Raw genomic sequence first — 115,343 nt, forward strand, 5'->3', positions numbered from 1 at the left:
TTACGCCTTGGATTTTGATGCACTTTTTTAGTTAACCTAAGAAAAGTCTGGTTCATAGCAAAGGAGTAAAAATGTTAATTTTTCATGATTATCCTGTCCAAGGGGCACTTTTTGATATGGATGGAACAATGTTTGATACTGAGCGTTTACGCTTTCAAACATTGAAACAGGCCTCCAATGAGTTCATTGGACAGGAGTTCTCAGATGAATATTTAATGCAGTGTCTAGGATTAAGTGCAAAAGCATCTGAACAACTGGCACAAAAGTTTTATGGTACAGATGTTCCTTATACTGCTATTCGCAAACGAGCAGATGAAATTGAACTGGCGTTTGTTCGTCAAAATGGTGTTCCCATTAAAAAGGGCTTAATCCAAGTTTTAGAGCGTTTGCGTAAGTCTGGTTTAAGAATGGCAGTTGCAACATCGAGTCGTCGTGCGATTGCAGAAGAATATCTAATTAATGCCAATGTCTATAAATTTTTTGACTTATTGGTCTGTGGTGATGAAGTCGAACAAGGGAAGCCACACCCTGAAATTTTTATCACAGCGGCACAAAGACTAAATTTACAACCGCAACAGTGCCTTATGTTTGAAGATTCAGAGAATGGGATTAATTCTGCATCTGAAGCAGGTGGAATCACAATTTTACTTAAAGATATCAAAGAGCCGAATGATAAGATGTTGGCTCAAACAAAATTCTATTATCAGGACATGAATGAATGTCTGAATGCTTTAGATCAATATATTCCTGAAATGGGCATGCCACAGTTGAAAGAATCTTTTCCACAAAGTTTGAATCAATTAACCGTTGGGATTCATGGTTTTGGTGCGATGGGTGGTGGATACCTTGCACAAGTATTATCACATTGGGATGGTTTTACTCGACCTCAGCGGATATTGGCATCAACCAGAAATCATTTATATCTTGAATCTGTAAATAGTTTTGCAAGCTATAGTATTCGCTATAGCCAGTGTTCTTATGACGAACGTATCGAAAATCTAACAGTGATTGATGCGGATGATCAGCAGCAAATGTTAGACATGTATATGCAATCGAGTTTGATTGCGCTGTGTTTACCAGAACAGGCGATTCCATCTGAAGCAAAAATAATTGCAAAAGGCTTGCTCGCACGTTTTATGTCACAAGAGATACAAAATGATGAGCCAATTACTTTCTTAATTGTGTTGAATAAAGTCTGTGCAAAATATTTGGTACTGAAGCACCTCCGTGAAGCTTTGCTTGAAATAACAGATGAAGATATTGCTGAGCATATTTTAACTGAACATTATTTCTGTGATACGGTCGTAAACAGGATGGCTTCTAAACTTACAGATCAGGCGTTGTATCGCCAACTGAATATCAAACACCAATTATTTAAACAATATCAGTCTGATTTAAATGAAGATAGTATTGAACTCTCAGATGAAACGGCTTTAACTGAACAACAAGAACAGCACCTGAGTTCATGCTTAGACGATATGAAAGGGCAATTCCAAGCTGGTCAGTTTCTACAGAATATGGACTTAATTTTGTTTCATAGCGAAACGGATATGCCAATTTATGTAGAGAATCGCAGTCCATTACTTCATAAAATGCGTCAAATGATTCTGGTTGATCAGATTGCGGATATTCAAATCATTAAAAATCGTTTGTGGAATGGTTGTCATGCGATGCTTGCTTGGTATGCCAGTTTAAATGGGCATGAGACGATTGGTATTGCAATGGCTGATTTAGCAGTTCGACAATATGCTGAAAGACTGGTTGATGAAGTTAAATTAGGTTTAGCTAATTTAATCCCAAATCAAAAAAAGCAATTGGATCGAATGGCTGAAAGTTTTTTAAACTCATGTCGATCTGCTTATAAAGATCCGTGTGAACGTGTTGCAAGAGAGCCGTTAAAAAAGCTTAATTTTAATGAGCGTGTTTTAGGAAGTTTAGAGAACCATATTCAACAACAGTTGCCTGATCAAAATCTCTTAAATGGGGCAATTTATGGATATGCCTATGCTTTGAAGATACTTGAATTAGACGAAATATTGATTGTTCAACACATTCAAAAAAATGTCGCCTACATGGATGTGACCGAAACTCAAAAGAAACAGTTGTTAGATCATCTTTATCAAGGCATTCAACATGAATTAGCCGATGTCGATTTAGCGTTTAACGCGACGTTTGGGGAAACCAAGTCGGAGTATGTTTGAAATGAAATATTGAAAAGAACTTTAATGTTTTAATTGATTTGTGTTTGAATAGTACAACTTTAAACATGTTGTCGACGTTGTGTTATTACAAGCATCTACTCAACTGATTGCAACTGAACTGCGAGATTATCCTGAATGGCATCATGGTCGTTCAGACTACGGACTGTGGTATATCGAAATTGATCAACCTGAATTGATTCGGTATCTAGATCAGGTCAGAACACCATTTTCAAATCTTCTCATCCCATCAAATCAGCGCCAGTATCATATTACTTTGTTTGTTTGCGGTTTTTTGACAGCAGATGTTAAGAAATATGATGATGATTTCCAAATTGCACAATTAAATCGACAGATCGACTTGGTTAAACAATTGCAGTTAAAGCCCTTTGAACTAGAAATCACCCAGATTGATAGTTTTAGCAGTGCTTTATTCTTGCATATCAAAGATAAAGATCATGTACTGGCTCAAATTCGTCAACAATTTGCTCAACTATCTGGAGAAATTGCGGCACTCGAATATTGTCCGCATATTACTTTAGGCTTGTATCGTGAAGCTTGGCTGAGTGATATTGTACTTGAACGGATACAACAGCATTCGATAAAAACTATAAATATTGAGGTCAAAAAACTGACTTTTGGCTATTATAAGGCACAGATTTTACAAGGATTCCTGTATCCTTATCAGCAAATTGAACTAGGTTAGATATGTTGCAACTGATTTTAGGTGGGGCGCGCTCAGGTAAAAGTCGTTTGGCAGAACAAACAGCCAAAGAGACAGGTTTATCTGTCATTTATATTGCAACGGCGCAGTCCTTAGATAAAGAAATGCAGCAGCGTATTGCGCATCATCAACAACAACGTCCTGATGATTGGCAATTGTGTGAAGAACCTATTTTTCTTGCGGATCAACTGTTGCAATTAGATCAAGAGAATCAAGTGATCTTGGTGGATTGTTTGACCTTATGGCTCACCAATTTATTGTTATCCGATCATGCTGAATTACAACAGCAGCAAACAGAGAAATTTTTAAACCTATTACCCCAACTCAAATCACATATTATTTTAGTGAGTAACGAAACTGGACTGGGTGTCGTTCCTATGGGGGAAATTAGCCGTCGATTTGTGGATGAAGCAGGACGTTTACATCAAGCTTTAGGGCAGTTGGCAAATAAAGTGGTGTTCTGTGTGGCAGGTTTTCCAATGATTTTAAAAGATGAGAAATAATATGACTGAACAAGCGCAATGGTTTTTAGCCGCAGTACAACAACCTGATCTAGATGCGAAACAGCAAGCAGAACAACGTCAACTCCAATTAACCAAGCCAACAGGTGCATTGGGTGATTTAGAAACAACGGCAATTCAACTCGCAAGTTTGCAGGGTACAGTTCACCCTAAAATTCAACAGCCTTGGATCACGATTTTTGCTGGTGATCATGGTGTTGTGGCAGAAAATATTTCAGCCTATCCTCAAGCAGTAACTCGTCAAATGTTGCAAAATTTTGCATCGGGTGGTGCAGCAATTAGTGTGATTGCCAAACATCATCATGCCCATTTACAAGTGACTGATTGTGGGACAGTAGGCGATAGTTACAATTATGTGGGAGTTGAATGCCATACTATTCGTGCTGGCACTGCAAATTTTGCACAACAAACAGCCATGACCGAGCAAGAATGCCTTGCCGCCCTTGAACTGGGTAAAAATAGTGCAGATCTCGCAAAAGCGCAGGGAAGCGATATTTTTGTTGCAGGTGAAATGGGCATTGGGAATACCTGTTCAGCTTCAGCACTTGCCTGTTTGTTACTGAATGAATCAGCGCAGCAGCTTACAGGCTTAGGCACTGGAATCAATATTGAACAATTACAACATAAAATTAAAGTCATTGATCAAGCGGTCAAGCTCCATAGACCTCATGTTGCGAATGATGCTTTGAAAATTCTAGCCGCTGTTGGTGGCTTAGAAATAGCAGCGATGACAGGGGCTTATTTACGTTGTGCGCAAATTGGTTTGCCGATTGTGGTGGATGGTTTTATCAGTTCAGTTGCAGCTTTATGTGCGGTGCGTATTCAACCACAGAGTCGTGAATGGATGTTATTTGGACATCAATCAGCAGAATATGGTCATCAACGTATCTTAAAAGAACTTGCAGCACAGCCAATCCTCAAAATGAATTTACGTTTAGGGGAAGGCAGTGGTGCTGGTGCGGCATTATCTATGATCCAACTTGCTTGTGTATTGCATAATCAAATGGCAACTTTTGCGGAAGCGGCAGTAACAGGTGACAAAGTTGCAGATTGATTTACTGCGACATGGTGAAACGACTTTAAGCCATACGCTACGTGGGCACTTGGATGATGATTTGACTGAACAGGGTTGGTTGCAAATGCAATCAACCATTCAGCAGTACATGACTACTCCAGTGGATTGGGATGTGATTATCAGTTCACCTTTGCGGCGTTGTCGTCGCTTTGCAGAGCATTTGGCAGATCAACTCGGATTGCCAATGTGGGTCAATGAGCATATCAAAGAAATGTATTTTGGTGATTGGGAGGGTATTTCAACCCAAGCCATTTATGAAGCCGAACCTGAGCGATTAGCAAATTTTTGGCAATTTCCTACGCAATATCATGCGCCAAATGGTGAGTCTTTGATTCAATTCAAGCAGCGAGTCATGTGTGGGTTTGATGAAATTTACGAGCAAATGCAACGACAGGATTGGAACAAGGCTTTAGTAGTCACACATGGTGGGGTGATCAAATTACTTACCTGTTTAGCGCAAAAACAAAACCTAGATGATTTATTAAAAATGCCTGCCGAACTGGGCAAGCTCTATCAACTTGAATGCTCTAAAAGATTAGATAAGATGTATTTTGAAGAAAAACATTGATAAATAAGTAATAAGAGATTTTTCGATCATCACACACTGCCATAAAACTGTAATCGGACTGTCATTGTCACTGCCTATGATACAGGGCATTTCTTAAACGATAAGTAATGTCTATTCATGAATATTTTATTTAAAAGCAGTCTGTTATGTGCAAGTATATTGTTGGCAGCATGTCATAATAATGATCAACAATCACAGTCTAGCCCTGAACAAAATACCTCATCAAAATATTATCAAACCAAAACACCATATCAACCTCAACAAGACCTTAAAAAATACGAAGCAATTCCACAAGGTTTTAAACCTGTTTTCACTGAGTTAGTGGCACGTCATGGCTCAAGAGGATTATCGAGTATTAAATATGACTTGGCACTTTATAATTTATGGAAACAAGCCAAGGCTGAGAATGCTTTAACGCCTTTAGGTGAGAAACTAGGTGCCGATTTAGAAAGTATGATGAAAGCCAATATCCTGCTTGGTTATGGGGTGGACGGAATCCGTCAGTATGGATATGGCAATGAAACGATGCTCGGTATTCAAGAACATCGTGGCATCGCAGACCGTCTTTTACAGCGTTTACCTGAGCTATTTAAAACAGCAGCGACACAACCTGAATCTATTTTAGTTCAAAGCTCAGGCGTAGATCGTGCGGTGGATAGTGCCAAGTTCTTTACTGCTGAATTGATTCAACAGCAACCCCAATTGAAAAATCAAGTTACACCTGTTTCATATACCAGTTTAACCAGTACGAGTATCCCATCTATTGAGGATGGCGGCGTAGATCGTTTTAAACTTTATTTCCATAGCTTGAATAAAGATCAAGATTTGCTTAAACCATTATCAACACAACAACAAGCAATCTATGATGCAAGTCAAGCCTATCAAAAATTTGAAGCTGAAGATGTATATCTAAAAAATAAGTTAAATGATTTGGCAAAAGATACACGCGCACAGCAAATTGCACTGAGCGTGCTTAACCCAATTTTTAAGCCTGACTTTATCAAAAAATTAGGTACGACTGGTTATACTTTCAGTAATAGCGGCACTTATACCGTGACATCGCCAAAAGGTGAGACCATTACAGAAAAAGGGAAAGGAAAAAATACCATTGCAAGTGCTGTGGATGCAGCAGCTTATCTTTATGAGTTGTATTCAATTTCTGGTGGTATGCAGCTTGAATTAAAGGGTATGAATTTTGATCAATATATGCCTGTAGATGCAGCAAAATTCTATGCTGAATTTAACGATGCAAATGATTTTTATGAAAAAGGGCCAAGCTTTCAAGAATCAAATGCTGTCACCAGTAACATTGCTCAAGGTCTAAAACAAGATTTGTTTAAGCAAGTAGATGCAATTGTCGATAAACAACAGTCCCACCGTGCTGTGTTAAGCTTCGCACATGCAGAAATCATTATTCCACTGGCGACCAGTTTGGAGTTACATGACAACATGATGCAGCCTTTACCTTTACGTCAAACCTATAACTACAGCAATAGTACGTGGAGAGGTGAAGTGGTATCACCAATGGCTGCGAATTTACAGTGGGATATTTACCAAAATGCTCAAGGCACAACTTTGGTAAAAATGCTCTACAATGAAAAAGAGACCTTGTTTAAACCATCATGTAAATATGCACAATATAGTACCAACAGTTTCTATTATGATTATTTGAAACTAAAACAATGTTATCAAATTCAATAATCTAGTTGATTCATCATTTTAATTTGGGAATAGGGTTCTATTCCCATTTTTGTTTCTTCATAATCTGTAAATCATCAATATTGTTTGACTGAGATTTCTTGCATGACGGCTTTTTGGATTGCTTTGCAATTTTTAACGGTTTTGCCCATTGAATTAAAAACAATGCCAAGTGCAAAGCAAAATGGTCAAGCGATTTTGTTTTATCCATTTGTGGGTTTGTTGATCGGACTTATTCTATTTGGTGTCTCTGTGATTTTAGTCAAACTGCCAATTTTATTGATTGCCAGTATCATTTTAGTGTTATGGATATGGCTTACAGGTGGGCTTCACCTTGATGGTTTAGCCGATACAGCAGATGCTTGGGTGGGTGGTTTTGGTGATCCTGAACGTACACTCAAAATTATGAAAGATCCAAGCTGCGGTCCAATCGGTGTGCTGAGTCTGGTTGCTGTTTGTTTACTTAAATTTGCTACGCTGTATGTGCTGCTTGAGCAGCATCTCAATACTTTTTTGATTCTAGTTCCAATGCTTGGGCGTAGTGTTCCATTATTTTTATTTTTAACCTCAGCTTATGTTCGTGATAAAGGGCTAGGACGTTCAATTACTGATTTTATTCCAAAGAAACTTACATGGGCTGTTTTTGTCATTACAATTTCATTACTTTGTATGTTTAAATGGTTGGGGTTGGTGACTTTTATCTGCTTTATTACTGTATTATTTTATTTAAGAGCTTTATTTATCAAAAGAATTGGTGGGATTACTGGTGATACTGTTGGTGCTGCAATTGAGCTGATTGAGACAGGATTAATGCTAAGTTTTGTGATGGCTTCATTTTATATTTGATGGGTTTAATTCTAAAAAATTGATCCTCCTTAAATTAAGAAGGATCAACACAGAACTTAGGATGCTTTTCGGGCTGCTAATCTACAACCTAAGATCACCAATAAAGCGATGAGTCCAGCAATACTACCTAAGAACCTATCCAGAATATTTTCTATGCAAAAGTAGCCTTAAAAAGGCTAAATTAATGAACTGAAGGCTCGTATTTAGGTGCTTTTCACAGTTTTTCCAAAGCCTTCTACATTTTTCTAACCAAGCAAATGATCTTTCCACAACCCAGCGTTGTGGTATGACTGCAAATTTATGTAATTCACTTCGTTTAGCAACTTCAACTCGCGCTCTGATTAAATCATTAACAGCCAAAGAAAAGGGTTCGCCTGTATAACCACCATCAACAAGTACAACCTCTACATTTTGTAAGGTGTCTCTATGTAAAGTTATGGCATCTAATGCACCTTGACGATCTGTTTTATCTGCTGTCGTAATAAATATTCCATGAGGCAGACCTTGAGTATCAACAATGATATGTCTTTTAATCCCTGAAACTCTTTTACCAGCGTCATAGCCTTTATTACGTGCGGTATCTGTGTTTTTTACACTTTGTGAATCAATGATGATAAAGCTCGTTTGTTCTTTCCGTCCATTGTTGATACGGGCCTCGCCAACCACATTTTTTTAAAGCCTGCTCAAGTATGCTAGGTTCAGTTTCTGATGGTTTTCTATTCCAAATCGAGAAGTAATAATGCACAGTGCTTTTAGGTGGAAAGTCTCGAGGAAGCATACTCCATTGACATCCACTTTTTAGAATATAGAGCAAGGCGCAAAACACTTCATAGACATCAACGACTCTTGGACGCGTTTGTTTTCTTCCGCTCAATAGTAACGGTTCAATTTCTTTAAAGGCTTCTCGACTAATGTCGCTGGGATATGGTTTTCTCATGGGGGAGAATTTAACAAATTATTTTTCCAATTGCCAAAAAAGAATGAAATTAATATTGGATAGGTTCTAACAAGATATCCCTGAGTGTTTTATCTAGTGGTAGCCATGTCCATTTATGTAGATAAGCAAAACTAAAACCTTCTAAAGCATCTTGTTGAGTGACTTGCGCTGCAATCACACCGCTACTTGGTTCAATATATAGCCTGAGTTGATCACTTAAATTGCTTTCAACTTTTACTACGGGTAAACGCTTATTGATAAAACCATATTCACCACCAAAACTGGTGACCCAAGAGCTTTGAGTAAAGTGACCCACTGGTAAATGTAAATAGTCGGCAGCCAACTGCTTACTTTGCTCAAGCGTATTTAATTTTGTCGCGGTATTCGCATCAATCAATTCAATTGCAGGGGCAGCACTTTTAGCATGATGATTATGATCATGTTCTTTGGCTGCGGTCATGCTGCCTTGTAGCTGTGGTTTGCCTGTCAATTGAACTATCCAACCTGCTTGAGCGTGATCTTGACCAAAGGAGATCGGTACAAGGTTAAGGCGTTGTATTGGCTGTAGAACAGCCGTTTTCCATGCGACAGCACTTAAATCCTGTGTATAAAACATCGGTTGAATGTTCACAATCTCAGATTTTTTATGCCAAACATGATAGAAACCACTGAATACCCATAGCAAGATAAATATACTTAGACTGATGCCCAAATAGCGATGTAAAAAGCGAATTGGCTTGTTAGCTAAACGATGGTTTTGACGATTACGAATCCTAAAAAATAATCCAATACCCATACAAGTCAGCACTAAAATGCCAATTAAGGCAATTTGCATCAGTATACTTTGTCCTGTCCACGGTTGATCGCTCCAGGTCCATGTATGACCTAAACGAAATATTTTCGCCATCCACATTTTTTGGTCATTGGAGAGCGTGGCTAATCGAGATTGTGATGGATCGACATAAGCCCTTAAACCATTGTCAAAACTTACACGCCAAACAGGCAATAAACGATTCACACTTGGATAGTCATCACTAAACTCAGTGATCAGTTCAGTCGAAACGATCTGTTGTTTGGCTAAACCTGTATACCAAATCGCAAGACGTTTTGCATCTTGTTGCTCGGCATCCTCAATGAGTTGACCCGATTGACTATCAAAATACTCCGCAATGTTTTGATTTGGTTTTAAAACTCGATAAGCCACAAGTTCAGGTTGTAATTGAATGGTTTGTAGTGCTGTAAATTTTTCAATTTTATACTGCTGTAAAACCAAAGGTGCAGGCAAAGCATTTGTTAAATTCAGTTGCTGAGGTGGAGGCATTCTTTTGACGGGTTGAGGTTGTGTTGCACTCATGATTGGATGCAACACACCTGTTAAAGACCACATCAAAACGAGAATGCCAAGAACCATTCCAAAGCTACGATGAAATTTCAGTAACTTCTTAAGTTGATTGGCATTCATTATTTATTTTCCAAAATGATAACGTAAACCTAATAAATAGGTTCGTGGTGCTGCAGGCGTATAACTAGCTTGATTACTGCTATATGAAGTACTTTCCGCATAATGGACATCAGCTACATTAAGAATTTGTCCATAAACCTCATAAGCTTTTTTACGATAATTGGCACGTAAATTTAGAATGGTATGCCCATCATATTTTTCAGTATTAGCATCATCAATCCAATATGAACCGACATAAACACCTTCAGCCGAAAGTAATAATGCTGGAATAGGTTTGATTTGATACTCAATCGTGCCAAAACTTTTTGGAGAGTTTGCCATCGTATTATCACTATAATTAAGTGTTAAAGATGGCTGCCATTCTTTATACTTATGCTCTGCAAAACTTCCAGATAGCTTCAAACGCTGGTCATACAGTTCACTGATTTTCCAAGTCCCACCAATTTCGATGCCTTGATGTAAGGTTTTGCCTGCATTGCGAGGTTCACGTATTTCACGTGTATTTTCAATTTTTGTATAACTAATTATTTCATCCTTACCTTGTAAACGATATAAGGTAATTTCTCCATCCAGTCGGTCATCTAAAACTTTGAAACGTAAACCCGCATCAATATTATTAAATGTAGCTTCTTTTAAGTTTGGTGTGACCAGATTTGCGCCATATAAACCACTAACCTCTGGTGGCACAAAACCTTGTGACCAATTGCTATACAGATCTAATTCAGGTGAGATATTCCATACAAAACCAAGTTGAGGGCTTGCCTTGTGAAAACTACGTTTTTCATCTGGCGCACCTGTAACTTTAGAGGGGATAAGCTTGTTATCAAAGTCATAACTGATCCAATCATAGCGAGCGCCACCGACTAGATTTAGGTTGGGCAAAGCTTGCCAATTTGCTTGTGTGTAAAGTGCTTGGTTATTTACATCAACTTTGAAATCACGTAACAACTGACGTTGTTTGTAACCTGTATAAACTAGCGTATTTGGATCACGAAAAACTTCAATATCATTGGTTTGAGCTTGGTTCGGCGAATGATCTGCCATCGCCCCAACGATTAATTTTACCTGATCCAAATTAATCGAATGTTGTAAATTTAAGCCATAAGATTGAAAAGCGTTATAGGTGGTTTGCCCACTATACGTTCCAGTAGGCTTTTTATCTTTTACATCAGTGCGAATATTGTAGCTCGGATTTTGATCTGTCGTATTATCGCGATAATACACGGTCAATTGACTTTGTTGCTGATCATTCCATTGATGGTTAAGCTGTGATGAAAGGCGGGTCGAATCTACTTCTCGATATGTAAATGTTTGATAACTATAACCTGGACGTTTGTTAAAATCTTCAGCATTAAGGCTACCCGTCATATCGGTTTTTAAATGGTTGTAGCTGAAAATATTTTTGATTTGAGTGGCATCTGATATGCGCCAATCATGTCTTAAGGTCACACTTTGCTTATTACTTTCAGCATGATCTTGCCAGCTATCACCACGATCACTGGCATAGGCAGACAGTCTTAAACCATGTTCACCATACTCTGTATCAAACGTATTGGATGCACCTAAGTCTAAACGGCGATAACCTTCAGAGCTTGCACTCACACCTAAATCAGCAGTTGGGGTTAAACTCGGTGCTTTGGTGAGGAAATTAATCGTGCCACCAATTGCGTTACTTCCATACAAGCTACTTGCTGGGCCACGCAAAATTTCAATGCTATCAATTCCAGCTAGATTTACTTCATATAAAGCATTGTGGTTAAACACACCGACTGGGCGGATCGAAATGCCATCTTCCAAATATTGATAAACAGCAGAAGTGGTGATGGGTTGACGAATCGACATCATGTGTTGTTCGTTGCCCAAGTTATTCATTAACACACCTGGCGTTTGATTAACTAACTGACCAATGAATGTGGCATGTTTATCATCTATATCTTGGCTACTAATTTTGCTAATCGCAGCAGGAGTATTATTTATAGATTCTCCTTCACGACTTGCTGTGACTACGATTGTAGCTAGGGTTTTTGTTTCATTTTCAGAAGCTGTTTCAGCAAGAGTGATTGAGCTGTAGGTAATCGATAGACATGCAGCCGTTAATACTGACAAACGAAATTGAGTATTCATATTTAACTCTATAAAAGCAATAAACGAGGCTGTACCGCAGTGATTCACTGGATACGAAATGTTAAAAAAGCATTTTATAGAGCAAGAGGAGGAGCTTGTTTAATCGGGAAAATATAGAAGATACGTGGAATATGCAGATCTTCTGACCACGTATAACATAGACATCGCACACGACTAAACCAAGCCAGTACAAAGATTAAAATAAATGCAATTAAAGGAATAATTGCAACAGCATCTAAACCATGTGTACATAAAGGACAATGCTTCATGATTTGACTAGCAAGGGCAAAAACCTCTTTTGCATAGTCACTCAGTTGATCATACGCAGTCGATTGTAAATGCTGTTGATGATGCATTTCATGCATAGCGTGATGGTGACTTGAATGAGATTCAGACAACATCAAACTATTTTTAATCTCTGTAACTTGGCAATGTGTAGGCATTGCATAGAGTGCAGGTACGACGCCAGTATGTACCATCGTTGGTAAGAAGATATGCCAGAGTAAACAAAGCAAAGTAATCGCACCGAATGAGGCACGCCACTTTAGCAAGTGTTGACGAAAACTGGACTTCATATCAGCGATACGACGTAGGGGAAATATGGCAGCAGTATAATTAAAAAAATGTTACAGTTCAAAACAAATCCGATATTTAAGAACACAAATATATGGCAGATTACCGTATAAATTTTCCAGATTTTTTCGATGACGAAGAATCGGTGTTTGAATCTAAAGGATGGATTATTTTAGTATTAACGTATAGAAATAAGAATTATGAATTAGTTTTCTATGACCCTGTTCGTTTGATGCAAACCATAAATGATGATTTGCATTCCAGTCAATATTTTATAGAACAAAATTTAATTGTAATCCCAAACGTAAATAGGGCGAATATTGAAAAAGTAATTTTAGATCTAGTGAGTCATGAAACTTTAATGGCAAATTTAAAAATAAAAACAGGCTCATGAGAGCCTGCTTTACATCTACTTAAAGATTAACGATTTGGTAAAACATCTTTAAGTGCTTCGTGCATCTCTAATAGCGCTTTTTCAGTTGTATCCCAATCGATACAACCGTCAGTCACAGATTGACCATATACCAGATCACAAAGGTTTTCAGGAATATCCTGACGACCGCCTTTAAGATGACTTTCAACCATGATACCTACGATTGATTTATTACCATCAAGAATTTGCTCTGTGATGTTTTTGAGAACCAATGGTTGTAAGTATGGGTCTTTATTTGAGTTCGCATGACTGGTATCAATCATGATTTTGTTACTTACTTTTGCTTTAGCTAAAGCAGCCTCTGCCTCAGCAACCGATGAAGCATCATAGTTTGGTTTACCATTACCACCACGTAAAACAACGTGCGCATAAGGATTACCATTGGTATTGATAATTGCAACCTGACCATTTTCATTTAAGCCGAGGAAGCTATGACCGTGTTTAACCGATTGCATAGCATTGGTCGCAACCGTTAAACCACCATCTGTACCGTTTTTAAAACCAACAGGAGATGATAAGCCTGAAGACATTTCACGGTGTGTTTGGCTTTCTGTAGTACGTGCGCCAATCGCAGACCAAGAAATCAAATCTTGATAATATTGTGGTGAGTTTGGATCAAGTGCTTCAGTCGCACATGGCAAACCTTTTTCATTTAATTCAAGTAAAAGTCCACGACCAATATGTAAACCTTTTTCAATATTGAAAGAGTCATTCATATCTGGATCGTTGATTAGACCTTTCCAACCGACTGTCGTACGTGGTTTTTCAAAATATACACGCATCACAAGGTATAAAGTATCTTTTACTTTTTCACTTAATTCTTTTAAGCGATCAGCATATTCATTTGCAGCTTTAACATCATGGATTGAACAAGGTCCAATCACCACAAACAAACGTTTGTCATTGCCGTCTAAAATATTACGTACAGTTGCACGTCCTTGTAACACAGTTTGAGATGCAGTCTCAGATAAAGGTAAATCAGCTTTCAGTTCCGCAGGGGTAATTAGAGTTTGAATGCTTTTAATATTAACGTCATCGATATCTGGCTGAGAAACTGGATTTGACTGTAGAGTATTCATTGCTGTCACAAATTCAATCGAAAGAAGAGGTTATTTTGTCTACGAATATAGCATGAAAAAAGGAATATTTCTTTTAAGAAGAGTATTCCTTTTCAAAAAGTATTCTGAATTAGATAAATTATGTTACTCGATCTAAAATATGGATCTGTATAGATTGTAACTACTTACAATTATAACAAGAAAACCTACAAAAATTAGCAGAGCTTTAGTTGGAATTCGTTTGGTCAAGAAAGCAGCAAATGGAGCGGCAAATAGACCACCAAAAATTAGACCTGCAATAACTTGCCAATAACCAAATCCAAGTAATATTGCAAAGGATACACCTGCGGCAATTGAGATAAAAAATTCTGCCGAGTTTACACTGCCAATTATTTTACGAGGTGCACCACCTCTTCCTATTAAGGTACTTGTAACCACAGGTCCCCATCCACCACCACCTACACTATCAACGAATCCTCCAAACAGCGCAAGAGGTACAATATTTTTAGCATCCATCTCATGTTTTACTTTTGCACGCTTATATGCTTTTAATAAGATATAGAATCCAATAAACACCAAATACAATGAAATATATGGTTTTAATGCATCACCTTTAATCGAAACAATATATGCACCAATAATTGCACCAATTGCACCAGGAATAAGTAACTTTTTGAATATTGAGAAATCAACATTTCCCATTTTGTAATGTGATAGCCCAGAAAATGCTGTGGTAAATACTTCTGACATATGGACTGAACCAGTAGCGGCAGCAGGAGGAACACCTAAAGCCATTAACAAAGTTGTTGATGTCACACCATAAGCCATACCAAGTGCGCCATCAATAATCTGAGCAACCAGTCCAGCAAAAACTGCGACCCAAAATAAATGAGTTAATTGGAAAGAACTACTTCCAGTGAAGTGAGGGAAAACAAAGAATACAACGATACTAGATACAACAAGCCCAAGTATGGTTAATATCAAGACTGATTTAAGATCTTTACGTAACGCAAGGTTCTCAATATTCTGATCATGGGGCATAGGTTCTTCTTCAGAATCTTGTTTAGGCTTGGTTAAATTCCAGTTACGAGGTTTCATAACCGCTTACACTCCAAAATTTGATGTTTTACACATTGAATAACGAGCAAATCATAATTATTCAATAAATTTGCGCATCTTATACGTTTTTTAGATAAACCGTTGTGATGAATAGTGATTTACTTATGCAAAAAAAAGCTAAAGAATATCAATTAAAGTATAAAAATTGACTGAATTACACAGCCATGTTTCATTAATTTGCCCCATGTAATCATCGAGTAAATCTTAACTTGATCAAAGTGACGTAAATAATTAATTGAAAAGTAGAGTGATTTAAACATTCTCTACTTTGCTAAAATTTTATTTTTGTTAGGTTTTAATTCATTAACCCATAACACAAGTAGAAATGTAATCGGTGTCGCAAATAACCACCAACTTACAAATCCTATAGCGCTTCCATATTCAAGACAGAGTAGGCTTCCCGAAATTAAAAAGCAGAGGTAAGCAAAAATTTTGAAGAAAGTTTTATAGCGAATGAGATATATTTGCTTCGTTTTGCTGATTTGCTTAGAACTACATTTATATAAAAAGGTCATTCCAATCAGTATCAAAATTAGACTCAAAAAAATCATGCCTTCACCTTATTTTGCGCTAATTTTGTTTTAATTTTTTGTATGGACTTTTCCTGAATAGGTTGAATATTTCTAAAAATAAAAATAGCGAATACGGCGCAAATGAGCAGGAATAAATCAACACGCAGAAATAACCAATAACTTGAAAGGTCCGAAATTAATCGATGATTATTGAGATACACTAAGTTATATATTGGTAAAACAACTGCAATCAAACCGAAAAAGAAAACTTGTGATTTCCATAAATATTGTTTAGGAGTGAGTAGGGCTATAATTAAGCTCAGCATCCACACACTAAAAAAAGTATAAATTTCATAATTTGGAGTGGTTTCAGTAATATGTATCAATCTGTTTGCAAAAAGATAACCTAACATGGCGATTGGTAAGCCAATAAACGTCGCAACATTCAAACGATCCACTAAATAAAAACCAAGGTGAAACTTCTCAGATTTATTTTGGATTTGGCGCTTGAGACTCCATAGTAATAGTCCTGACGCAATCATCAAACAACCTAGTATTCCTGAACAAAAGAAAGCAAATCGTAGTAGTGGTTGCGCAAATGTAGCCATATGTAGACCATAAACGCCTGCATTTAAGGTTGCTACTGGACTATTATTTCTTGTGTTGCCTAAAATTTTTCCAGCACCATTTAAGGTAATTTGTGTTTGATTTAAGGTAATGGAATGATCTTCTAATTGTTTGAAAGTGATTTTTGCTTGATTGGTATTTGGATTTTTAACCTCAATCGTTGCAAATTCTTTGTTTTCCCATTGCTGTGGTAATTTCTCTAATAACACAGTGATTGGCTGCATATCTGCTGGGCTTGGGGGAGAGTCGATATCGGTTGTTTGAGAGATCGTTCTGATCTCCGTGAAATATTGAAATGGCTTTTCAGGATATAATTGTTTCATACCCCACGGTAAATATAAGTAAAAGAAAATAGCTAAACCAGTAAAAGTAATCGTCAAGAAAAAGGGAAGAGCAAGTACAGAGCAAACATTATGAAAATCGAGCCAAGAGCGTTGTGATTTAAAAGTTCTTAATGTAAAGAAATCTGTAAAGATTTTTTTATGGGTAATAATGCCCGAAACCAATGCAACCAACATAATAAAAGCTGCGATACAAACGATTAGGCGTCCAATAAGGACAGGTAATCCGTACAGCTGAAAGTGGAAATTATAAAAAAAGTCACCACCTTGTGTTGCAGAAAGTTTAAGTTCTTGACCAGTATTTGCATCCAAGTCTCGGCTTTCATAACCACCTATACTTTTTTCCCAATAAATCTTATTTACAGGTTCTTCTTTGTTCGCAACTTTGATATACCAAGATTTAGCATCAGCTGCATTTTTTTCTAAATATTCTGTTGCTGTTTGAATAGCCGTTACTTGATTAATTTGATAATGCGATAGTTGTGGCTGCATCCATAAATTAATCTGATGACGATAATAGGCACTCGTTCCCATCAGAAAAATGGCAAATAAAAGCCATCCAAAAATTAAACCCGTCCATGCATGTAGCCATGCCATAGATTGGCGTACACTTTTGTTTTGCATTATTAACTTAAACCTACAGATAAGCCGAATAAAGTACCTGCCAAAATCAAGCTAATCCAAGTGAGTTTTAACAAAGAATTCGTGCAGAAACTAACAATGATAAATAGTAAATAAAAAATTATTGAAATAAAGGCAGCCAAATAAATGGCTTCAGCTTTAGCGAATGAATGAAGAAATAATGCCGTCAGACATAAGCTCAAATACATCATGCAGACGTAACCAACAACAAAGCTCAAGGTAAAGCGGTAAAAAATACTTAGGCGATAGATGAGCGTAAGTGATGTTGATTTTGCCATAAATGATTTTTAACTAGCCAATAGGAGAATAAATTTCAAATGAAAATGATTATTGTTAATATTAATAAATTAGCAGTAAACTCGCAATCATTTAGCTATCGTTAATCAAGATGATTCTTGAAATAATGAATGGAATTTTAGATCAAAAATCATATTCACCAATCTTGAACAAATTGGATAGCTTATTATGATTCGATGTAAAATCATTTTGTTAGAATCATTCAAATATTTCAGTGGGGCATTGGTCTTGTTAAAGCAAAAACTAAAAATTGGTATCGTGGTGGGAGAAGTTTCTGGAGATACTCTAGGAGTGAAACTCATGCGCAGTTTTCGCGAACAAGGAATTGATGCTGAATTTGAAGGTATTGGTGGTCCACAAATGATTGCTGAGGGTTTCCATAGTTATTACCCAATGGAAATCTTATCAGTTATGGGAATTGTCGAGGTTTTGAAAGATATAAAGAAGTTATTTGCTGTACGTGATGGTCTAGTTGAACGTTGGACTGAACATCCAGTGGATATTTTTATTGGAATTGATGCACCTGATTTCAATTTACGTCTTTCTAAAACAATAAAAGAAAAGAATTTAACGATTAAAACAGTTCAATATGTCAGTCCATCTGTTTGGGCATGGCGTCAAGGGCGGGTACATGGCATTAAACGTAGTATAGATTTAGTCTTGTGTTTATTCCCATTTGAAAAAACATTTTACGAAAATTACGATGTTCCAGCAGCTTTTGTTGGGCATCCTTTAGCCAAACAATTACCTTTAAAAAATCCGATTGTAGAAGCAAAGCATCAGCTTGGCTTATCTGCACATGAAATGCATGTTGCTTTATTACCAGGAAGTCGAAGAGGTGAAATTGACAGGCTATTGCCTTTGTTAATTGGGGCTGCGGAAATACTACATAAGAAATATCCTGAACTAGAGTTTCTGATTCCAGCAATTAATGATGCTCGAAGACAACAAATTGAACATGGTATTCAAAATTTAGATGTAACTTTAAAATCAAAAATTTATATTTTAGAAAATACGGATGCTGAATCTAAAATAGGTCGTATGGTCATGAATGCGAGTGATATTGTAGCACTAGCATCAGGAACTGCGACGCTTGAAGCAATGTTATTGCATCGCCCAATGGTGACTTTTTATAAGTTGCATTGGTTAACTTATATGATTGCTAAGTTTCTCGTTAAGATTCCATACTACTCTTTACCTAATATTATTGCAGGTAAAAAAGTCATCCAAGAACTCATTCAAGCTGATGCAACACCAGAACACCTGGCTTCTGAAATTGAAAAATTAATGGATAATGAAACAGCACATATTCAGATGATGCAACATCTAAGTATGCACAAACAATTAATCTCAGGAGATACTGAAAATCCTGTTGATGCAATTCTGAATTGTTTAAAAACAAATTAAGTTAAAAAAGGTGGCATTTCAAATGCCACCTTATCATTTACGCTCTTAGAATCATTTCATAGCCTGTGTATTTACGAATATTGATGACACCAATATCGAGTAATAAATATTGCCCCTTAATGCCATGTAAAACACCACGAATTTTGGGTGTTTTATCCAAATTTAAGGACTTAATTTTTTCTGGATATTGCTCAACAGGATAAATAAACTCTTTGGGTAACTCATGTTCTAAGAATTCCAGCTCTTCATTAAATTCTAGGTTTTGGCTAAATTCATCTCGGATCGTTTGAATTTTTGGTGCAAATTCTTCCAAAATCTGGTCACGTTGCTCAATTAAATTCAATGGTTCAGCTTCACCTTTAAGGAGCTTACGCCAATCCGTCTTATCGGCAATTTGTGTACCAAATAAAGTTTCTAAATGACCAGATAAACGACGGGAACCCACTTTCAAAATAGGTAGAGCTTGTGTAGCACCTTGATCAAGCCAACGCGTCGGCATATTAACGATACGGGTAATTCCGATTTTCAAAGCACTGGAATTGGCTAAATACACAATATGTGGTTGGAAACAAACCTTGTGTGCAAATTCATCTTCACGACAAGTTCCAAGATGATAATGGCAAGTCTCAGGTTTCATAATACAAAGATCGCATTCAGCTTTGGTCTTGAAGCACTTGAAACAGTGACCTTGGGAATATGATTTTGGAGTCTTTGCACCACACGAAGTACAAAAAATATTTCCAGTCCATTCAATTTCTAATTCTTGACCTAATACGAAGGGTAGATCAGTTTCTGAACGATCTAATATAAATTTATATTCAACATTTGCCTTGCTGCTTGGTTGATCAGTTACACTATGCGTTTTGAGCGCTGCGTGCATTTTGTGACAAATGCCTTGTAGTTCCATCAATAAACTCTCATCTTTCTCAATCAAGGGTTGCAGTTATGGCTGAACAAAATGTCATCACTTCTATGCTAGACGATTTATCTAAAGAACAGCCCATTCATACTGCACTTTGTATAGGTCAGCAAATTGATCAAAATGCTGAAATTCAATGGCACTATTTTAACGTAACTGACATTTTAAATCTGCCATTTACACAACGCTATGATTTAGGTTTTGTATTATTTGATACAGATGAAATGCAAAGTATCAGTGAAGTACAAAAATCGCAGTTATTGGTGAAATTACGTGACTTAATGGCAAAAAGGATTGTTGTTGTTAGTAAACGAAACGATGAAAAGTTATTACGTTCACTAGGTTTTACTCAACTTATTGATAAAACGACGCATGATAGTGATTTTGCTCTATGGCAATTTAATATTTTAACTTACAAACATGTTCCTGATTGGTTTAATTCTAAATTTTGGGCAAATCCAGAAAATTGGAATAAATTTCGTTGGTAACGCTGAAATCATTTTTATCTTTTAGAAAAGTTTAGAAAAAAATAAAAGGGCAATTTGCCCTTTTATTATTTGTCTTATAATTTACTTCAAATTAGAAGCTATATTCCATACCTAAACCAATTGTGGTCTTCTTGTCATCTTTAGTTAACCAGTCACGTTTTTGTTGACCAACAACACCGTAGAAACGAGCTTGTTTGTTGATTTGGTAGTCAGCACCGAAACCATAAAGGTCTTGTTTACGATCTTTACGACCATCAGATTCAGTTGTTGAAGAAATGTATTGTGCTTTTAACTTCACAGGTGTAGATGGAATAACATATGCTGCTGTTAAGCCATAAGCATCTTCTTGTAAGCCTTTATAAGAGGTTACAACAGCAGGCGTGCCGCTTGAAGTTGATACTGTATCATCAGATGGTTGAGCAGTTTGCCATAAAGCACCGAATACTAAACCATCAACGCCAGCTTGAGTTAAATCAATAGAGCCAGTTACACGAACTGCATCAGTATAAATACCAGATAAATCATAAGCATTATATTTTGATGCAACACCGAAGTTACCCGCCACAGCAGCATTCAAACCGATGTCTTTATTTTCATAAGTGATTGATGTTGATACACCATCACCAAAACCATCACGGCTGCCTTTTTTACCCTTAGCAGTACTATCAGCGGTAGAAGCTTCTTCACCTTGTTGGAACATAATGTTAAATGCTAAACCAGCCAATAATTTTTTATCAGTTTCAAAACCGATAACATTGTTTAGACGATCTTCACCTGCTAATACAGCTGTCATATCAAGATCATTGTGGTCATTGAAAATATCTTGGTTATTACCAGCAGCTGTTTTAAAGTAAGAATCAAATTTACCAATTTTTAATGTTGCAACACCATCAGATTTAAGACCAATAAAACGATTACGTTGTGTTAATTCCTTACCATCTTTATCTTCACTATCAGCATTTAATTGCCATTCTGCTAAGTAAACAGCTGAAAGGGTATTCGTTAACTTTTCTTCGCCTTTCACACCAAGACGAGAAGCATTTGAGTTAATTTTTGTTACGCTTTCATCTTTAAAGCCATTTTTGTCGATTTGATCCAAAGTCACATTGAGCTTACCATACAATGTAGGTGCTGCTTGCGCTGCATTCATGGCTAAAGTTGCTACAGTAGCAGCAAGAAGCAATTTTTTCATTGAGATTTCTCCAAACACTTTTTGTAAATGGCTGATGCCTTAGTTACTGTTATAAGCTTGCATGTGTACATAAAGTTACACAGCTCACTGACTTGTATGCAGTATCGGCAAACTTTGTGACAGATAAGTGAAAGAAAAATGACAGTTTGATGACGATTAATATTTGGTAATAATTATTTTAGCTATTGATTTTTATATAATTAGAAAATAAAAAACGGGGAATATCCCCGTTTTAACTATTTATTTAACTTAAAGTACTGCTTTAATCTTTTCAGCCAAAGCCGTAATTTTTTCCTGATCACCCATTTGAGCTGCATGGCGACCAAGCTCATGAATAGAGCTAGGGATCAAATGGAAGTGCACATGTGGAACTGTTTGCCCAGCTGCAGCTCCTGAAAGTTGCATTAGTACGATACCTTTAGCATCTAAAGCGGTTTCAATTGCTTTAGCTATCTTTTGAACAATTTGAATCGTATAGGCTGCTGCATCAGTAGGTAAATCCATCAAAGTAACAGCAGGTGTTTTAGGAATAACTAAAGCATGACCATCTGCTTGAGGCATAATATCCATAAAAGCGAGGACCTGATCATCTTCATAGATTTTGATTGCAGGTAGTTCGCCTCGTAAGATTCTTGCGAAAATATTTTGGTCATCGTACGCCATGATTAGTCCTTTAATATAATGAGATGAGAAGTTTTACTTTTCAAACAAAAATAGAAAATAAACTGCTAAGACTTAAAAATAAGGCTTTTATTTGCAATTTAATTCTTTTTGACGCTCTTTAATTTCATCTAAGCGTTGTTGCTCTCTGTCAGAAAATTTAGGCTTTGTTGTATGGCAGTTTTCATTACCATATTTAGCTTTAGCATCAGCGTCTTTAAAGCAGAAGCCTTTAGATGCATAGATGAGGTTATAGTCATCTTGCAACTTTTTACATTCTTGTTCTGGTGTAGCTGCTTGAAGGTTAAAACCTGTAAGGCTTACCAATCCAGCAAAAACTGCAACCGCAAACTTATTCATGAGGTATTCCTCTAGTTAAAAGGCATGAACTCAAATAAATTAAGAAAATATGTCTATTTTCACGATTTGACTTAAGTTCAACTACTAATATACGGTTTATGAATGAAATTTCAATGAAACTGTATTATTGGAGTGTAATTTTTATCCATAATTCATTCACACAATAAATAAATACCTTATATATCAATAGCTTTTCTTAAAAGTAATTAAAAACAACTAATTATAGAGATTTTAATCTTACTTTTTCATAAGTCAGAGAAAATACCTATAGTACAAAGAATCAGTGTTTTAACATAGAATCTAATAATGGCAAAAAATCATCTAAAGAATTTATAAAATGTCATATAAATTTAAATATACTATTGTATGCTTATTGCAATTGTCGAGAATGATTCTTCTTTTTTGGGGTGGTGGCTGTGAGATTGAATGAAAAAGTTGGTGCAATTGCTTTTTATGCAATTCTTGTCGCATCCATCATTATATTCGGTTTTGGGATTGCATTTAAAGACAATATGATTATTGTAATTGGTATATCATTGTTTATGTGTGCATTTCTAGTAAAATCAGAATTTAAATTAGAAGTGTTATTTTGGAAAAATCGCTGACTAATGTTAGGTTAAGATAGGAGAATAGGGCTACTACAATATAACAGCCTGTTCTCCCATTCTAATTTACCTATACCTTGAGCTTTTTACTTTAGTATGATTTTTGTCCATTCTTCATACATTTTGACAGCAGAAGAAAAGTCACTATTCGGTTCTGCTGTAAGGTTTGCTGCTTGGATCAAACTTTGAGTGAGGGCAAGGATCGGGGCTGGAAGTTTCGCCTCATGCACTAAATCCAATGCAATACCTGTGTCTTTTGCGAGCAAAGGCAATGCAAAAGTTACAGGAAATTCACGACTAAGTACCCGTTGCGGAAAAATGGTTTCTGTAACCATGCTTTTACCGCTAGATGAATTAATACAATTTAAAGCTGCATCTAGGTTTACACCATGCGCTTTGAGTGTACTAAACCCCTCTGCAACCGACCATAAATTGACTGCCAGTAACATGTTATTAATTGCTTTAACGGCAAATCCTGCACCCGAATCACCTACGTGTTGAATGAGCTTTCCGACTGCTGCCATCGCAGGATAAGCACGTTCAAAAGCATTAACGTCGCCACCCGCCATAACCGTAAGTGTTGCATTTTCTGCACCAATGGTTTGTCCGCTGACAGGCGCATCGAGAAAATCAATATTTTGTGTTTTCAATCGTTCTGCTAGACGGCGCGCTGCCTCAGGAACACCACTGGTGCAATCAATCCAAATTGCACCTGATTTAATGTTCACACCTTCAATTAATGTTTCAACATCATCACTGGTCGGCAAGCAAGAAAAGATCACATCTGCCTGAACGGCTTCAGCAAGTTCAACCGCTAAAGTGCCATATTCTGTTGCATGTTGTTCGGCTTTATCGAAGCTACGATTCCATACATAAACTTTCTCAAAATACTTGGGTAAATGCGCAGCCATGCGATAGCCCATAGCACCTAAACCGATGAATGCAACAGATTGAGTCATAGTTTACCTTTTTATTGGAGTTGAGCGTTCTGTTAACCAAGTTGTCAGTGTTGGCCAGAACTCAATTGAACTATTTTGACTAGACATTAAACCTAAGTGTCCGCCAGGTATCAAAGTAAACGTGACATCTTGACTATTTGTCAACTGTGTCAGAGGAAAAGCTGCCTCAGAAGTAACAAGTTGATCACTTTTACCAGCACCCACAAGTAATGAACATTCAATGTTTTTAAGCTCAATGGTTTTATTCTTTAGTGTGATTGCACCATTTTTTAATGGGTTCTGCATCCAGACATTAAACAGCATGTCTTGGTTGATCCCCCCCGGGTAATCAATCATATTGTTTAAGAAATGGCTGAGTGTTGCGTCTTCTTGTACCAGTTTGAGGTTATCAAGATTTTTGAGTAATTGAATATTGCCGTCAATCCAGCCCTTAGGATCTAACAATTTAAAACCTAATGAGTTTAAAAAACCAGGTGAATGAATCATCAACTTAGGTAAACGGTTATAGACATAATCTTTGATGGTTGGGTTACGCGTCGTAATATATGCCAGTGTTTTATATAATTTTCCGATATAACCCGATGCATAACTATCAATTGGGCTACCTAAAACAATTAAATTTTTAACCGCATTTGGCTTGTGTCGAGCGGTGTAAAGAGTGACAAAAATTCCAGCCATACTCCAACCATGCAAAGATATTTTTTCAGATTTAGAATGCTTTTGAATCGCCTCAATACAACGTGGAATAAATTTATCGATAAAAGATAAGAAATTCACTTGGTAGTTCTTGTAAGTCAACTTACCCCAATCAATTAGATAAACATCAAAACCACTTTCTTGAAAATGCTTAATCAAAGAGCGGTATGGATATAGATCATAAATATCCATATTGATGGCAAGAGGAGCTGTAAATACCAATGGCTCTTTGTAACGTTTGTTTTCAGAAGCATAAAACCGAACACGAGTTTGTTTAAATTCAGCAATCACTTGATAAGGTGTCGATTGTGACAATACAAGCCTATCTGCATCGAAGACACGCATAGCGAGATGTTTAAAATTTATTTTTTGCTGTTCTACAAGTGATTTCATCTTTGAAAGTCTCATCATGAGTCAAGATTGCACGAAGTCTAAGCGATAATTTCATCTTACGCCTTGACCTTAAATACATTAGGCGCTCAAAATGTTGGCATATTTAAACACCTGATCATAAGGCATACAAAACGATGAATCCAAGCGATGATTTAGAATACCAACTTGAAACACTGGCTATTCGCACAGGGCATGATCGTACCTTTGAAGGGGAACATAGTGAACCTATCTTTTTAACATCTTCTTTTGTTTGCGAAAGTGCAGCAGATGCTGCCGCAAAATTTTCTGGGCAAATCGCAGGAAATACATACTCACGTTATACCAATCCAACAGTACAAGCCTTTGAAAAACGCTTAGCGATATTAGATGGCGCTGAGCGTGCAGTTGCGACAAGTTCTGGTATGGCGGCTGTACATGCTATGTGTATGGCATATTTAAAAGCTGGCGATCATGTGATTTGTTCTCGTGCAGTATTCGGTTCAATCATTGCTTTATTTGAAAAATATGTTGCTAAATTTGCTGTAGAAGTGACGTTTGTCGATTTGGATGATCTTGAAGGCTGGAAACAAGCGATTCGTCCGAATACACGTATTCTCTTTATTGAAACTCCCTCGAATCCTTTGGCACAGGTTGGTGATATGCAAGCAATTGCAGATATTGCTCATGCCAATGGCGCATTATTTGCTGTAGATAACTGTTTTTGTACGCCAGTCTTGCAACAACCTATCAAGTTCGGTGCTGATTTAGTGCTTTATTCAGCAACAAAATATATTGATGGTCAGGGGCGTGCATTAGGTGGTGCAGTTGTTGGCAAAAACGATTTACTTGAAGAAGTTAATGGTGTAATCCGTACTTTAGGTAATTCAATGAGCCCATTTAATGCATGGATTTTCTTGAAAGGTTTAGAAACTCTGAGTATTCGTATGAAAGCGCATTGTGAAAATGCACAAATACTTGCGGAGTGGTTACACCAACATGAAAAGGTTGAAAAAGTGTATTACGCTGGTTTAACAGATCATCCCGGACATGAATTAGCCAAAAAACAGCAAAAAGGTTTTGGCGGTGTTGTATCTTTTGTCGTAAGAGGCGAACGTGAAGGTGCGTGGACGGTTATTGATAACACGCGTTTCTTATCAATTACCAGTAATCTAGGGGATGTTAAATCAACAATTACACATCCAGCAACGACCTCGCATGGTAGAATGTCTGCCGAAGCCAAACAGGCAGCAGGAATTGAAGAAGGCTTAATTCGTGTCTCTGTTGGTTTAGAAGATATTAATGATATTATTCGTGACTTATCACGCGGTTTAGATTTAATTTAACGAGAGAAACTTATGAACATTAATATGCTCATGCAGCAAGCTCAGCGCATGCAAAAAGATATGGAATCAAATCTTAAAAAAGCCAAAGAAGAGCTTGCTAAAACTGAAGTGCATGCTGAAGCGGGCGGTGGTTTGGTCAAAGTGACGATGACTTGTCGTAATGTCGTTAAGCGTATCGAAATTAGCCCAGACTTATTACAAGATGAAGCGGATATGATTGAAGATTTGATTGCTGCGGCAATGAATGATGCAGCACGTCAAGCCGAAGTTATTTCTGAAGAAAAACTTCAAGGTGCAAATTCAGGTATGGGCTTACCACCTGGTTTATCTGGTTTATTTTAAATCCCTCCCAGCCTCCCTTTTTTTAAAGGGAGGAGTACCCCTCTTTATTAAAGAGGGGTTAGGTGAGATTATGAGAGTTGATCTGTGTTTAGTGAACGATTTGAACAACTAGTTCAAGCATTGCGTATTTTACCAAGCGTTGGTCCAAAATCTGCACAACGGATGGCATTGCATTTGTTGATGAAAAATCGTGAAGGTGCTTTTGCATTATCTTATGCATTACATGAGGCTTCGAGCCATATTCACGAATGCCATATTTGTCATTCATTAACTGAAAATGAAATTTGTGATATTTGTGCGTCTGTAGAAAGAGATGAGCAATTGCTTTGTGTGGTTGAATCTCCAGCTGATGTCATGGCAATCGAACAAAGTGGAAGCTTTAGAGGTAAATATCATGTACTTGGTGGTCATTTGTCTCCATTAGACGGTATAGGTCCCGAAGAAATTGGTATTCCATATTTGATTCAGCGTTTAAGCCAAGGACAGATTGAAGAAGTAATTTTAGCAACTAATGCTACCGTGGAAGGTCAAGCGACTGCACATTATTTGGTTGAAGCAACGAAACATTTGCCAATTCACATGACAAGGATCGCACAAGGTGTACCACAAGGTGGTGAATTAGAGTATGTTGATAGTCATACATTAAGCCAAGCAGTACACAATCGTATGAAGATGAAATAGTTTTATATTTATTGTAAATTCATGCTATTAATTTAAACAAATAATTCACTTTTACATTTTGTCTTACATTATTTTAGGTATATTTGTTTTAATTTATGGCACTATGAGCAAACGAAAAGGATTTTCGTTTTTGATGAATGGAATAGGAGTAATTTCATGTTTTTCATGTGGAATAGTGATTAAATTATTCTTTGTAGATTTAATTTAGTTTCGTTTCAGCAAAAACTGTAATTTTACAGTTGTCTTGCTAGTGTTTTTTATTATTTTACTTGAGCAAATATGTTTCAGTTCATTCAACAGCAAAAAGATCTTGCTGTTCTCCTCACTCAAATGGAACAATGTTCTACCTACGCACTTGATACTGAGTTCATTAAGGTTGATACCTTATATCCGAAACTTGGGGTGTGCCAGATTAATTGTAATGGTCAAATTGCTTTACTAGATGGAGCAGCACTTGATTTAGAGCAGTTTTGGCAGAAAGTTTTTGCTGCTCAGCAAAATATCTTTCATGCTTGTGGTGAAGATATTGATTTAATTTATCATTATGCAGATCAAAAACCATTAAAAAATGTATTTGATACACAGATCGCAATGGCATTTCTTGGTCATGGGCTTCAGGTCAGCTATCAAAATGCATTAAAAACCTGCCTAAATATTGAGATTGATAAAGATCAAACTCGCTCAGATTGGTTGGCACGCCCTTTAAGTCAAGAGCAAATTAATTATGCCGCAAATGATGTCTTATATTTAACAAAGCTCGCTGATACATTAAAACATGATTTACAGCGTAAAGGGCTTTATCAATATGTTTTGGAAGATTGTCAGAATTTAACGAAAGAAATTGCGATAGAAACTCCATTGACAGAACTATATACCGATATTGGTAATTACCGTCATTCACGTCGTGAGTTAATGCAATTACAGCAGCTCAGTATTTGGCGTGAGCAAATTACCAAAGCCATGAATCAACCGCGTAGTTTTGTCCTCAAAAATACAACAATGCTAGATTTAGTGGAAAAAAATCCACGTAATAATTTCCAACTTGCACAAGTTAAAGATATTCGTCCAAATATTGTGCGTGAACATGGCAAAACGATATTGGATTTATTAAAATTTTTACCGCCTGAAGATGAATGGCCATTAAGAATGGCTCGACCTGTTAAAAGTAATTCAAAAGAAGTTGCACCTCAGGTCGATGCTTTGATTGACCGTGTCGTATTTGAGACAGGAATACCAAAAGAAGTCTTGCTACGTAAGAAATGGCTGAATGCAATTTATGAATATGTTGTATTCCATTTAGAAGAGCAAGAGTTGCCGAGTTATTTGTTAGGTTGGCGCTACGATATCTTGACCAAGCCATTGGTTGCATTACTGCGACAAGATATTGAGTATTTGGCGGCCCAAATGAAGTTAGCTAGGTAAAATAGTTCAGCTGTGAAATACGACTGTTGCGTTAACATTCGTTAATGTACCTAGTTTTTTTTTCATGTATGCTGTTTAAAGTCTATTGGAATCTAAATGGCCAATAGTCTCTAAGATTGATAAGAGTTGTGAGTAAACATGCACTGCGATATTTATAGATCAAGCAAAAAAGACGAAATGTATATGTATATTGCTCGTCCAAATTATTCTGCTGATACGGAACAAGAAAATCCTTTTGAATCTGTTCCTGAGACTGTTTTGCAAGCATTTGGCAAAGCAACTTTTGTAATGCATTTGGAACTTCATGGTGAGCGGAAACTTGCACGTGTAAACGTATTGCATGTCTTAGACTCATTACAGACCAAAGGCTTTTTTATTCAAATGCCGCCAGAAGGACTTATTAATCCAAATGCGGTAGCGCCAGAGGGGTTGCGTGGTGCTTGAAACGATAACTGCAATGTGGTCTCACATTCTTTCGCTACTGGAACAATTTCCTGAAGAGAATGTTGCGATTATTGTGTATGTTACAGGTGCAATGATTGCATTATGGTGTTGGTATCGTTTGATGTCACGTATGCCTAATCCAATAGGAGGAATTCTTTGGATTATCGTTTTTGCAATCCTTGCCACACCAACAATTTCTGAAGGTCCCAATTCAGAATTAGCACCTGCTATTTTTGGTTTGATTTTTGGCGTACTCACAAAAGAGCATGTTTTAATCTGGTCAAATTTATCTTTGATTCTCTTTGTCATTGGTACAGGATTATTGATCGGCTTCTGCTGGTCAAAATACAGTGCAAATAAACTTGCACGTTCGGTTTAGATATTCACATAAAGTTAAAGAAAAATAAGGTTTTCAAATGTCTGCTGATACACAACACTTCACTGGTACAGATCAATATATTGCAACTGACAGCCTGAAACTTGCGGTAAAAGCCGCGCGTGCTTTACAAAAACCATTATTGGTGAAAGGTGAGCCAGGTACAGGTAAAACATTACTTGCGGAACAAGTTGCAGAAAGTTTAGGTCTAAAACTAATTACTTGGCATATCAAATCAACCACCAAAGCTCAGCAAGGTTTGTATGAATATGACGCAGTTTCTCGCTTGCGTGATAGCCAGTTAGGTGATGACCGTGTTTATGACATTAAAAACTATATTAAACCGGGTAAATTGTGGGAAGCATTTACCAGTGAAGAACGTTGTGTATTGTTGATTGATGAAATTGACAAAGCAGATATTGAGTTCCCAAATGACTTATTGCATGAACTCGACAAAATGTCGTTCTATGTTTATGAGACTGGTGAAACCATTACCGCAACACAACGCCCGATTGTGATTATTACTTCGAATAATGAAAAAGAATTACCAGATGCATTCTTACGTCGCTGCTTCTTTCATTATATTGAGTTTCCTGATGAATCAACGATGCGTGAAATTATCGCAGTTCATTTCCCAAATATTTCAAACACTTTGGTCAGTGAAGCATTGCAAGTGTTCTTTAAATTACGTGAAGTCACCAATTTAAAGAAACCACCATCAACCTCAGAGTTAATTGATTGGTTAAGCTTGCTCATGGCAGATGATATGCCAGAAGATGTATTGCGTAATCATGATAAATCAAAAGCAATCCCGCCACTGTATGGTGCGCTGATTAAAAATGAACAAGATGTACAATTACTTGAACGTTTAGCTTTTATGTCACGCCGCTAAGAGTGTAATCACATGTTTGTGCGATTGTTTTACACCTTACGTAAATATGGTGTACCTGTTACAACTCGTGAGTTGATTGATCTCAACCAAGCGGTTGCATCGGGTTTGGTATTTGCAGATCAGGAAGAATTCTATCAGTTGGCTAAAACAGTTTTAGTCAAAGATGAACGTTTCTTTGATAAGTTCGATCGTGCCATGAAAGATTATTTTGATGGCATTGAAACTTTTGATTTGGACGAGTTACTTAAACAAGTTCACAAATTACCTAAAGATTGGTTTGACCTTGAATTATTAGAAAAACATCTAACACCAGAGCAACGTGCTGAGCTACAAAAAGCAGGTTCTTTGGAAGAACTGATGAAAATGTTGGAAGAACGTTTACGTGAACAACATAAAAAGCATCAGGGTGGCAATCGAATGGTTGGCACTGGCGGAACTTCACCTTTTGGTGCTTTTGGCGATCATCCTGAAGGTGTTCGTATCGGTGGGCCAGGGCGTAAACGTTCGGCTGTAAAGGTGTGGGAGCAGCGTAAATACCAAAATCTTGATGATGATCAAGTTTTAGGAACACGTCAGATGCAAATTGCTTTACGCCGTTTACGTAAGTTTGCTCGTCAAGGCGCGGCTGAAGAGCTTGATGTTGATGGGACTATTCGAGAAACAGCAAAACAGGGCATTTTGGATGTGCAATTGGTTCCTGAACGGCGTAACCGCATTAAAGTACTGATGTTGTTTGACGTTGGTGGTTCAATGGATGCCTATATTGCTGAATGTGAAAAATTATTTAGTGCGGCGAAGTCTGAGTTCAAAACCTTAGAATATTTCTATTTCCACAATTGTCTTTATGATTATGTATGGAAGGATAACCACCGTCGTAGTTCAACTCGTATGAATACATGGGATTTATTCCATACTTACGGTCGTGACTATCGTGTCATCATTGTTGGTGATGCCAGTATGGCACCCTACGAACTCAAGTCGGCAGGTGGTTCAGTTGAATACATGAATGATGAGGCTGGAGAAGTATGGTTAAGACGTTTACGTCAGCATTTTGACAAAACCGCTTGGTTGAATCCTGAAATGGAAGGTTACTGGCATTACACCCAGACCATTAACTGGATCAAAGAAATTTTTGAAAATCATATGTACCCAATGACATTAAAAGGCATTGAGGATATGACCCGTTATTTGTCTCGTTAGCGTTTATATGCATACTTTATAAAAATAGGAGGAATCATGGAACATCAAATTAATGGGCTTGCTTTACCAAATGAAGCAGGTTTCTTTGGTAATTTTGGTGGTCAATTTATTCCTCATCATTTAAAAGAAGCAATGGATGCTGATTATGTGGCTGATAAATTTGGACTCTGACTCGTAGATATTGAAATATCAAAATAATGACCGCTTCTGTATAGAGGCGGTTTTTTTTCTGTTAAATAGACGCTAATCCCGTTAGAATAAAGCGTTTTTGCAATTAGCACTTTTGGAGACGCCTAAGTGGAGCGACCTACAATCAGCCCTGAACATTTACAAGAAGCGGCTGAAAACTTAGTAACAATTCGAGATTTTATTCGTTTTGGTGTAACCGCACTTCGTCAATATGATGCACACTTAGGTCAAGGTACTGAAGATTATTTTGCAGAAAGCTCTGCACTTGTTTTGCAAACACTTTCCCTAGAATGGAAAGCTGATGCAGAAATATTAGATGCAAAATTACTACCAACTGAGAAAGCAGAATTTTTAAGTCTATTAGAACGTCGAATTAATGATCGTATTCCAACCTCATATTTATTAAATTTGGCTTATTTCTGTAATAAACCATACTATGTAGATGAACGTGTACTGATTCCGCGTTCGCCAATTGCCGAATTGATCGAACAACGCTTTGCACCATATTGTTTAAATGAAAATGGTCAAATGCTTGAAGCATTAAATAATTTACCAGAAAACACGAATCCGAAAACGCCACAACGTATTTTAGACATGTGTACGGGTTCTGGTTGTATTGCAATCGCTTTAGCTTATGCATTCCCAGACTCTGAAGTCGATGCAACTGATATTTCCAAAGAAGCTTTAGAAGTTGCATCAATTAATGCCGAACACCATGATAAGCAATATCAAGTTGCTTTGCTTGAGTCTGATTTATTCTCAAAAATTCCTGCTGAAAATCAATATGATTTAATCGTAAGCAATCCACCTTATGTGGATGCAGAAGATATGGCAGATTTACCAGAAGAATTCTTACACGAGCCTGAGCTTGCACTTGCTGCTGGTCAAGATGGTTTAGATTTGGTTCGTAAAATGTTAGCGCAAGCTGCTGACTATTTGACAAAAGATGGTTTAATCGTTATCGAAGTCGGTAATTCAGAATGGGCAATGCGCCAAAATTTCAATACAGTTGATTTCCATTGGCTTACATTCCAAAAAGGCGGTTCTGGTATTTTTGCTTTAACAGCTGAACAATGCCGCCGTTATAAAGACATCTTTCAACAATCTGTTGAGCAGATCTAGAGTCGTACAAGATGCCAATTGCAGCAATTCTATTAGTGGCTAAACCTGACTTAGATCAAACTAAAATTCAGCAATTTAAAGATGGTTTGATTGCATTAAAAAACAAATGGAATCAAAGTGGAATTGATGCAATTAATTCGGAAGTTTTTAAGCAAGAAATTTGTCAGCAATTTGATCAACTCCTTGTAAATCTTGGATATGGAGAGTTTGATCCTGATGCCGCGGAGTCATTGATTCATAGTCTTTATTTACTTTCAGATCATAAAAGTCTGATTGAATATATTGTCCTGAGTTATCGTCAGCAATGTGATGATGATGTTTTAGGGAATATCTATGAATTAATGCTTGAAGAGATGCACCACAGTTTCGATGAATAAAAGATAGGTTAGAAAATGGCAGGAAATAGTATTGGTCAGTTATTCCGTGTGACGACATGTGGTGAATCACATGGTGCTGGCTTGATGGCAATTGTAGATGGCGTACCACCGGGACTAAAACTTTGCGAGGCAGACTTGCAAAAAGATTTGGATCGCCGTAAGCCGGGTACTTCTAAGTTTGCAACGCAACGTAAAGAGCCTGATCAAGTTGAAATTATTTCTGGTGTTTTTGAAGGCAAAACTACGGGTACATCAATTGGTTTATTGATTCGTAATACAGATCAAAAATCAAAAGACTACGGTAATATTGCCCAAACATTCCGTCCTGGTCATGCTGATTATACCTATACTCAAAAATATGGTTTCCGTGATTATCGTGGTGGTGGTCGCTCAAGTGCACGTGAGACAGCGATGCGTGTTGCAGCGGGCGCGATTGCTAAAAAGTATTTGGCAGAGAAATTTGGTATTGATATCCGCGGGCATGTAACACAGATTGGGAATGAAATTGCAGAAAAGTTAGATTGGGCTGAAGTGCCAAATAATCCATTTTTCTGTGGTGATGTTGATGCAGTTCCTCGCTTCGAGCAATTAGTCACAGCATTACGTGAGCAAGGGACAAGTTGCGGTGCAAAACTTGAAATCGTTGCTGAAAAAGTACCAGTAGGATGGGGTGAACCTGTATTTGATCGCTTAGATGCAGATATTGCTCATGCCATGATGAGTATCAATGCGGTTAAAGGTGTTGAGATTGGGGATGGTTTTGCAGTTGCTGGGCAGTTTGGTCACGAAACTCGTGATGAACTAACCACAGATGGTTTCCTTGCAAATCATGCTGGTGGAATTTTAGGTGGTATTTCAAGTGGTCAAACGATTCGTGTCGCGATTGCTTTAAAACCAACTGCCAGTATTACCACTCCAGGTAAAACCATTACAATTGATCGAGAAAACACGGATGTGTTAACCAAGGGTCGTCATGATCCTTGTGTGGGCGTTCGAGCGACTCCAATTGCTGAAGCAATGTTAGCAATTGTTCTAATGGATCATTTTTTAAGACATCGTGCTCAAAATGCTGATGTTGTAGTTCCATTCCAACCAATTGAGCCATAATTTTGATTTTTCACATACTTGCGACACTTTGGGCGCAAGTATGTTTTTTAATAATAAAAAATTAATCTTATAAAGTCTCAGAAATTACATTTTCACTCGTTGCAACATGATATTGATTTCGACCATTACTTTTTGCTACATACAAAGCATGATCTGCTTTAGAGATAAACTCTGATAGACTGTCATTAAGATGAGGGGTTGTTGTTGCAACACCCACACTGATCGTTACATATTTAGAGACATTACTTCGAGGATGTGCAATCTCTATATTTCGTACCAATTCCATTAAACGTTGAACTTGTATAAGTGCTTGATCTTTATTCGTCATGGAAAATAAAAGTAAGAACTCTTCACCGCCATAACGTGCAGCAAGATCTCCACTTCGCGATGAGATTGAACCGAGCAAAATGGCAATTCGTCTAAGACATTGATCTCCCTGAATATGGCCTAATGTATCATTGTATAGTTTAAAAAAATCGATATCGATCATCATGATTGTGATAGGAACTTCATGACGGATTGAGCGTTTCCACTCATTTTCAAGCACTTCATCGAGGTATCTACGGTTCGCTAAACCAGTTAAAGCATCTTGTTGAGATAAAATTGAAAGTTGTTGCGCCTGACGCATAAGCTCTAATCGATTTAGTTCGATCATACAGTCTTGTAGATAATTCTCTCTATGTTGCCGATCTATTGCATAAGCTAAAGCCATTCCTAGAAAGCTACTAAAAGTATAAGTCCGATTTAAGTAAGTCCAATCAATTGATCCATTAAACCAAACACTAATGGCAATACCAATTAAACCACCACACCAACCAGCAAACATCGCTGTATAAAATCGCATACCAACAAAGCCATATATAATGACCACGGCATACATCATAGCGGCATGAAAAAGAACGTTATTCTGACCATGTTCCAATACATTAATTAACGTGAAAGTAAGAGCGACGGCACCTGTAGAGCCTAAGCAAACATAGTAATCAAACCATCTATTCATCGATGGAATGAAAGCAAGTAACCATGCAAAAACAATTATCATGCCCACCCAACCGTAGTACGCGACCCATGCAGTGCGTAGTTCTGTAGGTAGAACCTGATAAGTACCAAAACTTAAATATAAATAGAGGCATAGAATGATTGGTGCACGGTAACGGAATTCATGTGCAGCTTCATTTTTATACTGATCTTTATAAATGACTTCTAATTCTTTAGGAAACCAAACTAAATTTAGTCCGCGAGAAATTAACAAGTCAATTTGTTCTTGCCCCAGTAAGTTGGATGCTTTTAACTTCATCTTATCTCTCATCGCCCCCAATGTTCTTATAAATGTAAATAGGGATTGTTAACTACGTTACACTGAATTAAATAAAATGTGTATTGGATTATATAAAATTAATAATTTTTTATGATAATCAGATTTTATTACCAGTATTCTATATTTTTCGGGTGTAATATGAATGTATTAGCAACTAATATAATGATTAAACTTAATAAAATGCTGAACAGATAAAAAAATGTTACAAATTAAATAACAATCATTGTATATTGATTGTATTACGATCAAATCTAGCTATAAAAATAAGCAGCAATCGTGGAAAATGATTGAAATAAGTCATACGAAATAGGATGGATCGAAATGACTGTTACGAAGCAATATGGAACAAAACTAGAAATAACACCTCACTCAGAATGGGCACAACAATTTTGGGATGAACTTGTTCCTGCAAAAGAACGAGTAAGCAAACACCCTTTGTTTTTAAATATGGCAAGCGGTAGCCTAAATTTAAAATGCTTTCGGTCAGCATTATTAAATTTTTATCCTTTGGTTGCTCATTTTCCATCATATATGGCAGGTGCTTTAGCTAAAGCGACGGCTTTTTCTTTAGATGGTGTAACTGAGACTAGAGATTGGTTAATTCAAAATATCAAAGTTGAAGAAAGACATTTACATTGGTATCAAGATTGGGCGAAGGGTTTTGGCATAACGACTGAAATGTTGAATGAAGTTAGACCACCAGTAGCAATGAATGCGGTCAATCATTTTTTATGGGATGTAAATTTTAGGGGAAGTTTGGCCGAGAGTATTGCTGCAACAAATTTAGCAATAGAGTGGGCTACAGGGGATTGGACCATTCATGTATATAAAGGAATACAAGCTTATACAGAAACTCCAGAAGTAAGTATTAATAAAAGATCATTGGCATGGTTAAGAGCTCATGCACACTACGATGATCTACATCCTTATGAAGCGATGGAGCTAATTAAGAGATTATGTGACAAAGATCCGGTTTCTCAGAGAAAAGCTTTTTTAGCAGCGAAAGAAGGCTTGGCTTATTATGAGCTAGCTTTAGATGAGTGCTACAAGTTACAAAATAATAATTAAAAATACCGAATAAGCTGCTACCTAGTTGGGGTGCTAAGTAGCAGTTTTTATTTAATTTTAAAATGGATTCATTTTATCGTCGAAATTCTCTAATTTAGGGAGCTCCAGTGGCGTTAAGTTGTCTAGATTAACTATGTATTCTTCAAAACAAGTAAGAATTTTTTCTCGTTCTTCATTGGTGATATATGGAACGTTGCTGTGACTGTACACGTTTAACAGTAGAAGACGTTACTGGTGAACCATTGGGATTTGAAAAAGATGATGATAAAGAATAATAGTTATTAAATATCAAAAACTTATATTTTAATATGTTATTCACCAATTAAAATGTCTATGCGATAAACCATTTAAAATGTCCTGTTTTTAACCACAAGAGTCAAGAACAGGATTTAAATTTCTTTGTTCAATCACAGCTTTCTGAGCTTTACGGCTTGGCATACTTTTCTTGGCACGAGTACGTTTATTTTGTTTTTCCAACTCTTCATGTTGTTGCTGAATATGGGCCAGAACTGAGCCTAATCTTTTATTCTCAACCACTTCATTCTGCTGTAGTCCAGCCAGTTTATTGAAGACGCTATAGTTAATCTTCCGTCCTTCATGCATGATGGCCACAGTGCCATCCGGGTACTCCAGAAATGAAATGTAGTGCCCAACAAGCTTATGATTGATTGGTGTTGGCTCAAGCAGATAAATACACTTGTCATAGGTGATGGTCAGGTTCTTCGTGACTTTACGTGGTTCCTGCCAGGTGAAAATATCATCTAGCTCAGCATCAGATTCCGTTAAAGGGCGATGCAAGTTTTTTGGGTTTCTCGCACACTTGGCGAACTTCTGATTGAACTGCTCAATGAAGCAGGGTAGCCAAGCATTGGCTTCGGCAATCGAACTAATACCTTCCAGACGCATATCCTTGATCAGGCGATCCTGAAGTGTTCTGTTGGCACGCTCTACACGACCTTTGGCCTGAGGTGAGTTGGCAAAGATAATATCTATGTTTAACTCGTTCAGAATCCGCCCAAATTGCGTGATCTGGCTATCTTGGCTCGATTTCTGATTCACTCGGAATACCGAGTGTTTGTCGCTATAAAAAGCCAGAGGCTTGCCATATTGTTCAATGTAGGCTCGGGTGGAAAGCATATAGTCGAAAGTGGTTTCCGCCTCACAAAAGCGCAGATGCAATAGTTTTCCAGTGGCATCATCGATATAAACCAACAAGCAGCATTTGGCTGCTCGTCCTTCAAACCAGTCATGATAAGAGCCATCAATCTGGATCAGTTCACCGAAGCAATCTCGGTTATAACGAGGCTGATATGGACGTTTCAGGCGCTTGGATCGCGGAATCCAGAGATCATTTACCGTCATCCAGCGCCGAAGCGTTTCTACCGGGATATTCAGGTCAAATATGCTGCTGAGCTTCTCATGGGCCAAGGTGGGTCCAAATCCCAGCAGATGCTCAGAAATAATGGAAAGACATTTTGATTTTAATAAATCATCATGGCGATGATGACCTGGTTGACCACGACTGGCATGCGCCATACCTGAAACACCATCTTGATTGAGCTTTTGTAATAACCGGGTAATTTGACGAGTTGAAAGATTGAGGATTTCAGCAGCACGAACTTGGGTAATACGTTGATCTCGAACGTCTTGCAGGACTGCAAGACGTTGTATTTCTTTGTCAGACATAGTGATCAGCATCTATATTTCATATCCAGTCCATGATGGTTAAACCATCATAAACTAGACATTTTTATTGGTGAGAATATAGACATTTTAAATGGGTTCTAACATAATAATTGCGTATAATGTATATTATGTTAAATAAGATCTCCGAGACTGTAGCCTACACAACACTGTTTGTTGCCATAGCTTAGTAACGTAATAATCTAAGATTATACATCACATTACTGAGTATCCTAATGATAGTAATATAAGTTATGCAGAAATCAGACCGCTACGCGAAAGGTTTATGCATCAAAGCCATGATTGCATAAGCCTTGTAATGCTGACCTATTTCAACTCGCTCAGGTTATAATAACGGTCTCAAAAATATGGTTGATCTATTATGAACGCCTCCAATGACCCTCTACATGGCAAAAAACTTGCTGACATTTTGGATGAATTATTGGATTACTACGGTGGCTTTGAAGGCTTAAGTCATAAAATTGAAATTAGATGTTTTTGCATAGATCCAAGTGTTAAATCATCATTGCGATTCTTGCGTACCACACCATGGGCACGTGAAAAAGTAGAAAGCTTATATTTGTATGTCTTACGCCAAAAAGCTAAACAGAAATCTTAGCTATCAAAACCCTAGCCCCAGCATTTTAATTTAGGCTACACAGTCTTGGTACACAGAGTTAAACTTTGCCATTGATCTCATTCTGATGGTTTAAGAATCTTTCTCACAATGTGCTCATGAGTTGGTACAAGTCCTGCTTTCAATCCAAGTGGTTTAAAGACCTTGTCTAAAACTGATTGAGTAAGTTTTCCTTTGTCTTGCTCGATATCAGTTAATGTCCTGCGACTTACACCGACTAAATTTGCATATTGTTCTTGAGACATACTCAGAATGTTTTTGCGTAAATACGCCAATAATTGTCCCAGTGTTATTTCATTCAATAAGTATTGCATATATAGATCTATCAGGATTTGTTGGCGATCTTGAGTCTGATTTTTTATATTCATAATAGTTCCCATCTTTCTAATTTAGCTTCAACGTAGTCAAATGAAAGCGCTGGTATCTCTATAATCTGCTTTGGTACACCTCTATCAAGTAATCTTTGTTTTAAGCCAACAAGATGACTTGCCAAAGATTTTAATGTCGTTAGAGATAAATTTGGATCGCATAAATGTTCTAGTTTTTGGGTAATTTTATCCCATTGATATTCTCCTCCTTCCTCATAAGGACTTCCCCAAGTTGTTGACCTTGTAACAACTTCTGGATCAGCTTTCATTGGAGCGAAATCATAAATTGGAGCAAGCAAAATTTTTCCATATTTTTTTAGAAATGAAGTATTTCGTCCATGATTATCAGAATTACCAAAAATAATATTCAATAAGTCCCTTTGTAACCATTCACAAATGAATTGTGTTGAATCAAATTCGGAATCAATAGATATAAGTAACTTACATAGATTTTCAATCACTTCAAAGTGATTGAGATGACTACCTGAAGCTTTATTTAATATTGAATAGATGGATTCAAGCCCATGACGATTCCATTGTTGATTGTGCCATTCGACATCAAACCTCGGCAGCCATAAAGATGGATATTTTTCACCTTCAATCAGCTTCATTTCTGTTGTTTCAATGGTCTTGAAACCTAATTCTTTTAGTTCTTGATAATAATAGTATTCTGCTCTGAGAATATTACAGTCTAGCTCAGTACGATTATTCCGAGGAAATTTAACTAGATAGTGTTGATCAGGTTGATCAAAGTTTTGTTGATAAGTATCAATCCAAATATTTTGATCTTTCGTAGCACGAATTAGTAATTTTGGAGCTTCACCACCTGCTCCCGTTGCACCACCACTAATTGCCCCCATTTGCTGTGCATATTCAAGAAAATCTACATTTCGATCAGCAACATCAATTTGACTAAAATAACGTAGATGTAGAGTTGATTCAGGATTGATTGCTGGCAGAGCTTCTTTAATTCTCAAATTGCCTACGGGTGCGATGCCACCTTTTTCTAATAAAATACTATCTTGCTCTGCATGCGTTAGTCTTTGTAGACCTAGAAAATTCACCCAATAACGGCGTGCAGCACCTGATGGAACAATATCATCTAAAAAACCAAACCATGAACTAGATTCATGTTTTATGAGTATTTGTACAGGTAGTGATAGACTACAGGCATGCTCATCTCGTTTATCCAAATTATGGATTGCGTATTCTAACTCGTAAGCTAATTCACTAGCACTTGCTGAGCCTAGTTTTGGTTCTAATAGCGTAAGTTCAGCAATATCAAACCAACTTTGATCAAGTAACGCCTGTATTGTTAATTTTTTCATTGATATGAATGAGCAATTATTTTCTCAAAAATACTCTATTTTTTTATATTTGTGAATATATTTGCGCATAATTATTTTTTATATAATTTTTTGAGTATAATTTTGCTCATTTCATCTTTAAGCTAATTTGCTCAACGTGATAGTTCATAACCCAACCAAACTGTGTATCATTAAACATAATTTCTTTTTGATAAACTTCTTTTTATGAAGAATGCATTTTCTGACCACAAGCAAATTAATGTGGTTTCTAGTTTCTCTGAACTTGTCGGTTCTAATTTTCAAGGAGATAGAAATGCGATTTGTTGGTATAGAAACCTGAATGGAGATTTTCAAGAAATCGTAAAAAAGCTTCAGCTAAAGGAAAATATCACTGAGGTTTCGGTTGATGATCTATTGGCTTTACAACTTTCCGAACAAGGTCATTTAGCAAGAGAAATCATCTTAAAAGATATGCAGCTATTAAGTGATTTCGGCGCTTCACCTACCCTTAACTTAATTCAAAATTACGAACGTGATGATGAGTTAAATTTTATTTCAACTGATGTGTATTCATTTCATGTTGATCGTTCCCCCATCCCAACTGATACTTTTTTATGTACTTATCACGGCGCAGCAAGTGAGATTTTGCCAAGCGATCAAGTTAAGCAAAAAGTTTTGATTCCCGAAATTAGAGATAAGCTTAAAGAATTACATCATGGCTCAGAAGCTGAATTTGAAAATTTTCTACAAGATTATTTCTTCGATTTACATTACCAGCCGCTCCCTGATGCAAGACCTTTAAATTTGGGTTTAGGACATCTTTGGCGTCTAGCAGTTGATCACCCGACGCAGCACGTTTTACCTTGTGTTCATAGAGCACCTATTGAAAATGAAGGCGAATATCGTCTACTCTTGATTTGCTAACTATTTATATCTCAAATAGTTAAAAAATAGATCCATTAAGCTCTAATGTATAAAAGCCCATATCTAATGAGCTTTTGAATAATCAACCTATTATATTTCAACGTATTCCTTTAAAAAGGAAAAAACATCCGACAATAAGTAACAATACAGCAAAGCATTTTTTTAACATTTGCGGTGATAAAGCATGTGCCACTTTAGCACCTAGCTTTGCGGTGAAAAAGCTCATCGCACTGATACCAAAAAAAGCATAAATATGAACAAAACCAATGCTGTTCTGAACATTTATTTGTTCTTTCATACCAAATAACATAAACCCTAGCGCACCTGCGATTGCGATAGGTAAGCCACATGCAGCAGATGTTCCCACCGCTCTTTGCATGACCACACCATAATGATTGAGATAAGGTACAGTTAAGCTCCCTCCTCCAATCCCAAAAATTGCAGATGCAACGCCGATTCCAGTACCAGCAAATACTTGTTTAGCTGCTGAAGGAAGTGCTTTATTCTGATCAATGACTTTTTTTGCACCAGTAAACATCTGATATGCAACCCAAATCACAAAAACACCAATAATCAGTTGTAAATGTTCCCTTGATAGTAATCCCGCAATACCTGCACCAAAAAATGACCCAATGACTAAACCAGGAGTCAGATTTTTGAATACAGGCCAAATTACTGCACCATTTTTATTATGCGCCATTAATGAGCTGATAGACGTCACAATAATCGTGGCTAATGAAGTACCCAAAGCAAGATGCATCACAACTTCAGAATCATACCCCATTTGCGTAAAGACCACATATAAAAGTGGTACGATGATGAGTCCACCGCCAACACCAAAAAGCCCAGCAGCAAATCCCGCTAATGCACCTATAGCTAAAAAAATGATTAATTCCACGACATACTTACTTGATTGAAGGTTAATATTAGATAAATAGCGAATGTTAATTTAAGCAACTTCAGTCTCACCCACTTGGTGATAAGCGCGATTAAAATACACCAGACTATGTTCATGCTGACTTTTTTGAATAGCAACTGTACGGCAAATAAAAATAGTATGTGTTCCTACTTCCTGAATTTGTTCAATCTGACAATCAAAACTGACAAGAGCATCCTCTAAAACAGGTGCACCTGTTTTTAATTTAGTCCAAGTTCCATATTTAAAACGCTCTTCAGACGTCAACTTAGAAGAAAATACATTGGAAATATGCTGATGTTGCGCGCCTAAAACATTCACAGTTAAAGTTTCATTTTCAATAAAATGTGCATGTGACCTAGAGGCTGTATTCATACACACCAATAATGTCGGAGGTGTATCCGTAACGCTACATACAGCAGATGCGGTAAATCCATGACGACCAGACGCTCCCGCTGTAGTCACTACATTCACTGCACTTGTCAGTAAAGACATCGCATTTCTAAAGTCAGTTGCTTCAATCATCATCTTATTCCTAAATTGAACTGTAGCTTTTCTTTAGATTAAGCCCTAACACACACTTGCGTCACATTTGCACATCTAAATTATTTCAAACTGAATGGGCTACTAACTAAATTAATAAGTAGCCCATTCGATATTTCCAAATTTCTAAATATTAAAAAGAGAGCTCTTTTCGGATAATTTCTGCGCCTGCACTCAAGGCATTCAGCTTACCGCGTGCTACTTGACGAGATAAAGGCGCCATTCCACAGTTGGTAGATGGATAAAGTTTATCAGCATCGACAAACTGAAGCGCTTTACGTAGCGTATCTGCAACCTCATCCGCTGTTTCAATATTATTGGTTGCCACATCAATCGCACCAACCATGACTTTTTTACCGCGAATCAGTTCAATTAGATCCATTGGCACACGAGAGTTTTGGCATTCGAGTGAGATGATATCGAGCTTAGATTTTTGTAGCTTAGGAAAAGCTTCTTCGTATTGACGCCACTCTGAACCCAAAGTCTTTTTCCAATCGGTATTGGCTTTGATGCCATAGCCATAGCAGATATGTACGGCTGTTTCACATTTAAGACCTTCAAGCGCTCTTTCTAAAGTGGCAACACCCCAATCATTTACCTCATCAAAGAACACATTAAATGCAGGTTCATCAAATTGAATAATGTCGACACCCGCAGCTTCCAATTCAAGCGCTTCTTGATTAAGAATCTTGGCAAATTCCCAAGCCAGTTTTTCACGGCTTTTATAGTGACCATCATATAACGTGTCAATCATGGTCATTGGACCTGGAAGTGCCCATTTGATTGGTTGTGTGGTTTGGCTACGTAAAAACTTAGCATCTTCTACAAATACTGGCTTTTGACGAGAGACTGCACCGACTACAGATGGAACACTTGCATCATAACGATTACGGATACGCACCGTTTCACGCTTCTCAAAATCCACACCATCAAGGTGTTCAATAAATGTTGTGACAAAATGTTGGCGTGTTTGCTCACCATCGCTGACAATATCAATCCCTGCATGGATCTGTTCTTGCAGAGATAAACGCAAGGCATCTTGCTTTGCTTCGATTAATGCCTCACCCTCTAATTTCCAAGGTGACCAAAGTTTTTCAGGCTCAGCAAGCCATGAAGGTTTTGGTAAACTGCCAGCCGTTGATGTTGGTAATAAAATTGCCATTGTAAATCTTCTATCTCTATTTCAGGTAAATTAAGCAGCGTTACTGTCTACGGTGTAATTCGCAGCCCATTGCTCAAGGATATTTTGATAAGGCTTGATAAAGTTTTCTTCCGTCCATTTACCTTGTTTTACAGCAAGCTGACCACGCTCTACACGGTCGTAAACAATTCGTGTTAAGGAGTAATCTGGGTACTCTAGACTTGCTTGATAGACCTGTGCTGCTGAAGAATTTGCATTGTAAATTTCAGGACGGTAGATCTTTTGGAAAGTTTCCATGGTACTAATTGCACTGATCAGCTCGAAGTCAGTGTAATCACGTAATAAATCACCCGAAAAATAGAATGCTAAAGGTGCAACGCTACCTTTCGGCATGAAGAAGCGAACCTGTAAGCCCATTTTGTGGAAATATTCATCAGTACGTGAGTATGCATCTTGTTTATACTCAACACCTAAAACTGGATGCTCATTAACAGTACGCTGATAAGTCCTTGCCGTTGAAACACTTAAACAAATGACAGGTTGTTGATTAAATTCAGCCTTAAAAGTATCTGAATTTACTAAATATTGATAAAGCTTACCGTGTAAATCACCGAAACCTTCTGGTGCATACGAAGTTGAGTTCTCTTTATTGTGTTCTTTCAGCACCACACTAAAATCATAATCACGTACATAAGATGAGAAACTATTGCCAATCATGCCTTCAATACGTTGATTGGTATGATGATCGGTAATGGTGCTTTTCAGCATTTCAATGATTGGAAAAGTTTTACCATTACCTTCAATATCTAAATCCGCAGAAATAATATCAATTTCAAGTGAATAACGGTCACCATTCGGATTATCAGTTTGTGCTAAAGCATTGAAACGATTATTAATCATTCGAAGTGTATTACGAAGATTCTGCTCTCGACTTTCACCGCGTGCTAAGTTGGCAAAATTAGTCGTTAGACGTGTGCTATCCGCTGGTTGATAGTTTTCATCAAAACGAATGCGTTTAATTGAACATGCAAACTCTGTACTCATGATGATTGGTATCCTAATTTTTGCAATAAAATCTAAATTTCTCTATGGAGTGATTTATACCGCAATCATTAGATGAATAAAAATGATTTAATCTAACCACAAGATGAGTAAAATTCATGTTAAGGTTTTTGTTGTATCCATTGCGAATGAAAGGCAGCAAGCTGAGTCATCAGATTTTATAAATTAAGTCAGTAAAACCAACATAAATTTCTTGAAAATAAAAGTTTAGATTAGATCTGATTGTATCTTTAAAAAGGGATAAAAAATGGAATAAAGAGCTAAAAGACAACGCTAGAAAATTGTAATTTCAAAGCACAACTATATTCTAAGTATTCGAATTTAATTAATTATTTTTATTTTAAAATCATATCACTTAATTTTATGTGACATGAAGTATCAAGCACAGCCCCTACCATCATATGATTATTAGTGCTGTACTTGATGCCTGAATTTATTTACCACATTCAACTGATGCAATTAAAAATTCACACTCCAAGACAATTGTGCTGTACGTGGTGTACCAAGAAATAAATAATCATCACCGAAGAAGCTACCTACATCTCGCCAATATTTTTTATTAAATAGATTATCTACATTGAATCTTAACGTGTTTTCATAGCCATAAGCACGGAAGTTATAGGCTGAACCCACGTTAAATAAGGTATAGCTCGGCACTTTTACTGTAGCTGATTTATTCGCATATTTACTGCTACTGTATTGTATACCAGCAAGTAAACGTAATCCTTCTACTTGAGGGAATTGATATGAAATATTACTCGCCAAACGTACAGTCGGTACATTTTGAGTTTGATGACCCTGATATTCAGATGATTGTATGTCTTTTAAGCGTGAACGTGTGAGCGCCATAGTCGATGTCACATCTAAATTTTGAACAAGACGTCCTTGCAGACCAAGTTCCAAACCAAGGTTATGTTGTTCACCATCTTTTACGAAATCATTTGAAGTATTGGTATATTGGTTATCTTGTTTTAAATCAAATAATGCCGCAGTAAAAAGTAAATCTTGCCACTGCTGCTTAAAGCCCCACTCATATTGAGTTGAATGTTTAGGTGCTAATATAGTAAGTGGATTATTAGCATATGATGGTGCTTGCCCTCCATCACTTAAACCTTTGGCATAAGATACATAGATATGAGCCGTTTCCCAAAGTTGATACATCACAGCAAATTGCGGTAAGAAACGATTAAAATTGGTCTTGCGGATATTGCTTCCCTCAGCATTATAAGCATCTTCATTTAAATGAAGTAATTTTCCGCCAACTAGAGCTGACCAAGTATTATTAAATTTAACTTGATCAAGTAAATTGAATGCAGTTTGCTGACTCGCTAATGATTTGTAATGTTTTCCTAAAATTTTTTCACTCGGTATATAAGTCACAGGATCATTATAAATATTTCCTGTAGATTGAGGACTTTCCGATGCTAGCTGAAAGATAGAATTATATTGCGCATGTCGTTTATAAGTTTGTGATAGTTCTAAACTCAGTTTATGCTGCAATGTGCCAGTACTGAATTGACCATTTAAGCCTGCTTTAAATTGATTGGTCAGATAACTATCATCAGGACTGCGGAAGTCATAAATATCATAATTGCCATTTTCGTCAAAAGAGCTTCCTTTGGTTTGGCATATATCACTATAACAGCCCCATGGGAATGCTGAATAGTCATCAACGACTACACGGCTTTGAGAAACTATTAGATTTGCTGACCAATCTTTATTGATTTGGTAATTATATTTTAAGCCCGTATTTAGACTTTGATTGATGACAGGTTGGCTCCAACTTTGATAGCCAAGTAAACGATCCCACTCCACGTCAGTGGGTACTGTTTTACCATCAAGTAATTGATAACCTGGTACTGAACGCTGACGTTGACGCTGTGATTCAATATCAAATTCTAGTTTTGAACGATCTGATATATTCCAGTCTAATGCTAAAGAACCAAATAAGCGTTTACCATTGGCATGTTCTACATGCGGATGGATTTCCTCATGCGCTAAATTCATTCGATAACCAAATTGTTGCTCAGTTCCTAAAAATCCACCCAAGTCCGCTGCGATACGATTACCGCCATGACTATCTGCATCAACGGTCATTGAACGGATGTCTTTAGGACGTTTGCTTACATAATTAACCACACCCGCAGGTGTCGACATGCCACTTTGAATGGCACTCATACCCTTTAAAATCTCGACTTGTTCTTTGTTTTCCAGCCCGACATTTTGTTCACCACGGAGTAAGTTACCATTGAGCAAGTAGCTTGAACCAAGGTTCAGCGCGAAACCACGCATCATAAAGTTTGAGTAATAGCCAATTGGGGCGTAACCATCACCTACCGCAGCATCATTTTTCACAACATCCGTTAATGTTTTCGCATGTTGATCAGCAATTCGCTCAGCCGTTACAGTATGAATAGATGCAGGAATCTCAGCAATATTTTGTTGCGTAAAACCAGATAAATTCACCTTTGGTTGAAAATATACGCTTTCTGCTGCTTGGGCGTTTACTGTGATTGTTTCTAATCGGGATACCTTATTTCCATCTTCAGCATGTACCAATACTGAGCTTAGCCCGAGGCATGAAAATGAACCAACCGCCAGTAACGCTTTGTGTAAACGAGAAAATGTAAATGGATATGTTTTCACAGTAATTGCCTAACCCCAAAAGATAATCTTATAGTCTAAATTTTCGGGCATGAGTATTCACAATTTTCTATGATTGAACAAGTACGTTTTCCACCATCTATCTAATATTTTTAAATGCTCTGTATACCGTAGGTAGAGACAGAGTATATGATCAAAATGTTTTTAAATTGTTCTCTTTGAAAAATTAATGATTTGATAAACGCTCAATAATTGCTTGAGCCGTTGGGCGAGCAGAAAATGGATTTTGACCTGTAATCAAATTGCCATCTCGAACCACATAGGGTGCAAAAGGAATGAATTTTTTAGAATAAACTGCCCCATGTTGTTTCGCTAACTGTTCAGCATTATAAGGAACTTTTTTGCCACACCTGCTAAAATCTCTTCAGTCCATGCAAAACCAGTTATTTTTTTATCTTTTATTAGATATTCACCATCCGAAAGGCGAACATTCAATAGCCCACAGTAACCATGACAGACACTAGAAACTATGCCACCTTTTTCATAAATTTTTCTGGTCATTTCTTGAAGTTCGGCATTATTTAAAAAATCCCACATCACGCCGTGCCCACCCGTGTAATAAATTACATCATAGTCTTCCCAATTGATTTCAGATGGTTTTTTAGTATTTTCGAGTAGTTGCATAAATGTTTGATCATTTTTTCTTTTCAAAACGGATTGATCAGCAACGAAAAGTCCTAATGATTTTGGCTCAATTGGAGACTTACCTCCCAGAGGGCTAACAATATCTTGAATATAATTTTGTTTTTCAAACTCATCATATGCATGGGTCAGCTCACCTAACCATAGACCTGTAGGCTGATCAATTGCTTCATATTGAGCAACATTAGTGACAACGTGCAATATACGTTTTGACATATCTTACCTCTGCTTTAGCATTATTTTTAATCTTGCTTTTGCATCACTATAAGTCTAAAGTTAACTTCAATGTCAAGAGGGAATCAGTAAAATGAATATTAGCGAATTATCAAAACACAGCGGTTTAACTACACCGACGATTCGTTATTATGAACAAATCAAACTGTTACCTAAGGCAAAACGTAAAGCGAATGGTTATCGAGAGTATAGCGAAGATGACCTCAAACAACTTTTTTTAATTCAGCAAGCTCAACAAGTCGGCTTTTCACTCGCAGAAATTAAAGCCTTTTTACCATCAAATGTAACGAATTGGGATCATGACACGCTTATTGGAATTTTAGAAAGCAAAATCAAAGACATTGAAGAACTAGAACAAAAATTAGCAAGCAGTAAGCAAAACCTAAAAATGATGATTTATGCAATCAACAATAAACCAGATGAAATTACTTGTGCAGAAAATGCCAAGCGATTACTCAATCTATATTATGAAAATGATAAGAATTAATATGTTATCAAGTTTGGTTATGAAGCACTGAGTAACCTCATCTAGCCCAAAGGCACGGAATTCAAGACCAAGTTCCTGAGCTAATTCAGCCACTTTCGTTTGATTACGTCCTGCCAAGATAGGTTTTAGCCCTTGTCGCACAGCTTCTCGGGCAATTAGCTCACCCGTATAACCATTCGCGCCGTATATCATCCAATTTAAATTATTCGTATTTGTCATATGAAATCTCTGTTATTGATACGCAACATAATTACGCATATTGTTTTTATATTGGCGAGTACGACGTGCCATCGCAGCTTGCTGTAAAATCAATGCCCATAGAGGTGAAACTTTGGAATTGGTTTTTTTACCTAAACTTAGTTTACGCAACTGGAATTTTACTGTCGCCATATTGGCTAGAGAAGCCAATGTTTTATTTTCCCAAGTAATAGGTCTTAGCTCTGGTGCAATATTTTGACCTTGTTTCCATTGGTTTGGTAAATTAGGATCGATTGCCAAAGCGGTAGCTATTCCAACCATATCGACACCACTTTCAATCACTTGTTCTGCAATCTGTTTACGACGAATTCCACCTGTTACCATCACTGGCATTTTCGCGACTTTACGAATCTCTTGGGCAAACTCTAAAAAATAGGCTTCTCGTGCTAAGGTTCGTCCATCTCTAGCTTGACCTTGCATTGCAGGTGCTTCATAACTTCCACCTGAAAGCTCAACCAAATCTACAGGTAGTTCGTTTAACATTTTCACCACTTCTTGAGCATCTTCTGCACTGAAGCCACCACGCTGGAAATCAGCAGAATTCAATTTTACGGCTACCGTAAATTTTTCTGACACGACTGCACGTACTGCTTTTACGATTTCAATCAAAATGCGAGCACGATTTTCTAGTGAGCCACCCCATTGGTCTTGGCGTTTGTTGCTTAGTGGTGATAAAAACTGACTAAGTAAATAACCATGTGCAGCGTGGATTTCCACGCCATTAAATCCCGCTTTTTCACCTAAACGAGCGGTATTAGCAAAACGTTGAATCACCTCCTCAATCATCTCTTGCGTCATTTCAATCGGAAGATTGAAGCGATTAGACATTTTGCCTAGATCTAATGCAACAGCTGATGGTGCCCAAGTTTGTTGTCCCAAATTCGATTGCATTTGTCGACCAGGATGATTGATTTGCAGCCAAACTTGAGCACCTTTAGAGCGCCCAATTTGTGCCCAACGTTTAAAGGTGTCTAAATATTTTTCATCTTCTAGTACCACACCACCTGGTCCAGTCATGGCACGACGATCTACCATCACATTTCCAGTAATGATTAAACCAACACCGCCATCTGCCCATGCTTGATATAAACGCATTAATGCTTCTGATGGCGCATGGTTTAGATCAGCCATATTTTCTTCCATTGCTGCTTTTGCAATGCGGTTTGGAATACGAGAACCATTTGGGAAAACCAGTCTTTCAAACACATTCATTTCTTGTGCCCTCATTTTGTATGGTTTTACTTTAAGATTAAAGTGAACTTTAATGTCAACCCATTTTAGGCATTTTATTGACATATTTTTATGGATTAGGAAAAAAGACGATCTAACTGATGAAGCGATGTTTTTTAAAACAATTAACACATATCTGAAGATAACTTTTATTTTCTCTTAAAATATTTCTTATTGAATTACAAATTCTTAATATTTTTACAATAAAAAAGTGCATGATCAACATGCACTTTTTAAGGGTTCAACGTTTAGCTTGTATTTACACAGCTACTCCGACAGCCTTTGCACGCGCTTGATGCAATTTCTTATAGCTATCAATCAAACGTAAATGGCGATCAAGCCCTTCAAGTTTCATACTTGTTGGTGTGAGACCATAGAAACGAACATTTCCTTCTACAGATCCAATAACAGCATTCATACGCTCATCACCAAACATACGTCGGAAGTTCTTTTCGTAATCTTCCAACTCCATCTCGTCATCAAGAATGACTTCCAGCACGACATTCATGCACTGATAGAACAGACCACGTTCAACGGTATTGGTGTTGTATTGTAAGAAGGTTTCAACTAGCTCCTTGGCTTCTTCAAATTGTTCTAATGCAATATAGATCAATAATTTAAGCTCAAGAATAGTCAACTGTCCCCACACGGTATTGTCATCAAACTCAATGCCAATCAAGGTCGCTATTTCAGTATAGTCATCTAATTCACATTCTTCTAAGCGCTCGGCTAAAGCTTCAAGTTGAATTTGATCCAAACGATGCAGATTTAAAATGTCTTCACGGAATGCCAAAGCTTTATTGGTATTATCCCAAATTAGGTCTTCGACCAAATAAATTTCAGAATAATCTGGAACTAAGATACGACATGCCGTTGCACCTAAATGCTCATAGACAGCCATATACACTTCTTTGCCCATTTCTTCCAAAATGCTAAACAATTCAGCCGCTTCTTCTTCATTTGAGTTTTCACCCTCATTGGTGAAATCCCACTCGACAAAGTCATAGTCTGATTTTGCACTAAAGAAACGCCATGAAACTAAGCCACTTGAGTCAATAAAGTGTTCAACAAAATTATTTGGTTCTGTGACTGCTTCACTTTGGAAAGTTGGTTGAGGAAGATCATTTAAACCTTCAAAACTACGTCCTTGTAAGAGTTCGGTTAGACTACGTTCCAACGCAATTTCAAAGCTTGGATGTGCGCCAAATGAGGCAAAAACACCTCCCGTACGTGGGTTCATTAGTGTCACACACATCACTGGGAAATCACCGCCCAAAGAAGCATCTTTCACTAAAACAGGAAAACCTTGTTCTTCTAAACCTTGGATGCCCGCCAAAATACTTGGGTATTTTGCTAATACTTCTTGAGGAACATCAGGTAAAGCAATTTCACCCTCTAAAATTTCACGTTTAACAGCACGCTCAAAAATCTCAGATAAACATTGAACTTGTGCTTCAGCTAAAGTATTACCTGCACTCATTCCATTACTTAGGTACAAGTTTTCAATCAGATTCGATGGGAAATACACAACTTCCTGATCTGACTGACGCACAAATGGCAATGAACAAATACCACGCTCTGTATTGCCTGAGTTGGTATCATATAAATGCGTACCCAATAGTTCATTATCTGGGTTGTAAATTTCAAGGCAATATTCATCCAAAATTTCTTTTGGTAATTTACCTTTCGGGCCCGGTTTGAACCACTTTTCGTCTGGATAATGGACAAATTCTGCATTGGCAATTTCTTCACCCCAAAACTGATCATTATAGAAAAAGTTACAGTTCAAGCGTTCAATAAACTCACCCAAAGCTGATGCCAAAGCACTTTCTTTGGTAGAACCTTTACCATTGGTGAAGCACATTGGTGATTGCGCATCACGGATATGTAAAGACCAGACATTCGGCACAATATTACGCCAAGATGCAATTTCGATCTTCATACCTAGATTCGCCAAAATACCAGACATGTTGGCAATGGTTTCTTCTAGTGGTAAATCTTTCCCTGCGATATAAGTGCTGCTTTCTGAAGTCAGACTTGGCATCAACAGTGCTTGTGCATCCGCATCAATACTTTCAACTTCTTCAATGATAAATTCAGGACCCGTTTGAATTACTTTTTTAACGGTACAACGATCAATTGAACGTAAGATGCCTTGACGGTCTTTTTCAGAAATATCAGCGGGTAATTCAACTTGAATTTTGAAAATTTGTTTATAACGGTTTTCTGGATCAACAATATTGTTTTGTGACAAACGAATATTATCAGTCGGAATATCACGAGCTGCACAATATACTTTAACGAAGTAAGCTGCACATAATGCTGATGATGCTAAAAAGTAGTCAAATGGACCCGGTGCAGAACCATCACCTTTATAACGAATGGGTTGGTCAGCGATAACTGTAAAATCATCGAACTTGGCTTCTTGTCGAAGATTGTCGAGATAATTAACCTTGATTTCCATGCTGGCACCTAAATATTCTTATGTGTCAGCACAGACACATAAAATTTCAAATATTGATCAATAACCCGAATCGCGGATAAGAAATTGATTTAAAAAGAGTAGCTAGAGTCATTCACTCATCTGAACAAAAAACTGACTCTAGTCATAATGGGCGCTATTATAGAAGTATTTTATGTAATTGATAACTTTTGTCTGTTTTTCTAGCCTATTTATGAACAATTAAATCCGCCCTACTTCCAAGTATGGAATCAAATTATTGTCAAAATTTACACGAGGGTCTCCAGCAAAACTAATAAAACCATGCATTCCTGTTAGACGTTCACCTTTATAAAATGAGTTCAGTTGATAGCGTGGATCTTTATGAGATAAGGTAAAACTTACAACACCTATACCTATTTTTCTTGATAGTTAGTAGGCATCTTCGAGCATACGATGGTGTAAGACAAGCGATTGTGGGTGACATAATAACGTGTGTAATACATGATATTTCACTGAGTCACCCAACTTCGGTAGAGGCATACTTTTCGTAACAGATTTACAAAAATTATAAATAGGTCTCAGTGCATGAATTACTGCACTGTAATGTTGTTTTTGTACCCAGTTCAAATTCTTTACGCGTATAAACAAATGCGATTGAAGCTGCATCAATTGCATTTTGCAGTGCATCTTTATTTTGACGAATGGTTTGAAGTTGTGCGTAAGTCGTCCTGATACGCTGATTCAAATCTAATTCTAGACTTTTGATTTTCTGATTAGCAAGCTCAATATCGACTTGAGCTTTATTAATATTTGCTCTATTGAGTCCATCATCATATAGCGGTACATTTAACTGAACACCGACCATATAATTATTACTTTCAGAACCGATATTGGTTGCTTCATGTTGAGTCCCTAATTTGCTGGTGAGCACCATTGTCGGTCAAAGTTCTCTTTTGGTTATACTTGGTATTAATTCATATCAACCACGTGCATGTGCATTTGAGATCGGGATTCATAACAGTACCTTAGCCATGACGATTGCTCTCACTATTATGGCAAGTACCACCATCGCGATGCCTGCTGCTGTATATTCGATCTTCATGTGTATTTTTGCGACTATATTCGGCATATTGATTACGAAATTTGCCCCTCAAGATGCTGCAAAAACAGTCTAATCTAAAATTTTTATCAAAAAAGCGTATAGCATCTCTATGCGCTTTTTTATGCAGATTCAAATCACAATTTGTGCTAACTGCGCTTTAAGTTTCGATCCAGACCAAACTTTCGGCTGTGATTCTGCCTGTTTTACCAACTCAATTAATTTTTGGTTAATTGGTGCTGTTAGATTCAATTGTCTAGCTAAATAAACAACCTCACCATTGATCCAATCAATTTCAGTTTTTCTTCCAGCCATTAAATCATCAGCCATGGAAGAACGTGCAAGCGGATCAATGGCAAGCATTTTCTTACTGATAATCTTAAATATAGGATTGGGGAGTTTTAAAATTTTAGGAATAAATTGTGCTGGAAGTGGAGTCAGTTTTGCTGGTTTAATTCTGGCTATTTTTAATAGATTCAATGTTTCTAATTGAGCAAGTGCCAAACACTGACGATATTCTAGAATAGATAATTCTTGTTTCAGTGGAAGTTGGGATAGCGCATTGATTGAATTATTTAAGTTCAATAATAATTTTGCCCATTGCACAGCTTGCATATCCTGCTCTAGCTGAATTTCTAACTTTGCTTTTTTAAATGCACGCACAAATTCATCTAATTGAGCATGGCTTTTGACATACAAAACCCCATCCGTTCCTTGATGAAATATACCATTTCCTAAAGCTGCCACATTAAAAGGTACCATACCTTCAAGGATAGTGTGCTCAGTGAGAATTTGTTTTAAAATCCCCACATTGCTTAAGCCATTTTGAAAACTGATAATAATGGTCTTTTTCTTTAAAATATCTTTTAATTCAAAAGCAACTTGTTCAGTAGATGCTGATTTTACACAAACCAAGATAATATCTGCATGAGTAACTGCATTTGGATCAATCGTCATTTGAAGTTGGTTTGCAGCAATGTTTTGCTTGAGTCCTGTGTAATCTGAAACAGTTAAACCATAGGTTTGAAGTTCTTGCTGAATTTTAGGACGAACAATAAAATCTATGTCATAACCTGCAGCAACCAGTCTACCGCCAAGATAGCATCCAATACTGCCTGCACCATAAATACATATTTTCATTGATCAACTCTAACTACTGTTTGTTTATTGCTACTTTCCTAACATAATCAATATTGCGGAGTAGATTTGTCAGCTAACTTACAAATTTTAAATTTTGCTCAAGAAAAAGCCCAATATTGAATTGGGCTTTGAGCTTATAAAATAGCTTATGCGTTAAGGCTTGGATCAGCTAATAAAGTTTCAGCAGCAAGTTTACCCAAATTATTAGAAGCCAATGGACTATCACCCGTTAATAGTTTTCGATCTTGGTGTACTTGCCCAGTAATGCCTTTATTTAAGATTTCTACACCAAGTTTTTCTAAATTTTCACCGACGAGCCACGGCAATTGTCCTGGCATATATCCAATATCAATATTGGCACCTTTATCTAATGAATCTGGGAAAACACAAACTTGATAACCTTTAAAAATGTAGTCATTTGGATTTTCATCTACAGCAGCCGCCAATAAAGAAGCTGGACCATGACATAAAGTAATCACATATTTGTCATTATCCACTGCCCATTTTAATAAAGCCTTAACTTCCTTACTCTCAGGGATTTTAGCTAAAACACCATGTCCACCTGGAATGAAAATACCAGCATAAGGTGATTCAGCACTTAAAGCTTGATCTAAAATATCAGCTAATTTAAGTGGAGATTTCAGTTGTTTTTCGTACTTATGATACGTATCTAAAACCACTTGTTCTTCATTTGGCATCGCCCACATTTCAAGTTTGACTGGGTTGCCTGAAAGTGTTGCAACATCAAAGGCAAAACCAGCATTGTCTAAATGAAACATCGGTAACAACATTTCTACGGGATGATTTCCTGTAGAAAAGAATTTCTCATTTTGCATCAGGATATAGCGTTCATCCGTAGCAATCATAAGAATCTTTTTATCACCTTCATAGGGATTCGGATACGTTGTTCCATCATAATCCGTTTTAGGAGCTGTATACTGACTTAAAGAATAAGGTGATGGAAAAAAAGCATTATCTTCTGCTAAATCTGGGGTTGGGTTGCGATCATCTATATTTGTTGTCATGTTCTAATTCCTCGTAGGATATGTTTGATTTACATATTGCTTTTCCAAGTGATCATTCTCAAGCTTGATGTATAAATAGGCATGGAATGAATACAATCAGGCAAAATTATGATTTAATCTCGAGTACTACTTTTCCAATATGTTCACTGCTTTCGAGACATTGGTGCGCTGCTGCAACCTCTTCAAAAGCAAAAGTCTTATAAATAATCGGTTTACATTGACCTGTTTCGATTAGTGGCCAAACAAACTGCTCCAATTCTTGAGTAATTTTTGCTTTTTCATCATTGGTTCGAGCACGCATCGTTGAGCCAGTCACCACAGCGCGTTTGAGCATGAGTTCTTGAATATCAAAACCATCTACTTTTCGACCGCCCATAAATCCGATAATTACCAGTCGCCCATCTCTTTTTAGCAATCTCAGATTCTGATTAAAGTAAGCAGCACCGATAATATCCAAGATCACATCAACACCTTGCTGATCTGTGCGTGACAAAATTTCTTGTTCAAAATCTTGCTTCTTATAATTAATAACTGTCGAAATAGAGCTTAATTTTTCAGCTTTCTCGTCACTGCCCACCGTGGAAAAAGTTTGAATCCCCATGGCATGACATAAACTCAACGCTGTAGAGCCAATTCCACTCGCTCCTCCGTGAATCAGAACACTTTCGTTCTTTTTCAACTGCCCGATCTGAAATAGATTTGCCCATACTGTGAAATAAGTTTCTGGAATAGCTGCTGCTTCAATAAAGCTCAGATTTTTTGGAATCGCTAAAGTTTGATTTGCTGGGACAGTACAGTATTCTGCATATCCTCCACCATTGGTCAGCGCGCAGACTTTATCACCGACTTTAAATTTTTCTACTTTTGAACCAATTTGTGCAATGATCCCAGCAACCTCCAATCCTGGAATCTGCGTTACGCCTTTCGGCATTGGATAAAGCCCCTGTCGTTGCAAAATATCAGGGCGATTGATCCCAGTGGCATAGACTTCAATCAATACTTCATCTTCTTTAATCTCAGGTTTGTCACCGTGCACAACTTTTAGAACTTCAGGACCACCAGCTTCAGTAATTTCAATATATTTCATTTGTTCTCTACTATTTTGATTCATGACTTACTCATTCCTTCTCTATATTTACTTCAGTCTGATTAGGAGAAAAACCAAACTGCTTTTTAAACTCTCGACTAAATTGAGATGAGCTTTGATAACCAACAGCATAAGCTACTTGAGCAACGCTTTGGTTTTCGTTTTGCAACATTTGTTTTGCCTTATGCAACCGTGTAACTTTGAGATACTGTAACGGTGAATGTAATGTGACTTGTTTGAATGCTTTATGAAACGCAGAAATACTCATATTGGCTTGCTCAGCAAGCATTTCCACTGTTATTTTTTCTGTAAAATGATGTTGAATATATTCACAAATCTTATAGATCGGTCGTAAATTGCCTTGAACTACTAATCCTGTTAAAGCATCTGCACCCGAATGTTGAATCACTCGGTATAACAACTCACGTTTGATTTGTTCACCTAAAATCAAGCTATCTTGTTCAGATGCCAGCGCATTTAACAATCGGATTAACACATTTGAAATGGTTTGATCAAATTGGATTACACTCATGCCTGTGGTGAGTGGTTTAAATTTATCATTTTCAAAATATGTTTTTGCTAATAACTCATTTACCGTATCCGCCTCTAGTTTCATGCTCATCGCAATCATAGGCAATTCAGGACTCGCTACCGTATCACAATCAAATGGCATAGACACAGAGACGATAAGGCATTCACCTTGCTGAAATGCATAGGTTTCAGTTCCGATATAACCACGTTTACTACCTTGTAAAACAAAAACTAAAGTCGGTTCTTGCAATACGGCTAATGGTGGTGTGTTGTGATCTACACGCATCAAAGTGATGCCGTCTATCGCGGTCGCAAAGAAGCCTTCTTTAGCAATAAGTTTTAGAAAAAGTGAGATGAGTATTTGGTCATTCATCATGTTTCATCTGATGATTTGAAATGTGATCTTTATTATTAAATAGAAAATTCAGGAAAGATGTTAGTTTTATGCAGGATTAGGCATAGAAAAAAGAGTTTTTTATTATGTCCAGCTTGGATAGATTACTCATAGATGTATAAGAGCAAATTCTAAAAAAACCTTTTTTTAATCGTTATCCCTTCCTATACTCATTAAGAGGAATAAAAGTTACTGAGTTGCTTTAATCATAATAAAATACATTAGAATTATAAACTTGGATTATGCCAATACACTTGTATTGTTGAAAAATTCAAATCCATCCACTATTTTTTTAAATAAAAAATTAATGTCAACCACATTCCAATTAAATGCGAACTTGAAAAATAATTCCATAGATTATTATCAATAGGAAACCTCCATGAAATACTCCAAAATATAGCTATAAAAAATATCCATATAAATGTTGAAAAAAATAAAGCTATTATTTTTATAGTATATTCCCCATTATCTTCATTGTTAAATTTATTTAAAAAACGGAAAACTTTTTTTGAGAAAAAAAGTGCAATAAGGGTTATTGCTACTGCATAAAAACCACCAAATCCTATTAAAAAAAACTTATTACTTAACAATACATTACTACCTATAATTTAGTTTTTATGATCTGTACAACAACTTAACTCAATAAGTTTAAAAACCCTATGCCTAATAAAGAGACTTCCCTCTTGAATGCTGTAGGCAATGAAGCGATGCTCATTCCAAGTACAATAACAATTGAAGCATTGAACTAATTTTTCACTCAGTAGAATTGACTCGAATCTAACATCTGTAAAGTAATTTTTTTTACTTCATCACGACTTTGCATGATATGTGCTTCAATCGCCTGAATAGCCTCATCTACTTTACGATTAAAAATATAACCCAGTATTTTTTGATGCTCCTGATAAGTCGCCTCAACGCGATAATCTTTTGAGAAGTCTAAACGACGAATAATACGGATTCGCTCACTCAAATCACGATGAATTCTCGCCATTTCATTATTTCCAGAGGCACGAACCAATGCGCAATGGAAATCTTCATCTTGTTGTGACAGTTGTTTAATGTCTTTTAGGTATTGATGAGGTTCAATCAACCATAAATCTTTTAAAACAGATAATTCAACCGAGTTTTGATGATCCATCTGACAAAGTTTACGAATCGAATCTTTTTCTAATACGATCCTCACATCATAAAGTTCTTCATAATAACGAAAATTAAGCGGTCGGATTTGCCAACCGCTACGAAAACTCACATCAACATAACCCTCTTGTTGCAAACGATACAGCGCTTGTCGGATTGGGGTGCGACTTACATCATAAGCTTTTGCAACTTCAGATTCAGTGAAACGTTCACCTGGCATCAGTTTGAAATCAAAGATATCATTCTTGATGCGTTGGTAAACCAGCTCAGACAAATTGTCTGAGCTTTTTGTTGTTTTTATTTTGATTTCTTTCATGCAACCTTGCCTTATTCCATATAAACCAGTGGTTCACCACTATGTACAGTTTGCCCTGCTCGACAAATAATGGCTTTTACAATGCCATCTTCTTCTGCATAAACAGGAAGTTCCATTTTCATTGCTTCAATAATAGCAACAGTTTCACCTTTTTTAACCTCTTGACCATGTTCAACAAAAATTTTCCAGATATTACCTGTCATTGATGCATTTAACGATGCTAAATGACTGTAATCAGAGTAGTTATTTTCTTGAATCTGTTCTTCAGGTTGAGCCGCGAACTCCTCTTTCCAAAGATCAACTTCAGTCGTAAATGCTTGTTGTTGCTTAGCTTTAAACTCGGCAATACTCTCAGCTTCATCATCTAAAAATTTTATATAATCCGCATAATCGAATTCTGTTTCTTCAATCTTGATCTCAGCACGACCATTTTCAAAGTCAGCACGCCATTGATTCAGTTCTTCTTCTGTCACTTCAAAATATTTGATCTGATCAAAGAATTGTAAGAACCATTGTTTATCGCCAAATTGTTTGTTTTTCTTAAACTTGTTCCAAATTGGTAAAGTACGTCCTATCAATTGATAGCCGCCCGGTGAATCCATGCCGTAGATACACATGTACATACCACCAATACCAACTGTTCCCTCTGCGGTAAAGGTACGTGCTGGATTATATTTAGAACTGAGTAAACGATGGCGTGGATCGATTGGCACAGCACAAGGTGCCGTTAAATACACATCACCCAAGCCAAGAATTAAATAGTTCGCATCAAAAATAATATCTTTAACTTCATTTCGATCTGCTAAACCATTAATACGTTGGATAAAATCAACGTTGTTTGGCAACCACGGTGCTTTAGAGCAAACACTTTCTTGATAGCGTTCTACAGCTCCTAAAGTTGCACTATCTTCAAATGCCATCGGCAAATGTACGATCCGAGATGGGATTTTTAATTGGCTGAGATCACCCATCTCTTCTTCAAGATGAAGTAATCGAGTAATCAATTGTGATTGTGGAATCACTAAGCCATCGTATTTAATCTGTAGTGAACGAACACCCGGCGACAGTTCCAATACGCCTGCAATTTTTGCATCACGAATCATTTGAATCAATTGATGCACACGTAAACGTAAAGCTAAATCTAAAACATTTTCGCCATACTCTAAGAGAATATAACTATCACCTGCTTGGCGATACACTGTTTTTGGTGACAATTCGGTTGGTTCACGTTGTGCCAAAATCGTACTGACAACCTCTTGAACTGGCTCAATCGTTTCTACAACTTTGCTTGCTTCTGCAAAGTTTTGGATATTTTCAATTTGCTGACGTTCAAGTTCATTGGCTTGTTCAACCGTAATTGGATAAAAGCGAATTTTATCATCAGCTTTTAGCTGTCCTACTTTCCAAAGTTCTGCTTTGGCAATCGTCACAGGACAAACGAAACCGCCTAAGCTTGGACCATCTTTTGCCAAAATTACAGGGAAATCGCCTGTGAAGTTAATTGCACCGATCGCATATTCACAGTCATGGACATTGGATGGGTGTAAACCTGCTTCACCGCCATTTTCTCTAGCCCAGCTTGGCGTTGGTCCTGATAAACGTACACCTAAACGATTTGAGTTAAAGTGCACCGTCCACTCTGATACAAAAAACTCATCTACATATTCAGGTTTAAAGAAATCTGGTGCGCCATGCGGACCATATAACACCGCAATTTCCCATTCATTGGTGTATTCCGGAATCAAGTCAGTCGACAATGCTTGAGGCATATCATGAGCAAGTGGCAGTTCTGCACTCGCAAATGCTGGATCAACCATTTTAATCATGTCGCCGACACGTAAGGTGCGACCTGCATGACCACCAAAATTACCAAGCGCAAAGGTAGAGCGACTGCCCAAATATACTGGAACATCCAAACCATTTCGTACTGCTAAATATGTACGACAACCTGATTCAACTTGACCGATTTTTAGAATTTGTCCTGCCTTAACTTCAACAGGTTTCCAAAAATCAATTTCCTGCTCATCTAACAACGCAGTACAGCTTGCACCCGCCAAAGCAATAATCGTATCTGTATGAAACTTTAATGTTGGTCCAACCAAGGTAAACTCGAAACCTGCTGCTTTAGCATCATTTCCAACAATACGATTGGCGAGCTGAAATGCATAATCATCCATTGGACCTGATGGCGGTACACCAATATCCCAGTAACCTGTACGACCCGGATAATCTTGAATTGAACTCAACGTCCCTGCTTGAACCACTTCAATCACGTTTGGAGTGTAATTGAAATCATCTAACATTCTTGTCCAAATTTGCATAGACTCAAAGCGCTGATCTGAAACAATCGCACGTGCGTAATCCAAGTTTGTGCTGATGCCATTTAAGCGAGTTTCAGCCAACACATTCTTTAATTTTTCGATAGCACTAGCACGATCATCAGCATGTACAATAATCTTGGCAATCATTGGGTCGAAGTATTGAGAAATCTCTGTGCCTGTTTTAACCCAAGTATCAACACGTGTTCCCTCTGGAAAGGTGACTTCAGTCAACACACCGGGACTTGGTTGGAAATTTTTCACAGGGTCTTCGGCATAAACTCGGACTTCAATCGCTGCACCTTTAGGCTGAATATTGCTGAGATATGCCCAATCAAGTTCATCACCAGCAGCCACTTTGAGCATACATTCAATTAAGTCTAAACCTGTAACCATCTCAGTGACTGGATGCTCAACTTGTAAGCGTGTATTCACTTCTAGAAAATAAAACTCATCTCGATTGGCATCGTAAATAAACTCAACCGTTCCCGCACTACGATAATTAACGGATTTCCCCAGTTCTACCGCTGCCTGATGCAGTTTTTTACGTGTCGCTTCAGGTAAATTTGCGGCAGGCGTTTCCTCTACTACTTTTTGGTTACGACGTTGCAAAGAACAATCACGCTCACCAAAGGCAACGACTTGCCCTTTTCCATCACCAAAAATTTGTACCTCAACATGACGTGCTTTATCAATAAAGCATTCAATAAATACGCCTGCATCCTTAAAGAATTGTTCGCCCAAACGTTTTACACTTTCATATGCATCGGTTAAGGCTTGTGGCGTATCACAACGGGTCAAACCAATACCACCACCACCAGCGGTGCTTTTCAGCATAATTGGATAGCCAATACGATCTGCGGCAGTCAGTGCATCTTCTAAACTATCCAACAATCCTGTTCCCGGAGTCATCGGCACATTAGCATCAGCAGCCAATTCACGAGCACGATGTTTTAAACCAAACTCTAAAATTTGCTCGGCCGTTGGCCCCATAAAGGCAATGTTATTTTCCTCACAGGCACGGGAAAAATCAGCACTTTCAGAAAGAAAGCCATAACCAGGAAAGATTGCCTCAGCACCAGTTTGTTTAGCTGCCTGAATTAATTTTTCGATACTCAAATATGTATCGGCTGGTTTTAAACCATCTAATGCAATTGCAATATCAGCATCTTCAACATGTTGCGCATAACGATCACTATCCGAATACACAGCAACACTGGTTACACCTAATTTTTTAAGTGTGCGAATCGCTCGAACAGCAATTTCACCACGGTTTGCAATAAGTACAGTTTTAAACATGATGATTTCCCCTAATTAATTCGCTGTGTTTGCTGCTTGACTGTTACGATGCTGGATATAGGCTCTCCATCCACCAAAATGACTAATATTCTCTGCATCATCTATGCCATAAGGCTCACAGATAAAACCTTTCACCCAGCGCCCATCTTCTAACTCGACATTACCCATGCCTAAAGGTGTCGGAATTTCAGCCACAAATTCACCAAATCGAGCAGTTGGGACATCCCAAAGTTCAACAATAATGTTTTGTCCGTCTTGCTGACGTGCTAATCCCGGTTTTGGTGGAACAGTACCGTTCAATGCATACAGTGCGTAGTTTTTAGAGGTCGTTGTGGTTTCGATATGCACGGCATCACGTGTGGTGAGCTGAAAATTCAGCGGCATACCTGTCAAATGAGCACCGACGACTGCAACGCGAATATGATGTTGCGAAATAGGTGTAGCAGAATTTAAAGGTAGCGTTTTATCCAATGCCCCTAATTTCAGTGCAAGATAGTTTTGCCAAGCCTTACCAAAATGAACTAATGCTGCATCGTGCCAAGCTGGCGCAATTAAAGTGATACCAAATGGTAAATGATCTGCTCTAAATCCTGCTGGCAATGCCAAAGCACTCAGATCGGCTAAATTAGTAAAATTGGTATATGTTCCCAAACGAGCATTATATTCAATCGGATTTTGTTCAAGCTGCTCAGTGGTATAAATTGTGGGTGCGGTTGGAACAATTAAGGCATCAAAATCAGCCAATCTTTGTTGGATTTTTCGAGCTAAATCTTGTTTTAAATATTCTGCATTGTAAGCATCCACCGCTGAATATTTTTCGCCGTTTTTAATAATTTCTAATACCGTTGGATCAAAGTCATCAGTATTGCTGTTGAGTAAATCTTCAATGGCTGCGGTACGTTCTGCCACCCATGAACCTTGATAAAGTTGCGCTGCCAGTTGCTCGAAATCTGCGAAATCAATTTTAGTAATTTCAGCGTTTAATGACTCAAGTAATTGAACTGTTTGCTGAAATGCTTTTTCAGCCTGTTGATCACCAAAGAAATTTAGTTTTTCTGGAATGGCAAATTTTAATTTGCTAGAGAAATGTGCTGGCACATTCTTTGGGTGCTTACGTGAATAACTATCCAACGGATCATATGCTTCTAAAATATTTGCAACCAAGTCTGCATCTGCAACGGTTAAAGCAAAGATCGAAATACAATCTAGAGTTTTACATGCAGGCAATAAACCACGATTTGAAAACCGCCCTTTGGTTGGTTTTAGCCCCACAATATTGTTAAACGCTGCGGGCACACGTCCTGAACCTGCGGTGTCTGTACCTAATGCAAATGGGACAAATCCACGCGCAACCACGCTTGTTGAACCGGAACTTGATCCACCGCTGATATATTCAGAATTAAAAGTATTTGCAACAGCACCATATGGAGAGCGAGTTCCCACTAAACCTGTTGCAAACTGATCAAGGTTGGTTTTACCAATTACGATAGCACCCGCTTGTTTTAACAAACACACTGTTTCAGCATCTTGTGCTGCAACAGTAGTTAAAGCTTTACAAGCTGCGGTAGTTACAAACCCTGCAACATCAATATTATCTTTTACTGCAAATGGAACACCGTAGAGTGGAAATTTTTTTTCTAAACTTTCAGCTTCTTTACTTAACTCATCGAGAACTTGAATTTGCTGTTCAATCTGTTCTACCGTCGCAATTGAAATCCATGCATTGTCTTGAGGATTAATTGATGCAACTAAATCTTTTAAAGTATCAAGTTGAATCTCATTTTTTGAATAAGCCGTTTGCCACTCTGAAATTGTCCAACCTAAAGTTTTTACTTCATGCATTTTATGAATCCCATCTTGTATACAAGTTTGAATTTTTAAAATGCAGAATCCATGCCAATTTATTTTATATATTTAAATCAGGTGTTTATATTATTTTATAGATATATTGTTTTTACTAACTTTAATCTTGGTGCTTAAAAGGCTTTGTTTTAATGCAAATGCTCCAAAACTTAGCAAAGAGCATTTTTGTTTATCAAAAGTTGCTCAAATTCAGATTTAATCAATTATTCTTATAGTTTATTGTTTTATTTTTAGATAGTTGGATAACTCCTCAAACTCTGAGGCTAAAGTTTGAGTAGCTTGTTGCTCCATTGCTCTATATTTTTTTAATACCACTTGCCCTAGCTCTGTTACTAATGCACCGCCACCGTGCGTACCACCAGTTTGTGTTTCAACAAGATGTGAATGAAAACATTGATTCATGGTATCTACAAGTTGCCAAGCTCGACGATAACTCATATTCATAGATTTTGCGGCTTGAGAAATTGAGCCTGTACGTTGAATTGCTTCGAGTAATTCAGCTTTACCTGGACCAAAAGCAATTTGCTCCTCAGCTAAGATTCGGACATGTAATTTTAAACGTGGTTTGGACATCAACTTATACTCAAAGATTTGATGATGCGCTACACATCATCAAATCGAAACATTCACAATTAAAAATGAATCACTGTACGAATCGACTTACCTTCGTGCATTAGATCAAAAGCATCATTAATTTCTTCAAGCGACATGGTATGAGTCACAAATGGCGCAAGTTGAATTTCACCTTTCATTGCATCTTCAACCATTTTAGGTAATTGAGTACGCCCTTTTACCCCACCAAAAGCTGTTCCCATCCATTTACGACCTGTTACTAATTGGAATGGGCGAGTTGAAATTTCTTGCCCTGCACCTGCTACACCAATAATCACTGATTGTCCCCAACCACGATGTGCGCATTCCAATGCTGAGCGCATGACATTGGTATTTCCAATACATTCAAAGGAATGATCAACGCCCCAACCTGTCATTTCGACAATCACTTGCTGAATTGGCTGCTCATAATCTTTTGGATTTAAAAAGTCAGTTGCACCAAATTGTTTGGCCAATTCAAATTTTTCAGGATTGGTATCAACGACAATAATACGTCCAGCTTTGGCTTGACGTGCGCCTTGTACCACAGCAAGACCAATACCACCCAAACCAAATACCGCAACACTATCACCCGCTTGAACTTTCGCCGTGTTATGTACTGCACCAATACCAGTCGTTACACCACAACCTAGCAAACAGACTTGTTCAGGATTTGCTTCAGGATTGATTTTTGCTAAAGATACTTCAGCAACAACGGTATATTCACTAAAGGTTGAACAGCCCATATAGTGATAAACTGGTTGACCATTATAAGAGAAACGCGTTGTACCATCAGGCATCACACCTTTACCTTGAGTTGCACGAACTGCAACACACAAATTGGTTTTACCTGATTTACAAAATAAACATTCTTTACACTCTGCGGTATAGAGTGGAATGACATGATCACCCACGGCAACACTCGTCACGCCCTCACCAACTTGAACAACAATACCAGCCCCTTCATGACCTAAAACTGCGGGGAAAACACCTTCAGGATCATCACCAGATAAAGTAAATGCATCGGTATGGCACACACCTGTATGGGTAATTTTAATCAGTACCTCACCTGCTTTAGGTGCTTCAACATCAAGCTCTACAATCTGTAATGGTTCACCTGCGGCAAAAGCAACGGCTGCACGAGATTTCATACCTTCATCCTTATAGTCATGTTTTATGTTTGTGTAACAGTTAACTGATTTTATGCTGATATTCAACATCTTCAAGTAGATGTAATGCTATCTTTACATAAGTAGACAACATTTCACGATAAAAATGATAAAGAATCTATATCACCTTAAAACTATATCGATTGTTATGGTATTGAGTTTAAGTGCCTGTGCTTTGCCGCCTAATCAAAACCATGATCGGAGTGAGCCTTTGCCAATAAAAACAAAGTGGATGAATGATCCCCAAGCTGATCTTAATATTAAACAAGGTTTGACTGCTTTTTTAGCATTAGATGATGCATTCCTCAGTATTGCATCTCGTATTCACTTGATTCGAAATGCAAAATATCAGGTTGATTTACAATATTATATTTGGAAAGATGATGCGATTGGCAATCTTATGCTGCATGAACTATTAGATGCAGCTGATAGAGGTGTAAAAATTCGGCTATTAATTGATGATCAGAATGGCATAAAACTTGATAAAACTTTGATGGCACTCTCACAGCATCCAAACTTTGAAATTAGGATTTTCAATCCCTATAAATTTAGACATCTTAGAGTCATAGATTATCTATTCCGATTAAACAAAATTAATCATCGTATGCACAATAAACTGCTGATCGCCGATGATGCAATTGCCATTACAGGTGGACGCAATATTAGTAGTGAGTATTTTGAAGCCAGTAACTATTTTCAATTTAGTGATATGGATATTTTATTCTATGGCAGCGCAGTTTATCATGCAGAACAAAGCTTTAAAGCGTTTTGGGATAATGATTTAAGTTATTCAACGACACAATTGATCGGTACTGGGCAACCTCAACAGCTTGAGCAACTTAGACAAAAATTTGAACAACTTGATCAGACCAATACTTGGACAGAAAATAAACTTGAATCTGCACAAGACTTTTTAAAAGAACGTCTTCAGCATTATCCTATTCAATGGGCAAAGGCACATTTCGTTGCCGATCATCCCAATAAAATCTTAGGTCAGGCAAAAGATCAAGAACTGATTTCGTATCAAATGCTCAAAATCTTAGGTAAACCTGAACAACATATGGAACTGGTTTCTGCTTATTTTGTTCCAACACAACGTGGAACAGAATATTTAAGCCAACTTTCGAACAATGGGATTAAAGTTCGTGTACTAACCAATAGTTTAGTTGCAAATGATGTTGCTGTCGTTCATTCGTTTTATAGTAAATATCGTAAGCCACTCTTGCAAAATGGAGTTCAACTTTACGAATTTAAACCCAATATTGAACGAACAAAGCGAACATGGTACGAAATTGCAACTGGTAGTGTGATTTCTGTAAAATGTAAAAATCGTTCGAGTTTGCATGCTAAATTTTTTGATGTAGATGGTAAGGTTTTTATTGGTTCATTTAATTTTGACCCAAGATCAGCTTATTTAAACACCGAAGTCGGTTTAGTGGTTGAATCCGATCAGCTACAAAATCAAATTACGGCATTACTTGATCAACACTTACTTCAAGTTGCTTATCAACTTAAACTTGACTCAAATGGCAATATCGTTTGGTATGAACATAAACAAAATGGCGAAATCGTAAAACATTACCATGATCCTGAAAGTACAAATTTTCAAAGATTTAGTACCAAGTTTGTTTCCTATTTTCCAATTGAGTGGATGATGTAAGATACTGATCGATCTATTCTGATTGACTAAATTGACAATTTATTCTCAACTAAAGACTATTTTCTTTAAGTCTATATATGCTAATTATTATATGAATAAACAATAACAAGGATAAAGCGATGATTTCAGAAAAAAACTGGAAAAACATCTAACAAGTCTTCAAAGCAGCACAAAAGGCTTCCCTACATTCCTCGATTGCAACAGTCGATCAATTTGGTCAACCTTCAATTACACCTATCGGCACAGTTTTTTTAAATAAAGATCAAACAGGTTATTTTTTTGATACTTTCACAGAAAAATTAAGTACTAATTTAGGTCAAAACTCAAAAGCATGTATTCAAGCAATCAATAGCAGTAAGTGGTTTTGGTTAAGCTCACTCATTCAAGGCAGTTTCACAGATTATCCTGGTGTACGCTTATATGTAGAGATCGGAGACTTACGCCCAGCAAATAGAGAAGAACGATTCGCTATAGCTCGCCGTATTCAACCATTACAATGGACAAAAGGAAGTCAACTTATCTGGTCTGAATTTACACATGTTCGTGACATCAAAATCAATGAATTCCGCTGGATTAGATATCCAAAAATGATGGAGCATTTAATTTAACTCAAACTCATTTCGAATAAACATAACCCTTCTATTTCCAATGGCATCTTGATCTCTTGAAAAGATGCTTGGCTAAGCGCATCCAAGTGCTCTTGTTTATTCATATAGAGTTGATCATTTTGCATTACATGGGGCGCGCACAAATGATCACAAACTAAATAGATGCCATCAGGATTCAACAAAGTTCTGACGATCTTATGAAAATTAGCTGCATATTGTTTGTGTCGAAGTTCATGCAGTGCTTGATGGATGATAATAAAATCATATTTTCGATCTAAAGCATTTTGCCAATTAGATTCTTTAAAATTTCCAACAAAGTATTTTGTTCGAGATAGTTCTGATACATTCAACTTGTTTTGTGCAAGCTGATGCATGACTTCAGAAAAATCAAACGCCGTATATTCGATATGATCTAACTGCGACAACAAATGTTGAGCTAGAAAACCTGGACCAGAACCTAATTCCAATATGTGACATGGATCAGAATGATAAGTTCTTATTAACTCTACATAATAATCAAAAAAATCTTTTCGCCATGGGCGTTTTACATTTGCCGTCTCTTGCCATTCCAAAGCATCTTCGTAGTTTCTTAAATCAATTGAACTAGATACATCATTCATATAATTCCCCTATTTTTTATATATTTAAACCAACCCAATCGCTTGAAAAAATTGTTGATAAGCATCCGCTTTTTTGTCTAATGCCAACGGATAGGCCCGTGAAGATGACGGCAAGCGATACAAATTCAGTTCACGATTGGCATAATTCACTTGTACTGATTGCCCAATCATGGGTTTGTTTATTTGTTCAGGAAAATGCTGCATCAAAGTATCAGTTGCTTTATCTCCTGTGGTCATAATCGTATGACACATTGGAATTTTCCCAAGCAATTGTGATAAATCAGTTACCGTAACAATTTCTAAAAATTTATCAGAAGCATTGCCTTGCAGTCGTTTCACTTGATAAGCCGTATCAAATATTGCTATTCCAATCTTTGTGAGAAAATCACGAATTTGTTGTTCTTTAAAACGCTTATTTGGTAAATCTAAGAAGTGATCTTTATCTTCGAAAAAAATGAGCCCAAATATACGCCACATATCATTTTGGTAGTTTGGATAGTAAAAATCCATTTTCCATCGGCTCTGAGGTGGTGGAAAACTCCCTAACATCAGTAGTTTGGCATTATGTGGTAAAAATGGTTGTAATGGGTGAGTTTCTATTTCTATATCAGTCATTTATATACAGAACCAATTTTAAAATTGAGTACAAATTTTTCATTATTTTATAGAATTTTCAAGTTTGTTGCTTAGCTCTTTTTATGCTCAAAAAAATAATCTTCACAAAATTTCCGCAAAATATTCTCAATATTTTTTTCTTTGATTTCGTTCTGATTTTACTGAATTAACATTAATAGATTGAGCAATGCAGCAATAAAAAACCACTCTTTAAAGCGGTTTTCTACATTGATTTATCACTCTAAATATTGAAAACATCTGATTTTTCACATTTGCTATACCATTTGGATTGTTATTCATAAGTAGATAAACAGCAATATGATTTGACTTAAGTGTATATTGTAAACCGTAAAATTTAGGGAAATTTCCCATAAAGTTTTTAAGACAGGAATCATCATGATCACATTACATCACTTAGACCAATCACGTTCTTTCCGCATTTTGTGGTTACTAGAAGAAATCAAACAACCGTATCAATTGCAACGCTATTACCGTGACAAAAAAACGCATTTGGCACCTGAGTCATTAAAAAATATTCACCCTCTAGGGAAATCTCCCGTGATTGAATGGCAAGGTAAAGTCATTGCAGAATCAGGGGCTATCGTAGAGTTACTAATTCAAAGACTTGCACCACATCTAGCACCAGATACAGATGCAGCTAGTTATGCAGATTACCTACAATGGATTCACTTCGCAGAAAGCTCAGCAATGGTGCCATTTTTATTAAAAACGTTTAATCAAATAGAAACTAAACACGGCACAAAATTAGCATTTCTAGAAAACTATACTCAAATCGAGTTTGATAAAGTTTTTGGATATTTAAATGATTATTTAAAAGATAAATTATTTTTAGTAGACGATCGTTTAACTGGCGCAGACTTTATGATGGGGTTTGCACTTCACGGGTTAATTCATCATATGAAACAAGGTGAAAGATATCCCCATATCAAAAGCTATGTCGAACATTTGAGTTCTCTACCAAGTTGGAAAGCCGCCGTAAAAATTGAACAAAATGGTGTAGTTATCTAAAAACGATAAAATGTATTAGCTCAAACCTGATCTGACAGTTATCGATATTTGCTTAAGACTGTCAGGTTAAATTTGAGCTAAATTCTTTCAGCCCAACTACGCTTTCCATCAAGTAATGTTGCAAATGGTGTTCTGCCATTGCACACCTTGCCCTGATGGATTAGTTCAGTATTATAGAATTTCAGCCAACTGCCTAGATCAAGCTGTAACTCTTCTAATGAACTATAAAGTTTCTTTCGAAAAGTAATCTGATAAAACTCCTGAAAGATCGTCTTATGGAAGCACTCGCATATTCCATTTGTTTGTGGTGAGGCTGCTTTCGTTTTAGTGTGATCAATATCATTCAGCGCTAAATAAAGCTCATAATCATGATGTTCAACCTTACCGCAATATTCTGTACCTCTGTCAGTCAGAATACGAAGCACTGGCAATTCTTGGGACTCATAGAATGGCAACACTCGGTCATTCAATAAATCTGCGGCTGTAATAGGCGTATTGGTTGTATACAGCTTACAATGACCACTTTGCTATAGGTATATAAAAGTTTGCTGATAAATACGACCAACGCCTTTTAGATTTCCGACATACAAAGTATCTTGCGCTCCAAGGTATCCTAGATGATGCGTTACAATTTCACCACAAGCAAAATCATCTTCATGTTTACGTTATAATGCAGAAATCTGCTGATCATTCAACTGAATACCTTCTTGAGCAACTTTCATTTCAAGTGCCTTTAATCGCCTTTTGAAATTCTCAAGATTGTGTCTAAGCCAGATAGAGCGTACACCGCTGCCAGATACAAAGATGCCAATCTGACGTAGCTCATTACTGGTCCTATGCTGACCATAAGCTGGATATTAGATTGCAAAATCAACAACAGTTTGTTCAGTTTGCTCATCCACTCGGTTTTTTAAATTTGGAGTTCTGCGACTTTGATTGATGAGTGCATCCATATTGCCAGTACTGGCTAGTTCTTGATAGCGATAGAAGGTATCCCCATGACTTTACAAGCTTTGGATACGTTCTGGAGTTCTTATGCTAAATTCAGCAGACCGACTTTGTGTTTAATAATTTGATTGTTTCAATAGTCACCAAAATTCTAGACACACATTACATTTTTGAAGGCATTAAAAACGCTCACATTGCTGTGAGCGTTATGCTTCATCTCGTCTTTCCGAGTGTCAGTCGTTAGCCTCGTTAGGTGATGGAAAAACCTACCTAACTTCATAAAAAAACTACTTAACTTGTACTCAAAAATCAATATTTTTATTTCGTATTTTTTTGATAAATATCACTTTTATTTCACAAGATATCTGTATTGAGTAGTAAATACTAATATTCTATATTTACTAAAGTATTATCAGGTTTTTCCTAAAAACCTCAGTATCTTCATAACCTTTGGTTGTTTCTAAAGATTCACTTTCATCAATTGCTGGAACTGCCTCAGACATCAACAAACCTCTTGATCTGTTTGGAGAATTAAAGGCATAGTACAACTCTTGGCATTTTTGGATTATCTCTTCATAGCTAATATCTTCATTCTCAGCCCTAATTGTTTCTTGATATACAGAAATGAAATCATTTATCGATACTTTGCTCATATCAACTATAGATCTATAGAGAACAAACGTACCAATCTTCTCGCATTTAGTTTTTATTAAAGATTGGCTCACTACACGAGACCAGCCAACGAAATCTAATCGAATAATCGAAACACCTTCCAAAATTACAAAATTTCTTTGAATTTTATGTTCTGCTTGACCAGATGAGCCGAACAAGGTTTTTACGTATCCCGATAGGATGGTAGTTACAACTTCTGTTTTATTTTCATGAACAAATCGCTTAATTGAGTCTTTGACGACATTACGAATAGATTTTTCATCTTCAGCCTTATAAGCCTTGGAGTGATAAATAAATGATTGTATGCAATGTACAGGAAACGATTTATCACCTCCAATACCGGCCGACATTAAATCAATTTTTATCTTTTCTGCATAATATTCAGCCTTTGCATCTGCGAGAGCAATCAAAGTATCTAAATGTGCATTACACTCCTCCTTTAAATCCCCTGCGATATCTTGTCGGATTAATGCTTTAGTTAAATATGCCAATTTAATAGTCCTCAGTATTTTTTATTAAGACTTATATAAAATTAAAAAATAATCAATATATTTCAAATATTTATTTAGAATTATCAAAATCTACTTAGGCTATTTACATTTCACTAAAATATTTTATGTCGCTTTATGAATATTGATTGTCTTTTTCTGCTATGCAAACAACAAAATAATAAATCACGATGAACTTTTAAAACCATTCAATGGAAATTTTCAGCTTCTTCATCTATCTCACTTTTAGTACGACTCCATTTTTCAAAAAAGTCTTTAAAAATGGTCATTGTTCAAACTCACAGATAGATTTTAAATCGCTGAAATATAGGAGTTTTCCCAAATGATTAAAGACGATTATGACTTTGACTATCTCATTATTGGTTCAGGATTTGGAGGAAGTGTCTCAGCACATCGACTTTCAGAAAAAGGATATTCCGTCGCAGTGATGGAAATGGGAAAACGTTGGGAAGCGAAAGATTTTCCCAAAACCAATTGGAATACCCCAAAATGGATCTGGCGCCCTGCTGTAAATTTCTTTGGATTTTTTAATTTACGTATTTTTAGGCATGTTGCAATTATCTGTGGCAATGCTGTTGGCGGTGGTTCTATCACCTATGCCAATACATTATTAGTTCCTCCGAGTAGCGTATGGAGTGAAGGGAGTTGGGGCAAAATTCCGCACTTAAAAGAAAATATGCCTCAATATTTTGCTGAGGCAGAAAGAATGTTGGGGGTAACGGACAATAAAATATTTGGGCCTGCTGATCATATGCTCAAGAAAATGGGAGATGCTGTCGGTGTTGGGCATACCTTTAAGCCAACACGAGTTGCAACCTTCTTCCCTCCTCAAGGTGAACAAGGCGGTAAAACCTATCCCGATCCTTATTTCGATGGAAAAGGTCCAGACCGCTCAACCTGCACCGCTTGTGGCGGCTGTATGACGGGCTGTAAACATAATGCTAAAAATACCCTAGATAAAAACTATTTGTACTTTGCTGAAAAACAAGGCGCGAAAGTTTTTGCTGAAACGAAGGTCATTGATATTCGCCCTCTAAACAATAAAGTTGATGGAAGTGATGGTTATGCTGTAACCACAATTCATTCAACTCAATGGGGACATCGAAATAAGCGTATTTGGCAGGTTAAAAACGTCATTTTTTCAGCTTCATCGCTTGGAACACAAGAATTGTTGCTACGTCTAAAAGATAATAAAACTTTACCCAACATTTCCAACCAATTAGGTACACAAGTACGTACTAATGCGGAATCTATTTTAGGCGTTCGTTTCTTCGAGAAAGAGATTGATATGAGTCAAGGTGTAGCGATTGGTTCAAGCATTTATCTTGATCATAATACTCATATCGAAGCAACTCGCTATCAACGAGGTTCGGATGGGATGGGTTTGCTTACAACTCACCTCGTCGGTGGAAAACCAGGTTTGTCACGCATTTTGTTATGGTTATGGGCATTGATCTGCCATCCGCTAATCTTCTTGAAAATGAATAATCCTTTTGGTTTTGCAAAACAGACGCTTATCTTTTTAGTCATGCAAACGGTTGATGCATCAATTCAAATGAAATTAAAAAGAAACTGGTGGTGGCCTTTTAGCAAAACATTGTCGTCACAAGGTCAGCCCTTACCTGTTTATATCCCACAGGCAAATGCCTTTAATGAAAAAGTTGCCAAAATGTTTAATGGGCATCCTATGATGACCAAAACTGAAATACTCTTTAATATTCCCTTTACTGCACATTGCATGGGTGGCTGTGCAATGGCAACTTCGGCTGAAGAAGGTGTGATCGATGCACAAAATCGCGTATTTACTTATAAAAATATGTACATCATTGATGGTGCAATGCTAGGAGCAAATTTAGGTGTTAACCCAAGTTTAACCATTACCGCCTTAGCAGAACGAGCAATGTCTTTTATACCGCCTAAAAGTTAAGACTATTCTTCTCTCTGACATTTTCAATATATAAACGGTGCAATATAAGTTGCACCATTTAAAAATAAGCTTATAGAAAAATTAAAGTAGACATCTCAGTTATAAATTTTGATATTTTTTTGATAAATCGTTGGCGCAATACCAACAAAAAACTTAAATGAGCGAGAAAAATTAGAAGCAGATGCGTAACCTAACTCCTCTGCTATTTCAATCATACTTTTATTAGAAGAAGTCAACATCTGTTTAGCTTTATCAATAATGACCGTGTTTTTTAATTCCTGATATGAGGTCTCCTTCTCTTTTAAATTCCGTTGCAGTGTTTTACTTGAAATATTCAATAATTTTGCACAGTCTTCTAGGCTCGGAATTTCAGAAGAGTTTAAAAAGAGTTGTTTGAGCCAAACGACCAGATCAATATTATTCTTAATCTCATATATTTGTTCCTGACACTTTAGTTCGATCGCTTTACGCGTACCTTCATCAGCTAGACGTAATTTTTGTTTAATCAGTTTTTCACTCAATTGCACTCTAAGGCTCGGTTTTTTCAAAGTATTAAAGTGAAATTTAACTTTGCTTAGATGCGCATAGCGATAGCCATGTAACGGCTCATTGATGGACATGAAAATATGATATGGCACAACCTATTCTCAACCAACTCATGAATCGTACAGCAAAGCGACTGCAATTGCTTCCAGATGAAAGTTTAGAGATAAAGTATCTATTTGAATCACAGGCTCACAAATCAACTCCATTGATTGATCGGTATGATAAAAATATGAAAGTTTAAAACTAGGAATAATCAAAGAAAAATACTTCGAAATATAAATTAAGGCTTGCTCTAAGTTTTCACTGGTTAGAATCGCATAGCCAACCAAACTATGCGAACTCACTGGGGACTTTATGTCGTTTGGGCAATTCTCAGTATTACTGGTCTTTATTTTGCCTATATACAAGATTGGCAAATGCAGGAGCCCACTGAGTGGACTGTAAATATACTCAAATTGCATGGTATCTCTGCTGCATTTATGCTGTTATTTGTCGGATCTCTATTATCTTTGCATGTCCGACTTTCATTAAACAGAAAAAGAAATATGATAAGTGGATTAATGATCCTCTCTTGTATGTTTATCTTAATCTTCTCAGGAATAGGATTATATTACAGCCCAGAAGATTGGCATGAGAATATGATTTGGGTACATATTTGGCTTGGTATTATCTGTTTTCTACTACTCCCAGCTCATATCTTTATTGGTTATTTTCTAAGAAAGAAAATGCCTAAGAAAAAAATAAGCACCATCATTTATAATATTTTTCGTGAAATAAACTTTTACACTACTTCGAATATAGTCAGTTATGTGAATAATATTTTATTTGCATAATTGATTTTAGATTTGGGCAAAATTAACATATACGCAACCCATAAATGATAATAAAATTAATTCTCATTTATACTTATAGACACATCATGCTCATTCTCGTTGATATCGTCGACATCCTTGAAATTCAACCAAAAACACTGATAAAAGTATTTCATTTAATAGGCTTAGCTTTCGGGCTTGGTGGTGCTATTTTATTAGATTTGCTTGCAATACGATTCTTGGTAAAACAAAAGATTAGCCAAGAATTTTATGAAATATTTAAACATAGTAGTCAAGTCATATTTTGGGGGCTATGTTTATTGTGGTTATCAGGAATCGCTTATCTTCTCTATTATTATATTGCTGACTACCATAGCCTTTCAAATCAAAAAGTTTGGGCAAAACTATTTATTGTTGTTGTTCTTAGTATTAATGGATGGTGGATACACCACCGCATTCTCCCTCTAATAAAAAATAATATCAATCAATACTTATTCAAATCCCTGAGCTTAAATCAACTTAGACTTCTATTGTCTAGTTCAGTTATTTCGATTTTATCATGGAGAATTCCATTATTATAAGGGGCATGCAAAGAACTCAATTTCTGTATAAGCGCTCTTACGATTCTATTCATATATTTTAGCTTACTCATTTTTGGACTTGTTATTGCTTGCTCTATACCACGATATCTTCATAGTTTCAAATAATATCCTATTATATAAAAACAAGGCACATCATAACCTTATGTGCCTTATATTATTTACACAAATACAATAACAATCAAAAAAACGATTAGTTTTTAGCCCACAAACGATGTACAAACATACCTAATAGCATCGCACCAATAAAATACCAAGCTTGTGAATAACCCAATCCAATCAATGTAATTGCTGGTGCTGGACAGATTCCTGCAATCCCCCAACCGACTCCAAAAAGGCTCGAACCAACAATTAACTTTTTATCAATGTGGGTATTCATGGGTAATGATATTTCTTCTCCAAAGATCGTTTTCGGATTTCGAATCGCTTTTTGGAATGGAATAATTGCCACAATGATTGCACCCATCATCACGAACATTAAACTTATATCCCATTGTCCAAAAATGTCTAAGAAACCCAAAACTTTCTCAGGATTAGACATCCCTGAAACCAGCAAGCCTAATGCAAATAAGCTACCAAAAATGAAAGCAAGTATATTTTTCATGGCGTAACTCCAATGATATGGCGAATAACATATACAGTTACCATTCCAGCTAACATGAATGTAACTGTCGCAATCATAGAACGTATGGATAAACGACTAATTCCACAGATTCCATGTCCACTGGTACAGCCAGAACCTAAACGAGTACCAAAGCCAACCAAAAGACCTGCGATAACCAACCCAATCGGAGAGGATTCAATAACAATTTCTGGTTTTACAAAGATCTGATAAATGAACGGTGTCACGAATAGTCCAAGTAAGAACCACAAAGCCGAACTACGAACTAAAAGCTTTGGTTGTAACACTTGTGCAAGCAGACCACTGATGCCTGTAATACGACCATTGACATATAAATAGCCAACAACGGCAAGTCCTAAAATTCCACCACCGATCAAAGCTGAGATGATGCTCGACATGATTTATCCAAAGGATATATTATATATTTTTATATTATATTATTTAATATAATAATTAAAGCCTTTTTTCGCCTATTTTTCACTCAAATTCGGTTAATACTTTTTCTACAAACCAAATTGGAAAATCTGTGACGACAGGATTCAGTTTTAGCAATTCTGCTTGCTCAATCTCAGCGAGAAAAGCCGCTTTTTCGCCATTAGAAGAATTATCAAAGATAAAAGTGCGATCCGTCATTTCTACAGCCTGCATGAGTAAATCCATACTGCGATAGTAACGATCACGAATTTTTTGCTCAGGTACAGGATGCCCTCCCGTAGTCACTCGATATTGAACTCTTGCAATATTAATTTCAGGGTCAACGGTAGAAACATAATACAAGTATGTTTTAAAACCTTGTTTCTGAGCAGCTTTTAAAAATTCAACTTTACTTATATGTGACATAACAGTCTCAAAAGTAAAACTTATTTTTAATTTCAAAAATTCTAGTCGAATAAAATCAATAATGCGTGCTGCAAGGTACGAATCCACATCTGCTTTTACAAAAAGAATTTTATTTTCTGCTAGCAACTCAGGTTCTTGGCTTAATAAAGGGTGAATCTGTTGATCTATTTGCTTATTTTTAGTTTTTAAAAATTCAACCAGTTTTATACGATCCAAGGACTCATGATAAGTATTTAAATCCAAAATTTGGGTTTGATTTAGAATTTTTTCGAGTTCATCTGCATTTAAATATGCCCCAATATGTCGGGGCAATAAATAATCTTTAATCGTACTTTTCCCAGAACCATTTGGGCCCGCAAACATACGAATTCTAGGCTTAAGTTGTCGCATTAACTTATACAATAGCCTGCTTTTTTTTACGTTTTAGTACATGATGTTGCGCTGAAATAGACGTATAAGCTGTTGATATATCTTTAATCACACTAATCTCACCTGTTGGTAATTGCTTTAATAGCTGATGATTTTTGGCATATACCACAGTTGAAGACTGGCTCGCATGTTTAAAAGCATTGCGGAATGCTTGTACAGCAAGATCAGGAAGATGATCCTCTTCTTGGATACTCATATTCATGATTGTAAAAGCTGTCATTGATGACTCCTCCGCATGATTGCGCTTGTACTTATACTAACATAAATGCCAAATTTGTCTATTTTAGCAACAGCAAGTTTAATGTACTAAATCATCAATACCGATCAATTTCGGTAGTTTATCAATCAGTTTATTTAATTCCATATTTGCTGGTGAAATACAACCAGTATAGTGACTTAATTTCGTTATTGTTCCATTTGGTCGAATCCAAACAAAATATGCACTCGGTTGATCAGTTGCAGTTTGCTGACAACCAATTGTTTTAACGTTTGCACCTGTTTCTGGACGATAAGTTTTCAACTCCTGTTGTAATTTTTTATATACCGAAGGGTCTATTGTTAAAGTCTGAGTACCCGTCACTTTAGTATATTGCTTACCATTGAAATTCACTGTTCCAGAAGGTGAGATTTCTACCGAATAAATTGGACAAGCACCAAAACAAGGACTTGATGAATAACGTATCGTTTCCTGTACAGTGTTTGAAGTTTCTGATGGTGTAGAAGCACATCCTACTAAAGAAAAAGTAAAAAGACTTAAGATTAATAATTTTTTCATTTGTTAACCCATTATAAATTTTGTTTTTTTAATCTAACAAATCATCATTTTATTGTCATTCAGAATGATGTAAAAGTATAAAATAAAATCTACTTAGGCTATTTGAATCTAAAAATTAAAGCCGAATTTGTGATTGAAGAATTAATCGAGCCAATTCTAAATCATCGGTATAGGTAATTTTAATATTGTCTGAACGTCCTTGTACGACGTGTACAGGTTCATTTATATATTCCAAAGCGCTTGCTTCATCTGTAATTAGAATATTATCCAATAATGATTTTTCAATAGCTTTTCGTAAAATACCTAATTTAGCCATTTGCGGTGTTTGTGCTTGCCATAACAACGCACGACTTACTGTTTTTTCAATTTGATTTTGATTGAGTACTTGTTTAAGCGTATCACGGACTGGTATCGCTAAAATGTTACTTTGATCTGAGTCGATTGCCGATTTTACTAATTTTTCTAAGCATGCTGTTGTCACACATGGACGTGCAGCATCATGCACCAATACCCAATCATTTTCATCCGCAATATCAGATAAGTAAATTAATGCATTGAGCACAGAATTTACTCGTTCGACTCCACCTAAACAAAAATGTAATTTCTGTTTATGATCAAAAGAAAGTGTTCGAGCAAAATTATCATTCTCACCGATTGCAAGTACACAACCAGCTAAATCCAGTGTATTTAATCGATTAACGGTATGCTCAAGCACAGTACGATTTTGAATATATTGATATTGTTTTAATTCAGTTTTCGAAAAACGACTGCCAGAACCTGCGGCTGGAACAACAGCCCACAGCTTAGTCTGGGTTTTCATTTGTTGCTGCATCTATTTTTGCATTTGGATCAATATAAATCGGTTTATAATGGGTACTGATTGTGCTCATCTGCACAAAAGTTTCATTAGGTTTAACCAAACCTAAATCCAAACGTGCATGTTCTTCAATCGCTTCCGTTCCATTTTTCAAGTCGAAAACTTCGGCTGCTAAAATACGATTGCGCTCTTTAAGCTCCGTATTTACTTCTGCTTGTTGTTTAATCTGTTGAGTCAAGGCTTGATGAGGAAAATACCCTCCCTCACCTAGCCAAAATTGATACTGTAAACTTGTCACCAAAGCGATGACAAGCACTAGAATCAATTTACTCGAGGTCGATCGAAACATTTCTATCATGAAGAACTCCTACATCCTTCTTAAAGGAAGATTATCTGTAAATTCTATAGGATTATGAATTTGCAGAGTTTCTCTCTTTTGTAAAGAACGATGATCAGAAGTATTCAACATAGATTATTTGACCTTATTTTAGACCTTTGAATTCAGCTTTACCGCGGTAAGCTGCGTTCGTTAATTCTTCAATACGAAGTAATTGGTTATATTTCGCTACACGGTCAGAACGGCATAGTGAACCCGTCTTGATTTGACCTGCCGCTGTACCTACTGCCAAGTCAGCAATTGTAGAATCTTCAGTTTCACCAGAACGGTGTGAAATTACAGTGCTATAGCCATTCGCTTTAGCAAGGTAAATTGCATCTAAAGTTTCAGTCAATGTACCGATCTGGTTATATTTGATGAGAATAGAGTTACCTACTTTCTCATTGATACCACGTTGTAAAATCTTAGGATTGGTTACGAACAAATCATCGCCAACCAACTGGATTTTGTCACCAAGGATTGAGGTTAAGTAGCTCCAACCTTCCCAATCAGATTCATCTAGACCATCTTCAATCGAGATGATTGGGTATTGATTTACAAGACCAGCTAAATAATCAGAGAATTGATTGCTTGTGAATGCTTTATTGCCTTCACCTGCAAGGATGTACTGACCATTTTTGTAAAATTCTGAAGATGCACAGTCAAGTGCTAACATAATGTCAGAACCCGCTTTGTAACCCGTTTGACCAATCGCTTCAAGAATAACAGTGATTGCTTCTTCGTTTGAACGTAAGTTCGGTGCAAAACCACCTTCATCACCTACAGCAGTATTTAAACCCTTTTTGTTTAAAACTGATTTTAGAGAATGGAAGATTTCAGCACCCGCACGTAATGCTTCAGCGAATGAACCAAAGCCTACAGGCTCAATCATAAACTCTTGAATATCAACATTGTTATCTGCATGCGAACCACCATTGATGATGTTCATCATTGGTACAGGCATAGTCAAAATCGTTTGACCACGTAGGTCTGCGATGTATTGGAAAAGAGGAATTTTCTTTTCATCAGCAGCAGCACGTGCAGCAGCTAACGATACTGCTAAAGTTGCATTTGCACCCAATTTTTCTTTGTTTTCAGTACCATCAAGTTCGATCATCGTGTTATCGATGTCTTTTTGTTCAAATACTGATTTGCCGACTAAAGCATCACGGATAATCGTATTTACGTTATTAACTGCTGTACGAACACCTTTACCTAAGTAACGTGCTTTATCACCATCACGAAGTTCTAAGGCTTCACGAGAACCAGTCGAAGCACCAGATGGCGCACATGCACGACCAACAACGCCAGATTCTAAAATTACATCTGCTTCGATGGTTGGGTTACCACGAGAGTCCAAAATTTCACGTGCACGGATGTCAACGATTTGGCTCATGAACAATTCCTCTGTTGAATGAAAATAAGATGTAAACAATTACATCAGTGGGTATCTAACTTTTTGAATCCTTTAACTAAAGTATCCAATTCTTTTAATTGCGCCAAGAATGGCTCAAGCTGAGACAAACGCAAAGCACACGGTCCATCACATTTTGCGATTTCAGGTTCTGGATGTGCTTCCAAGAACAGACCCGCTAAACCTGTTGCCATACCTGCACGTGCTAAAGTCGTGATTTGAGCACGGCGACCACCAGCAGAGTCAGCACGTCCACCAGGCGTTTGTAGTGCATGCGTTACATCAAAGAATACGGGTACGTTCATTTCCTTCATGATGTCGAAGCCAAGCATATCCACAACTAAGTTGTTATAGCCAAATGCTGAACCACGTTCACAAAGAATGAGTTTATCGTTTCCAGCTTCCAAACACTTATGCAAAATATGGCGCATTTCGTGTGGTGCTAAGAATTGTGCTTTTTTGATATTGATAATGGCTTGAGTTTTTGCCATTGCTTCAACAAGATCAGTCTGGCGACTTAAGAAGGCTGGGAGTTGGATAATGTCTGCAACTTCAGCAACAGGCGCTGCTTGGTAAGGTTCATGAACGTCCGTGATAATGGGTACATTAAAATGTTTTTTAATGTCCGCAAGCCATTCAATCCCTTTTTCCAAACCCGGTCCACGATAAGAGTTTAGGCTTGAACGGTTTGCTTTATCAAAGCTTGCCTTAAATACATAAGGGATATCTAAGCGTTTGCAAATATCAACATAAGTTTCAGCAATTTCAAATGCTAAATCTTTTGACTCTAATACGTTCATTCCGCCAAATAATACAAATGGCAAATGATTTGCCATTTGTATATCGCCTAAACGTACAACTTCTTGTGGTTTTAATTGTGACATTCAAACTTTCCCAGTTTATTTAAAACTTAGTACTTACTTTTGATGCTGTTTTTTTGCAGCTTCAATGAAACCAGCAAATAATGGATGACCATCACGTGGCGAGCTTGTAAATTCTGGGTGGAATTGTACAGCAATAAACCAAGGATGTTCAGGAATTTCTACAGTTTCAACTAAATGTTGTACTGATGAATAACCTGAAATTTTCATGCCCGCTTGTTCAAGTGTAGGAATGAAACGATCATTCATTTCATAGCGATGACGGTGACGCTCTGTAATTTCAGCTTTACCATAGACTGCACGCGTTTTTGTGCCTTCAACCAATTCAGACTTTTGTGCGCCCAAACGCATCGTACCGCCAAGATCTGACTCAAGACTGCGTTGCTGTAATTCACCACGTTCATCTAACCATTCAGTGATTAAACCAATGAGTGGATACTTAGTTGAGCGATTAAATTCAGTTGAACTCGCTTCAGGCATACCTGCAACATTGCGTGCATACTCAATCACAGCTAACTGCATACCTAAACAAATACCAAGGAATGGAATCTTGTTTTCACGTGCGTATTGAATGGCTTTCATTTTGCCTTCAGTACCACGCTCACCGAAACCACCTGGTACTAAAATCGCATCAGCAGTGCTCAAAATACTCATATCTTGCTGTTCAAGGTCTTCAGCATTGACATAGTCAATCTGAACTTTAACGCGATTTTGAATACCTGCATGTAAAAGTGCTTCATTTACAGATTTATAAGCATCTGGTAATTCAACATATTTACCGACCATCGCAACACGAACTGTGTATTCAGGGTTCAATAATGCTTCTACCACATTATCCCAATCTTCAAGATTTGCTTCTGGAAGATCGTTGTAACCAAAACGCTCACAGATCAAATCGTCAACATTTTGTTCGTAGAATGTACGTGGAATTTGATAAATTGTTTTTGCATCTTTACAGACGACAACGGCACGCGCTTCAACATTGGTGAACAATGCAATTTTACGTTTAGTATCAACGTCAACATCATATTCAGTACGGCAGATTAAGATATCTGGCTGGATACCGATCGAAAGAAGTTCTTTAACTGAATGTTGAGTTGGCTTAGTTTTAAGTTCAGCAGCAGATTTGATATATGGCAATAATGTCAAGTGCATCAACATGGTACGTTTATGACCAAGCTCTACCATCAACTGACGTACTGATTCCATAAAAGGAAGTGATTCTATATCACCAACTGTACCACCAATCTCAACGATCGCAACGTCGTAACCTTCACCTGCGCGAAGTACACGTTCTTTAATATTATCTGTAATATGTGGAATAACTTGAACCGTGCCACCTAAGTAATCACCACGACGTTCTTTATTCAAAACGTCCTGATAGACACGACCACTGGTAAAGTTATTCAGTTTGGTCATTTTCGCACGACGTAAGAAACGTTCGTAATATCCCAAATCTAAGTCAGTTTCAGCACCATCCTCTGTGACGAAAACTTCACCGTGCTGAAATGGGCTCATGGTACCTGGATCGACATTAATGTATGGATCCATTTTTACCATAGTGACTTTCAAGCCACGAGCTTCCAAAAGTGCAGCAACAGAAGCAGCAGAAATACCTTTACCTAGTGATGAAACCACACCACCAGTGACAAAAATAAAATGGGTCATTGAGTTTCTCGTACAATCGAGCCGAAATCGGCCTACAATGTTGGGCAATTTTACTGTACTCTGCCCCTATAAAGCAAAGTCAAACCGCATCAATTCAAAGAACTATAAACAACTGACTATTCTATCAGCATTTTCGATAAAAATTTATGGGATTTGTGGATATTTCATCCATAAATTACGTTTAATGTTTAAAAACAACTTTGGATCAGAAATAAATTCACTCGAAGATTTTGACCATATTGCAATTTCAACAGATACACTGATGCAAGCATTTATAAAATATCAACAAACTCAATAAATCCTAGGGATTTTTTCATTTAATTTTACTGGTATAATCACTGGCATCTTTCATTCAATATGTAGCTTTAACAATGGCGAATAAAAAACTTTTAATTTGTGCTGCGCTTGCAACTGGTCTATTACTGACTGCTTGTGTCAAAAAAGAAGAGCCAAAAAATGAAGAACAATCAGAACAAACTTCTGAAGAACAAACGACTCAAGCAGCATCTCAACCACAACAAAACCAAGAATTTCAGCCTTTGGAAAGCGTAGATAAACCAGCAACGCCAGCTCCAGTGATTGAGATGAGTAGAGAAGAAACGCCAAATACAACTACAGAAATTCGTCGTGAAACTCGCCCAGCTCAAACAGCAGAAGAGACAACAACGGCACAAGCTGAACAACCAAAACCTGCGCAAACTGAACAGAAACCAGCAAAAGTTGAACAACCTAAAGCAGTCAAACCAGCTCCAGCACAAACTGAAGACGATGCAGTTGCGGCAGCGATTGCAGCAGCAACACCTGCATTAAATAATTAATTTATTTAATTCTCAAAAAGCCATGAGTCGTTATAGAGCGACTCGTGGTTTTTTATAGCTTAGAACTTAGGAATAGTGTTTAAAAAAGTCTGCCATCAGTCGTGATGCCCACGATTTCACTTCTAAACTTTCATAAAAACCACAGTGGCTTCCTTTTTTTGTGGTAACTACAGCAATATTTTCCATTTGCTGAATAACCTCTTTATAAGGCTCTAAATTTTTAATAGAACAAACAGGATCATCTTCTGCATTCAGCACCATCAATGGAATTTTAATATTCTCCAATACATAAATTGGATTAATTGCTTTACAGTAACTTTGATAATCGTCAAAACCTACCATCTCGAAATATTCTTTCTCAAAGGCTTCTAAGTTTGTTGTTGCTAATACCTTTTTCAGCGAAGCAACCTGATTCCAGGTATTTTCATAAGGGTAAATAAAGTATTTGAATAATTTTTTAGTCATCATTTTGCTATAAAAAGGATGTACATTTTTAAAGCCAATTTCAGTGTTATAACCTGGACACATTGCAAAAGCTGCTTTAAATGGTGTGTCGAGGCCTTGCTCGCCAAGATAACGCACTAAAAGTCCTGTTCCTGCTGACGAACCTACTGCATATAAATCGGATTCTGGAAAAAGAGTTTGAATATGGTTCAGTTGCTCTCGTAAATCGTCAGTCAAACCAAAAAGAGAAATACGAGGTACTGGCATAGGTAAACCTGCATGTCCACGGCGTAAACAAAGTGCAATCCGCCAACCCGTATATGCATGTAAGTCTTTAACAAGTTCACGCATACTTTCTGGCGTACCTGTAATCGTATGCATGATCACAATAGTTGGCGTTTCTGGCGGAAGATCATAGCCATACCATGCAATCGCTGTTACTCCACCATCTTGCATCGTAAGCTGATCAATACCATCATACTCAAGCTTGATCGTTTTCTTTTTAATCACATCAAAATATAGAAGATGGACATGGGTATTACTCAACCACGGTGTTGGGCGATACTTTTCCTTTAACTGAGGTAATTTTTCCAAAACATCTTTAATTTTCCCTTTCGGGTCATAATACATTTTAGGTTGCTCAGCACCAAGTACAGAATCAAGCAGCTCAGAGCCTAACACTTTAATTTTGTCTAAAGCAGATATACCCATATTCAATAAAAACCTCTATCTAACCACGAGTAAATGTTTGTCGCACCAATGTCGCGACCTGTTGCCCCCAAATAGCATAGATTTCTTTACTTGGATGAAAACCATCACTTGCCATGGATAAATTCATCGTCTGAAAATTTTTAATATCGTATTCAATAAATCTAAATTGTGGCTGTGGGGCTAACCACTGTTTTAATGTTTGATTCATTTGTTCTGCATATTGCCCAAATAACCATGCTAATGGATTGGGTAATGCAGGAAAATGCTGCATTGGCGGGACTCCAGACACAATAATCAATTTTGGCTGAAAATGATTTTGTATTTGAGTAAATAATTGTTTTTGTTGTTTTATCCAAGTTTTAGCTGAAATTAATTTAGTCACATCATTAACACCAACTGACGTAACGACGACATCATATTTTTTGGGTTCTAATTGCTGGATCGCTTGATAAACTTGTTTTGTTGTATCACCAGTTTTTGCATGCAATTTCCAGTGCAACAAATATTCCTTGTTTAATTCTGAAATAATCGCACCAGATAAAGCATCTTGCTGCGTCTCAACACCAACCCCAGCTGCTGCTGAATCACCTAAAATCAGTAAAGAGAGTGGCTGTCCTTGTCCAATAAGACCATCACGATCACCACTCGCTTCTAAAAGTCGTGGTGTGTTTTTACGAACCTTCACCCCCTGTATTACAAGTACAGGTAATAATGCAAAAGTTGAAAGTTTTAACCACATATTAATGATCTCAATACTACTTAGGCTATTTTACTGAGATGGGTTTGGTTGATATTGAGCAAATCGCGCACCCATTTTTTCTGCTAAAGCAGCCAAACCACTCATTGGACGAATCATCACTTCAAAATCAATGATTTTTCCCTGTGCATTAAAACGAACCATATCAATACCTTTAAGCGATTTTCCACTTACATTAGCACTGAACTCCAACACGACATTTTCACCATCTTCAGTGTAGAACTCACGGTGATAAGTAAAGTTTTCAAACACCTGAATCACATTCGTTAAAATGAAGAAAACTACATGTTTTCCCTCATAAGGCTTAAAAGCAACAGGTGAACGAAATACCACATCGTCAGCTAATAACTCATTTAAATTTGAAAGGTCACCTGTTTTGATCATCTGATGCCATTTTTCTAGCGCTTGCTTAGTTGTTTCGATTGTCATTGTAATTTCCTTATATTTTAGCTAATGAAGTTTGAGACATTCTCCTAACATAGAGAATGTCTCATCTTATACTTATAGAACTGCTGCTAACTCAGCACCTTGACGAATCGCACGTTTAGCGTCTAATTCACCAGCTTCCTTCGCACCACCGATCAAGTGAACATTTTTACCATCTGCTTTGAGTTGATCGAACATTGCTGTATATGATTCTTGACCAGCACAAATCACAACATTATCAACGTCTAAAACTGTGGTCTGACCATCTACGGTAATATGTAAACCTTGATCATCTACTTTGTCATAACTTGCACCAGCAATCATTTTCACATCGCGATGTTTTAGACCAGTACGATGAATCCAACCTGTCGTTTTACCTAATCCAGCACCGACAGCTGCTGTTTTGCGTTGTAATAGGTAAATCTCGCGTTCAGATTTTTCTAGCTCAGGTTGCTTTAAACCACCTACATGGGCATAGCTTGTATCAATACCCCACTCCGCATAGAATTTTTCAGGATTCAAACTACCACTATCACCTTCATGGGTTAAATACTCCGCTGTATCAAAGCCAATACCACCAGCACCAATAATCGCAACACGCTTACCGACTGGAACACGCTCTTTTAATACTTGGATGTAGCTCAATACTTTTGGATGATCAATACCTTCAAATTGTAATTGACGCGGTGTTACCCCTGTTGCAACAACAATCTCATCATAATTCGCTTGGCTGAGTTCTTCATAAGTCACGGTATGATTAAGTACCAGCTCAATATTTGGCTGTAACTCAATCTGACGTTTGAAATAGCGTAAAGTTTCGTAAAACTCTTCTTTACCAGGAATGGTCTTAGCAATATTAAACTGACCACCAATCTGATTATTTGAATCAAACACTTTAACTTTATGGCCACGACTCGCTGCATACGTTGCAAAACTTAGACCCGCTGGACCTGCGCCAATTACTGCAATATTTTTTACAGCGTTTGTTTCTTTAAAAATCAGCTCAGTTTCATAACATGCACGTGGATTGACTAAGCATGTTGCAATCTTCATCGAGAAAATATGATCTAAACATGCTTGGTTACAACCAATACACGTATTGATTTCATCACTACGACCTTCACTTGCTTTCAATACAAAATCTGCATCAGCCAACATTGGGCGAGCCATCGAAATCATATCTGCATGACCTGAAGCCAGTACATGTTCAGCCATTTCAGGTGTATTGATACGGTTCGATGTGATTAACGGAATTGAAACTGAGCCTTTTAGCTTTTCAGTTACCCATGTAAATGCAGCACGCGGTACTTTGGTTGCAATCGTTGGAATACGCGCTTCGTGCCAACCAATCCCTGTATTGATAATTGTTGCACCTGCTTTTTCAATTTCTTTAGCAAGTTGTACAACTTCTTCTAAACTTGAACCACCTTCGACTAAATCAAGCATCGATAAGCGATAAATAATAATAAAGTTTTCGCCAACTAAGTCACGAGTACGTTTAACGATTTCAATAGGAAAGCGGATACGATTTTCATAACTACCGCCCCATTCGTCATCACGGTGGTTGGTACGAGCAGCAATGAATTCATTGATCAAGTAACCTTCTGAACCCATGATTTCAACGCCATCGTAACCTGCATATTGTGCAAGCTTGGCACAGTTTGCAAAGTCATCAATCGTTTGTTGAACTTCTGCTGAACTGAGGGCTTTTGGTTTAATCGGGTTGATTGGTGCTTGAATAGCAGATGGCGCAACATTATTTGCTTGATACGAATAACGTCCTGTATGCAAAATTTGCATCGCAATTTTACCACCAGCTTCATGCACAGCTTGAGTAACAACTTTATGTTTTTCAGCTTCTTCGACTGTATCTAATTTTGTACCATGCGCAAATACAACACCATCATCATTTGGAGAAACACCGCCAGTTACAATCAGACTTACACCACCTTTGGCACGTTCTGCATAAAATGCAGCCATACGTTCATAGCCTTGAGGTGCTTCCTCTAAACCAATATGCATAGAGCCCATAAGCACACGGTTCTTTAATGTAGTAAAACCCAAGTCAAGTGGTTGTAATAAATGTGGATAAGCTGACATGTTTTCTCCTTTGGCTAGCAATCTGCTTGCTAATGCAACTTGTTGCATAAAGTTATAAACAAGATTTGATTTTTATGCAACATATTGCATAATTCTGATGAGTCATTTTTTATTACGGATCATCATGTCACTTGCCCATGTTTTATTGACGAGCTTATTAGAGAAACCAAGTACAGGTTTTGATTTAGCTCGTCGTTTTGACCGTTCAATGGGCTTCTTTTGGAACGCGACTCATCAGCAAATTTACCGCGAACTCAATGGAATGCTGAAAAAAGGATGGATTTCTACATTAGAAGAACAAGCTGCCAATAGCCGTAAAAAAACTTATCAAGTTGAACAACTTGGAAGAATACAACTTGCGTCATGGATTGAACAACAAAGCGAACCAGCTCAACTCCGTGATGACCTCATGGTCAGATTAAGAGCAGAAGCACAACTTGGCGGCAATAATATTTTGCCTGAACTTGAACGGCATCTAGAACTCCATAAAGAAAAACTTAGTCTTTATCAAACAATCCATGACAAAGACTTTAAAAATAATGAACCTACTAATCGTATCTTATTTATTCATAAAATGATTCTGGAACTTGGTATCATTAAAGAAATCGAATGGATAAGATGGTTAGAAAAAATGATTCCTGAGCTTAAAAAGTTTGAACAAACAAACGAAATTGGAGAAAAATAATGCCATTTTATACCATGTCTGACCAAGAAAAATTATTTGTGCGTCGTGTGGGTGAAGGTGAACCTGTACTCGTACTCTCAGGACTAGGTATGCAAAGTTGGCAATGGCTTCCTTTTTTATTTGCGAGTCGCAAAAAATACGAATTTATTATTCCAGATTGGCGTGGTTTTGGTGGTTCAAAAGATTGTGCTATACCAAATACTGACGCCATTTCGAGTCATTGGAATGATATAGATGCACTTATTCAACAACTTAAATTAGACCAATTTATCCTGATGGGTTATTCCATGGGGGCAACAACTGCAATGCATGGTATGAAACATGGCGATTTAGGGTCAAAGCTCAAAGCCTATTTACATATCGATCAAACGCCTAAAATTTCTGTAGATGACTCTTGGCAATATGGGTTGTTTGGACAAAAACAATCACGTTTTAAAAATTTACTACTCGATATTCAAACACTATTATTAGAAAATAAATTTGCGGCAAAACTCGAAGATTTACCAAATGATATCCGTTATAGACTTGTAAGTTTATGGAGCGATTTTATTGAGTTTCAAGGTAGCAATAATTTTAGCCCTAAAGTGGTTAGACTTGCATTAAATCGTCCAGTGTTACAAAAATATTTATTACCCATCCAACGTTTAGATTATTTGCTTTGGTATGTAGAAAATTATTTAAATCATGATGAAGATTATAGACAAGCACTTAGTCAATTGAATTGCCCAACCACATTCTTTATTGGACGTGCATCGAGTCTCTATCCAGAAGCTGGACAAACGCTCGTTGCCCAAAGTCTATCGAATGCCAAAGCCATTTATTTTGAACGTTCTGGACATACACCATTGATTACAGAACCAAGGAAATTTAGCAAAGAAATAGCACGCTTTCTTGCGGAACAAACCACTCAAGCAGCCTAATCAATAATAGATCAACAAAAAAGCCAATCTAGATGATTGGCTTTTTATGCGTTTTATAATCTCATTTGTTCAGCAGCATCTAACAAAATTTGTGCTGTTTTATCCCAACCTAAGCAACCATCAGTCACTGATTGTCCATATATCATATCGCAAGAAATCTTTTGATTGCCATCAACCAAATGACTTTCAATCATCACACCACGAACTTTCGACTCAGTACGTTCTGCAATGATTTGCTTTAAAACATTCGGCTGTTGTAACGGATCTTTACCGCTATTTCCATGACTACAATCAATTACTAACGCAGGTAAATGTTTATATTTGAAATGCATTGCTTGAATAGAAGCCACATCATAATTAGTGCCATGATTTGAACCACGTAAAATCAAATGTGGTAAAGGATTTCCATTGCTATGCAAAATTGCAGGTAGACCCTGTTGAGTCATCCCCAAGAATTGATGACCATGTAGTGCTGATTGAATCGCATCCAAAGCAATCTGAATTGAACCATCCGTTCCGTTTTTGAAACCAATGCTATACGGCATATGACTAGAAATTTCACGATGAATTTGTGATTCACTGGTACGTGCACCAATTGCACCCCAAGCCAATAAATCATCAAAATAGCCTGTTGCCATTGGACTTAAAATTTCGCTGGCAATCGGCAAGCCTTTTTCGATAAGTTGTAAGTATAGCGCACGAGACTTTTCTAAACCAAGTTGTAAATCTGATGATCCATCTAAATTTGGATCATATAAAAAACCTTTCCAGCCCACGGTAGTACGTGGTTTTTCAATATAGGCACGCATCACCAAGAATATTTGATCTTTTACTTGTTCTTGTAGTTGTTGGAGGCGATCAGCATATTCGAGTACTGCGATAGGATCATGAATCGAGCAAGGACCCGTAATCACCATTAAGCGATGATCATGTCCAGATAAAATATTCTGAATCGTTTGACGATGTTTTGAAATTTGCTGCGTCAAAGTTGCAGACAAGGGATACTGTGCTTTGAGTTGTGATGGCAAGCTAAGCATTGATTCTTTTGTATGTGTTTGTGGTTGTGTCAAAGCAGTATTTAAAGCATTCATTTTCAATTCCTTTGGACTGACCTTCTTCGCAGTCCTATCATTTATTTGAGCAAGTGTGATCTAAGTGATGTTGATTTTTTTGCAAAGTAAAACCAAGAAATCTTGCTAAAATATGAATAATTGAATGTATGCATGGTATTTCTCCTAAAATCATGATTGTTAAAGCATAAAAAAACCTGATCGGTGTTGCCGATCAGGTATTAACTGGTTGGGCAACCCTTTTTTGCTGCCCGAAACGCATCAGGCAACTACATATATTGCCAAAAATAAAAGTATGCGTTTGTGTTTACAGTATGCTTTAACATGTTTATTTCAAATATCTAAAAAACTGTTCCTAACCCTTAAATTACGCACTATTTCAGCATTTGACAAGCACTTTTTATCTTTTTTTAATCAAAACTTGAAAATAGTAAAATTTGACCTTTCGTGTTTTCATCCATAGAATAGTTGAAAAATAAACCAATTCGAGATTACGCCAATGAAGTAAGTTCTATTTCCATCATCAAAGTTCTTTTTTCTTTTTGATGTGCAAAATAGACTTATCTATCATTTAGCGATTGTCATTCTAAAATTTATCTCGATCTCGCTATTTTGCATATCCTGTTTATGAGGTTTCTTATGACTCAACAGGCATGTATTGTTTCACACTTATCACTCGAATTAACCCAGCAGAAATTGTTTGACCATCTGAATGTCCAACTTCCTTTACATCAGTTTACAGGACTAATCGGACGTAATGGTCAAGGGAAATCGCTATTGATGTCTCTTTTGCACGAACAAACAGCATCGCAACTGCCCTATTCAGGCCAAATCTCTTGGCAATGCCCACATCAACATCTTGCTCAACTCCAGCGAGTCCAAGCCAATACCATTGCTCAAGCCCTCGACATTGACGATTTATATCTATGCTTTGAACGTATTCAACAAGGGAGCGCATCATTTACGGATTACGATCTAGTCGAACATCTTTGGCACTTACCAACAGAATGGCAGCAACTTTTAGAAAGTGCAGGCTTGCCTACAGCACTAGATACCCCGACTCAAAATTTGAGTGAAGGTCAAAAAACCAAACTTACCCTTTGTCGTTTATTCCTATTGAAAGATCATTATCTGCTTTTGGATGAACCAAGCAATCATCTGGATGCCCAAGGACGACAATGGTTAGTCGATCAAATGGTTCAACATCCTACAGGCGGGCTCATCATTAGCCATGACCGACAGCTTTTAGCGCATATACAAGGCATATTTATGCTCAATCAGTTCGGTATGCATTATTACGGTGGTAACTACGCGCTGTATCAACAACAGTATCAAGCACAAGTCGAAGCATTATCACACGCTGTATCACAAGAGAAACGTGAGCTAAAACAACTCAAGGAGCAGCAACATCAAAGCCAAATGAAAGCGCAGAAGCGTAAAAAAGTAGGTGAAAAAATAAGGGCTTCTGGCTCTCAAGCACCCATCTTATTAGATGCCAAGAAAGAACAATCCGAACAATCTCTTTCTCACCTACGCAAACAACAGAGTAAACAGCTTTCAGATGCAAAAGGTGAATTACAGCAGAAGCAAACCCAACTGGAGCATCTTAAAACCCAATCTTTTGAGTTTACTCATACCGCTGTTAAATCAGGAGAAATCTTACGTTGCCAGCAATTAAAACTTGCTTATGTAGAAACTAAACCTATTGATCTAGCGATAACAGCGGGAGATAAATTACATTTAAGCGGTGCAAATGGTACGGGTAAATCCACTTTACTGAAAACCATTCAAGGTTTAACTTCTCCGCTTGCTGGAGAAATTTATTGCAAAGTAAGTTCTATTTATCTGGATCAGAATCTTTCATTCCTCGATGAAAATATATCTGCTGTTGAATATTTATGTGCTATTGATCCAAATCTGACTGAGCAACAAGCACGTACACGTTTAGGAAACCTACAAATCCGTAGAGATAAGGCGCTGAGCTCTTTAAGAAATTTAAGTGGTGGCGAACGTTTAAAAGTCGCTTTACTTGCCTTGAAACAACAGACTGTTGAGCTATTACTTTTGGATGAACCAGAAAATCATCTCGATATTGAATCGCGTGAGTTACTCGCCCAAGCCATTCATTCTTTTCATGGTACAGTGATATTGGTATCGCATGATGAAAATTTTGTTAAAGAATGCGGAATCAATGAAAGTTATTTATTAAGTTAAGCTTTCGTTGCTATAGATCAGCATGGCAACAAGGCGCACCGTGCTGATTTCCGTTTAACGAACCAAACTTTGCGGCTGCAAAATAATTAGGCAAGCGCCGCAAAGAACAATGATCCCACCTGAAATATCCCAACGCGTTAGCATGACTTGATCGACATAACGCAACCACATCAGGGCAGTAAAAATATAAATCCCGCCATAGGCTGCATAAATACGACCTGATGCCGCAGGATGCAAAGTCAGCAACCAGACAAAGACTGCTAAGCTTAAAGCTGTAGGAATCCATAACCAATGCGATTTTCCTTGATTCAAAATTAAATAAGGAAAATAACAACCTAAGATTTCAGCTATTGCTGTGACGAAAAATAACCCAAATACTTTAAGTACTTGGGTTATCGAGAAAGACAGTTCAAACATTAAGCAGGTTCAGCACTCGGGTTAATATGATCTTCAAATACTTCCAATTTTAAACCAACGTCTTTGCCATTTTCTGTTTTCACAGAAACCGCAACGTTACCACCATGCTCAGCAAGCTCACCAAATAAAATCATCTCAGCAAGCGGCTTTTTCAAATGTTCTTGAATCAGACGTTGCATTGGACGAGCACCCATCAAACGATCATAACCATTAGCTGACAACCAATCACGAGCGCTTTGATCAACATCAAGTACCACTTGTTTCTCATCAAGTTGCGCTTGCAACTCAGTCAAGAATTTATCTACAACTGAATCGATAATCGTAGTCGGAAGTGCTTTAAATTGAATCACACCATCCAAACGGTTACGGAATTCAGGCGAGAATGCACGTTTCATTGCATCCTGATTGTCTGCACTGTGATCTTGCTCAGTGAAACCAATACTTGCACGGACAATACTTTCTGCACCGATGTTGGTCGTAAGAACAATGATCACATTTCTAAAATCAGACTTACGTCCGTTATTATCTGTTAAAGCACCATGATCCATGACTTGTAACAACAAGTTGAATACATCAGGATGTGCTTTTTCAATTTCATCAAGCAACAGTACGCAATGCGGATTTTTATGAATCGCATCTGTCAGCAAACCACCTTGATCATATCCAACATAGCCTGGAGGTGCACCGATCAAGCGAGAAACCGCATGACGCTCCATATACTCTGACATATCGAAACGAACCAATTCCACACCTAACAACTTGGCAAGTTGTTTAGTGACCTCGGTTTTACCCACACCTGTTGGACCAGCAAAAACAAAACTTCCCACTGGTTTATCTGGTGCTTTCAAGCCTGCACGAGATAATTTGATCGCTGATGCAAGTGCTGTAATCGCTTCATCTTGACCAAATACAACACGTTTAAGATCACGTTCCAAATTCTCAAGTACAGACTTGTCATCTTTAGATACTGTTTTCGGTGGAATACGCGCAATCTTAGAAACGATGTCTTCGATATTTTCAACAGAAATGGTTGTACCATCGACTTCAGCTTTCAAACGACGTTGTGCACCAGCCTCATCAATCACATCAATCGCTTTATCTGGTAAAAAACGATCATTGATAAATTTAGCTGATAACTCAACAGCAGCGACGAGAGCTTTATCATCGTATTCAACATGATGGAAATCTTCGAATTTGCTTTTCAAGCCACGTAAAATTTCAATCGTTTCGCCTATACTTGGTTCATTCACATCAATCTTTTGGAAACGACGAGACAAGGCATGATCTTTCTCGAATACTTGACGATACTCTTGGAAAGTTGTTGAACCAATACAACGCAAAGTACCATTCGCTAATGCAGGCTTAATTAAATTCGATGCATCCATAGTGCTGCCCATACTTGAGCCTGCACCAATGATCATATGAATTTCGTCAATGAATAAAATCGCATTCGGATTCTTTTTCAAAGCATTCAACAATTGTTTTAAACGTTTTTCAAAGTCACCACGATATTTAGTCCCCGCAACTAAAGCACCAATGTCTAAGCTATAAACTTCAGCATTCGCAAGTGGTTTCGGTGCCTTGCCGTTGACAATCAGCCAAGCTAAACCTTCCGCAATTGAGGTTTTACCTACACCCGGATCACCAACAAGCAACGGATTATTTTTACGGCGACGACATAAAATCTGAGCAGCTCGCTCAATTTCTTTTTCACGTCCAATTAAAGGATCAGTTTTGCCCTTTTGCGCTTCGATGTTTAAGTTAAGCGTATATTGGTCAAGTGGCCTAGCATTTGCTGAAGCTGCGCTTTCACCGTCAATATCTTCAACTTCTTCTTCAACTTGAATCTCATCTTTACGTGTTCCATGAGATAAATATTGTGTCAAAGTTAAACGGTTAATTTGATGACGTTTAAGTAAATAAACCGCGAACGAATCTCGCTCAGAATACATTGCAACTAAAACATCTGCCCCTTCAACCGTACGATCACCACCGCTCGATTGAACGTGGAAAATTGCACGTTGTAAAATTCGATCAAAGCTCTCTGTTGGATGAGGTGCTTGTTCACTATTATCACCAAGTTTTGGGGTATGTTGCTCTACATATTCCTCTAATTCTTTACGCAAGGTAACGATATCAGCACCACATGCTTTTAACGCATTGACTGCTGAATCATTATCAAGTAAAGCAAGCAACAAGTGCTCAACTGTCAAAAATTCATGTCTCTTTTGACGAGCCATGCTAACAGCCAAACGTAACGATACTTCTAATTGACGACTGAGCATGTAACCCCCTTATATTTTGTGCTTTATCTAAAAAGATAAGATTAGAATAAAGCTGGTATTAACTTGGTTTGTCTGAGGCTATAAAGCGTTATCTAGTATACGTTTACAACAACACTTTACTTCATAATCTACAGTTAGCATTACTTGAGTATCTTGGTCAAGATTGAAAACAAAGTATTGTTGTAAAATTTCGATTACAAAGAGAATAAGACTCGTCTAATCGCTCAAAAAGACAGCAAATCTATTCTTTATTTATGAAAGCGTATTAAATCTATGAAAAATTTTAATATGCTATGATCTTAGTTAAAACCTAACAAATCATGTATAGGTTGAATATAAAAATAGTCAGTATATTGATTCATATTTTTAGAACAAAAAAATATATGTATTGATTTAGCACTTAAATCACAAAAAGAAAGATAGCTTTGCTTTCTTAATACTATTACCCACTACATATGAGCCAACCATAACGCAAAGTCTCGCACATGTGGAATGAAATTACGGAAGTGCGTTGCTTTTCTTAACGTCTTCACTCACAGCATATGAGCCATATCATGGCGCAAGGTCTTGCGCATGAGGAATGAAATTTCGCAAGTGCGTTGCTTTTCTTAACGCTTTTACTCGCAACATAGTTGCTCGTCTTGCGCAGCTAAAAAGCGTTGCTTTTTTTAACGCTGCTCAGGTTCGATCTGACACAATAATGGATGACCTTGAGATCGGGCAATGTTATTCACTTGATTCGCTTTTGTTTCTGCAATATCACGCGGATAAATACCTGCTGTTCCTTTGCCTTCATAATGAACTGTCAACATCACCTGACTTGCTTGATCAAGATTCATTCCAAAATAACTTTGTAGTACCTCAATAACAAAATCCATCGGTGTGTAATCATCATTCAGTAAAACAACAGCGTATAGTGGCGGTTTTTTTAATTCAGGTGGTGCTGTCTGAACAATGACTTCGCCATCATGATCCTCTTGCGAGTCACTTAAACGTGGATTTAAGTGCCAATCGACATATCCAGATTGATGAAAGGCATTTTTCACTTCACTTAAATTCATTTGTCGTTTATATCTTCGCATATCCAGTTCTTACTAAATTTTATTGAGCATTTGCTTCAGCTTGAGGAATTTCTGATACAAAAGCAGAACTCACATCAACAGGTTGACCACGTTGCCAACTAAAGCGTTTAATCACTGGTGCAGGTGAACCAGCTAAACGAACCTCAATAAACTGAGGTGTGAAACCTTTAGGCATGGTCCAGCGCCCAGTCAACCGTTCAAAATCATCGAAATTAAAATTGGCATCTTCTAATGGTACAACCAGAACTTCTGTATCTTTAATTAACCTTAATTCAACACTACCAACAGCTCGGCGTTTATTTGGGTTCACTTGAACCAGGTCTAATTGATATTCAAAAGCATTTTCGGGTAAAGATTTAATCGCTAAATTTTGTACAGTTAAGCTAACACCACCACGTTGTCTTAAAATTTCACGATAAATGGCATTCATATTTTCAAACTGAGTTTTATCAGCATTAGCTTGATTAATACCTTTAAATAATTCATCGGCATTACTAACCGCCATATCACGCTCTTGAACGGCAGAATTTAAACTCTTACTAACAGAATCCAAAGTGGTTTTTTGCTTTTGTAGAACATCAACAAGTTGTTCAGCATCGGCATCATAACCAACAACAGTCAAACCTTGACGATGCCCAACAGTATATCCCAACATAAAACTACTACCAATCAGTAATGTAGCAGCAATCACTAAAGGCAAATTCGTCTTGAGGAATTTATTTTTTTTAACGGAACTTTCTGGTGAAGTAGTCGGTTCAGCGTTTTCCATCATCATCTCTATCGTTATGATTTACATCAAAGCACACATTTAAATCCAAATTTAAATGTGTGTGAAGTAAAAAAGCGTTTTTTATGGTAATAAACCAATACCTTCTAAACCAGCAGCCTCATCAAAATTGAACATTAAATTCATATTTTGAATCGCTTGACCTGCTGCACCTTTCACTAAATTGTCTTGCGCAACTAATACGATCAATTTATTTGGTTGAGGTTGATATAAAGCAATACGTAGCTCATTTGCACCGCGCACACTACGTGTTTCAGGCGAACTATTTGCTGGCATTACATCAACAAAACGTTCATTCTCATAGAAACGCTCATACAATGCTTGTAGATCTATATTCTGAGCTTGATCAGTTAAATCGACATAAATTGTACTCAACATACCACGAATCATCGGTACAAGATGTGGAACAAAAATAAGATGATTAAATTGCCCCTTTTCACCTGAAATATTTTCTAAAGCTTCAACAATTTCTGGATGATGACGATGTCCAGCGACACCATAAGCTTTAAAATTATCAGCATTTTCACTGTAAATCATGCCTAAACTAGCTTTGCGACCTGCGCCCGAAACACCAGACTTTGCATCGATGATAATACTTTGTGGATTGATCAATTTTTCTGAAGCTTTTAGTAAAGGAGCTAAACCCAACTGTACTGTTGTTGGGTAGCAACCAGGATTACCAATCACTTGAGCTGTTCTAATTTTTTCACGATTTAGTTCAGTTAAACCATAAACAGAATCAGCGAGTACACTTGGGCAGCTATGCTGCATACCATACCATTTTTCAAATTCAGTAAGATTCTGTAAACGAAAATCTGCGGCAAGGTCAATCACTTTTGTACCAGCAGTAATCAATTCTTCGGCATGTTGCATCGCTACACCGTGCGGTGTCGCAAAGAATACAACATCACATTGCTTGAGAGCATCCAAATCAAGATCAGAAAACTCAAGATCAGTATGTCCTCGTAGACTTGGGAACATATCTGAAACACGTTTGCCTGCTTCAGTTCGAGATGTTAAAACACGTACTTGGGCTTGTGGATGTCTTAATAAAAGACGCAATAATTCAACGCCTGTATATCCAGTTCCACCAACGATGCCAACAGAAATCACGTGCTCTACCTCAAACTATAAATAGTGGTTGTAGTATGGCAGTTTGACGCCATTTCTACAATCCATAACCCTATAAGTTATATAGCATTTCTAAGTTACAACTTGAGGAATTGATTTAGTATCTAGCTAAAGATAGTAAAAATATAAAATTTCTAAATACAAAAATGTAAATTTAACAACTTATTTTCACTTAACTGGTCGCTATAACATTAAAAACAGTGTAAAAGTTCTGTCAAATTGTTTTATATAAATTCAATTTTACCACTGGTCAAGAAATACTATTGAATCATCTAAGTATTCGCATAGAATAAAAACCATGCGGTAATAATAAATTTCATGGATGCTAAATTTTGGAGAGCTGGAATGCCTTCTTTGAGATCAAAACAAAGATTAAACCAATACATCAGTTTAGGCGTAAGCAGTATTTTATTGCTTAGTCCAGCTTTTTTAGTAGGTTGTGGAAGCGGTGAAAGCGAGGCACGTACTAATATCACTACGCCAGTGACTGTTCCAAAGCCGAAAAATTTTAATATTAAAGTGCCAACTGAAATGAGAGATGTGGTTATCAAAATTTTTGACAATTTTGATAACACCTTAATTTTGGAGCAAAAAGTAAGCACAACGACAAATCTATCAAGTCTTACTTTGCCTATCATATTAAATACGAGTCACTTATATAGAGTTGAAATATCAACAACACCCAACTCTCTTATTTATAATTTTCTTAACGGTCAATATGAAAATGTATCAATGACCATGCATAGCCTAGTTGAAGTTGATGTAAGCAATCTAACACAAACTGTTTTTATTAACCCTAATACTGAGGCAAGCTATCAACGCGCATTGGTACGCTCTGGTCAACTTCCAAATGAAACAGAAAATGCTATAAATATTAGTCAATTACATTTAAAACTAGCAAACCAAGATATAAATACTGCTTTGTTGAATGCATTTAATAAATTAGATATTCAAAATCTAGAGCCATCTCATCAATTAAATCTATTAAATGAACAAGACATTAAATTACAACCGAATACCTATCTAAATTCTTTTTTTAGTTTTGGCTACATCCAGCAATGGGCAAATAATTACCCTAATAATTCATTTGCTGAATTCACGAAAAACCTTGCTGTAGACCTAAAAGATGGATATCTAGATGCAAAAAAAATTAATGGTGAAAAATCACTTCTGAATTCATTGCTAAGCCCTGCTCCTGATAACATTGATCCAGCTAAAAATAATGCAAAAGATATAGGCGAAAATCAAAAATTAATACGAACTCAATTCGGAGACTCTCTAAAACTAGCTGTTCTTCAACTCGCTAATGATGCTAAACAACAGATATATAATTCTCAAGGCTATAAACTATTACAACAATATAGTTATGTCGGAGAAGAACCGTTTAATAACATTACCCTAAATGTTCGTACTGCTGGTGCAGGAGATTATCGCCGTGCAGTTGGTTTTGTTGATACAATCGCAACCTGTAACGGGTCTGCATACCCATGTAAACAAGGGTTAACAGGTATCAATGTGATCAATCCAAATTTACCATCGATTGATTATCTTATTGGACACTATGAAGATACTACTAATAATTGTCAGCTCAATATCCGTGCTAACGGTGTGATCGAACTAATTAAAAATACTCAACTATTCAGATCTGTACTTGATGCAGATAGCACAGATAATCTATTACAAGTTAACAAGGATAGTAGTGAATACTTATTAAATTCGAGCTCAACCGAACCTAATAATACGGCTCTACAATATAGTTTTGTACAAGTTAAAATAAAAGCAAACAAAGTATTAAGTGCTAGTGCAGGCCTAGATATTCGCAAGGCACCCGATCAACTACAAACAACCCAACTTGAATGTAGTTTTATTTGATTTAGTACCACCACGCAGGCAATTGAATACTTTTTAATTGCCTGCGATTTTCGATATAACTTTCATCATATTTCGCCACTTCACCCCAAAATGCTGCACTATGATCAAAATACTTCGTATGTGCTAATTCATGTATACACACTGATCGTACATTATGCATCGGCATTAATACCAATCCTGCATTGAGCATAATGTCATGTTTTGAACTACAACTTCCCCAACGTGTCTTTGGCTTTCTCACCGTGCATTCGCCATATTGCAAGCCCGTCTGATCACTTATTAAGTTTAAATATTCTGGTAAAAACTGTTTCGCATATGCTAATACAGCAGCTTTTAAAGCTATTTCAGGGCTTTCATTTCGAATAAATAAAATATGTTGTTCCCAGTTAAATTTAAAAATATGACGTTGCTGTTGCTGAATAATTTGAAATGGTTGCAAATGATAAAATAAAACAAGTTGTTCAGGAAAATTGATAGTCTGATTAAATTCTTTTTGTTGCTTGCTCCATGTCTCTAATAACCATTGTTCAGACTGTTGCAGAAATTGCTGAATCTGCCGCTTTGTACAAAAGATAGGCACTGTTAAACGAATACCTGTAGGTTCAACACGCAAACGCAAATTTCTCGCCCTTGCATGTCGAACTACTTTAATTTCAGGCAATTGTGTTTCAAGTGAAACTGATTGCATTACTGTGCCGTACGTTCTTCGATACCATTATTGGTCGCAACAATCGCAATGCTAGCCGCATTCAAAGCAAAAATTCCATTGGTTACCACACCTGGAATATTGTTAATGGTTTTTTCCAACTCAAGTGCGTTCAAAATATTTAAATTAAAAACATCTAAGATAACATTACCATTATCAGTAACAACACCTTCGCGATAAACAGGATCACCGCCTAAAGCTACGATTTTACGAGCAACCGCAGAACGCGCCATTGGAATTACTTCGATAGGAAGTGGAAAATCACGTCCTAATTGATCCACCCATTTAGAATCATCAACGATACATACAAACTTCTTAGCAATTGAAGCAACGATTTTTTCACGAGTTAATGCAGCACCGCCACCTTTAATCATATGCATATGGCGATCAATTTCATCAGCACCATCGACATAGGCATCTAAACCACCAACTGAGTTCATATCAACCACTTCGATACCTAATTTTTTAAGACGTTCAGCCGTAGCTGTAGAGCTTGCGACTGCTGCCTCTAGTTGTAATTCTGGCAATAAATCAATTAAAAAATTAACAGTACTTCCTGTTCCTACGCCCAAAATGCCGCCTTTAGGCAAATGTTTCAAAGCTGCTTTTGCCGCAGCTTGTTTTTTCTCATCTTGGGTTGCATATAGACTCATGACTTCACTCAACTATTTTGACATTTGCTGCAAGAAAACAGCGCAAATGCACAGGGGTTTGCTACAATGATCGCCTATTTTAAACTGTTATACGGAAGATGAACATGCTGTCTCGTGTGGTACGACAAATTTTACAAGCAACGGTTTATGATGTTGCGATTGAAACACCGCTTGAAGCAGCTCCCCGAATTAGTCAAAAAATTAATAACAACATTCGATTTAAACGTGAAGATTTACAACCTGTCTTCTCTTTTAAACTACGTGGTGCTTATAACCGTATTAGCCAACTTCCTAAAGATCAACTCGATCGAGGTGTAATTTGTGCCTCTGCGGGTAACCATGCACAAGGTGTTGCTTTATCTGGAAAAAGATTAGGCATTCCAGCCATTATCGTCATGCCAAGCACGACCCCTGACATCAAAGTACAAGCGGTTAAAAACTTAGGTGGACAGGTTGTTTTACAGGGCGATAGTTTTGATGTTGCCAATAAATATGCAAAACAACGTGCAGAAGATGAAGGTTTAGTTTTTATCCCGCCTTATGACGATGAACTGGTCATTGCTGGGCAAGGCACAATTGCGAATGAATTATTACGTCAATGGCGTGATGTGGAATATGTTTTTGTTGCTGTTGGCGGCGGTGGTTTGATTGCTGGTGTTGCAGCTTATTTAGGTGAAGTTGCGCCACATGTCAAAGTCATTGGTGTTGAATACGAAGAATCTGCCTGTTTAAAAGCTGCACTCGAAACCAATGAACGTGTGGTTTTACCTCATGTCGGTTTATTTGCTGATGGCACAGCAGTTGCACAAATTGGTGAATTACCATTTGAAATGGTTCGCTTACAGAAGTCCGATCAATCAGGCCCAATCGTCGATCCTAATATTGTTACCGTAAATACAGATGAAATCTGTGCCGCAATCAAAGATACCTATGATGAAAATCGTAGTATTGTCGAGCCTTCTGGTGCGATGGCTTTGGCAGGTATCAAAAAATACGTTACCGAGCACCAACTCACTGGAAAGAACATGGTTTCAATTGTTTGCGGTGCAAACATGAACTTTGATCGTCTCCGTTATATTGCTGAACGTACCGAATTAGGTGAACGTAAAGAAGCGATTTATGCAGTGACGATTCCTGAGCAAAAAGGCGCATTTCTTAATTTCTGCCGCGCCCTACAAGGTCGTAACATTACTGAATTTAACTATCGTGCCAGTGACGACAGCCAAGCTCAGGTTTTCGTTGGAATTAGTTTGAAAGGTGGTGAAGTTGAACGTCACGAAATCTATGAATTACTCAAGCAACAATATGATGTCGATGATTTATCCGATGATGAAGTTGCGAAACTGCATATTCGTTATTTGATTGGTGGTCATGCCAACCTTGAAAATGAACGTTTATTTCGTGTTGAATTTCCTGAGCGTCCAGGTGCTTTATTAATGTTCTTGGAGCGTCTAGGTCCAACGCATAACATCACCCTATTCCATTATCGCAATCATGGTGCAGCCGAAGGTCGTGTACTTGTTGGCTTACAGGCCACTGATGCCAAACAAAATCCAGATGGGTTGATCGAAACATTAGAGAAAATTACTTATCCTTATGCTGAAATCAGCAGCAATATTGGATATAAGCGTTTCCTTAAATAAGCGTTCTAGTACCTTAAAGCCGACCTCGTGTCGGCTTTGTTTTCATCATGTACTGTGAAACAAGGCAATAATCTTTTTAAGGTTTTATTTCTGCTAGTCTTTTTGATAATTCAGTATCATTTCCATCCAGCAAAGGGGTACCTTCGTAATAAAATTTACTTATATATTTACCTGCATTATCAATTTTCATCACAAGACCACACCAAGTCTCACCAACCATATCACTCTTCCAAAATAAATTATCTTCAGCCTCTATCAGCTCGAAAGAAACGGGTATAGCAAGTCTTTGAGATTCATTATATTCATTCATACTTGGTGATAGCCAACATTTGGCAGTAGATCCACGCCTCAGATCTAGACTCTCATCTTTAAGCCTTTCAACATAATAAATAATTTCCCTCCAATTTTTAGGAGCTACATATACAATTTCTTTTAATATATTATTAAGGAGTTGTGTTTTTACTAAGAAACTCATTTTTATCCACTAACCTTGATCTAAAATTGATGTTTACCCTTAAAAAGAGTTACTGAATACAATTAACATTGTAAACAAAATTTACAAAGCATGTTGCTTTGAAACCGCTTTTTTATTTTTATCAAAACAACAACTGATGTATCTTTGCCAAGCCAACAAAATCATTACAAACTAATAAATTGATCCATCTTAAAATGGATAAAAAGACATTTTTATCATTTAGTTAAGGACAGTTATGGCACAGTTTGCAGTCATTGGTTTAGGTAGTTTTGGGGCAACTGTTGCATTAGAGCTGACTAAATTGAATCATGATGTCATTGGGATTGATACCATCAAACGTAATGTCGAGAGCTTGGCTGACCGTATTACACACGCAGTGATTGCCGATGCCACCGATGAGCATGTCCTAGAAGAACTGAATATCCAAAATTGCGACGCTGTTGTAGTCGCAATTGGTGAAGATATTGAGGCCAGTATTCTCTGTGTTTTAAATCTAAAAAATTTAGGGGTGGATAAAATCCTCGTTAAAGCCAAAACTAAAGCCCACCACACTATCCTCTCCCATTTAAACGTCAGTAAAATTATTCATCCAGAAGAAGACATGGGTGTACGTGTTGCCCAAGCTTTAAATTACCCAATGGTCAGCCGTTATATGGCTTTGGATGATGATCATTATATTGTCAAAGTTCCAGTACAAGAAAAGCTGAATCATGTGAATTTATCAGGCATCTTAAAACAAGAACCCAATATCAAACTTTTATTACTGAAACGTGATCAACAAATTCTATATGAAACCGATGTGAATTTTACTCTACAGGCTGGAGACGTACTTATTTTAGAAGGCTCGCTCAGTCATCTCCGAAAGCTCTCAGGATGTTTTGTATAAAATGACTATAAAAATAAATACTCAAAAAATTTTTAACTTAAGTCCACCCTCCTTATTAGCGATTGGATTTCTGAGTTTTATTATCATTGGAACACTATTACTCAAACTCCCCATCGCTAATAAAGGCAATTTGAGCTGGATGGATGCCTTATTTACAGCAACGTCGGCTGTAACCATTACAGGTTTATCTGTAGTGAATTTAAATGAGTCTTTTAATCATCTCGGACAAGTTATTATTCTTTTATTAATCCAAACAGGCGGTTTGGGTTTTATGACTTTTGCTATTTTGGCAGCCTTAAGTCTAGCGCCTAAACTCGGGCTCAAACAACAAATGATGGCTCAAGATAGCTTAGGTCAAACCAGCTTATCTAAAGTAACATTTGTGGCAAAAGGTGTGGTGATTTATACACTTTTTTTTGAACTGATTGGCGTTATTATCTTAAGTACATCTTTTATACCTATTTATGGCTTTGACCGTGGATTATATTATTCAATTTTCTACAGTATTTCTGCATTCAACAATGCGGGTTTTTCGCTATTCAATAACAGCTTAATAAATTTTCAAGGTCATTATTTAATCTGTTTAACCATTAGCATACTCTACACCTTAGGTGGGATCGGCTTTCTTGTTTTAATTGATATCAAACAAAATAAACGTTGGAGTAAACTTACACCGAATAGCAAGCTAATCCTCAGTGCAATCGCGACACTAAATATTGTGGCTTTTATTTTGATTTGGCTTTTAGAAGCCAATAATCCACTTACTTTAGGTTCAATGAATATTGGTGAACAAGCCATGAATGCTTGGTTCCAAGCGACAGTACCTCGTTCATCTGGGTTTAACACCATTGATACAGGCGCAATGGAACACAGTACAACACTGCTCACGATGCTATTGATGTTTATTGGTGGCGGTTCACTGAGTACCGCAGGCGGTATTAAAGTCGGTACATTTGTCATTTTACTGCTCTGCGTCATTTCCTTTTTGCGGCGCAATGAAGAAATCCGCATCTTTAATCACTCTATTTCCCAAGAAACCACCTATAAAGCGCTTGCCGTCGCAGCAATTACAGGCATGCTGATTTTTGTCGGCTGCTTTACGCTTTTTCTTTTGGAGCCTAAACAGGATGTCTTAGATCTGATGTTTGAAGTGGTTTCTGCGGCATGTACGGTTGGTTTATCTCGAGGTGTAACAGGCGAACTACATGATGGTAGCCTATTTGTCCTGAGTCTATTGATGTATACAGGTCGTCTTGGACCATTAACCCTTGCCTACTTGATTGCTACACCAAAGAAAAGTCGTTTAAAACATGCCAATGCCAATATTCAAATTGGATAATCACCTAACGGCTGCTCAACCACAATCACCTGCCGACAAATTCCATCGGCTTGGCGTTGTTGTTCAAACGTACTTTTTGACATCACTTCAAAGTGATCACAGAAACTAATCTCTTGTTCATCAATTGAATAAATCAAAGATTGGTTTCCCACACCCTGTAGGGTGTCATAAAACACGATAACAAAGTGACCATTTTCAAATACCTGTTGAATCTCGGAATAAGTCAAAGCAGCCTGAATCGGAATCTGAAGACCTTGGGCATCCAAATAACTTTGCTTTTCTTTCTCATCAATATTCGGATCAGGGTCAGTATACAATGACACTTCAAAGCCTAATTTTTTCAGTGCCACAGCCAAAGCAATTGTAAAAGTTCCCTCCTGATGATCATGTCGACACAATCGAATTAGATCAGCAATATCAATACTTGTTTGATATTGCTTTAAAATCAACCAAACGGCGAAAACTCCACAATTTGCTTCAAGCTGTAATAATGGTTCTGGAATATTTAAACTCATTTAATACCAATTCATCAAAGACACGCCTAAACCAGCGTAAGTTGCACGATGGTTATAATCAATCAGGCTCTCACCATAACCATCAAACAACTGCAAATGTCCGCGCAATTTGCCTTTAATCGGGAAAGCCCAATCAAATTGAACAGCACCATGCGAACGATCACCACCTTTTAATGAATGACGCAGCATGAGAGAAAATTCATTTGCATTATGACGATAAAATGCAGTTAAATCGCCACGTCCCATATAATCCTTAATATCAGGATTATTATCGTCTTTTGCATTTTCTTCGACACGGTACCAAGGACGTACCATCAACGCAAAATTATCTTTTTCAAACCCTAAATTAAAAATTACACGGTTCCAACTACGTGATAATGGATCAGAACGACCATTGGATTGATGGTTTAAAGTCACACCTAACAGACGCGCATTTAAACCTAAAATTTCATAGTTGGTTCTAAACATCAAACTTGCTTCAGGCTCGTAATTGGTCTCACGAAAAGGTCTTGATTCTTCAGAATTATAAACTTGCCACCGAGAAGATTGCGTATATCCCAACCACAAATCACCATTATCACCCAGAATATTTTCTAAGGCTTTCGTTTTTAAAGAGATTTGAAACTTAGCTTCTGTAGAGGTTAAGTTTTGTTGATCTTTAACAGTATTGTTTGGATTGAGGCTACTAGGAAATTCATTCTTATCGCTGGTCCAAAATGCAGGCAGCAAATAAACGGGTTGATAAGCACGAATATTCCACACACCCAGTTTACTTTCTTCAGAAAGTTCCCAACGGCGGTCTAATAATGAAATATTTGGATCAAATTTAGGCGCAGCACCTAAGATGTGCAAATCACTTACTTTTTGAACAACCTTATCACGCAAAGTCGTGGGTTCAGCTTTTTCATTTTTGTTTTCTACCGATGGAGCAGCTACCGCAATGATTGGTTCGGCTGCTTGAACTTGTGGTGGGATGACTGTTGCAGCTTTAAAAAGACTGTCATAACAAGCCAAACGATCCGCATTTGAAGCCAATGCAACACAAGCCTCTACTGTTGCAGGTGCTGCAGGTATAGTTGTCTGCGCATTGACCATAGAACTAGCCAAAGTGCTCAGTGTCATAACGACACCAAGCTCCAAATGACCCCGCTCAAAAGATTTGAACGCCATAGATATCTCCAACTTTTTATTTTAATTAACTTGCTGAATATTAAATCCAAGTGCTTGCAGCTCATCACGTTTAGCAAATGGCGCAACGACTGCTTTTACTGGTTTTTGTTCCAGTAAATATTGTTTTGCAACACGTTTTAAATCTTCCAAACTCACACTTAATAAGCGCTCACGTAAAACTCTACGGAATTTTGGCGTACGTGCATGCAATAATGCATAACAAGCAGTAATTGCTTCGCCAGCAGGTGAACCAGGTTTGTCCATACCTGCGACTAATCCAAGAATTGCCTCTTCAAGTTGATATGGTTGCTGTTCAACGTTAAATAACCATTGCACACTTGCTTCAAAATCATTAAATGTTTCAACTAAGCGTGGATCGCGATAACTATAAAAACGGAATGAACAAGCATTACCATCGTAGCTTGCCCCACCACCATAAGCACCACCCTTTTCACGGATCGCACTATGTAAGAAACCATTACGTAAATACGCAGCCAATACCATCAATGGTGCTGCATCTGCATGTGCAACATCAACGGCTTGATAAGCAGAGCAGCAGAATTGAACATTCGTCTGAATGAGCCAAGCTTCATCATTCTCTGTATTGATTTGCTCAACTTGGGTTAAGCTTACAGGTGATTTATCGACAGCCAATTTATCCCAAACGTTTTGAATCTCTTCAACTAAAAGATCCGATTGATGCTCTTCACAGACCAACAAGAATTGTTTAGGTGCTTGTAATAACTTGCGATGAATCGCCTGTAATTCCGTAATCAAGGCTTGATAAGCCTCATCATCTTGGTCAATCTTATTGACAAGATCACTCAACCAGTTCAATGCACCTAAACCTGTATTGTGATAATCACGGCGAGCTAAAGCACTCATCTGACGTGACGCAGCCTGCATCGCATAGCTATGTCCAGAACCAGACAAACGTGACTGCCAACGGGTTTTACGTTGCTGCAATAATTCGATAATGCGATCTTTTTCGTCAAAACGCAGCTGCTCAAAGGCAAGTTTCAACAACTGAATAGAATCTAACTTTTGCGTAAGTGATTTTGTCGTCAGTGTTAACCAAGCACTAATTCGATCTTTATCATCCACTTTACTACGTAAAGATGCTCCCATTCCCAAACCGCCACTTACAGCCGTTTGGATTTGTTGGAATTCTAAATAATCATGCTCACCTGCGCCAACCTCACCCATCAAGATAGAAAGTAAGTTGAAATAAGGCGACTGTACGATTTCGTCTGGAATCTGAATCAAAACTTGTTGATAGTAAATGCCATTCGTGCCTGCATGATATAAATTTAATGGCGTATCTAAACCATTACTAATAATCTCACGCAGTTGGCCTTGAACAATATGCAAATCCGCAGGTACATCTTCCAAACCAACTTTAGGAAGTAACTCAAGATCATCAGCTGTATCTTGACGTTGTTTCAGCGCTTCCGTTTTTTCCTGAATTTCGACTTTCTGAGCATCGGTTAAATTCACCGTAATCTCAGCCAATCGTGCTTGCTCAGCTTGCTGCTCTTTGACTGATTTAGTTGCATCAGGCACTAAAGTCATTTGCACACGATGTGGATTATCCAACAAATGAATTTGAATCAAGTTAGACAACCACATTGGGTCTTTCAGTTCTTCTTTAACTTGCTCAATCGCAGCATCCACATCCCAGACATGGATTGGATCATTATGGTGAATTGCACTGCCTAAACCATTTAAAATAAGGCTTAAACCATATGGCGTACCATCACCATTGATTTCACGTTGATGCAATTCAATTTGATGCAAAATCGCATCAACCAGATCAGTATCAATCGGTTTTGATGCTGCTTCTTTCAAAATATCTAAAACACCATTTTTAAATGTTTCAGCATGTTCTTCATTCGAGCCTTGTACGCCACAATAGAATGTCATTTCAAAGTTACTATCATCAACGCCCATCAATGGACCCGTTGACTGTGCATAACCACAAGTTTCTAAATAATGACGCAACGGCGACGCTGAATTTTCTAATAAAATCCCTTCTACTAAACGCATGCCTAAACGCAATTTAATGTCACTGGTTTCAGGTAGTAACCATGACATCACATGATAAGTTTTATCTTTTAGGTCTTCGCTATCAACTGCATAGCTTTCAGTCACCTCTATTGGTGCTAATAAACGTTTTTCAGGTTTTGAATATAATGTTGTACCCTGAGAAAACTTATTTAATGCTAATTTTTCAAACTGCTCCTGTAAATCATAGGCAGTTTGATTACCAAAAGTCATAAAGACTGCATTACTTGGGTGATAATGTGTTTTATAAAAATCAATAAGCTGTTCGTAGGTTAAATCAGGAATGTCTTTTGGATCACCACCTGAATTATAATGATAAGTCGTTTCAGGGAATAAATGATGTGCCAATTGGTGATAGAGCTGATCTGTAGGCGAACTCATCGCTCCTTTCATTTCATTGAACACCACACCTTTATAAACGGCTTGATCATTCTCTAATTCAATGCGGATGCCTTCTTGAGCAAAATCTAAAGGATTTAAATTTGCAGCGAATGCAGCATCTAAATACACTGACAATAAATTCTGAAAATCTTTTTTATTCTGTGTCGCAAATGGATAAGCTGTCCAATCTGCTGCTGTGAACGCATTCATAAAGGTATTTAATGAACGACGAATCATTAAAAAGAATGGGTCGCGTACAGGAAATTTTTCAGAACCACATAAAGCTGTATGCTCTAAAATATGCGCAGCGCCTTTTGAGTCCATTGGTTGCGTTCTAAAAGCCACTAAAAACACATTTTCATCATGGTTCGTAGCTAAATGATAGTGAACTGCACCAGTAATTTTGTGCTTATATTCTGAAACTTGAATATCGAGTGCTTCTACATGGTGTTGACGTAATAGCTGAAACGCGGGATGAATAGTTTGAGTAATGCTTTCAGTAACATCTACAGTCATGTGATCTCCAATTTATCTATTTAAATAACACTAATTTAATATAGAGAGTCTACCGAAGAATACACATGGATATCCATGTAAATTGGTATGTTTTTGTAGAAAAATGCGCCAACCAAAATTCAACGCATTTTTTCTCTGTGATTTCATCGAATATAAAAATATTTACGTTGGATTATAAGCGAGTGTTCTGATGTTTCGACCAATATACACACCCGAGGATAACCACCAACAATACTATAGAAGCTGTAAAACGGCTCAAGTCCAGCCCTCCAGAACTGAGTGGCTTATCCAAAAAATCTCCAACTACAGCGCCCAATGGACGAGTCAATACAAAAGCAGCCCAGAATAATAAGGTTTTTGATACTCGTGTTAAAAAGTGCAGAGCAACAAGCAATAAAATCAATCCAGAAAATAAAGCAATTCCACCTGTATAACCCAAACCAGCAGTATCAGCAGACCAATCACCCAAAGCTGTTCCGAGTGTTTGTGAAAAAGTGATTGTGATCCAGTAAAACCACTCGGTACGAACATTATTGATTGTATCTGGCGAAATATTACCTTCTGATGTGTGCCATACCCATAAAGACAACAAGACCAACAACAATAATAATGAACTACCGCCGATATAACCAATCCCCAAAGACCGATCCATAAAGTCAGCCAACGTCGTTCCAACTGTTGTACTCGCAATGATCGTGAACCAGTATAGAAATGGTTGGTACGTTTTTGCACGAATCTGGCAGATAACCAACGCAATAAAAATGAAAGCAAAAATAAAAGTGCTAATCAAATAACCTAGATTAAGTGACATGGAAACAGCATCTCCAGCCGTTTCTCCAAAAGTTGTGGCAAAAATTTTAGTCAACCAGAATAAAGCTGTGACTTGTGGAACTTTTGACAAAAGTTCATGTGAACTGGAAGTTGTCGCCTGAAGTATTGCCATAGAATTTCGGCTCTTTGTTCATTAAATATGTTTATTCTTGATTGGTCCGCTTAAATAAAAATTAAAACAGATGAACGCAACAATTAACTATTTAGAGCTACGCTAATTTTTTCAACAAACTACTGTAATCCTGAGCATTAGTGTAAACTTTGCTTTTTGATTTT

The 115,343-nt window shown here is 37.2% G+C and carries 106 protein-coding genes and 10 pseudogenes; 42 read left to right on the top strand and 74 right to left on the bottom strand.

The window, feature by feature from the left end:
- The first annotated feature begins 71 nt into the window (after positions 1-71).
- From mtlD to O1450_RS07810, 7 genes are all read left to right on the top strand, one after another.
- Positions 72-2,201, top strand: a complete 2,130-nt coding sequence (gene mtlD, locus O1450_RS07780) for a bifunctional mannitol-1-phosphate dehydrogenase/phosphatase (protein ID WP_269230340.1) — start codon at positions 72-74, stop codon at positions 2,199-2,201.
- Between the two features lie 79 nt (positions 2,202-2,280).
- On the top strand, positions 2,281-2,904 hold the full coding sequence (locus O1450_RS07785) for a 2'-5' RNA ligase family protein (RefSeq protein ID WP_269230341.1): 624 nt from the start codon (positions 2,281-2,283) through the stop codon (positions 2,902-2,904).
- Between the two features lie 2 nt (positions 2,905-2,906).
- Complete coding sequence (cobU, locus tag O1450_RS07790) at positions 2,907-3,425, top strand: bifunctional adenosylcobinamide kinase/adenosylcobinamide-phosphate guanylyltransferase (RefSeq protein WP_269230342.1); 519 nt, start codon at positions 2,907-2,909, stop codon at positions 3,423-3,425.
- A gap of 1 nt (position 3,426) precedes the next feature.
- Positions 3,427-4,497 (top strand): nicotinate-nucleotide--dimethylbenzimidazole phosphoribosyltransferase, encoded by a 1,071-nt coding sequence (gene cobT / locus O1450_RS07795; RefSeq protein ID WP_269230343.1) that lies wholly within the window; start codon positions 3,427-3,429, stop codon positions 4,495-4,497.
- Complete coding sequence (locus O1450_RS07800) at positions 4,487-5,086, top strand: histidine phosphatase family protein (protein WP_269230440.1); 600 nt, start codon at positions 4,487-4,489, stop codon at positions 5,084-5,086. The genes cobT and O1450_RS07800 overlap by 11 nt, the downstream gene beginning before the upstream one ends.
- Before the next feature lie 117 nt (positions 5,087-5,203).
- Positions 5,204-6,787: a histidine-type phosphatase gene (locus O1450_RS07805; RefSeq protein WP_269230344.1), complete on the top strand. Its 1,584-nt coding sequence runs from the start codon at positions 5,204-5,206 to the stop codon at positions 6,785-6,787.
- Between the two features lie 102 nt (positions 6,788-6,889).
- Positions 6,890-7,630, top strand: a complete 741-nt coding sequence (locus O1450_RS07810) for an adenosylcobinamide-GDP ribazoletransferase (protein ID WP_269230345.1) — start codon at positions 6,890-6,892, stop codon at positions 7,628-7,630.
- Between the two features lie 135 nt (positions 7,631-7,765).
- Here O1450_RS07810 and O1450_RS07815 read toward each other — a convergent pair.
- The 4 genes from O1450_RS07815 to O1450_RS07830 form a co-directional block, all read right to left on the bottom strand.
- A protein-coding gene (locus O1450_RS07815; protein ID WP_269228195.1) for an IS5 family transposase occupies positions 7,766-8,567 on the bottom strand; the annotation gives its coding sequence in 2 pieces (ribosomal slippage) (positions 7,766-8,302 and positions 8,304-8,567; 801 coding nt in all).
- A gap of 49 nt (positions 8,568-8,616) precedes the next feature.
- Positions 8,617-10,029 carry a PepSY domain-containing protein gene (locus O1450_RS07820; protein WP_269230346.1) on the bottom strand — a complete coding sequence of 471 codons (1,413 nt, stop codon included), beginning with the start codon at positions 10,027-10,029 and terminating at the stop codon, positions 8,617-8,619.
- A gap of 3 nt (positions 10,030-10,032) precedes the next feature.
- Entirely contained in the window at positions 10,033-12,153 is a 2,121-nt protein-coding gene (locus tag O1450_RS07825; RefSeq protein ID WP_269230347.1) for a TonB-dependent receptor, read from the bottom strand.
- A 74-nt stretch (positions 12,154-12,227) separates the two neighbouring features.
- Complete coding sequence (locus tag O1450_RS07830; protein ID WP_269230348.1) at positions 12,228-12,728, bottom strand: hypothetical protein; 501 nt, start codon at positions 12,726-12,728, stop codon at positions 12,228-12,230.
- A 92-nt stretch (positions 12,729-12,820) separates the two neighbouring features.
- Here O1450_RS07830 and O1450_RS07835 point away from each other — a divergent pair, with 92 nt between their 5' ends.
- Positions 12,821-13,120: a hypothetical protein gene (locus tag O1450_RS07835; protein ID WP_269230349.1), complete on the top strand. Its 300-nt coding sequence runs from the start codon at positions 12,821-12,823 to the stop codon at positions 13,118-13,120.
- A 26-nt stretch (positions 13,121-13,146) separates the two neighbouring features.
- On the opposite strand, the gene O1450_RS07840 is transcribed toward O1450_RS07835, so the two are convergent.
- From O1450_RS07840 to O1450_RS07860, 5 genes are all read right to left on the bottom strand, one after another.
- Complete coding sequence (locus O1450_RS07840) at positions 13,147-14,238, bottom strand: 3-deoxy-7-phosphoheptulonate synthase (RefSeq protein ID WP_269230350.1); 1,092 nt, start codon at positions 14,236-14,238, stop codon at positions 13,147-13,149.
- Positions 14,239-14,370: 132 nt separating this feature from the next.
- Complete coding sequence (locus tag O1450_RS07845; protein WP_269230351.1) at positions 14,371-15,315, bottom strand: sulfite exporter TauE/SafE family protein; 945 nt, start codon at positions 15,313-15,315, stop codon at positions 14,371-14,373.
- 284 nt (positions 15,316-15,599) lie between these two features.
- A complete protein-coding gene (locus tag O1450_RS07850; RefSeq protein ID WP_269230352.1) occupies positions 15,600-15,887 on the bottom strand; it encodes a DUF1634 domain-containing protein in 288 nt (95 codons plus the stop codon).
- Positions 15,884-17,440 (bottom strand): PepSY-associated TM helix domain-containing protein, encoded by a 1,557-nt coding sequence (locus O1450_RS07855; protein ID WP_269230353.1) that lies wholly within the window; start codon positions 17,438-17,440, stop codon positions 15,884-15,886. Before O1450_RS07855 ends, O1450_RS07850 begins: the two co-directional genes overlap by 4 nt.
- Before the next feature lie 2 nt (positions 17,441-17,442).
- On the bottom strand, positions 17,443-17,736 hold the full coding sequence (locus O1450_RS07860) for a hypothetical protein (RefSeq protein WP_046739620.1): 294 nt from the start codon (positions 17,734-17,736) through the stop codon (positions 17,443-17,445).
- 247 nt (positions 17,737-17,983) lie between these two features.
- Here O1450_RS07860 and lpxB point away from each other — a divergent pair, with 247 nt between their 5' ends.
- Positions 17,984-19,162: a lipid-A-disaccharide synthase gene (gene lpxB, locus O1450_RS07865; protein ID WP_269230354.1), complete on the top strand. Its 1,179-nt coding sequence runs from the start codon at positions 17,984-17,986 to the stop codon at positions 19,160-19,162.
- Between the two features lie 37 nt (positions 19,163-19,199).
- Here lpxB and O1450_RS07870 read toward each other — a convergent pair whose 3' ends face one another.
- Positions 19,200-20,069 (bottom strand): DUF2797 domain-containing protein, encoded by an 870-nt coding sequence (locus O1450_RS07870; protein ID WP_269230441.1) that lies wholly within the window; start codon positions 20,067-20,069, stop codon positions 19,200-19,202.
- A gap of 38 nt (positions 20,070-20,107) precedes the next feature.
- On the opposite strand from O1450_RS07870, the gene O1450_RS07875 reads away from it, so the two are divergent.
- On the top strand, positions 20,108-20,569 hold the full coding sequence (locus tag O1450_RS07875) for a DUF6231 family protein (RefSeq protein ID WP_269230355.1): 462 nt from the start codon (positions 20,108-20,110) through the stop codon (positions 20,567-20,569).
- 91 nt (positions 20,570-20,660) lie between these two features.
- On the opposite strand, the gene O1450_RS07880 is transcribed toward O1450_RS07875, so the two are convergent.
- The 3 genes from O1450_RS07880 to O1450_RS07890 form a co-directional block, all read right to left on the bottom strand.
- On the bottom strand, positions 20,661-21,761 hold the full coding sequence (locus O1450_RS07880; protein WP_269230356.1) for a porin: 1,101 nt from the start codon (positions 21,759-21,761) through the stop codon (positions 20,661-20,663).
- 249 nt (positions 21,762-22,010) lie between these two features.
- Positions 22,011-22,424, bottom strand: a complete 414-nt coding sequence (locus tag O1450_RS07885) for an HIT family protein (protein ID WP_269230357.1) — start codon at positions 22,422-22,424, stop codon at positions 22,011-22,013.
- A gap of 87 nt (positions 22,425-22,511) precedes the next feature.
- Positions 22,512-22,781 carry a YARHG domain-containing protein gene (locus O1450_RS07890; RefSeq protein WP_004662096.1) on the bottom strand — a complete coding sequence of 90 codons (270 nt, stop codon included), beginning with the start codon at positions 22,779-22,781 and terminating at the stop codon, positions 22,512-22,514.
- Between the two features lie 416 nt (positions 22,782-23,197).
- Between O1450_RS07890 and O1450_RS07895 the strand changes: the two genes are divergently transcribed.
- Positions 23,198-23,386 (top strand): hypothetical protein, encoded by a 189-nt coding sequence (locus tag O1450_RS07895; RefSeq protein ID WP_269230358.1) that lies wholly within the window; start codon positions 23,198-23,200, stop codon positions 23,384-23,386.
- 86 nt (positions 23,387-23,472) lie between these two features.
- Here the strand turns inward: O1450_RS07895 and O1450_RS07900 are convergent, their stop codons facing one another.
- Positions 23,473-24,345, bottom strand: a complete 873-nt coding sequence (locus O1450_RS07900) for an NAD(P)-dependent oxidoreductase (protein WP_269230359.1) — start codon at positions 24,343-24,345, stop codon at positions 23,473-23,475.
- 3 nt (positions 24,346-24,348) lie between these two features.
- Positions 24,349-25,434, bottom strand: coding sequence for an alpha/beta fold hydrolase (locus tag O1450_RS07905; protein WP_250749072.1), 1,086 nt, complete (start codon positions 25,432-25,434; stop codon positions 24,349-24,351).
- A gap of 134 nt (positions 25,435-25,568) precedes the next feature.
- Here O1450_RS07905 and O1450_RS07910 point away from each other — a divergent pair, with 134 nt between their 5' ends.
- From O1450_RS07910 to aroC, 12 genes and pseudogenes are all read left to right on the top strand, one after another.
- On the top strand, positions 25,569-26,756 hold the full coding sequence (locus tag O1450_RS07910; protein WP_004662102.1) for an O-succinylhomoserine sulfhydrylase: 1,188 nt from the start codon (positions 25,569-25,571) through the stop codon (positions 26,754-26,756).
- Positions 26,757-26,768: 12 nt separating this feature from the next.
- On the top strand, positions 26,769-27,098 hold the full coding sequence (locus tag O1450_RS07915; protein ID WP_269230360.1) for a YbaB/EbfC family nucleoid-associated protein: 330 nt from the start codon (positions 26,769-26,771) through the stop codon (positions 27,096-27,098).
- Positions 27,099-27,182: 84 nt separating this feature from the next.
- Complete coding sequence (gene recR, locus O1450_RS07920; RefSeq protein ID WP_005160191.1) at positions 27,183-27,779, top strand: recombination mediator RecR; 597 nt, start codon at positions 27,183-27,185, stop codon at positions 27,777-27,779.
- 279 nt (positions 27,780-28,058) lie between these two features.
- Entirely contained in the window at positions 28,059-29,201 is a 1,143-nt protein-coding gene (locus O1450_RS07925) for a ribonuclease D (protein ID WP_269230361.1), read from the top strand.
- A gap of 183 nt (positions 29,202-29,384) precedes the next feature.
- On the top strand, positions 29,385-29,645 hold the full coding sequence (locus O1450_RS07930; RefSeq protein ID WP_269230442.1) for a YcgL domain-containing protein: 261 nt from the start codon (positions 29,385-29,387) through the stop codon (positions 29,643-29,645).
- On the top strand, positions 29,638-30,024 hold the full coding sequence (locus tag O1450_RS07935; protein WP_269230362.1) for a hypothetical protein: 387 nt from the start codon (positions 29,638-29,640) through the stop codon (positions 30,022-30,024). Before O1450_RS07930 ends, O1450_RS07935 begins: the two co-directional genes overlap by 8 nt.
- 37 nt (positions 30,025-30,061) lie before the next feature.
- Positions 30,062-30,913: an AAA family ATPase gene (locus tag O1450_RS07940; RefSeq protein WP_269230363.1), complete on the top strand. Its 852-nt coding sequence runs from the start codon at positions 30,062-30,064 to the stop codon at positions 30,911-30,913.
- 12 nt (positions 30,914-30,925) lie between these two features.
- Positions 30,926-32,113, top strand: coding sequence for a vWA domain-containing protein (locus O1450_RS07945; RefSeq protein WP_269230364.1), 1,188 nt, complete (start codon positions 30,926-30,928; stop codon positions 32,111-32,113).
- A 36-nt stretch (positions 32,114-32,149) separates the two neighbouring features.
- Positions 32,150-32,266, top strand: a pseudogene (locus O1450_RS07950) (hypothetical protein); the annotation flags it as partial.
- Between the two features lie 144 nt (positions 32,267-32,410).
- Complete coding sequence (gene prmB / locus O1450_RS07955; protein WP_269230365.1) at positions 32,411-33,424, top strand: 50S ribosomal protein L3 N(5)-glutamine methyltransferase; 1,014 nt, start codon at positions 32,411-32,413, stop codon at positions 33,422-33,424.
- Positions 33,425-33,435: 11 nt separating this feature from the next.
- Positions 33,436-33,801 (top strand): hypothetical protein, encoded by a 366-nt coding sequence (locus tag O1450_RS07960; RefSeq protein ID WP_269230366.1) that lies wholly within the window; start codon positions 33,436-33,438, stop codon positions 33,799-33,801.
- Between the two features lie 15 nt (positions 33,802-33,816).
- Positions 33,817-34,908, top strand: coding sequence for a chorismate synthase (aroC, locus tag O1450_RS07965; protein ID WP_269230367.1), 1,092 nt, complete (start codon positions 33,817-33,819; stop codon positions 34,906-34,908).
- A 67-nt stretch (positions 34,909-34,975) separates the two neighbouring features.
- On the opposite strand, the gene O1450_RS07970 is transcribed toward aroC, so the two are convergent.
- Positions 34,976-36,205: a GGDEF domain-containing protein gene (locus O1450_RS07970; RefSeq protein WP_269230368.1), complete on the bottom strand. Its 1,230-nt coding sequence runs from the start codon at positions 36,203-36,205 to the stop codon at positions 34,976-34,978.
- A 342-nt stretch (positions 36,206-36,547) separates the two neighbouring features.
- On the opposite strand from O1450_RS07970, the gene O1450_RS07975 reads away from it, so the two are divergent.
- Positions 36,548-37,294 carry a TenA family transcriptional regulator gene (locus O1450_RS07975; RefSeq protein ID WP_269230369.1) on the top strand — a complete coding sequence of 249 codons (747 nt, stop codon included), beginning with the start codon at positions 36,548-36,550 and terminating at the stop codon, positions 37,292-37,294.
- Positions 37,295-37,351: 57 nt separating this feature from the next.
- Here O1450_RS07975 and O1450_RS07980 read toward each other — a convergent pair.
- Both O1450_RS07980 and O1450_RS07985 read right to left on the bottom strand, forming a co-directional pair.
- Positions 37,352-37,489 (bottom strand): annotated as a pseudogene (locus O1450_RS07980) (NAD(P)H-dependent oxidoreductase); the annotation flags it as partial.
- A 168-nt stretch (positions 37,490-37,657) separates the two neighbouring features.
- The gene (locus O1450_RS07985) at positions 37,658-38,992 is read right to left on the bottom strand and encodes an ISNCY family transposase (RefSeq protein ID WP_269229189.1); all 1,335 of its coding nucleotides are present in this window, start codon (positions 38,990-38,992) and stop codon (positions 37,658-37,660) included.
- 367 nt (positions 38,993-39,359) lie between these two features.
- Between O1450_RS07985 and O1450_RS07990 the strand changes: the two genes are divergently transcribed.
- A complete protein-coding gene (locus O1450_RS07990; RefSeq protein ID WP_089604344.1) occupies positions 39,360-39,596 on the top strand; it encodes a VF530 family DNA-binding protein in 237 nt (78 codons plus the stop codon).
- Between the two features lie 77 nt (positions 39,597-39,673).
- On the opposite strand, the gene O1450_RS07995 is transcribed toward O1450_RS07990, so the two are convergent.
- Positions 39,674-39,982: a helix-turn-helix domain-containing protein gene (locus O1450_RS07995; RefSeq protein WP_269230370.1), complete on the bottom strand. Its 309-nt coding sequence runs from the start codon at positions 39,980-39,982 to the stop codon at positions 39,674-39,676.
- Positions 39,979-41,310 (bottom strand): type II toxin-antitoxin system HipA family toxin, encoded by a 1,332-nt coding sequence (locus O1450_RS08000; RefSeq protein ID WP_269230371.1) that lies wholly within the window; start codon positions 41,308-41,310, stop codon positions 39,979-39,981. The genes O1450_RS07995 and O1450_RS08000 overlap by 4 nt, the downstream gene beginning before the upstream one ends.
- A gap of 204 nt (positions 41,311-41,514) precedes the next feature.
- Between O1450_RS08000 and O1450_RS08005 the strand changes: the two genes are divergently transcribed.
- Positions 41,515-42,213 (top strand): DUF1826 domain-containing protein, encoded by a 699-nt coding sequence (locus tag O1450_RS08005; protein ID WP_269230372.1) that lies wholly within the window; start codon positions 41,515-41,517, stop codon positions 42,211-42,213.
- A gap of 97 nt (positions 42,214-42,310) precedes the next feature.
- Here the strand turns inward: O1450_RS08005 and O1450_RS08010 are convergent, their stop codons facing one another.
- The 6 genes and pseudogenes from O1450_RS08010 to O1450_RS08035 form a co-directional block, all read right to left on the bottom strand.
- Positions 42,311-43,111, bottom strand: a complete 801-nt coding sequence (locus O1450_RS08010) for a sulfite exporter TauE/SafE family protein (RefSeq protein ID WP_269230373.1) — start codon at positions 43,109-43,111, stop codon at positions 42,311-42,313.
- A 51-nt stretch (positions 43,112-43,162) separates the two neighbouring features.
- A complete protein-coding gene (locus O1450_RS08015; RefSeq protein WP_269230443.1) occupies positions 43,163-43,654 on the bottom strand; it encodes a flavin reductase in 492 nt (163 codons plus the stop codon).
- Positions 43,655-43,805: 151 nt separating this feature from the next.
- Positions 43,806-44,834 carry a methionine synthase gene (locus O1450_RS08020; protein WP_269230374.1) on the bottom strand — a complete coding sequence of 343 codons (1,029 nt, stop codon included), beginning with the start codon at positions 44,832-44,834 and terminating at the stop codon, positions 43,806-43,808.
- Between the two features lie 30 nt (positions 44,835-44,864).
- Positions 44,865-45,857 carry a DUF1852 domain-containing protein gene (locus O1450_RS08025; RefSeq protein WP_269230375.1) on the bottom strand — a complete coding sequence of 331 codons (993 nt, stop codon included), beginning with the start codon at positions 45,855-45,857 and terminating at the stop codon, positions 44,865-44,867.
- A 477-nt stretch (positions 45,858-46,334) separates the two neighbouring features.
- Complete coding sequence (locus O1450_RS08030; protein ID WP_269230376.1) at positions 46,335-48,521, bottom strand: TonB-dependent siderophore receptor; 2,187 nt, start codon at positions 48,519-48,521, stop codon at positions 46,335-46,337.
- 184 nt (positions 48,522-48,705) lie between these two features.
- Positions 48,706-49,397, bottom strand: a pseudogene (locus tag O1450_RS08035) (type 1 glutamine amidotransferase domain-containing protein).
- A gap of 91 nt (positions 49,398-49,488) precedes the next feature.
- Between O1450_RS08035 and O1450_RS08040 the strand changes: the two are divergent.
- Positions 49,489-49,902, top strand: a complete 414-nt coding sequence (locus O1450_RS08040) for a MerR family transcriptional regulator (protein ID WP_269230377.1) — start codon at positions 49,489-49,491, stop codon at positions 49,900-49,902.
- A gap of 33 nt (positions 49,903-49,935) precedes the next feature.
- On the opposite strand, the pseudogene O1450_RS08045 reads toward O1450_RS08040, so the two are convergent.
- From O1450_RS08045 to O1450_RS08065, 5 genes and pseudogenes are all read right to left on the bottom strand, one after another.
- Positions 49,936-50,121, bottom strand: a pseudogene (locus O1450_RS08045) (hypothetical protein); the annotation flags it as partial.
- 12 nt (positions 50,122-50,133) lie between these two features.
- Positions 50,134-51,372, bottom strand: a complete 1,239-nt coding sequence (locus tag O1450_RS08050) for an NADH:flavin oxidoreductase/NADH oxidase family protein (RefSeq protein ID WP_269230378.1) — start codon at positions 51,370-51,372, stop codon at positions 50,134-50,136.
- A 277-nt stretch (positions 51,373-51,649) separates the two neighbouring features.
- Positions 51,650-53,854, bottom strand: a complete 2,205-nt coding sequence (locus O1450_RS08055) for an OsmC domain/YcaO domain-containing protein (protein WP_269230379.1) — start codon at positions 53,852-53,854, stop codon at positions 51,650-51,652.
- A gap of 219 nt (positions 53,855-54,073) precedes the next feature.
- A pseudogene (locus O1450_RS08060) lies at positions 54,074-54,439 on the bottom strand (hypothetical protein); the annotation flags it as partial.
- Positions 54,420-54,797, bottom strand: a pseudogene (locus O1450_RS08065) (TolC family protein); the annotation flags it as partial. The pseudogenes O1450_RS08060 and O1450_RS08065, both read right to left, overlap by 20 nt.
- On the opposite strand from O1450_RS08065, the pseudogene O1450_RS08070 reads away from it, so the two are divergent.
- Positions 54,793-55,008 (top strand): annotated as a pseudogene (locus O1450_RS08070) (bile acid:sodium symporter family protein); the annotation flags it as partial. The pseudogenes O1450_RS08065 and O1450_RS08070 overlap by 5 nt on opposite strands.
- A gap of 56 nt (positions 55,009-55,064) precedes the next feature.
- Here O1450_RS08070 and O1450_RS08075 read toward each other — a convergent pair.
- From O1450_RS08075 to O1450_RS08115, 9 genes are all read right to left on the bottom strand, one after another.
- On the bottom strand, positions 55,065-56,072 hold the full coding sequence (locus O1450_RS08075) for a 2-dehydropantoate 2-reductase (RefSeq protein ID WP_269230380.1): 1,008 nt from the start codon (positions 56,070-56,072) through the stop codon (positions 55,065-55,067).
- Between the two features lie 146 nt (positions 56,073-56,218).
- Positions 56,219-57,097: a glyoxalase III HchA gene (gene hchA / locus O1450_RS08080; RefSeq protein ID WP_269230381.1), complete on the bottom strand. Its 879-nt coding sequence runs from the start codon at positions 57,095-57,097 to the stop codon at positions 56,219-56,221.
- A 106-nt stretch (positions 57,098-57,203) separates the two neighbouring features.
- Positions 57,204-58,208 carry an NAD(P)H-quinone oxidoreductase gene (locus O1450_RS08085; RefSeq protein ID WP_269228026.1) on the bottom strand — a complete coding sequence of 335 codons (1,005 nt, stop codon included), beginning with the start codon at positions 58,206-58,208 and terminating at the stop codon, positions 57,204-57,206.
- Between the two features lie 7 nt (positions 58,209-58,215).
- On the bottom strand, positions 58,216-59,091 hold the full coding sequence (locus tag O1450_RS08090; protein WP_269228027.1) for an AraC family transcriptional regulator: 876 nt from the start codon (positions 59,089-59,091) through the stop codon (positions 58,216-58,218).
- A gap of 775 nt (positions 59,092-59,866) precedes the next feature.
- The gene (locus O1450_RS08095) at positions 59,867-60,562 is read right to left on the bottom strand and encodes a GntR family transcriptional regulator (protein WP_269228028.1); all 696 of its coding nucleotides are present in this window, start codon (positions 60,560-60,562) and stop codon (positions 59,867-59,869) included.
- Positions 60,563-60,573: 11 nt separating this feature from the next.
- Positions 60,574-64,179 (bottom strand): urea carboxylase, encoded by a 3,606-nt coding sequence (gene uca / locus O1450_RS08100; protein ID WP_269228029.1) that lies wholly within the window; start codon positions 64,177-64,179, stop codon positions 60,574-60,576.
- Positions 64,180-64,194: 15 nt separating this feature from the next.
- Positions 64,195-66,021 (bottom strand): allophanate hydrolase, encoded by a 1,827-nt coding sequence (atzF, locus tag O1450_RS08105; protein WP_269228030.1) that lies wholly within the window; start codon positions 66,019-66,021, stop codon positions 64,195-64,197.
- A 237-nt stretch (positions 66,022-66,258) separates the two neighbouring features.
- The gene (locus tag O1450_RS08110) at positions 66,259-66,615 is read right to left on the bottom strand and encodes a winged helix-turn-helix domain-containing protein (protein ID WP_269228031.1); all 357 of its coding nucleotides are present in this window, start codon (positions 66,613-66,615) and stop codon (positions 66,259-66,261) included.
- Positions 66,616-66,674: 59 nt separating this feature from the next.
- A complete protein-coding gene (locus O1450_RS08115) occupies positions 66,675-67,784 on the bottom strand; it encodes an S-(hydroxymethyl)glutathione dehydrogenase/class III alcohol dehydrogenase (RefSeq protein ID WP_269228032.1) in 1,110 nt (369 codons plus the stop codon).
- A gap of 166 nt (positions 67,785-67,950) precedes the next feature.
- Here O1450_RS08115 and O1450_RS08120 point away from each other — a divergent pair, with 166 nt between their 5' ends.
- Positions 67,951-69,462, top strand: coding sequence for a phospholipase D family protein (locus tag O1450_RS08120; protein WP_269228033.1), 1,512 nt, complete (start codon positions 67,951-67,953; stop codon positions 69,460-69,462).
- Between the two features lie 119 nt (positions 69,463-69,581).
- A pseudogene (locus O1450_RS08125) lies at positions 69,582-70,070 on the top strand (pyridoxamine 5'-phosphate oxidase family protein).
- Here the strand turns inward: O1450_RS08125 and O1450_RS08130 are convergent.
- Both O1450_RS08130 and O1450_RS08135 read right to left on the bottom strand, forming a co-directional pair.
- Complete coding sequence (locus O1450_RS08130) at positions 70,067-70,690, bottom strand: class I SAM-dependent methyltransferase (protein ID WP_269228034.1); 624 nt, start codon at positions 70,688-70,690, stop codon at positions 70,067-70,069. The pseudogene O1450_RS08125 and the gene O1450_RS08130 overlap by 4 nt on opposite strands.
- Positions 70,691-70,714: 24 nt before the next feature.
- Positions 70,715-71,305 (bottom strand): uracil-DNA glycosylase family protein, encoded by a 591-nt coding sequence (locus O1450_RS08135; RefSeq protein ID WP_269228035.1) that lies wholly within the window; start codon positions 71,303-71,305, stop codon positions 70,715-70,717.
- A gap of 396 nt (positions 71,306-71,701) precedes the next feature.
- Between O1450_RS08135 and O1450_RS08140 the strand changes: the two genes are divergently transcribed.
- Positions 71,702-72,334, top strand: coding sequence for a glutathione S-transferase family protein (locus O1450_RS08140; protein WP_269228036.1), 633 nt, complete (start codon positions 71,702-71,704; stop codon positions 72,332-72,334).
- A 66-nt stretch (positions 72,335-72,400) separates the two neighbouring features.
- On the opposite strand, the pseudogene O1450_RS08145 reads toward O1450_RS08140, so the two are convergent.
- Together O1450_RS08145 and O1450_RS08150 are read right to left on the bottom strand one after the other, a co-directional pair.
- Positions 72,401-73,406 (bottom strand): annotated as a pseudogene (locus tag O1450_RS08145) (IS481 family transposase).
- Positions 73,407-73,683: 277 nt separating this feature from the next.
- Positions 73,684-74,445, bottom strand: coding sequence for a hypothetical protein (locus O1450_RS08150; protein WP_269228037.1), 762 nt, complete (start codon positions 74,443-74,445; stop codon positions 73,684-73,686).
- Positions 74,446-74,785: 340 nt separating this feature from the next.
- On the opposite strand from O1450_RS08150, the gene O1450_RS08155 reads away from it, so the two are divergent.
- Complete coding sequence (locus O1450_RS08155; RefSeq protein ID WP_269228038.1) at positions 74,786-76,390, top strand: GMC oxidoreductase; 1,605 nt, start codon at positions 74,786-74,788, stop codon at positions 76,388-76,390.
- A gap of 95 nt (positions 76,391-76,485) precedes the next feature.
- Here O1450_RS08155 and O1450_RS08160 read toward each other — a convergent pair whose 3' ends face one another.
- Entirely contained in the window at positions 76,486-77,010 is a 525-nt protein-coding gene (locus O1450_RS08160; RefSeq protein ID WP_269228039.1) for a helix-turn-helix domain-containing protein, read from the bottom strand.
- Positions 77,011-77,046: 36 nt separating this feature from the next.
- Complete coding sequence (locus O1450_RS08165; RefSeq protein ID WP_269228040.1) at positions 77,047-77,280, bottom strand: hypothetical protein; 234 nt, start codon at positions 77,278-77,280, stop codon at positions 77,047-77,049.
- Here O1450_RS08165 and O1450_RS08170 point away from each other — a divergent pair.
- Together O1450_RS08170 and O1450_RS08175 are read left to right on the top strand one after the other, a co-directional pair.
- Positions 77,269-77,769, top strand: a complete 501-nt coding sequence (locus tag O1450_RS08170; RefSeq protein WP_269228041.1) for a hypothetical protein — start codon at positions 77,269-77,271, stop codon at positions 77,767-77,769. The two genes, O1450_RS08165 and O1450_RS08170, sit on opposite strands and share 12 nt — an antisense overlap.
- Before the next feature lie 86 nt (positions 77,770-77,855).
- Positions 77,856-78,329 (top strand): hypothetical protein, encoded by a 474-nt coding sequence (locus O1450_RS08175; RefSeq protein ID WP_269228042.1) that lies wholly within the window; start codon positions 77,856-77,858, stop codon positions 78,327-78,329.
- 211 nt (positions 78,330-78,540) lie between these two features.
- Here O1450_RS08175 and O1450_RS08180 read toward each other — a convergent pair whose 3' ends face one another.
- The 10 genes from O1450_RS08180 to O1450_RS08225 form a co-directional block, all read right to left on the bottom strand.
- The gene (locus O1450_RS08180) at positions 78,541-78,951 is read right to left on the bottom strand and encodes a DUF6691 family protein (RefSeq protein ID WP_269228043.1); all 411 of its coding nucleotides are present in this window, start codon (positions 78,949-78,951) and stop codon (positions 78,541-78,543) included.
- A complete protein-coding gene (locus tag O1450_RS08185) occupies positions 78,948-79,367 on the bottom strand; it encodes a YeeE/YedE family protein (RefSeq protein ID WP_269228044.1) in 420 nt (139 codons plus the stop codon). The genes O1450_RS08180 and O1450_RS08185 overlap by 4 nt, the downstream gene beginning before the upstream one ends.
- 79 nt (positions 79,368-79,446) lie before the next feature.
- A complete protein-coding gene (locus O1450_RS08190) occupies positions 79,447-80,199 on the bottom strand; it encodes a zeta toxin family protein (protein ID WP_269228045.1) in 753 nt (250 codons plus the stop codon).
- A 4-nt stretch (positions 80,200-80,203) separates the two neighbouring features.
- Positions 80,204-80,458 (bottom strand): hypothetical protein, encoded by a 255-nt coding sequence (locus O1450_RS08195; protein WP_269228046.1) that lies wholly within the window; start codon positions 80,456-80,458, stop codon positions 80,204-80,206.
- Positions 80,459-80,536: 78 nt separating this feature from the next.
- Positions 80,537-81,013, bottom strand: coding sequence for a DUF6438 domain-containing protein (locus O1450_RS08200; protein WP_269228047.1), 477 nt, complete (start codon positions 81,011-81,013; stop codon positions 80,537-80,539).
- Between the two features lie 115 nt (positions 81,014-81,128).
- Positions 81,129-81,833 carry a 2-C-methyl-D-erythritol 4-phosphate cytidylyltransferase gene (gene ispD / locus O1450_RS08205; RefSeq protein ID WP_269228048.1) on the bottom strand — a complete coding sequence of 235 codons (705 nt, stop codon included), beginning with the start codon at positions 81,831-81,833 and terminating at the stop codon, positions 81,129-81,131.
- Positions 81,817-82,188: a cell division protein FtsB gene (gene ftsB / locus O1450_RS08210; RefSeq protein WP_004662248.1), complete on the bottom strand. Its 372-nt coding sequence runs from the start codon at positions 82,186-82,188 to the stop codon at positions 81,817-81,819. Before ftsB ends, ispD begins: the two co-directional genes overlap by 17 nt.
- 124 nt (positions 82,189-82,312) lie before the next feature.
- Positions 82,313-83,602 (bottom strand): phosphopyruvate hydratase, encoded by a 1,290-nt coding sequence (gene eno, locus O1450_RS08215; protein WP_269228049.1) that lies wholly within the window; start codon positions 83,600-83,602, stop codon positions 82,313-82,315.
- Between the two features lie 44 nt (positions 83,603-83,646).
- The gene (kdsA, locus tag O1450_RS08220) at positions 83,647-84,504 is read right to left on the bottom strand and encodes a 3-deoxy-8-phosphooctulonate synthase (protein ID WP_004653722.1); all 858 of its coding nucleotides are present in this window, start codon (positions 84,502-84,504) and stop codon (positions 83,647-83,649) included.
- 33 nt (positions 84,505-84,537) lie between these two features.
- Positions 84,538-86,169, bottom strand: coding sequence for a CTP synthase (locus tag O1450_RS08225; protein WP_005216362.1), 1,632 nt, complete (start codon positions 86,167-86,169; stop codon positions 84,538-84,540).
- A 371-nt stretch (positions 86,170-86,540) separates the two neighbouring features.
- On the opposite strand from O1450_RS08225, the gene O1450_RS08230 reads away from it, so the two are divergent.
- Positions 86,541-86,987: an internalin gene (locus O1450_RS08230; protein ID WP_269228050.1), complete on the top strand. Its 447-nt coding sequence runs from the start codon at positions 86,541-86,543 to the stop codon at positions 86,985-86,987.
- 66 nt (positions 86,988-87,053) lie between these two features.
- On the opposite strand, the gene O1450_RS08235 is transcribed toward O1450_RS08230, so the two are convergent.
- The 4 genes from O1450_RS08235 to O1450_RS08250 all read right to left on the bottom strand — a co-directional run bounded on the left by O1450_RS08235 (position 87,054) and on the right by O1450_RS08250 (position 91,425).
- Positions 87,054-88,142 (bottom strand): YheT family hydrolase, encoded by a 1,089-nt coding sequence (locus O1450_RS08235; protein ID WP_269230444.1) that lies wholly within the window; start codon positions 88,140-88,142, stop codon positions 87,054-87,056.
- Between the two features lie 19 nt (positions 88,143-88,161).
- Positions 88,162-88,881, bottom strand: coding sequence for an SGNH/GDSL hydrolase family protein (locus O1450_RS08240; RefSeq protein WP_269228051.1), 720 nt, complete (start codon positions 88,879-88,881; stop codon positions 88,162-88,164).
- 30 nt (positions 88,882-88,911) lie between these two features.
- Positions 88,912-89,328: a nuclear transport factor 2 family protein gene (locus O1450_RS08245; RefSeq protein WP_269228052.1), complete on the bottom strand. Its 417-nt coding sequence runs from the start codon at positions 89,326-89,328 to the stop codon at positions 88,912-88,914.
- A 72-nt stretch (positions 89,329-89,400) separates the two neighbouring features.
- Complete coding sequence (locus O1450_RS08250; protein WP_269228053.1) at positions 89,401-91,425, bottom strand: NADPH-dependent 2,4-dienoyl-CoA reductase; 2,025 nt, start codon at positions 91,423-91,425, stop codon at positions 89,401-89,403.
- A gap of 124 nt (positions 91,426-91,549) precedes the next feature.
- On the opposite strand from O1450_RS08250, the gene O1450_RS08255 reads away from it, so the two are divergent.
- Together O1450_RS08255 and O1450_RS08260 are read left to right on the top strand one after the other, a co-directional pair.
- Positions 91,550-92,110, top strand: coding sequence for a PadR family transcriptional regulator (locus O1450_RS08255; RefSeq protein ID WP_269230445.1), 561 nt, complete (start codon positions 91,550-91,552; stop codon positions 92,108-92,110).
- Positions 92,110-93,030 carry an alpha/beta fold hydrolase gene (locus O1450_RS08260; RefSeq protein WP_269228054.1) on the top strand — a complete coding sequence of 307 codons (921 nt, stop codon included), beginning with the start codon at positions 92,110-92,112 and terminating at the stop codon, positions 93,028-93,030. Before O1450_RS08255 ends, O1450_RS08260 begins: the two co-directional genes overlap by 1 nt.
- A gap of 53 nt (positions 93,031-93,083) precedes the next feature.
- Here O1450_RS08260 and O1450_RS08265 read toward each other — a convergent pair whose 3' ends face one another.
- The gene (locus O1450_RS08265; RefSeq protein WP_269228055.1) at positions 93,084-94,121 is read right to left on the bottom strand and encodes a 3-deoxy-7-phosphoheptulonate synthase; all 1,038 of its coding nucleotides are present in this window, start codon (positions 94,119-94,121) and stop codon (positions 93,084-93,086) included.
- A gap of 618 nt (positions 94,122-94,739) precedes the next feature.
- Here O1450_RS08265 and O1450_RS08270 point away from each other — a divergent pair.
- Positions 94,740-96,314: an ATP-binding cassette domain-containing protein gene (locus O1450_RS08270; protein WP_269228056.1), complete on the top strand. Its 1,575-nt coding sequence runs from the start codon at positions 94,740-94,742 to the stop codon at positions 96,312-96,314.
- A 54-nt stretch (positions 96,315-96,368) separates the two neighbouring features.
- Here O1450_RS08270 and O1450_RS08275 read toward each other — a convergent pair whose 3' ends face one another.
- The 6 genes and pseudogenes from O1450_RS08275 to argC form a co-directional block, all read right to left on the bottom strand.
- Positions 96,369-96,731, bottom strand: a complete 363-nt coding sequence (locus O1450_RS08275; RefSeq protein ID WP_269228057.1) for a YnfA family protein — start codon at positions 96,729-96,731, stop codon at positions 96,369-96,371.
- A complete protein-coding gene (gene clpA, locus O1450_RS08280; protein WP_269228058.1) occupies positions 96,731-99,016 on the bottom strand; it encodes an ATP-dependent Clp protease ATP-binding subunit ClpA in 2,286 nt (761 codons plus the stop codon). The genes O1450_RS08275 and clpA overlap by 1 nt, the downstream gene beginning before the upstream one ends.
- A gap of 114 nt (positions 99,017-99,130) precedes the next feature.
- Positions 99,131-99,217 (bottom strand): annotated as a pseudogene (locus tag O1450_RS08285) (ATP-dependent Clp protease adapter ClpS); the annotation flags it as partial.
- 467 nt (positions 99,218-99,684) lie between these two features.
- Complete coding sequence (gene clpS, locus O1450_RS08290; RefSeq protein WP_269228059.1) at positions 99,685-100,098, bottom strand: ATP-dependent Clp protease adapter ClpS; 414 nt, start codon at positions 100,096-100,098, stop codon at positions 99,685-99,687.
- Positions 100,099-100,117: 19 nt separating this feature from the next.
- Positions 100,118-100,867 carry a DUF6776 family protein gene (locus tag O1450_RS08295; protein WP_442865363.1) on the bottom strand — a complete coding sequence of 250 codons (750 nt, stop codon included), beginning with the start codon at positions 100,865-100,867 and terminating at the stop codon, positions 100,118-100,120.
- 81 nt (positions 100,868-100,948) lie between these two features.
- On the bottom strand, positions 100,949-101,998 hold the full coding sequence (argC, locus tag O1450_RS08300; protein WP_269228061.1) for an N-acetyl-gamma-glutamyl-phosphate reductase: 1,050 nt from the start codon (positions 101,996-101,998) through the stop codon (positions 100,949-100,951).
- A gap of 363 nt (positions 101,999-102,361) precedes the next feature.
- Between argC and O1450_RS08305 the strand changes: the two genes are divergently transcribed.
- On the top strand, positions 102,362-103,888 hold the full coding sequence (locus tag O1450_RS08305) for a hypothetical protein (protein ID WP_269228062.1): 1,527 nt from the start codon (positions 102,362-102,364) through the stop codon (positions 103,886-103,888).
- A 1-nt stretch (position 103,889) separates the two neighbouring features.
- Here O1450_RS08305 and O1450_RS08310 read toward each other — a convergent pair whose 3' ends face one another.
- Positions 103,890-104,576 (bottom strand): M48 family metallopeptidase, encoded by a 687-nt coding sequence (locus tag O1450_RS08310; protein ID WP_269228063.1) that lies wholly within the window; start codon positions 104,574-104,576, stop codon positions 103,890-103,892.
- A complete protein-coding gene (rpiA, locus tag O1450_RS08315; protein ID WP_269228064.1) occupies positions 104,576-105,247 on the bottom strand; it encodes a ribose-5-phosphate isomerase RpiA in 672 nt (223 codons plus the stop codon). The genes O1450_RS08310 and rpiA overlap by 1 nt, the downstream gene beginning before the upstream one ends.
- Before the next feature lie 98 nt (positions 105,248-105,345).
- Here rpiA and ilvA point away from each other — a divergent pair, with 98 nt between their 5' ends.
- A complete protein-coding gene (ilvA, locus tag O1450_RS08320) occupies positions 105,346-106,890 on the top strand; it encodes a threonine ammonia-lyase, biosynthetic (protein WP_269228065.1) in 1,545 nt (514 codons plus the stop codon).
- 76 nt (positions 106,891-106,966) lie between these two features.
- Here ilvA and O1450_RS08325 read toward each other — a convergent pair whose 3' ends face one another.
- Positions 106,967-107,365 carry a hypothetical protein gene (locus O1450_RS08325; protein WP_269228066.1) on the bottom strand — a complete coding sequence of 133 codons (399 nt, stop codon included), beginning with the start codon at positions 107,363-107,365 and terminating at the stop codon, positions 106,967-106,969.
- A gap of 235 nt (positions 107,366-107,600) precedes the next feature.
- On the opposite strand from O1450_RS08325, the gene O1450_RS08330 reads away from it, so the two are divergent.
- Positions 107,601-108,251 carry a potassium channel family protein gene (locus O1450_RS08330; RefSeq protein WP_004662292.1) on the top strand — a complete coding sequence of 217 codons (651 nt, stop codon included), beginning with the start codon at positions 107,601-107,603 and terminating at the stop codon, positions 108,249-108,251.
- 1 nt (position 108,252) lies between these two features.
- On the top strand, positions 108,253-109,590 hold the full coding sequence (locus tag O1450_RS08335; protein WP_269228067.1) for a TrkH family potassium uptake protein: 1,338 nt from the start codon (positions 108,253-108,255) through the stop codon (positions 109,588-109,590).
- On the opposite strand, the gene O1450_RS08340 is transcribed toward O1450_RS08335, so the two are convergent.
- The 4 genes from O1450_RS08340 to O1450_RS08355 all read right to left on the bottom strand — a co-directional run bounded on the left by O1450_RS08340 (position 109,578) and on the right by O1450_RS08355 (position 115,179).
- Entirely contained in the window at positions 109,578-110,105 is a 528-nt protein-coding gene (locus O1450_RS08340; protein WP_269228068.1) for a cysteine peptidase family C39 domain-containing protein, read from the bottom strand. The two genes, O1450_RS08335 and O1450_RS08340, sit on opposite strands and share 13 nt — an antisense overlap.
- Positions 110,106-111,275 (bottom strand): phospholipase A, encoded by a 1,170-nt coding sequence (locus O1450_RS08345; RefSeq protein WP_269228069.1) that lies wholly within the window; start codon positions 111,273-111,275, stop codon positions 110,106-110,108.
- A gap of 21 nt (positions 111,276-111,296) precedes the next feature.
- Positions 111,297-114,236 carry an insulinase family protein gene (locus tag O1450_RS08350; RefSeq protein ID WP_269228070.1) on the bottom strand — a complete coding sequence of 980 codons (2,940 nt, stop codon included), beginning with the start codon at positions 114,234-114,236 and terminating at the stop codon, positions 111,297-111,299.
- Positions 114,237-114,408: 172 nt separating this feature from the next.
- On the bottom strand, positions 114,409-115,179 hold the full coding sequence (locus tag O1450_RS08355) for a COG4705 family protein (protein WP_269228071.1): 771 nt from the start codon (positions 115,177-115,179) through the stop codon (positions 114,409-114,411).
- Positions 115,180-115,343: the final 164 nt, after the last annotated feature.

The sequence above is a fragment of the Acinetobacter sp. TR11 genome, from assembly GCF_027105035.1.
Lineage (GTDB): Bacteria > Pseudomonadota > Gammaproteobacteria > Pseudomonadales > Moraxellaceae > Acinetobacter.

What these genes read in the sequence shown, in the direction of transcription:
- O1450_RS07985 (WP_269229189.1), bottom strand. Translation starts at nt 38,992, where the DNA reads ATGCTGATCACTATGTCTGACAAAGAAATACAACGTCTTGCAGTCCTG.
- O1450_RS07915 (WP_269230360.1), top strand. Translation starts at nt 26,769, where the DNA reads ATGAACATTAATATGCTCATGCAGCAAGCTCAGCGCATGCAAAAAGAT.
- O1450_RS07885 (WP_269230357.1), bottom strand. Translation starts at nt 22,424, where the DNA reads ATGGCGTACGATGACCAAAATATTTTCGCAAGAATCTTACGAGGCGAA.
- O1450_RS08245 (WP_269228052.1), bottom strand. Translation starts at nt 89,328, where the DNA reads ATGACAATCGAAACAACTAAGCAAGCGCTAGAAAAATGGCATCAGATG.
- O1450_RS08115 (WP_269228032.1), bottom strand. Translation starts at nt 67,784, where the DNA reads ATGAAATCTCGTGCAGCCGTTGCTTTTGCCGCAGGTGAACCATTACAG.
- hchA (WP_269230381.1), bottom strand. Translation starts at nt 57,097, where the DNA reads ATGACAACAAATATAGATGATCGCAACCCAACCCCAGATTTAGCAGAA.
- O1450_RS08075 (WP_269230380.1), bottom strand. Translation starts at nt 56,072, where the DNA reads ATGAAAATATGTATTTATGGTGCAGGCAGTATTGGATGCTATCTTGGC.
- cobU (WP_269230342.1), top strand. Translation starts at nt 2,907, where the DNA reads ATGTTGCAACTGATTTTAGGTGGGGCGCGCTCAGGTAAAAGTCGTTTG.
- O1450_RS07820 (WP_269230346.1), bottom strand. Translation starts at nt 10,029, where the DNA reads ATGAATGCCAATCAACTTAAGAAGTTACTGAAATTTCATCGTAGCTTT.
- O1450_RS08140 (WP_269228036.1), top strand. Translation starts at nt 71,702, where the DNA reads ATGATCACATTACATCACTTAGACCAATCACGTTCTTTCCGCATTTTG.
- O1450_RS07830 (WP_269230348.1), bottom strand. Translation starts at nt 12,728, where the DNA reads ATGAAGTCCAGTTTTCGTCAACACTTGCTAAAGTGGCGTGCCTCATTC.
- mtlD (WP_269230340.1), top strand. Translation starts at nt 72, where the DNA reads ATGTTAATTTTTCATGATTATCCTGTCCAAGGGGCACTTTTTGATATG.
- O1450_RS07940 (WP_269230363.1), top strand. Translation starts at nt 30,062, where the DNA reads ATGTCTGCTGATACACAACACTTCACTGGTACAGATCAATATATTGCA.
- O1450_RS07945 (WP_269230364.1), top strand. Translation starts at nt 30,926, where the DNA reads ATGTTTGTGCGATTGTTTTACACCTTACGTAAATATGGTGTACCTGTT.
- O1450_RS08185 (WP_269228044.1), bottom strand. Translation starts at nt 79,367, where the DNA reads ATGTCGAGCATCATCTCAGCTTTGATCGGTGGTGGAATTTTAGGACTT.
- O1450_RS07905 (WP_250749072.1), bottom strand. Translation starts at nt 25,434, where the DNA reads ATGAAATCACTTGTAGAACAGCAAAAAATAAATTTTAAACATCTCGCT.
- O1450_RS07855 (WP_269230353.1), bottom strand. Translation starts at nt 17,440, where the DNA reads ATGCAAAACAAAAGTGTACGCCAATCTATGGCATGGCTACATGCATGG.
- ftsB (WP_004662248.1), bottom strand. Translation starts at nt 82,188, where the DNA reads ATGATAGAAATGTTTCGATCGACCTCGAGTAAATTGATTCTAGTGCTT.
- O1450_RS08040 (WP_269230377.1), top strand. Translation starts at nt 49,489, where the DNA reads ATGAATATTAGCGAATTATCAAAACACAGCGGTTTAACTACACCGACG.
- O1450_RS07840 (WP_269230350.1), bottom strand. Translation starts at nt 14,238, where the DNA reads ATGAATACTCTACAGTCAAATCCAGTTTCTCAGCCAGATATCGATGAC.
- O1450_RS08025 (WP_269230375.1), bottom strand. Translation starts at nt 45,857, where the DNA reads ATGAGTACAGAGTTTGCATGTTCAATTAAACGCATTCGTTTTGATGAA.
- O1450_RS08255 (WP_269230445.1), top strand. Translation starts at nt 91,550, where the DNA reads ATGTCACTTGCCCATGTTTTATTGACGAGCTTATTAGAGAAACCAAGT.
- O1450_RS07860 (WP_046739620.1), bottom strand. Translation starts at nt 17,736, where the DNA reads ATGGCAAAATCAACATCACTTACGCTCATCTATCGCCTAAGTATTTTT.
- O1450_RS08175 (WP_269228042.1), top strand. Translation starts at nt 77,856, where the DNA reads ATGCTCATTCTCGTTGATATCGTCGACATCCTTGAAATTCAACCAAAA.
- aroC (WP_269230367.1), top strand. Translation starts at nt 33,817, where the DNA reads ATGGCAGGAAATAGTATTGGTCAGTTATTCCGTGTGACGACATGTGGT.
- O1450_RS08195 (WP_269228046.1), bottom strand. Translation starts at nt 80,458, where the DNA reads ATGACAGCTTTTACAATCATGAATATGAGTATCCAAGAAGAGGATCAT.
- ilvA (WP_269228065.1), top strand. Translation starts at nt 105,346, where the DNA reads ATGAACATGCTGTCTCGTGTGGTACGACAAATTTTACAAGCAACGGTT.
- O1450_RS07870 (WP_269230441.1), bottom strand. Translation starts at nt 20,069, where the DNA reads ATGGAACTACAAGGCATTTGTCACAAAATGCACGCAGCGCTCAAAACG.
- O1450_RS08305 (WP_269228062.1), top strand. Translation starts at nt 102,362, where the DNA reads ATGCCTTCTTTGAGATCAAAACAAAGATTAAACCAATACATCAGTTTA.
- clpS (WP_269228059.1), bottom strand. Translation starts at nt 100,098, where the DNA reads ATGCGAAGATATAAACGACAAATGAATTTAAGTGAAGTGAAAAATGCC.
- O1450_RS08260 (WP_269228054.1), top strand. Translation starts at nt 92,110, where the DNA reads ATGCCATTTTATACCATGTCTGACCAAGAAAAATTATTTGTGCGTCGT.
- O1450_RS07925 (WP_269230361.1), top strand. Translation starts at nt 28,059, where the DNA reads ATGTTTCAGTTCATTCAACAGCAAAAAGATCTTGCTGTTCTCCTCACT.
- O1450_RS08050 (WP_269230378.1), bottom strand. Translation starts at nt 51,372, where the DNA reads ATGAATGTGTTTGAAAGACTGGTTTTCCCAAATGGTTCTCGTATTCCA.
- O1450_RS08160 (WP_269228039.1), bottom strand. Translation starts at nt 77,010, where the DNA reads ATGTCCATCAATGAGCCGTTACATGGCTATCGCTATGCGCATCTAAGC.
- O1450_RS07995 (WP_269230370.1), bottom strand. Translation starts at nt 39,982, where the DNA reads ATGAATATAAAAAATCAGACTCAAGATCGCCAACAAATCCTGATAGAT.
- eno (WP_269228049.1), bottom strand. Translation starts at nt 83,602, where the DNA reads ATGAGCCAAATCGTTGACATCCGTGCACGTGAAATTTTGGACTCTCGT.
- O1450_RS08055 (WP_269230379.1), bottom strand. Translation starts at nt 53,854, where the DNA reads ATGGAAATCAAGGTTAATTATCTCGACAATCTTCGACAAGAAGCCAAG.
- O1450_RS08295 (WP_442865363.1), bottom strand. Translation starts at nt 100,867, where the DNA reads ATGGAAAACGCTGAACCGACTACTTCACCAGAAAGTTCCGTTAAAAAA.
- O1450_RS08180 (WP_269228043.1), bottom strand. Translation starts at nt 78,951, where the DNA reads ATGAAAAATATACTTGCTTTCATTTTTGGTAGCTTATTTGCATTAGGC.
- O1450_RS08330 (WP_004662292.1), top strand. Translation starts at nt 107,601, where the DNA reads ATGGCACAGTTTGCAGTCATTGGTTTAGGTAGTTTTGGGGCAACTGTT.
- O1450_RS08170 (WP_269228041.1), top strand. Translation starts at nt 77,269, where the DNA reads ATGCGAACTCACTGGGGACTTTATGTCGTTTGGGCAATTCTCAGTATT.
- O1450_RS08340 (WP_269228068.1), bottom strand. Translation starts at nt 110,105, where the DNA reads ATGAGTTTAAATATTCCAGAACCATTATTACAGCTTGAAGCAAATTGT.
- O1450_RS07825 (WP_269230347.1), bottom strand. Translation starts at nt 12,153, where the DNA reads ATGAATACTCAATTTCGTTTGTCAGTATTAACGGCTGCATGTCTATCG.
- O1450_RS08270 (WP_269228056.1), top strand. Translation starts at nt 94,740, where the DNA reads ATGACTCAACAGGCATGTATTGTTTCACACTTATCACTCGAATTAACC.
- O1450_RS07810 (WP_269230345.1), top strand. Translation starts at nt 6,890, where the DNA reads ATGACGGCTTTTTGGATTGCTTTGCAATTTTTAACGGTTTTGCCCATT.
- O1450_RS08000 (WP_269230371.1), bottom strand. Translation starts at nt 41,310, where the DNA reads ATGAAAAAATTAACAATACAGGCGTTACTTGATCAAAGTTGGTTTGAT.
- O1450_RS07900 (WP_269230359.1), bottom strand. Translation starts at nt 24,345, where the DNA reads ATGACTCAATCTGTTGCATTCATCGGTTTAGGTGCTATGGGCTATCGC.
- O1450_RS08250 (WP_269228053.1), bottom strand. Translation starts at nt 91,425, where the DNA reads ATGTCAGCTTATCCACATTTATTACAACCACTTGACTTGGGTTTTACT.
- O1450_RS08005 (WP_269230372.1), top strand. Translation starts at nt 41,515, where the DNA reads ATGAAGAATGCATTTTCTGACCACAAGCAAATTAATGTGGTTTCTAGT.
- uca (WP_269228029.1), bottom strand. Translation starts at nt 64,179, where the DNA reads ATGTTTAAAACTGTACTTATTGCAAACCGTGGTGAAATTGCTGTTCGA.
- O1450_RS08335 (WP_269228067.1), top strand. Translation starts at nt 108,253, where the DNA reads ATGACTATAAAAATAAATACTCAAAAAATTTTTAACTTAAGTCCACCC.
- O1450_RS07930 (WP_269230442.1), top strand. Translation starts at nt 29,385, where the DNA reads ATGTATATTGCTCGTCCAAATTATTCTGCTGATACGGAACAAGAAAAT.
- O1450_RS08225 (WP_005216362.1), bottom strand. Translation starts at nt 86,169, where the DNA reads ATGACCCATTTTATTTTTGTCACTGGTGGTGTGGTTTCATCACTAGGT.
- kdsA (WP_004653722.1), bottom strand. Translation starts at nt 84,504, where the DNA reads ATGTCACAATTAAAACCACAAGAAGTTGTACGTTTAGGCGATATACAA.
- O1450_RS08120 (WP_269228033.1), top strand. Translation starts at nt 67,951, where the DNA reads ATGGTATTGAGTTTAAGTGCCTGTGCTTTGCCGCCTAATCAAAACCAT.
- atzF (WP_269228030.1), bottom strand. Translation starts at nt 66,021, where the DNA reads ATGCATGAAGTAAAAACTTTAGGTTGGACAATTTCAGAGTGGCAAACG.
- cobT (WP_269230343.1), top strand. Translation starts at nt 3,427, where the DNA reads ATGACTGAACAAGCGCAATGGTTTTTAGCCGCAGTACAACAACCTGAT.
- O1450_RS08350 (WP_269228070.1), bottom strand. Translation starts at nt 114,236, where the DNA reads ATGACTGTAGATGTTACTGAAAGCATTACTCAAACTATTCATCCCGCG.
- O1450_RS07845 (WP_269230351.1), bottom strand. Translation starts at nt 15,315, where the DNA reads ATGAAACCTCGTAACTGGAATTTAACCAAGCCTAAACAAGATTCTGAA.
- O1450_RS08015 (WP_269230443.1), bottom strand. Translation starts at nt 43,654, where the DNA reads ATGATTGAAGCAACTGACTTTAGAAATGCGATGTCTTTACTGACAAGT.
- O1450_RS07880 (WP_269230356.1), bottom strand. Translation starts at nt 21,761, where the DNA reads ATGAAAAAATTGCTTCTTGCTGCTACTGTAGCAACTTTAGCCATGAAT.
- O1450_RS08310 (WP_269228063.1), bottom strand. Translation starts at nt 104,576, where the DNA reads ATGCAATCAGTTTCACTTGAAACACAATTGCCTGAAATTAAAGTAGTT.
- O1450_RS07805 (WP_269230344.1), top strand. Translation starts at nt 5,204, where the DNA reads ATGAATATTTTATTTAAAAGCAGTCTGTTATGTGCAAGTATATTGTTG.
- O1450_RS08240 (WP_269228051.1), bottom strand. Translation starts at nt 88,881, where the DNA reads ATGTGGTTAAAACTTTCAACTTTTGCATTATTACCTGTACTTGTAATA.
- O1450_RS07875 (WP_269230355.1), top strand. Translation starts at nt 20,108, where the DNA reads ATGGCTGAACAAAATGTCATCACTTCTATGCTAGACGATTTATCTAAA.
- rpiA (WP_269228064.1), bottom strand. Translation starts at nt 105,247, where the DNA reads ATGAGTCTATATGCAACCCAAGATGAGAAAAAACAAGCTGCGGCAAAA.
- O1450_RS08200 (WP_269228047.1), bottom strand. Translation starts at nt 81,013, where the DNA reads ATGAAAAAATTATTAATCTTAAGTCTTTTTACTTTTTCTTTAGTAGGA.
- O1450_RS07890 (WP_004662096.1), bottom strand. Translation starts at nt 22,781, where the DNA reads ATGAATAAGTTTGCGGTTGCAGTTTTTGCTGGATTGGTAAGCCTTACA.
- O1450_RS07910 (WP_004662102.1), top strand. Translation starts at nt 25,569, where the DNA reads ATGAATCCAAGCGATGATTTAGAATACCAACTTGAAACACTGGCTATT.
- O1450_RS08110 (WP_269228031.1), bottom strand. Translation starts at nt 66,615, where the DNA reads ATGTCCAAACCACGTTTAAAATTACATGTCCGAATCTTAGCTGAGGAG.
- O1450_RS08355 (WP_269228071.1), bottom strand. Translation starts at nt 115,179, where the DNA reads ATGGCAATACTTCAGGCGACAACTTCCAGTTCACATGAACTTTTGTCA.
- O1450_RS08190 (WP_269228045.1), bottom strand. Translation starts at nt 80,199, where the DNA reads ATGCGACAACTTAAGCCTAGAATTCGTATGTTTGCGGGCCCAAATGGT.
- O1450_RS08235 (WP_269230444.1), bottom strand. Translation starts at nt 88,142, where the DNA reads ATGGGTATATCTGCTTTAGACAAAATTAAAGTGTTAGGCTCTGAGCTG.
- O1450_RS08155 (WP_269228038.1), top strand. Translation starts at nt 74,786, where the DNA reads ATGATTAAAGACGATTATGACTTTGACTATCTCATTATTGGTTCAGGA.
- O1450_RS08090 (WP_269228027.1), bottom strand. Translation starts at nt 59,091, where the DNA reads ATGATGAATGACCAAATACTCATCTCACTTTTTCTAAAACTTATTGCT.
- O1450_RS07835 (WP_269230349.1), top strand. Translation starts at nt 12,821, where the DNA reads ATGGCAGATTACCGTATAAATTTTCCAGATTTTTTCGATGACGAAGAA.
- O1450_RS07970 (WP_269230368.1), bottom strand. Translation starts at nt 36,205, where the DNA reads ATGAAGTTAAAAGCATCCAACTTACTGGGGCAAGAACAAATTGACTTG.
- O1450_RS08095 (WP_269228028.1), bottom strand. Translation starts at nt 60,562, where the DNA reads ATGAAAGAAATCAAAATAAAAACAACAAAAAGCTCAGACAATTTGTCT.
- O1450_RS08325 (WP_269228066.1), bottom strand. Translation starts at nt 107,365, where the DNA reads ATGAGTTTCTTAGTAAAAACACAACTCCTTAATAATATATTAAAAGAA.
- O1450_RS08275 (WP_269228057.1), bottom strand. Translation starts at nt 96,731, where the DNA reads ATGTTTGAACTGTCTTTCTCGATAACCCAAGTACTTAAAGTATTTGGG.
- O1450_RS07990 (WP_089604344.1), top strand. Translation starts at nt 39,360, where the DNA reads ATGAACGCCTCCAATGACCCTCTACATGGCAAAAAACTTGCTGACATT.
- O1450_RS08230 (WP_269228050.1), top strand. Translation starts at nt 86,541, where the DNA reads ATGGCGAATAAAAAACTTTTAATTTGTGCTGCGCTTGCAACTGGTCTA.
- O1450_RS08345 (WP_269228069.1), bottom strand. Translation starts at nt 111,275, where the DNA reads ATGGCGTTCAAATCTTTTGAGCGGGGTCATTTGGAGCTTGGTGTCGTT.
- O1450_RS08130 (WP_269228034.1), bottom strand. Translation starts at nt 70,690, where the DNA reads ATGAATGATGTATCTAGTTCAATTGATTTAAGAAACTACGAAGATGCT.
- O1450_RS08265 (WP_269228055.1), bottom strand. Translation starts at nt 94,121, where the DNA reads ATGAATGCTTTAAATACTGCTTTGACACAACCACAAACACATACAAAA.
- ispD (WP_269228048.1), bottom strand. Translation starts at nt 81,833, where the DNA reads ATGAAAACCCAGACTAAGCTGTGGGCTGTTGTTCCAGCCGCAGGTTCT.
- O1450_RS08020 (WP_269230374.1), bottom strand. Translation starts at nt 44,834, where the DNA reads ATGGCAATTTTATTACCAACATCAACGGCTGGCAGTTTACCAAAACCT.
- clpA (WP_269228058.1), bottom strand. Translation starts at nt 99,016, where the DNA reads ATGCTCAGTCGTCAATTAGAAGTATCGTTACGTTTGGCTGTTAGCATG.
- O1450_RS08135 (WP_269228035.1), bottom strand. Translation starts at nt 71,305, where the DNA reads ATGACTGATATAGAAATAGAAACTCACCCATTACAACCATTTTTACCA.
- O1450_RS07960 (WP_269230366.1), top strand. Translation starts at nt 33,436, where the DNA reads ATGCCAATTGCAGCAATTCTATTAGTGGCTAAACCTGACTTAGATCAA.
- O1450_RS07850 (WP_269230352.1), bottom strand. Translation starts at nt 15,887, where the DNA reads ATGATTTTTTTGAGTCTAATTTTGATACTGATTGGAATGACCTTTTTA.
- O1450_RS07975 (WP_269230369.1), top strand. Translation starts at nt 36,548, where the DNA reads ATGACTGTTACGAAGCAATATGGAACAAAACTAGAAATAACACCTCAC.
- O1450_RS08085 (WP_269228026.1), bottom strand. Translation starts at nt 58,208, where the DNA reads ATGAATCAAAATAGTAGAGAACAAATGAAATATATTGAAATTACTGAA.